Raw genomic sequence first — 111101 nt, 5'->3', positions numbered from 1 at the left:
CCAGGCCGCGCTGGCCTCGGCCTTGGGGTGGGACACCTCGCGCGTGGACGTGGCCAGCCCGGTCACCGGCTCCGACTGGATCGCCTGCGGCTGATCTTTCGGCAGGCCGCGGACTTGGTAATGCCTTGAGGTCCGCAAGGCATCTCGCATCTCGTACCCCTGCGAAAACACTCCAACGGCTCGCCCAATAAAAAAAGCCCCGACCTGGTGGTACGGGGCTTTTTGCCGGGCTCCGGCACGGTGTGCCGAAGCCGGGTGGAGCGATCGCTTACTTGGCGGTGGAAGCGCCGGCAGCGGCTGCAGCAGCAGCGTCGGCAGCGGCCTTGGCAGCGTCGCCCGCGGGAGCGGAAGCCGCGTCGGATGCGGGAGCGGTCATGGCAGGGGCTGCGTCGGAAGCAGCAGGCGTCACCACGGGAGCGGGAGCCGGTGCTGGCGCGGGTGCTTCCACAGGAGCGGGAGCCGGTGCAGGCGCAGCGGCTTCTTCCTTCTTGCCGCAAGCGGCGAGAGCGACGGAGGCGACCAGAGCAGCCAGAACGAGAGAGTTCTTCATTTCAGTTTTTCCTATTGGACAGACGGATATTGGAATTGCCGCCATTGGCGCCCTCTTGCAGCGTGCTCTTTGGCGGTGCTTGGCGCTCAGGGGCGCCTTTTTTACTTCAACCGCAAATTATAGGGAGATTCCGTCAATACAGACTAACACCGACGGGACGTTTTGTTTCTCTTCGGTAAATCGCCAAAAATGGGCAGCGCATTATTCACAGCCCCAGCGTGGTCGCCGGGAACCCCGGCGAACTCTTGCGCAGCAGCCATTCATTGAGGGCCTCGCGCGCCAGCAGGCGGCGCTCGGGCTCGCGGCCGGCCACGCCGGCACAGCGCTCGGGGTCCAGCCGTTGCAGCACCCAGGCATCGGACCAGAGCACGCTGGGCAGTTCCAGGCGGTCCGCCGTGGGTGCGCGGCGGCATTCGATCACATGGTCCCACACGCCGCGCCAATGCACGAAGCGCGCGTGGCGCCGCACCATCTCGTCGTACGTTCCGGCCAGCACCGTGAGGCGGCGCCCGCGGCGCGCCCAGGACTGCAGTGAATCGATCACCTCGCGCTCGCCAAGCGGCCAGTCGTGAAAGTCGAAGTCGCTCAGCACGATCTCGTTCCAGCCCTCCCGGGCCGCGCAGGCCAGCCCGTCGCGCACCCACTGGCGAAAGTCTTCCCGGCCATTGAAACGCCCGGCGGGCAGTGCAGCGGCCGGCTCGGAATGGTGGGGGAATGCATCGGACATCGGTGGCTCCTCGGGATGATTGCGCCCTGGCGCGTCAACGCTCCATCAATCGGGCGGCGACCAGGCGTGCGCCCAACCCGTTTCGCACCACGACGACAGCAGCTCCAGCGCATCGTCGCTGGCGCGCGCGAGATCGCGGGGGCGCAGCACGCGCTCATCGGCCAGCAGGCGCATGAGGGTGGCGTCGCGGCCTGCCGCCAGGTAGCTGTCGCCGTTGATGAACACATGGCGCGCGTCATAGACCATGCGGGTGCGGCGGTCCAGTTGAACGCCCTCCAGCAGGCCGCCCACCGCCCCGGGCTCGAACCACACGTTGGGCTTGGGCTCGGTCAGGCTCTCGCCCAGGGCGCGCTCCAGGGCCAGCGGCTCGGACAGTGCCCGCTCCAGCGCCTGGCGGGCAAAGGCCTGCAGCGCCGGGGGAATCTCGCCCGGCTGCGCCACCGCGGCCTGTGACGGATCGCGGTACAGCTGGGGCGGCGCATCGTCATCGGCGGCATCGTCGGCCAGGCGCGACAGCAGCTCCTGCGCGATCCCGTTGCGTGCGGGGGAGCGGAACCCGATGGAGTAGGTCATGCATTCGCCTTCGGCGATGCCATCGTGCGCATAGCGCGGCGGCAGGTACAGCATGTCCCCGGGCTCGAGCACGAACTCCTGCTCGGGCTCGAACTGCGCCAGCACCTTGAGCGGAATGCCCTCGCGCAGCGTGAGGTCCTTCTGCCGGCCGATGCGCCAGCGCCGACGCCCCTGGGCCTGGAGCAGGAAGACGTCGTAGCTGTCGAAATGCGGTCCGACGCCGCCGCCATCGGAGGCATAGCTGATCATCAGGTCGTCGAGCCGCGCGCGCGGCACGAAGCAAAACTGCTCCATCAGCGCATGCACCGCGTCGTCATGCAGATCGACGCCCTGCACCAGCAGCGTCCACTCGCGCGTGGTGAGCGGGGGCAGCGAACGGCGCGCGAAAGGGCCGTGGCGCAGCTTCCACGCGCCGGCCTTGTGCTGCACGAGGCGCGATTCGACGCTCTCTTGCGCGGCGAGCGCGAACAATTCGGCGCGTTGCACCGGCGGGTCGAACGCGGCGATGGCCTGGCGAACCAGCAAGGGCTTTTTCTGCCAGTGGCGGCGCATGAACTGCGCCGGCGTGAGCCCGCCCAGCAGCGCCAGAGGTTGTTGAACATCCATGGGGAATTGATACCGCGTGCGCGGACGAGGGTCGAACTGCGACAATTCTCCTATGGAAATCAACCAACAATGTGTGGTCGCTTTGACCTGGATCCTGAAAGACACCCTGGGCGAGGAGCTGGACGTGCTCGATGAGCCGGTGGAGTTTCTCGTCGGCGGCGACGATCTGCTCGCGCGCATCGAAGAGGCCCTGCAAGGCCATGCCGCGGGCACGTCGCTGTCGCTGCACCTGGAGCCCGAGGAAGCCTTCGGCGACTACCAGGACCAGCTGCTGTTCCTCGAACCGCGCAACCTCTTTCCCGCCGATCTGGAAGAAGGCATGACGATCGAAGGCAGCGCGCTGCCGCAGGGCACCAACCCGGCGGCCCCGCGCGACGTGCTGTACACCGTGGCCCAGATCTACCCGGAGCACATCGTGCTCGACGGCAACCACCCGCTGGCAGGCATCGCGCTGCGCCTGCACCTCACCGTGCAAAGCGTGCGCGAGGCCACCGAGGAAGAGATCGGCCGCGGCTCGGCCGGCACCGGCTTCTTCCGCATCCAGCCGCCCGCGGCGGACGCACCCACCCTTCACTGACCGATTCATCGACCCATGCAAAACGGGCCCCGAGGGGCCCGTTTTGCATGGGGTGCCTGCCACGCATGCGCGGCAGGCGACGAGACCATGGGAGGTCAGATGCGCGAGATCTGGCCGCCATACAGGCGCACGCGGTCGCCGGTGCGCAGGTCGCCTGGGGTGGTCACGTCATAGACGCGCTGGCCGCCCTGATCCAGCTGGATCGTCAGGCGGTAGCCCTCGGCCTGGCCGTCGTTGTTGTTGCCGGTGCGGCCTTCGATCTGGTTACCCACCACACCGCCGCCCACGGCACCCAGCACGGTGGCTGTGGCACGGCCGCTGCCCTTGCCCACCTGGTTGCCCAGCACGCCGCCGGCCACCGCGCCCAGCACGGCACCCGCGCCGCTGGTGCCGCGGTTGCGCGCATGCAGGGTTTCGATGTTGGAGACCACGCCGAACTCGGTGCCGTTCTGGTTCTGGTTCTGCGCAGCGGGGTAGGAGGAATAGCCCGGCTGGGGCTGGGCGGGGTAGTTGTTGGAATAGCGCGGTTGCTGGGCGCAAGCCGAGAGCAGGGTCACCAGGGCGACGGAACCTGCCAGGGTGGCGGAGCGGATGAAACGGGACATGAAAGTTCTCCTTCAGAGCGATGCGCAGGCCTTCAAAGCCTTTGACGTGAAGCGGATTGCACCATGCAGCCCACCCCGGAACCCGACGGGCAATCGCGGCCCGGCAGGCAAGACAGATACCGGCAGCCATGTCGGCGCCGGCCTACAAACGACCGAAATGGAGGGCCTTTCAGACCGATCAGGCCTGGCCCGTCGAGCCGTAGCCGCCTTCGCCGCGCTGCGTGGCGGGAAAGTCGCTGACCACGTTGAACTGCGCCTGCACCACAGGCACGATGACCAGTTGGGCCAGCCGCTCCATGGGCTCCAGGGTGAACGCCGTGTCGCTGCGGTTCCAGGCACTGACCATGAGCTGGCCCTGGTAGTCGCTGTCGATCAGCCCCACCAGATTGCCCAGCACGATGCCATGCTTGTGCCCCAGGCCCGAGCGCGGAAGGATCAGCGCGGCATACCCGGGATCTTTCAGATAGATGGCGATCCCGGTGGGCACCAGTTGCCAGGCGTTGGGCTGCAGCGTGAGCGGCTCGTCCAGGCAGGCGCGCAGGTCGAGGCCGGCGCTGCCCGGCGTGGCGTAGGAAGGCAGTTGCGCTGCCATGCGGGGGTCGAGAATCTTGACGTCGATCTTCACAGGTTCAATTCACTTCTTGGGAAAACGGGAATTCGGGGGCTGGCGCGCCGCGTGGCGCAGCGCCTCCAGCACGGTTTGCAATGCCGCGGCGCGGTCGGTGCCGGGCGATGATGGGAGGCCGCTGGACAGCAGGCGCCCTGCCGCGCCCAGGCCCCACCACAGCAGGCCGAGCGAGACGACGCCGAACAGCGAACCCCAGGCGAAAGCCAGCCACGCCACCGCTTTCGCCAGCACCAGCAGGAGCAGCACCGCCCGTGCCAGGCGCAACAGCCGGAGCCCTTGGGCGCCCGGCATCGCCAGAGAGGCCGGACGCGTCACCGCATCGCGGACGGGCGCCTTCACGGCTGCGCCTTTCGCAGCCGTACTGACGACAGTCGGGCGGGCACCGTAGTGGCCAGGCTCCTCACCGGGCGCCAGCGAATGGGCCGGGTGCTGCATGCGGCTGAGCCGCTCGACGTAGCTCGCGAAATCGCCGTCGGGCGGCGTGTCCCATTCGGGGCGCAAGGGATGCTGCACGGGGAGTGTGTCTCGGACGGGATGTCAGGCGGCGCCCGCGATGCGCCGGGCGATCTCGGCCACCAACTGGCGGGCGAGCTCGCGCTTGGAGGCGCGCGGCAGCTCGCGGTGCCCCTGGGCATCGATCAGCAGCAGCGCGTTGTCGTCCTGCCCGAAGGTGGCCGGGCCGATGTTGCCCACCAGCAGCGGTACACCCTTGCGCTCGCGCTTGGCGCTGGCGTGGCGCAGCAGGTCCTCGCTCTCCGCCGCAAAGCCGACGCAGAACAGTTGCCCCGCGCGCGCGCGCTCGGATTTCGCCACCTGGGCCAGGATGTCCGTGTTCTCCACGAACGCCAGCGCAGGCACCTCGCCGGAACCGTCCTTCTTGATCTTGTGGCGGGCCGCCTGAGCGGGGCGCCAGTCGGCCACGGCAGCAGTTGCTACAAAAACAGTAGCATCCGAGGCATATTCCACTACCGCATCGAGCATGTTTTGTGCCGATTGCACGTCCACGCGGCGCACGCCGCGCGGCGTGGGCAGGTGCACCGGCCCCGCCACCAGCGTGACCTGCGCGCCGGCCTCGCGCGCGGCGCGGGCGATGGAAAAGCCCATCTTGCCGCTGGAGCGGTTGGTGATGCCGCGCACCGGGTCGATGGCCTCGAACGTGGGGCCCGCCGTCACTAGCACGTGCTGGCCGGCCAGTACCTTGGGCGCGAAGAACGCCGTCAGTTCCTCCAGCAGTTCGGCCGGCTCCAGCATGCGGCCGTCACCGGTCTCGCCGCAGGCCTGGTCGCCGTTGCCTACGGCCAGCACCACGGCGCCGTCGCGCGCGACCTGCGCCAGGTTGCGCTGCGTGGCCGGGTGCGCCCACATCTCGCGGTTCATGGCGGGTGCGAGCAGCAGCGGCACGCGGTCGATGGGCCGGGCCAGGCAGGTCAGGCTCAGCAGTTCGTCGGAGCGCCCCTGCGCCAGACGCGCGATGAAGTCCGCGCTGCACGGCGCGATGACGATCGCGTCGGCCTCGCGGCCCAGGTTGATGTGCGGCATGTTGTTGGGCTCGCGCGCGTCCCACTGCGAGTGGTACACCGCGCGCCCGGTCAGCGCCTGCATCGTGACGGGGGTCATGAACTGCGCGGCCGCCTCGGTCATCACGACCTGCACGCTGGCCCCGGCCTTGATCAGCAGTCGGGCGAATTCGGCCGATTTGTAGCAGGCGATGCCGCCGGAGAGTCCCAGGAGAATGTGTTTGCCGGCGAGCTCGTTCATGGCGCGCAATTTAGCAGACGGGGCGCGGGGTCGGAGCGGGTGCCGGCCGGGCGGCCGATGGCCGCCCTCTATAATCCCGATTTCCCACCACCAAAAAAGACATGACCAAATTTGTCTTCGTCACCGGCGGTGTGGTGTCTTCCCTGGGCAAGGGAATCGCCTCAGCCTCCCTTGCCGCGATCCTCGAATCGCGGGGCCTCAAAGTCACCCTCATCAAGCTCGACCCGTACATCAACGTGGACCCGGGCACCATGTCCCCGTTCCAGCACGGCGAGGTCTTCGTCACCGACGACGGCGCCGAAACCGACCTCGATCTCGGCCACTATGAGCGTTTCATCGAAACGCGCATGAAAAAGACCAACAACTTCACCACGGGCCGCATCTACCAGAGCGTGCTGGAGAAGGAACGGCGCGGCGACTACCTCGGCAAGACCGTGCAGGTCATTCCGCACGTCACCAACGAAATCCAGGAATACATCAAGCGCGGCGCCGGCGTGGGCACGGGCGACGCGGTGGACGTGGCCATCGTCGAGATCGGCGGTACGGTGGGCGACATCGAGTCTCTGCCCTTCCTCGAAGCGGTGCGTCAGCTGAGCCTCAAGCTCGGCCCCAACAACGCCGCCTTCGTGCACCTGACCTACCTGCCGTGGATCGCCGCAGCGGGCGAACTCAAGACCAAGCCGACCCAGCACACGGTGCAGGAACTGCGCAAGATCGGCATCCAGCCCGACGCGCTGCTGTGCCGCGCCGACCGCCGCATTCCCGAGGAAGAGCGCGGCAAGATCTCGCTGTTCACCAACGTGCCCGAGTGGGGCGTGATCAGCATGTGGGACGTGGACACCATCTACAAGGTGCCGCGCATGCTGCACGAGCAGGGCCTGGACGGCCTGATCTGCGACAAGCTGCGCCTGAACACGCCGCCCACCACCCTCAAGCGCTGGGACCAGCTCGTCTACGAGACCGAGCATCCGCAGGGCGAGGTCACCATCGCCATGGTGGGCAAGTACGTGGACCTGTCCGACAGCTACAAGTCGGTGAACGAGGCGCTGCGCCATGCCGGCATGAAGAACCATGTGCGCGTGAAGATCGAGCACATCGATTCCGAGACCATCGGCGCGGCCGACGCGGCCGAGAAGCTCGCCAAGTACGACGCCGTCCTGGTGCCCGGCGGTTTCGGCGCGCGCGGCGTGGAAGGCAAGATCAGCACGGCCCGCTACGCCCGCGAGCACCAGGTGCCCTACCTGGGCATCTGCCTGGGCATGCAGGTCGCCACCATCGAATACGCACGCCACGTGGCCGGCCTCAAGGACGCCAACAGCACCGAGTTCGAGCCTGCCACGCCCCACCCCGTGATCGCCCTGATCACCGAGTGGAAGGACGCCGACGGCACGATCAAGACGCGCAACGAGAACTCCGACCTGGGCGGCACCATGCGCCTGGGCGCGCAGAGCTCGGACGTGGCGTCCGGCACGCTGGCGCACGAGATCTACGGCAACATCGTCACCGAGCGCCACCGCCACCGCTACGAAGCCAACGTGAACTACCTCGACCAGCTGCGCAAGGCGGGCCTGGTGATCTCGGCGCTCACGCAGCGCGAGCAGCTCACCGAGATCGTCGAGTTGCCCAAGAGCGTGCACCCCTGGTACATCGGCGTGCAGTTCCACCCCGAATTCAAATCGACGCCGTGGAACGGCCACCCGCTCTTCAACGCCTTCATCAAGGCGGCCGTGGAGCGCCAAAAGAGCCAGCAGCGAGCCCTCGCGGCGGCCTGAAAGCCTTCTTCCGAAGCAACGACGAGAAAAGAAAGAACCCCTGCCATGAAACTCTGCGGCTTCGACGTCGGCCTGGAACACCGCTTCTTCCTCATCGCGGGCCCCTGCGTGATCGAGTCTGAGCAACTGCAGATGGACGTGGCCGGCCAGCTCAAGGAGACGGCGGCGGCACTGGGCATTCCGTTCATCTTCAAGAGCAGCTTCGACAAGGCCAACCGCTCTTCGGGCACCAGCTTTCGCGGCCCCGGCCGCGAGAAGGGCCTGGAGATCCTGGCCAAGATCCGGCGCGACCTGGACGTGCCCGTGCTGACCGACGTGCACACCGAGGACGACATCACCGAGGCCGCCAAGGTGGTCGATGTGCTGCAGACGCCCGCCTTCCTGTGCCGTCAGACCGACTTCATCCGCGCGGTGGCGCAGTCGGGCAAGCCGGTGAACATCAAGAAGGGCCAGTTCCTCGCGCCGCACGACATGAAGAACGTGATCGACAAGGCCCGCGCCGCCGCGCTGGAAGCCGGCCTGCCCGAGGACAGCTTCATGGCCTGCGAGCGGGGTGCGAGCTTCGGCTACAACAATCTCGTGTCCGACATGCGCGGCCTGGCCATCATGCGCGAGACCGGGGCGCCGGTCGTGTTCGACGCCACCCACTCGGTGCAGTTGCCGGGTGGCCAGGGCACGAGCAGCGGCGGCCAGCGCGAGATGGTCCCGGTGCTGGCCCGCGCCGCCGTCGCCGTGGGCGTGGCGGGCCTCTTCATGGAAACGCACCCCGACCCGGCCAAGGCCCTGTCGGACGGCCCCAACGCCGTGCCGCTCAAGCACATGAAGGCGCTGCTGGAAACGCTGGTGGCGCTGGACACCATCACCAAGCGCAACGGATTCCTCGAAAACAACTTTGGAGCCTGAGCCATGAGCAGTGGTTACGTCATCGCATCCGTCACCGTCACCAACCCGACGCAGTACGAGGAATACAAGAAGTGGAGCACCCACGCCATGCAGGTGCATGGCGCCGAGGTCTGCATCCGCGGCGGCAAGGTCGAGGTGCTCGAAGGCGACTGGAACCCCGGCCGCACCGTGCTGCTGAAGTTCCCGAGTTTCGAGGCGGCCCGCGCGTTCTACGACACGCCCGAGTACCAGAAGGCCAAGGCGGCCCGCGAAGGCGCGGCCGTCATGCGCATGGTGTGCGTGGAAGGCGTGTGAATTGAAGGTCGCGCTTCATCCACCCATGGTGGTCGCTATCGCGAAAGACAATTACCTGACGCCTCAGCACGCTTTTGCTGACAACACCTACATTCCGGCGATGAGCCCGCCACGGTATGGTCAGGACATCACCTCTGGCTGCCGCTTCCGTGCCCCCAGAGGCCAGAGCGTGGGAGACAGTCCCAGCGAACTGGCCCCCAAGATGCTGAAATTGCTCGGTATCTTTGCAGCCGGCGACAAGACGGGCATGGCCAGACGTCTGTTTGATGATTTCCTGAACACCCGCAGGACCGCTGTGGAGTACTTCGATGACGAGCGACTCAATACGGCAGTGGGCAACCACCCCAATGTCAATTCGTTCTGCAATGCAGTCGTTTCCGCACCCAACTCACCCAACAGGACCACCGGCCAAGTACGCCTTCATCAATCGCTGAAGAACGCGCAGTGGGACATCAAAAAGCTCCATATGCCGACCAACCTGGGCGTTCCCGCCTTGAACTTGGGAAGCAAGGTCTTTTCGACCCGGGATTTCAATAACGGACTGGGATTGATGATCAACGGGGTGCAGTACGTTTATGTCATCGCGACCCACTACCATTACGACAGCAATGCCAAGAAATACTGGCTGACCCTGAATTTCGTTTTCTACGACATCTTCGGCCTGGACGACGATGATCTCAGGGAATATGGAGCGGCTTCAGATTCGATCATCGCTTCGCCGGCGTCGGTCGGCATTACGGCTTGGTGGCAACTTCAGCATCAGTTCGGCCATTTCCCGTTGGTGACCCGCGCTGCCACCGTCAAAGAATATGAAATCGCTGCCGAATAATTTATTCAAAAACAATAAGGTATCGGCTTTTGCTTGTGCCTGCCTTATTCTCGGTCTTCTGCTGACTCCGGTGGCTTACATCGCCATTGGGAGTCTCAGCGGTTTTTCCGCAGCATTTTCATTGATTGCACTGCCACCACTGGCACTGAGCCTCTCTTTTTTGCTTTTTCGCTTTTTTAAAAAAAATACTGCTACCGAATCAATCAATATCCGCCATGCGATCGAATTGACTTGCTGGCTGCTGGTATTTTTGTTTTTATTCTTTGTCTCCAACTTCACACTGCTGACCACTTCAGAGCGCGTTGGATTGTTTTCCACGCTTTTTCTGGTCTGCACCATTGTTTCAATTCCGTTGCTGGCCATTCGCCCTTCTGCATTGATTCAAAGAGTGAATGCTTGGCCCCAGGCTTTGGTTATCACTGTAGGTTTAGTACTGGGTCTGCCCGCAGTCATTCTGACGGCCGCCTACCTGCTAAGCTCCGTTGCATCGCTTTGAAGATAACGCCATCCATATGAGAAGCACGCCTCCAATGCTGTTGGGGCAGCGCTTTGAACCAGAATTAATCATCAACCGGAGAATCCTGAATGAGTGCCATCGTTGATATCGTAGGTCGCGAAGTGCTGGACAGCCGCGGCAACCCCACCGTCGAATGCGACGTGCTGCTGGAATCGGGCGTGATGGGCCGCGCGGCCGTGCCCTCGGGCGCGTCCACCGGCAGCCGCGAGGCCATCGAGCTGCGCGACGGCGACAAGGGCCGCTACCTGGGCAAGGGCGTGCTCAAGGCCGTGGAGCACATCAACACCGAGATTTCCGAGGCCGTGCTGGGCCTGGACGCCTCCGAGCAGGCCTTTTTGGACAAGACCCTGATCGACCTGGACGGCACCGACAACAAGAGCCGCCTGGGCGCGAACGCCATGCTGGCGGTCTCCATGGCCGTGGCCCGCGCCGCCGCCGAAGAGTCCGGCCTGCCCCTGTACCGCTACCTGGGCGGCATGGGTGGCATCCAGTTGCCCGTGCCGATGATGAACGTCATCAACGGCGGCGCGCATGCCAACAACAGCCTGGATCTGCAGGAATTCATGATCGTCCCCGTGGGGGCGCCGAGCTTCCGTGAAGCCGTGCGCTGGGGCGCCGAGGTGTTCCATGCCCTCAAGAAGATCATCAACGACCGCGGCATGAGCACCGCCGTGGGCGACGAGGGCGGCTTCGCCCCCAGCGTCGAGAACCACGAAGCCGCGATCCAGCTCATCCTGCAGGCCATCGACGCCGCCGGCTACACCGCCGGCGAACAGATCGCCCTGGCCCTGGACTGCGCGGCCAGCGAGTTCTACAAGGACGGCCACTACGTGCTGGAAGGCGAAGGCGGCATCCGCCTGACGGCCCAGCAATGGACCGACATGCTCGCCGCGTGGGTGGACAAGTACCCCATCATCTCCATCGAAGACGGCATGGCCGAAGGCGACTGGGACGGCTGGAAGCACCTGACCGAACGCCTGGGCGAGAAGGTGCAGCTGGTGGGCGACGACCTGTTCGTCACCAACACCAAGATCCTGAAGGAAGGCATCGACAAGCGCATCGCCAACTCGATCCTCATCAAGATCAACCAGATCGGCACGCTGACCGAAACCTTCGCCGCCATCGAGATGGCCAAGCGCGCCGGCTACACGGCCGTGATCTCGCACCGTTCGGGCGAGACGGAGGACAGCACCATCGCCGACATCGCCGTGGGTACCAACGCGGGCCAGATCAAGACGGGCTCGCTGTCGCGCTCGGACCGCATCGCCAAGTACAACCAGCTGCTGCGCATCGAGGAAGACCTGGGGGACATCGCCCACTACCCCGGCCGCGCTGCGTTCTACAACCTGCGCTGACCTGAACCCACCGCCGTGGCACGGCCTTCCCTCCTCCCGCGAGGGCCGTGCCGGGGCGGTGGCCAATCCCTTCCCTGCTACCCGACCTCGCCGCCATGAGTCCCCGCATCGTTCCGCTGGTGCTGCTCCTCCTCCTCGTGGGGGTGCAGGCGCAGCTGTGGTCCGGCCGTGGCAGCGTCCACCACGTGCAGGAGATGAAGGAAAAGATCGCCGCGCAAAAACAGGCCAATGCCGAGGCGCGCCAGGCCAACGAACGCCTCACCTCCGAAGTGCACGACCTGCGTGAAGGCCTGGACATGGTCGAGGAAAAGGCGCGCAACGAACTGGGCATGGTCAAGCCCAACGAGATCTACGTGCAGGTGACCCACCGCTGAGCGGACGGGGTCCTGCAGCGTTCATTCCCACTGTCACCCCCGAGTCCCTTGGCCGCCGATCCGGTCCGCATCGCCCTGTTGGGCGCCCCCGGCACCGGGCTGGAGGCTTTGGCGCACGCGGTGGCTCGGCACCTGCAGCCGGGGCATGCCTTGGTCGATTCCTGCCCGGCGCTGCATGCAGCCGTGTCGCGTTGCCTGGAGGCACCGGTGGGCCCCTTGCAAGATGCGGCGCAGCAGGCGCTGGCAGCGCTGGCGGCGACCCATGCGGCGACGTTCCGAGCCACGCTGCTTGGCGGACTGGATGGCGCGACGCCTTCGAAAGCCTCGGGCCAGACACCGCAGCCCTCCGGACAGGAGCGGTTCGATGCCTGCCTGCGCGGGGCGCTTTCCGAGGCCGGCGTGTCCTATCGCGTGCTGTACGGCAGCGAGAACGAGCGGCTGCGGGCAGTCCTGGATGCTATTAAAAAAATAGCACCCAAGGCATATGATCCGCCGGCACCAACAGTTTTTGATCAAGAAGCGCCGGCACGGCCTGCCTGCCTTCGCGCATGGTCGTGCGAGAAGTGCAGCGACCCCGAGTGCGAGCACAAGCTGTTCACGGCGCTGCGCGGCTGATGCGGGGCCCGCGAGCCTTGCCGCCGGCGGCTATTGAACGCTGGACGGCCCCGGCAATTGCTTGCCGGGCTCGGTGAAGATCTGCGCCGCATCCACCGCGTCGTAGCGGTACTGCTGGCCGCAGAACTCACAGGCCACCTCGATGTCGCCGCGCTCGGCGAGGATGCTCTCGGCCTCTTCCACCCCCAGGCTGCGCAGCATGTTGCTGACGCGCTCGCGACTGCAGGTGCAGGCGAACCGCGGGCCGTCCACGCCCTGCTGGGGGACGAAGCGCAGCAGTTTCTCTTCCCAGAACAGGCGGCGCAGGATGGTGTCCACGTCCAGGCCCAGCAGTTCGTCGCGCGTCAGGCTGGCCGCCAGGGTGGCGATGCGGTTGTAGTCCTCGTTGTGGCCGATCTGGTCCTCGTTCTCGCGGTGGGTCAACTCGCCGGCGAGGTTGCCCTCGCCCTTGATCGGCATGCGCTGGATGAGCAGGCCGGCGGCCACCTGGTCGTCGGCGGCCAGCACCAGCGTGGTGTCCAGCTGTTCGGACTGCAGCATGTAGTGCTGCAGCACGTCGCTGAGCTTTTCGATCTTCTCGTGGTGGTCGCCATGCAGCGGCACCACGCCCTGGTAAGGCTGCCGGCCCGGCAGGCGGTCCTTCGGATCGAGCGTGATGGCGCAGCGCCCGCCGCCGCCCACGTTCACCATGTCGCTCAGGCGGGCACCGTCCGGCACTTCGCCGTTCACCGAGGCCGTGGCGCGCAGGCTGAGGTCCGACTGCACCTCGGCCACCGCCAGCTTGACGGGGCCGTCGCCGAAGACCTGCAGCACCAGCGCCCCGTTGAACTTGATGTTGGACTGCATCAGCACGCCGGCCGCGGCCATCTCGCCCAATAGCTCGCGCACGGGCGGCGGATAGGCGCCGGAGGTGGTGTTGCCGGCGCGCCGCGCGAGGATCTCGGTCCAGGCGTCGGTGAGGCGCACGATCATGCCGCGCACGGGCAGGCCATCGAAAAGAAACTTGTGGAGTTCAGACACCCTGGTTTTCCTGAAATGTTGGCGCCGCTCAAGCCAGCTTGCGCAACCCGGCTCGAAAGCGCTGGGCGTTGTCGATGTAGGTCTGCGCATTCCGGCGCAGGCCCTCGATCTGCTCGGGCGAGAGCTGGCGCACCGCCTTCGCGGGACTGCCGATGATCATGGAGCCATCGGGAAACTCCTTGCCCTCCGTCACCAGCGCGCCGGCGCCGACGAGGCAATGCCTGCCGATCTTCGCACCGTTGAGCACCACCGCGCCGATGCCGATGAGCGACTCGTCGCCCACCGTGCAGCCATGCAGCATGACCTTGTGGCCGATCGTCACGCGCTCGCCCAGCACCAGCGGCTGGCCGGGGTCGGAGTGCAGCACGCTGCCATCCTGCACATTGGTGCCGGCGCCGATGGTGATCGGCTCGTTGTCGCCGCGCAGCACGGCCCCGAACCAGATGCTGGACGACTCGCCCAGCACGACGTGGCCGATGACTTCGGCACTGTCCGCCACCCACGCCGACGGCGCGGTGCGGGGAGAAATGCCATCGAGTTCGTAAAGCGCCATCCAGGTCTCCTTTTTTTGTCAGCAGGGCCGAATCCTAGAATTGTAGGGATGGACCTTCGCCAACGTGCCCTCGAGGCCCTGTGCCTGACAGACCCCCAGGCCAAAGCCGCCGCCACCCTGGACCTGCACGCGCGTGCGGCCGACCATGGCGTGGCCGCGAACGGCCCGCAGGGCCCCATCGACCCCGCTGCCCTGCCCGGCCGCCCCGAGCGGCCCGCCCTGCTGCGCCACACCGAGGTGGCGCGCCGCTCGCCCGCCACGCCCGAGGGCCGCGCGGTGCTGATGCACGCCATCGCGCACATCGAATTCAACGCCATCAACCTCGCCCTCGACGCGGTCTGGCGCTTCGACGGCATGCCGCCGGCCTTCTACCTCGACTGGCTGCGGGTGGCGGCCGAAGAGGCCAAGCACTTCGGATTGCTGCGAGACCACCTGCGAAGCATGGGGCACGACTACGGCGATTTTCCCGCCCACCAGGGCCTGTGGACCATGTGCGAGAAGACCGCGGGTGACATCGTCGCGCGCATGGCCCTGGTGCCGCGCACGCTCGAAGCCCGCGGCCTGGACGCCACCCCGCTCATCCAGCGCAAGCTGCGGCAGGTGGGCACCGCCGACGCGCTGGCGGCCGTGGACATCCTGGACATCATCCTGCGCGAGGAGGTCGGGCATGTGGGGATTGGTAACCATTGGTATCGCTTCCTGTGCGATCGGGAAGGGCTGGACCCGCTGGCGCACTACGCCCTGCTGGTCCGGCGCTACGAGGCGCCACGCCTCAAACCGCCTTTCAACGCCGAGGCACGCCGTGCGGCGGGGTTCAGCGATGCCGAAATGGAGTGGCTGCAGCATGGCTGACCCGCCCGCGTGGGCAGCCGTTCTTTCCTACAATGCGTCCAAGCCCCGCAGCCCCTTTGCCGAAGGGACGCGGCCCCTTCACCGATCGCTTTCAGTTCGCCATCCATGCCCCACACGCCTGTCGCCGGCAATTCCCCGTCCATTGCCCCCGAGAGCAGCCCTGCCGGCGCCATGATCGCCCGCCAGGCGATCATGAACGGGCAGCAGGCCGTGGTGGGCTATGAACTCTTCAACCGTTCGCGCTCCGGCCATGGCCATACGGCGGCGACGGACGTGTTCCTGGTGTTCACCGCGCTGTCGCACGCCGGCAGCGAGGAGCTGGTGGGCAAGAAGCTCATCTTCGTCAACTGCACGCACGAGAGCCTGTCCGGCGGCCACCTGGAGCTGGTCGATCCCGACAAGGTCGTGCTGGAGATTCCGCCCCTGGGCCACGCGGCCGCCGAAGAGGTGAGCACGCGGCTGCCGATCCTGTCGGGCCTGCGCGAACGGGGCTTCCACCTGGCCTTCAACCACACGGTGCTGGAATCGGCCTATGCGCCGTGGCTGCCGCTGGCCGACTACATCAAGCTCGACCTGTCCGTGCTGGCGCCCGACCAGCTGGCCGTGCTCATCAAATACGCGGGGCGGCACTCCAAGGCCGAGTTGATCGCCGAGAAGGTGGAGACGGCCAAGCAGTACGACATGGCCTCCAGCAAGGGCGTGCAGCTGTTCCAGGGGTATTGGTTCTCCCGCCCCTCCCTGGTGGAGGCCAAGCTGCTCACCCCGGCGCAAAGCAGCATCATCCAGCTCATCAACCTCGTGCGCCAGCAGGCCAGCACGGACGAGATCGAGGAAGTGCTGAAGAAGGACGCGGGCCTGGCCTTCAACCTGATGCGGCTCATCAATTCTTCGGGTTTCGGACTCTCGCGCGAAATCACCTCGTTCCGGCAGGCCGTGATGCTCATGGGGCTCAAGAAGCTGTTCCGCTGGGCCGCGCTGCTGCTCACCGCCTCGCGCGCAGGCGGCATCTCCGCCGCCGTCGGCCACACGGCCGTGGTGCGCGGGCGGCTGATGGAGCTGCTGGCCCTGGAAACCATGTCGCAGGAAGACGCCGATCAGGCCTTCGTGGTGGGCATCTTCTCGATGCTCGACCGCATGCTGAGCATGCCGATGGAGTCCGCCGTGGGGCTGCTGCACGTGCCCGGTACCGTGTCGGAGGCCCTGCTGCACCGCGCCGGCACCCTGGGCGAACTGCTGCGGCTGGCCGAAGCCTGTGAATCCAGCGACGACGCCGCCTTCGATCAGGCCGCCAGTTCGCTGCAGCTGTCCAGCCAACAGATCAACATGGCCCATTTGCAGGCCCTGGCCTGGGCGGACCAGTTGACGGAATGAGCCCCAGAGTGGGCGACAGCGTACGGCTCTGGTGGTAAGGTCACCGAATTCATCCCACTCACTGACGCAGACCCTCCATGTCGAGCAACTCAGACAACGTACCGGCTTTCGAGAACACCGCCCCGCAAGGGGAAGACGAGGACTCGAGCAACCTGGCGATCATTGCGCGCCAGGCGATCGTGGATGAGCAGCGTGCCGTTTTCGGCTACGAGCTGTTCGACCGTTCCACCGCCTCCGATGCCCACACCGCAGCCAGCGATGCCGCCCTGCTCTTCAATGCCCTGTCGTATGCGGGCACCGAGGCCCTGGTGGGCAAGAAGACGGTGTTCATCAACTGCACGCACGAAAGCCTGGCCGGCGGCCACCTCGAACTGATCCACCCCGAAAAGGTGGTGCTGGAAGTGCCGCCCTTGGCCGACGGCGCCACGGCCGAGGAGATCGAAGGGCGCGTGTCCACGCTCGAAGGCCTGCGCACGCGGGGCTTTCGCCTCGCCTTCAACCAGAACGTCCTGCGCCGCACCTATGCCAGCTGGCTGCCGCTGGCGGCCTTCGTCAAGCTGGACATGCAGGCGTTCCGGGCCGAACTGGCCGAGCCCCTGGTGAAGTTCGCGCGCGCCAACTCCAAGGCCACGCTGGTGGCCGAAAAGGTCGAGACCGCCGAGCAGCACGAGCGCATGTCCGCCCTGGGCGTGAAGCTGTTCCAGGGCTACTGGTTCGCCCAGCCCGCGCTGGTGAAGGCCCAGACCATCCGGCCTTCGCAGGCGACCATCATCCAGCTCATCAACCTGGTGCGAAAGCAGGCCAGCACGGCGGAGATCGAGGAGCTGCTCAAGAAGGACCCCACGCTGTCCTTCAACCTGCTGCGGTTCATCAACTCGTCGGGCTTCGGGCTGTCGTGCGAGGTCACCTCGTTCCGGCACGCCGTCATGATCCTGGGGCTCAAGAAGCTGTTCCGCTGGGCGGCGCTGCTCATGACCACCTCGCGCGCTGGCGGCTCTCCGCCCGCCGTGGGCCAGACCGCCGTGGTGCGCGGCCGCCTCATGGAATTGCTCGCCGCCGAACTGCTGCCGCCCGAGGAATGCGACAACGCCTTCGTGGTCGGCGTGTTCTCGCTGCTGGACACCATGCTGGGCGTTCCGCTGGAAAAGGCGCTCGACTCCGTCGCCCTGCCCCAGCCCGTGATCGATGCGCTGCTGCACAACACCGGCGTGTTCGCGCCGTTCCTCGAACTCACCAAGGCGTGCGAAAGCGGCGACGAGGTAGCGTTCGCCCGCTCGGCCGATGCGCTGCACCTGTCCAACCGGCAGGTGAACTGGGCCCACTTGCAGGCGCTGACCTGGGCGGAAAGCCTGGGCGAGTGAGCGGCAAGGCCCCCGGTCGGTCCAGGCCGGGCCGGGGCTGGTTCCACGTTCTAACCAGCGTGTAACAGTGGGCTTTCACCCCGTTGCCTGCGCCGAAACTCCGCAGGAGAACAGCGCACTTCGCGTTTGAAGAATTTGGTGAAGTGGGTCGCCTCGTCAAAGCCCAGCCTGTCGGCAATGGCGCCAATGGGCAAGTCCGTGTGCACCAGCAGCCGCTTGGCTTCGAGATTGATCCGTGCTGCGATCCACCCTTTGGCGGTCATCCCTGTAGCGGCAGCCAAAGACCGGCCCAGACTCTTTTCTGTATAGCCGAGGTGGCTGGCGTAATCGGCCACCTGGTGCCAATTCGCAAAGCGCTCTTCAACCAGCGCCTGAAACCGTTGGAAGCGCTGTGACGCGGCGGAAACCGGCGGCTCATACAACGGCCGCTGCTTTCCTTTCAGAAGGCTCAATCGTGCCAGCAGGGCGTGAAGTTGATGGCGCAGCAGAGCGTGGACGTGATCGAGGGAAGCCTCGAGGTGCGCGTCCTCGTACATCTGCTGAATCGAGCGACTCACCGTTCTCAACTGATCCTGGTCCAGAAGCAGCTTTTCCGGCAACCCGACCCGATCCGACACGAGCGCGGGGTCGCCGGATGCAGCAGTTACGGGCATCGCAAACTCCGAACGGAACAGGACGATCCAACCCTCCCAGTCTTCATCGCTCCCGAGGTTATGGGCCTGCCCTGGTCGAAGAGTCAGAAACGTTCCTTGTTCGCAGGCAAACGGCTGGAAATCCACCCATTGAACGCACTCTCCTTGCGTGATGCACACCAGCATGAAAAAGTCGTAGCGATGGGTCGTTTGCACTTTTTCCTTGCCGCCGCGGCGCCATAGATCACCCGCCGGATAGACCTCCAGATCGAGCCGGTAGGGCGCCGTGGGGTCGTACTTCAGCCGCGGGATACCCGCATTGACCATTCCTTTCGGAACACTCGCCACCTTCGGCATCACTTGTCTGGCCTTTTGCATGAATGTCCAAAAAATACCATTTATTGTCCCAATATCATCGGGCAATAGGCCTTATTTTGTCCAACAATCACCATTCATATCTTATTGAAAGGTGATTTTTCATGACTGGCATCGACATTTCCAAGGCCTATATTCACGCGGTCCAGACGGGCGATCAGACGGCATTGAGCCGACTGATTTCTCCCGATGTGATCTGGCACCAGCCAGGCAATCATCAGTTTTCCGGAACGCATCGCGGCATGGCGCAAGTCGGTCCGATGCTGGGCAAGATGATGGAAATCTCCAAAGGCACCTTCACGATCACCCACGCCAGTCACTACATGGCCAATGGCGACTGGGTTGCCGTGACGCTGGAGTTCGCTGGCGAGGCCAACGGCGTCAAGATGAAGCAGCCGGGGGTCGATCTGATCCGCATCGAGAACAGCCAGATCGCCGAAGTTCGTCTCTTCTCCAGCGATCCAGCTCAAGAAGACTTGTTCTGGGGACGCGGCACGGAGAATGAACCAGAAAGCGCCGTTCGCGATCCTTCTACCGGCCCGCGTGCAGCTGCGTAGCGGAGTGAGCGTCGCGCATGCTCAGCCAAACGAGCCCGCCACCTCCTGCTGACACTCGCATCAGTTCATCTGAATGCCCGCCGCGCGGATGATGCGTGCGTTGTTCTGCGACTCTTCGGCGATCTGCCGCACAAAGTCGGCCGCCTTGCCCCCTTGGGGCACGTTGTCGGTGGCTTCGAGCCGGGCGCGCAAGTCAGGCAACGCCAGGGCCCGGTTGATCTCGGCATTCAAACGCTCCAGGATCGGAGCCGGCGTGCGCGCCGGCGCGAACACGCCGAACAGCGAACTCACGTTGGCGGCTGGAATGCCCAGTTCGGCCAGGGTGGGCACGTCGGGCAAGGTGTCGAGCCGGGCGGGTGAACCCACGGCCAGCGCGCGCAGCTTGCCGGCCTGGATGTGCTGCATCACCGCGGGCCCGGCATTGGTGGACAGCACTTCGAACTGCCCGCTGAGCGCATCGTTGAGCTGCTGGCCACCGCCCTTGTAAGGCACATGCGTGATCTTCGCCTGGGTGGACTGCATGATCTGCTCCAGCATGATGTGCCCGAGCGACGCCAGCCCCGAGGTGGCCCAGCGCACCGCCCCTGGCTGCGCCTTCGCGGTGGCGAGCAACTGGCGGAAATCCTTGGCCTGGCTGGCGGGCGTGCCCAGCAGCAGCACGGGCGAGACCATCACGCTGGCCACCGGCGCGATGTCTTTGGCCGGATCGAACGGCGATTTGCCCAGGTGCGGGTTCAGCACCAGCGGGCTGATGGACGAAAAGCCCAGCGTGTAGCCGTCCGGCGCTGCCTTGGCCACGGCATCCATGCCGATGGAGCCGCCCGCTCCTGCCTTGTTGTCCACCACCACCGAAGTGCCCAGCTGGGCCGACAGCTTGTCGCCCAGGGCCCGGGCGACCACGTCGCTCACCCCGCCGGCGGGATAGGCCACGACGATGCGGATGGGGCGGGACGGCCAGGCGGCTGCCTGCTGGGCATGGGCAGCGAACGGCAACGTCGAGAGCCAGGAACAGCTGGCAGCCAGCATCCATTGCCGGCGGGAAAGATCGGTCATGCGAAGACTCCGGGTGCGCAAAAGGAAACCGCGATTGTCCGCGCCCTGCAGGGCCTTCCATCGGTTCCCCGGTGCCGGCCTATCCGCGGGGGTGGTGCTGCGCGTGCAGGGCCTTGAGCCGCTCCCGCGCCACGTGGGTGTAGATGGTGGTGGTGGAGATGTCCGCATGCCCCAGCAGCAGCTGCACCACGCGCAGGTCGGCCCCGTGGTTGAGCAGGTGCGTGGCGAAGGCATGGCGCAGCGTGTGCGGCGACAGCGGCACGGTGATGCCCGCCGCATGCGCCTGCTTTTTCACGATGACCCAGAACATCGCCCGAGTCATGCCCGCGCCGCGCTGCGTCACGAAAAGATCATCGGTCTGCTGCCCGCCCAGGATGGCCGCGCGCGCCTCGCCCAGGTAGCGCTCCAGCCATGCCGCCGCCTCGTCGCCGAAGGGCACCAGCCGCTCCTTGCCGCCCTTGCCCATCACCCGCAGCACGCCTTCGCGCAGGCCCAGCTGGAAGGTCTTGAGCGTGACCAGCTCAGTCACGCGCAACCCGCTGGCGTACATCAGCTCCAGCATGGCGCGGTCCCGCAGCCCCAACGGGTGGCCGGTGTCCGGGGCGCGCAGCAAGGCCTCCACATGGGCTTGCGAGAGCGTCTTCGGCACGCGCAGCGGCTGGCGCGCAGCCTGCAGCCGCACGGTGGGGTCGGCCACGATGCGCCGCTCGCGCAGGGCCCAGTGGAAATAGCGGCGCAGAACGGTCAGGCGCCGATTGGCCGAGGTGGCCCGGGTCTGCGCATGGCGCGCCGCGAAGTAGCCCTGCAGGTGGTGTTCCTGCGTGCCGTCGATGGCCAGCGCAGACGGCTGCTCCGCCAGCCACTGCGCATACAGCGTCATGTCGCGCCGGTAGGCCGCCAGGGTGTTGCGCGAGAGGCCGTCCTCCAGCCACAGCGCGTCGATGAAGGTGTCGATGGAGGTCTGGCTTTCGGGCAGCATCGCAAAACCATAGCACGATAGAAAAGGCCCGCGGGCGGTGCCGGCGGGCCTGGTCAGAGAACGCTGCGGAGCGCTGGCTCAGTCGAGCGACAGCTTCTGCTTTTGCACCACGGTCTTGTAGACCTCGAACTCGGCCTTGATCTGCTCGGCGAACTGCTCGGGCGTGTTGCCGATGATGATCGAGCCGGTGTCCTCGATGCGCTTGCGCACGGCCGGATCTTCCAGCGCCTTGCGCACGCCGGCGTTGATCTTGTCCACCACGTCCTTGGGCAGGTTCTTGGGGCCCAGGATGCCGTAGTACGCCATGCGGTTCACCGGCTCCAGGCCCACTTCCTTGAAGGTGGGCACATTGGGCAGCGCGGCCACGCGCTGGGGCGCGGCGACCACGATGGGCACCAGGCGGCCATCCTTGATGAAGGCCAGCGCCGAAGGCAGGTTGTCGAAGATCATCGGCACCTGGCCGGCCACCGTATCGTTCAAGGCCGGGCCCGCGCCGCGGTAGGGAATGTGCGTGACGAAGGTATCGGTCAGGCTCTTGTACAGCTCCATCTGCAGATGGCCGATGCCACCCGTGCCGGACGACGAGTACGAATACTTGCCCGGCACCTTTTTGATCTCGGCGGCGAAGCTCTTGTAGTCCTTGGCTGGAAAGCTGGGGTTCACCGCAATGATGTTGGGCGTCGCGGCGATGTTGATGATCGGCGTGAAGTCCGTCAGCGGGTTGTAGGGCGTCTTGGGGTTGATCGCCGGATTGGCCGCCGTGGTGGACACGGTGGCGATACCCAGGGCATAACCGTCCGGCGTCGCCTTGGCCGTCTCGGCCGCGCCGACCACGCCACCACCACCCGCCCGGTTGTCCACGATCACGGGCTGGCCCAGCGCGCGCGACAGCGGATCGGAGATCACGCGGGCGATGATGTCGGTCGTTCCCCCCGGAGCAAAGGGCACCACCAGCCGGATCGGTTTGGTGGGATAGCTCTGGGCCATGGCACTGCCCGCGGCCACGAGGACGGCCAGACCCAGCCAGTTTCGGCGCTGCATAGAAGTCTCCTTGTACTGCTTGAACACGATGAAAACGATGGTGTGCATCCTAATCGCTGACGCGCGCCGATCGTGGTCCGCATGGCAGTCCACAGTGAGGGATTTCCCGCACGCGCAAGGGCGGTTCCCGTTGGCAGGAGAAGGGTTCAGTGCCGTCGTTGAGGGGGTGGCGTTGCTCCTTGCAAGTGAGGGGGAAAGGCTGGGCGGACCGTGGATGGAAGACGGTCCGGCATCACACCATCGCGTCCCAGATCAGCTTGACGCCGACCAGCATCGTGCCTGCCAGGAAGACGGTTTTCATGCGCTCGGGCGACAGCACCCGGGCCACCCAGGCGCCCATCACACCGCCCAGGGCGCAGCCGATGAAGAGCGGAATGCCCCACTGGAAATCGACCGCGCCATGGGTGATGAACGTCGTCACGGACGAGCCCACCACGAGCAGGTTGAGGCGCGTCATCACCGAGGCACTGTCGGAAAACGACAGGCCGAAAAAATGCATCAGCGCAAAGATGAGAAAGGTGCCGAAGCCCGCGCCGAAAAAGCCCGAATACACGCACAGCGCGAACACCGTGGCGATGCCGGCCAGCGGCAGACGTGCGGCCGGCGCCGGGGTGGCGGTGCGTGCGGAAAAATCCGTCCGGTAGGTGATCCACAGCACCACGGCCATCATGGCGGCGACGATGATGCGCAGCACCCGGTCATCGACCCCGGTGACGATCAGCGAGCCCATCACGGACCCCGCCACCGCCAGGGGCCAGAGCACCCAGGGAATGCGCACCGGGGCCGCCACGGCCCGGCGGTGGGCCAGCGTACCCGTGAAGAACGAGCCCACGAGCGCAAATTTCACGGTGGCGATGGCCGCGGCGGCGGAATGCCCCATCAGCAGCAGCAACGGCACACCGATGGTGACGCCCCCTCCGACCGTCACGGCCACGCCACCCACAACGAGCCCCATCAGGGCCATTGCGCAGAGCATCACCATGCGAGGGACAACTCGTCGTTGCTGAGCACGTCGATCGCGCGGCGCGACAGCGCATCCGCAGCCAATCCCCTGGCGCCACCACCGCCACTGCCGCCGCTTCCTCCGCCCTGCGGCTGCGTCATGTAGCGCCGCAGCACGGCCATGCGCAGCGGCACGCCGTACGCGGCCTGCAGGAAATACTTGTTTTGCGGGGTCGGGTCCACATCGGTGTCCAGCTCGTCCGTGCGGGGCAGGCAATGCATCACCGCCAGCCACGGTGGCGCCCTGGCCAGCAGCGCGCGGTGCACGCGGCATTTGTCCAGCTGGCGCTGGTACAGCGCAGCGTCGCTGAACATCTCGCGCTGCACGCGCACGACGTACAGCAGATCGACATGGCCCAGCATGGCCTGCACCGAATCGTGCAGATGGATGGGGCGCCGCGCCGCGGCGGCGAGGTCGGCCGGCAAAGGGCTGCCGTCGTCGGCTTCGCTGGCGGCATCGACGGCATGCAGTTCGACGTCTCGGAACTGCCCGAGGCCGACCAGCAGTGACTTCACCGCACGCGAGTAGCGCAGGCCGCCCACCAGCCCCACGCGCAGCCCATCGAGGGTGTCGAAATGCTCGCGCGCAGTGTACAGGTCGATCAGGGTCTGGGTAGGGTGCCGCGCGAGCCCTTCGCCGGCATTGATCAAAGGCACGTCGAGGGTGGCCTTGATCTGTTCCATCACGCCATGGTCGGCGTGCCGCGCGACCAGCGCGTCGGAGTAGTAGCCCGCCATGCGGGTGGTATCGAGTAGGCTTTCGCCCAGGGGTTGGCGGGTGCTGTGCATGTCGCAAACGCTCAGCACGCGCGCGCCGAGGCGGTAGGCCGCGGATTCGAAACTCAGCCGCGTGCGCGTGCTGGGCTGGCAAAACAGGGTGAAGACGATCTTTCCGGCCAGCGCATTTCCGAACTCTCCGGGAAACCGCCGAATGTCGTCGGCATCGGAAAACAGCGTCTCGATTTCGCTGCGCGAAAGGTCTTCGATGGATATCAGGTTTTTTGAGGCCATGCGCCATCAATCATTGCAGCCGACAAACACAAGGCGCTATCGGTGCGCCAATGCGCACCGATAGCAGCTTGCTCCTCCCTCCCGGCTTTTATTCAAGTCTCTGGAGTTTTTGCACAGGATGAATATTGACGGCATTCAATCCATAAGTGAAGATTTGCCGTCTTATACAAAACATAAGCTAAGCCTATGGAACGTACCTTGGATCTCGATCAATTACGGACCTTCGCGCTGGTGCTGGAATTGGGGAGTTTTTCTGCTGCGGCGCAACGGCTGGGGGTGACCCAACCCGCGGTGAGCCTGCAGGTGAGAAATCTGGAGCGCCGCCTGTCGGTGCGCCTCATCGAGCGGGTGGGCCGCCGCGTGGGCCCCACTTCCGCCGGCGCGGATCTGCTGGCCCATGTGCCGCATGTGACGGCCGCCGTGGCCAATGCCGTGAGCGCTGCCACCTTCCACTCGGCCGGGGTGACGGGGCGCGTGCGGCTGGGCACGGGCCTGACCTCGTGCCTGTACCTGCTGCCACCCATCCTGCAGGACCTGCGCAAGCGCTTTCCGTCGCTCAGCATCCTCGTGAGCACGGGCAACACGGAGGACTACGTGCGCCGCATCGAGGACAACTCGATCGATGCCGCCATCGTCACGCTGCCCATCGTTTCGCGCGCGGTCGCCGTGGTCCCGATCCTGGAGGACGAGCTCATGGCCATCTGCCGCCGGGGCACCTGCCACTGGCCGCGGGCGGTCACCGCGCAGATGATGAACCAGCACCCGCTGGTGAAGTTCGAGACCGGCAGCAGCACGCGCGGGATCGTGGACGACTGGCTGAGCGCCGGCGGCACCTTGCCCACGCCCGCGCCCGTCATGGAGTTCGACAGCGTGGAGGCCATCAAGGCGATGGTGGCAGCGGGCCTGGGCTGCGGCATCCTGCCGCGCATGGCGCTGTCGGGCCACAGCCGCCGCCATGAAGACCTCGAACTGCGGCCGCTGGACCCGCCCCTGTACCGCACCCAGGCCCTCATCACCCGTCATGACAAGCCCATGAACCGGGGGCTGCAGAAGGTGATCGAGGCCATCGTCGAGGGCGGCAGGGCCGCGGCGCGGCCCGGTCCCTGAGGCGTCACCCACGCCCGGCCCCGGCGGCCATCGGGGCGGGCCGCGCGGTATCCTGCGGGCCGTGAATTACGCGCAGCTCCTCCTCCCCGACTTTGCCCTCATCCTGTGCGGTTACCTGGTCTGCCGCTACACGGCCCTCAACCGCACCGTGTGGCAACCGGTGGAAAGCCTGGTGTACTACCTGCTCTTTCCCATCCTGCTGTTCCAGTCCATCGTCAAAAGCCCGATCCAGATCGGCGAGGCCTCGGGGCTGATCGGTGCCGGCGTGGCGACGGGCCTGGTCGGCATCGCACTGGCCTACAGCCTGCCGCGGCTGCCCGGCCTGCGTGGCCGCATCGACCCGCGCGACCACGCGGCCAGCGCGCAGGTGGCGTTCCGCTTCAATTCCTTCATGGGCCTGGCGCTGGCCGAACGGCTGGCGGGCCCGCAGGGCCTGCTGCTCATCGCCGTGCTGATCGGCGTGTGCGTGCCGCTGTTCAACGTGGCCGCGGTGTGGCCTATGGCGCGCGCGGGCCAGCACGGTTTTTTCAAGGAGCTGCTGCGCAACCCGCTGATCGTGGCCACCGGATCGGGGCTGGCGGCCAACCTGCTGGGCTTTCACATCCCCGTGTGGATGGAGCCCACGGTGAGCCGCATCAGCGCGGCGTCGCTCGCGCTCGGACTCATGGCAGCCGGCGCAGGCATGCAGTTCGGCCTGCTCACGCGCGGAAAGCTGCTGTCGGCATCGGTGCTGGCGATCCGCCACCTGGTGCAGCCGGTGATCGCGTTCGGCATGGCGCGGCTGCTGCGGCTGGACGCAGTGCAGACCACGGTGCTGATGGCCTTCTCCGCCCTGCCCACCGCATCCACCTGCTACGTGCTCGCGGCCCGCATGGGCTACAACGGGCCCTACGTGGCCGGGCTGGTGACGCTGTCCACGGTGCTGGGGGTGATCAGCCTGCCCTTCGCGCTCGCTGTGCTGCGCTGACAAACCCATGCGGCCCACGGGCCGCTCACCACACGCCGGCCCAGTGCAGGAGCGCGGCCATCGCCGGCATGAGCAGCGCCGTGGCGATGCCGTTGAGCGCCATGGCCAGCGCGGCGAACGAGCCGGCAGTGGCGTTGGTCTGCAACTCGCGCGCCGTGCCGATGGCATGCGCCGTCAGCCCCACGGCGAAGCCGCGCACCATCGGGTCGCCATCGAGCCGCAGCGCGCGCAGCAGCGGGCCGGCCATCACCGCGCCGGCGATGCCGGTGACCGCCACGGCCACCGCCGCCAGCGATGAGATACCGCCCAGCCGCTCGGCCACGGCAGTCGCGATGGGAATGGTGGCCGACTTGGGCGCGAGCGACATCAGCGTCTGCATCGACCCGCCCAGCGCCCACGCCACGAGCACGGCCGACCCGATGGCGGCCACCGATCCGGCGAGCAGCGCGATCGCCACGGGCCGCCAGATCTGCCGGATCCGGCCCAGTTGCCCGTACAGCGGCACCGCCAGCGCCACCGTGGCCGGGCCGATGAAGAAATGGATCAGTTGCACACCCTCGAAGTACACCGGGTACGGCACGCCGAGCGCCAGCAGCACGCACACGATGCCCACCACGGCCGTGAGCACGGGCAGCAGGAACGGGTTGTGCCCGCTGCGCCGGTACAGCCACAGCGCCGCGAGGTAGGCCAGCAGCGTGAGCGTGAGCCAGGTCAGCGGGGAGCGCTCCAGCGCGCTCAGTGCCGCCAGGCCGGTAGAGGAGTCCGTCATGCGGGCGCCCTCATGCCGGCGGACCCGCGCGCCGACCGCGCGCCAGCAGCCAATGCAGGGTGAGCGCCGTCACGGCCATCGTCACCGCCGCACCGACGATGCAGGCGATGAGGAAGGGCTTCCACTCGTCCGCCACCCGGCCGAAGTGCACCATCACGCCGGTGACGGTGGGGATGAACAGCAGCATCATGTGCTGCAGCAGGGTGGACGCGGTGGTGGCCAGCGCTTCGGGCACGCGCCGCCGCCAGGCCAGCCAGGCCAGCAGCCAGAGCATGCCGACCAGGGCGCCCGGCAACGGCCAGCCCGTCAGGCGCACCGTGGCCTCTCCGAGCAACTGGAAGGCGATGAGAAGGCACAGGGCTTGGATCATGGGCAGGCCGGTATTGTCGGCCAGCCGCAGCCCGCCCGCACCCGGGCGTTTTGCCGCAGGTGAATGCTATTTATTTAATAGCAAAATGCCCTAGTACTTATTGCGCTGGAGGCCGTTTTTGCTCCAAAGCCCAGGCGACGTGCTCCCGCACCAGGGCGCTGGCGTCGGCGGCGCGGGACTGCAGCGCGGCTTCGATGCCGGCGTCGCCCGTGGCATGCAGGGCATTGCCCAGCGCCACGGCCACGTTGCGCAGCCACCGTTCGTGGCCGATGCGGCGGATGGGGCCGCCTTCCGTCATGCGCAGGAAGGTGGGCTCATCCCAGGCGAACAGGTGCGCGAGCTGCTGCCCGCCCAGGCCGGGCCGTGCGTCGAAATCGGGCAGCCCGCTGACCTGCGCGAACTTGTTCCAGGGGCAGATGAGCTGGCAATCGTCGCAGCCGTAGATGCGGTTGCCCATCGGGCGGCGCAGTTCGACGGGAATCGGCCCCGCATGTTCGATGGTGAGGTAAGAGATGCAACGCCGGGCGTCCACCCGGTGCGGCGCGACGATGGCCTGCGTGGGGCACACGTCGATGCACGCCTGGCAACTGCCGCAATGCGCGGTCACGGGCGCGCTGGGCTCGAGCGGCATGTCCACATAGATCTCGCCCAGAAAGAACATGGAGCCCGCCTCGCGGTTGAGCACCAGCGTGTGCTTGCCGCGCCAGCCCTGCCCGCTGCGGCTGGCCAACTCCGCCTCCAGCACGGGCGCCGAATCGGTGAACACCCGGTGCCCGACCGGCCCCACGGCCTCGCCGATGCGGTCGGCCAGCTTCTGCAGCCGCTGGCGCAGCACCTTGTGGTAGTCGCGCCCCCGGGCGTACACCGAGACGATGCCTTCGGATGGGCGCTCCAGCCGCGCAAACTCCACGGCCTGCCAGCCGGGGCCGGCGCCCGGCGCGCCGTGCGCCGGCCCGGCTGGCGTGTCGCGCGGCAGGTAGTCCATGCGCGCGGTGATCACGCTCACGGTGCCGGGCACGAGTTCAGCGGGCCGGGCGCGGCGCAGGCCGTGGGTTTGCATGTAATGCATGTCGCCATGGAACCCTTGCGCCAGCCACTGCATCAACCCCGGTTCTGCGGACGACAAATCCACACCGGCCACGCCGATTTGGGAGAATCCCAATTCGCGGGCCCAGCCTTGCATTTGAGGAACGAGTTGACTGCTGCTGAACATCACCCCCGGATTGTAGAAAGCCCCCCCGCGGACACGCCCATCGCTCTGCGCTGGGAGAGCGAGGAAGACACCGCCGCCTTCGCCGCCCGGCTGGCCGCCCAAGCGCCGATCGCCAATGCCTTCATCACCTTGCACGGCGATCTGGGCGCCGGCAAGACCACGCTGGTGCGCCACCTGCTGCGTGCGCTCGGCGTGCAGGGCCGCATCAAGAGCCCGACCTATGCCGTGGTGGAGCCGCACGAGGCACCGGGGCTGTCCATCTGGCACTTCGACTTCTACCGCTTCAACGACCCGCGCGAGTGGGAAGACGCGGGCTTTCGCGACATCTTCGCGGGGCCGGGACTCAAGATCGCGGAATGGCCCGAAAAGGCTGCCGCGCTCATCCCCGTTGAAGACCTTGCTATACACATTGAAGCAGGGGATGATGGCGAGCGGCACGTCACCCTGCAGGCCCGCACCGCATCGGGCCGCACCCTTGCACAAGGATCGAAGGCATGAGCGAAGCGCCACCTCCCCATCCACCCAGCCGGCGGTCGCTGCTTCAGGCCGGCACGCTGGTGCTGCTGCTGGGCACGCAGCAGATCGCACGCGGTGCCAGCATCCTGGCCGTGCGCGTCTGGCCGGCGCAGGACTATTCCCGCGTCACCATCGAATCCGACCGCCAGCTGGTGGCCAAGCAATTTTTCGTGACCACACCGCCCCGCCTGGCAGTGGACATCGAAGGCATCGACCTGAACCCCGAGTTGCGCGAACTGGTGGCCAAGGTGAAGGCGGACGACCCCAACATCGCCGGCATCCGCGTGGGCCAGAACGCGCCCAACGTGGTGCGGCTGGTGCTGGACCTCAAGCGGCCCGCCCTGCCCCAGGTGTTCACGCTGCCGCCGATCGCGGCCTACCAGCACCGGCTGGTGTTCGACCTGTACCCGGCCGAGCCCGAAGACCCGCTGGAGGCCCTCATCGCCGAGCGCCTGCGCGAAGTGCCGCCGACCGCGCCCCTGCCCAACGTCGCCGCCGCCAAACCCGGCACGGCGGGCGATCCGCTGGGTGAGCTGATCGCCCAGCAGATCCAGCGCCCCGGCGCGCCGCCCCCGCCGGTGGGCCTGCCCGCCCCGGCCGCGCCCGCCGCGCCACCGCCGGCCGTGGCAGCGGCCGCTGCCGCTCCCACCCCGCCGCACGCCCCATCGCCGGCACCGGCCGCGCCCGCCATCGCGAAGGCGACCGACCGGCTCATCATCGTGGCGCTGGACCCCGGCCATGGCGGTGAAGACCCCGGCGCCACCGGCCCCGGCGGCACGCGCGAGAAGGACATCGTGCTCAAGGTGGCGCACCTGCTGCGCGACCGCATCAACGCCACCACGGTCGGCGGCAACCCGATGCGGGCCTTCCTGACCCGCGACGCCGACTATTTCGTGCCGCTGGGCGTGCGGGTGGACAAGGCCCGGCGCGTGCAGGCCGACCTGTTCGTGAGCATCCACGCCGACGCCTTCACCACGCCCGCGGCGCGCGGCGCCAGTGTGTTCGCGCTGAGCCAGGGCGGCGCCTCCAGCTCGGCCGCGCGCTGGCTGGCCAACAAGGAAAACCAGTCCGACCTCATCGGCGGCCTGAACGTCCGCGTGCAGGACCGGCACGTGCAAAGCGCCCTGCTGGACATGAGCACCACGGCGCAGATCAACGACAGCCTGAAGCTCGGCAGCGTGCTGCTGGGCGAGATCGGCAGCATGGCCAAACTGCACAAGCCGCGCGTGGAGCAGGCCGGCTTTGCCGTGCTCAAGGCGCCGGACATTCCGAGCGTTCTCGTGGAAACCGCCTTCATCAGCAACCCCGAGGAAGAGGCCAAGCTGCGCACCGCAGCCTACCAGCAGCAATTGGCCGACGCGCTGATGCGAGGGATCACGCGATACTTCGCCAAAAACCCGCCGCTGGCACGCAGCCGGTCCGTCTGACGGCTCGGCGGGCCTGCGAGCGTGACCTGAAACCACGAGGAGAACCCCATGGCCCTGCACCACGCACGTTCCGGAGAAGTCGTCAGCCTGAGCCCGCTGGGCGACCGGCTGGCGGGCGCCGCCACCACCGCCATCATCAAGGCCGCCCAGCTGGAAGTGATCCGCGTCGTGCTGGCGGCCGGCAAGGATTTGCGCCAGCACGACACGCCCGGCGAGATCACCGTGCAGTGCCTGGAGGGCGAGGCGGAATTCCACACCGCCGGCGGGGCGCGCCTGCTGCGCCCGGGCGACTTCGTGCACCTGCAGCCCCGTGCTGCGCATTCGCTGCGCGCGGTGAGCGATGCCTCGCTTCTCGTGACCATCTGCCTGGCCCCGGGCTGATCGGCAGCGCCGCGGTCAGGTGGGGCACCTCCTACAGCAGGCGGCCTCGCCTGCCTACACCGCAGGCGCGGTGCCGGGGCGATAGTGCAGGCATGGGTTGGGACAGGCAAATGCAGCGGTTTGAACGGATCGCTGCCCTGTCCGGATCCCATGCCCTCACAGATACCAGGAGCCAAGTCATGAACTACCGCCATCTCGTTTCCGCCGCCGCTGTCGCAGCCGCACTCGGCCTCGTCGGCTGCTCTTCCAACCCCACCAATGCACAGATCGGTACCGGCGTAGGCGCCGTGGCCGGCGGCGTGTTGGGCAGTGCCGTCGGTGGCACCACCGCGACCGTGATCGGTGCCGGTGCCGGCGCGCTGGTCGGCCACGAACTCGGTGAAGACCGCGATCAACGCCGCCGCTGATCTCACGGGGATGGTTTAACTCCCATTCTTCCGATCACAAAACGCCTGCAGGGCCCCGGTGCCCTGCGGGCGTTTTTGCGTGGGTGCCAGGCGGAGCGCCTCTCAAAGCACGGATGCAAAACGGTAAAGCGTCTCGCCACTAACCGATACGGTTTAGTACATTTAAAGCGCGTGGGTGCAGCTAACATTCTTGGCTTGTTCCACTCTGCAGAATGCATTCCATGCGCCCGTCGTCCCTGGCCTCCGCCAACGAACCTCTTTCGCCCGAGCCTGCGCTGAGCCGCCGCCGTGCCGCGCTGCAACTGATGGCCATACCCGCCGCCATCGCTTCGGGCAGTGCCCTGGCGAACGGCACGGCGGATGCGGCGAGCGCTGCAGCCAAGAAGCGATTCACCACATCGCAAGGCTGCCACCTGCACTACCAGGATCTTGGCCGGGGCCCGGTCGTGCTGCTCGGGCACAGCTACCTGTGGGATTCTTCGATGTGGACGCCCCAGATCCAGGCGTTGTCGCGCCACTTCCGGGTCATCGCGCCCGACCTGTGGGGCCACGGCGCGTCGGGGCCGCTGCCCGCCGACACGCAGGACCTGAAAGGCCTGGCGGCGCAGATGCTGGAACTGCTCGACGCCCTGCACGTCCGCGAATGCGCCGTGGTCGGCCTCTCGGTCGGCGGCATGTGGGGGGCGGAGTTGGCGCTGAAGGCGCCGGAGCGGGTTCGCAGCCTCGTGATGATGGACACCTACCTCGGGGCCGAGCCCGAGGCCACGCGCCTGCGTTACTTCGGCCTGCTCGATGCGATCGAGGCCGGCGGGCAGATCACCCAGCCGCTGGTGGATGCCATCGTGCCGATCTTCTTTCGGCCCGGCACCGATCCCTCGAGCCCCCGCCCCGCCGCGTTCGGCCGCAGCCTGGCGGCGATGGCGCCCGATCGATTGCGTCAATCGGTGGTGCCGCTGGGCCGCATCATCTTCGGCCGCGCCGATGCGATGGACCGGCTGGCTGCGCTCCGCCCCCAGACCACGCTGCTCATGTGCGGCGACGAGGACATTCCCCGCCCGCCGCACGAGATGCACGCCATGGCCGAGGTGATCGGCTGCGATGCCGTGGTGATTCCCGAGGCCGGCCACATTTCGAACCTGGACAACCCGGAGTTCGTCACCCGCCAGCTGCTGCAGTGGCTGGACCGCACGATGCGCTGACAGCGCATTCGCTCGGGCATCCGGAGAGCAGGGGGGCGCGGTGCCCCCGGCTCCCGCTCATGCCGTTTTCTGGCGGCCGGCGCGCCAGCCGCCGTAGAGCGCGATCAGGCCCGGCACCAGGATCAGCGCCCAGATGATCTTGTCCAGATTGGCCTGCACCCACGGGAAGTTGCCGAAGAAGTAGCCCGCCGTGCAGATGCCCAGCACCCACAGCAGCGCACCGCCCACGTTGAACGCCGTGAACTTCGCCCGGCCCATCTCGGCCACGCCGGCCACGAAGGGCGCGAAGGTGCGGATGAAGGGCATGAAGCGCGCCAGCACGATGGTGACGCCGCCGTAGCGTTCGTAGAAGTCGTGCGCCTGCTGGAACGCGCGCCGGTTGAACCAGCGCGAATCGGGCCACTGGAACACCTTGGGCCCGAAATAGCGCCCGATGGTGTAGTTGCACTGGTCCCCGAGGATGGCCGCCGCGATCAGCACGGCGCAGGCCAGCGGAAAGTTCATGAGCCCCGCACCGCACAGCGCACCGACGATGAACAGCAGCGAATCGCCGGGCAGGAACGGCATCACCACCACCCCCGTCTCGACGAAGACGATGAGGAACAGCAACGCATACACCCACGGGCCGTAGGCGCTGACGAAGGCCGCCAGGTGCTTGTCCACGTGCAGGATGAAGTCGATCAGGAACTGGATGATTTCCAAGGGCGGACCTTCTGAGGAAAGTGGGATGGCGGGATTGCCAATGCGGCGCGTACTCTAACCGCACTGCCTAGAATGCCGGGCAATGACCACAGAGCCCACCCTGCGCCGACCGATCCGCGACCTGCCCGACGAACTCATCAGCCAGATCGCGGCCGGCGAGGTGGTCGAACGGCCCGCCTCCGCCGTGCGCGAGCTGGTGGACAACGCGCTCGACTCCGGCGCCACCCAGATCGCCGTGCGCCTGCTGGCCGGCGGCGTGCGGCTGATTTCGGTGGAAGACGACGGCAGCGGCATCCCTCAGGAAGAACTGCCGATCGCCCTGCGGCGCCACGCCACCAGCAAGATCACCAATCTGCACGACCTCGAATCCGTGGCCACCATGGGCTTTCGCGGCGAGGCGCTCGCAGCCATCGCTTCGGTGTCGGAAATGGCCCTGCTGTCGCGCACCGCGGAGCAGGCCAGCGCTTTTCTGCTGGATGCGCGCAGCGGCGAGCTGCGGCCCGCCGCACGCAGCCAGGGCACGACGGTGGAAGTGAAGGAACTGTTCTTCGCCACGCCGGCGCGGCGCAAATTCCTCAAGACCGACGCGACCGAGCTGGCCCACTGCATCGAGGCCGTGCGCCGCCACGCGCTCGCCCGGCCCGATGTGGGTTTCGCCATCTGGCACGAAGGCAAGCTGGTCGAGCAGTGGCGCGCCACCCTGGCCGCTGGCGACGAGTCCGATGGCGCGCTGCAGCAGGCGCTCGACCGGCGGCTGGCCGACGTGCTGGGAGAGGACTTCCTCGCGGAATCGGTCGCCGTGCGCCACCGCCACGGCGCCATCACGGTGACCGGCCGCGCCGGCCTGCCGGATGCGGCCCGCTCGCGCGCCGACCAGCAGTTCTGCTACGTGAACGGCCGCTTCGTGCGCGACAAGGTGCTCACGCACGCCGCGCGCGCCGCCTATGAGGACGTGCTGCACGGGCAGAAGCAGCCCGTGTATGCGCTGTACGTGGCCATCGACCCGCTGCGGGTGGATGTGAACGTGCACCCCACCAAGATCGAGGTGCGCTTTCGAGACAGCCGCGAGGTCCACCAGGCCGTGCTCCATGCGGTGGAGAACGCCCTGGCCGTGCCCCGTGCCCAGGCACTCGCCGCGAGCGGCGCCACCGAGACGGCGCCAGGGGAGGCCGCCCCGGCGCCCGCTCCCGGGATGGCGCCCAGCTGGAAGGCGCAGGCGGCGATCCGGTTCGATGAGCCCGTGGTCGGCCACCGGGTAACCGACCTGCAGGCGCTGTGGGGATCGCCCAAGGGGCCCGGCGTCGGCGCACAAGACGGCGCCTTCCCGGCCGGCGTGCAGGAGCCGCGCGCCGAATGGGGCCATGCCGGCGCAGCCGGCGCCGCGGCGGCCGGCACCGTTGCCTGGACTCCGCCCCCCTCCCCGCAGACCACCCCCTCTTCAGCGGCCGACGTGACGCCTGCGCCGCCCGCGCCGGACGACGACGCGCCGGCCTGGCCCCTGGGCCGGGCCGTGGCGCAGATCCAAGGCGTCTACATCCTCGCGGAGAACGCCCACGGTCTGGTGATCGTGGACATGCACGCCGCGCACGAACGCATCGTGTACGAGCGGCTCAAGGCGCAGGTGGACGGCAGCGAGCGCATCGCCAGCCAGCCGCTGCTGATCCCGGCGACCTTCGCCGCCACGCCGCAGGAAGTGGCCACGGCCGAGGCCCAGGCCGACACGCTGTCGATGCTGGGGTTGGAGATCGCCCCCTTCTCCCCGAAGACGCTGGCCGTGCGCGCCGTACCCACCTCGCTGGCCCAGGGCAATGCGGTGGAACTGGCACGCAGCGTGCTCGCGGAGTTGTCAGCACACGACGCCAGCACCGTGGTGCAGCGCGCCCGCAATGAAATTCTGGGTACGATGGCCTGCCACGGCGCCGTCCGCGCCAACCGCCGGCTCACCCTCGACGAAATGAACGCCCTGCTGCGCCAGATGGAAGTCACCGACCGGTCCGACCAGTGCAATCACGGCCGCCCCACCTGGCGGCAACTGTCCATGCGCGAGCTGGACGCCCTCTTCCTGCGCGGACGCTGACCCCCCGGCGCCGCAGGCCATACGGATTCCACCCATGCCACTGCGCCGCCACCACCCCCATCACCTTCGCTCCGCGTGCCAGGGCTATGGCGTGGCAGCCCTGGCGACCATCGCCGCCCTCACGCTGCCGGCCCACGCGGGGCGGCCCCTCACGGTCGACGACGCGGGGGTGAATGCCCCTGGCGAAGGGCATGTAGAGGTGTGGTGGGAAGGCGTGCACCGCGACCGCGGCGCCTTCTATGCAGCGCCGGCCTATGCCCCGGCGGCGCTGCCGGGCCTGGAGCTGGGCGCCCTGCTGGCGCGCGATCTGGACGGCCGCGCCACGGTGCAAAGCGTGGTGGCCAAATGGCAGTGGACGCCGCCGCCCGAGCAAGGCTGCCATGCGGCCAGCAGCGTGGGCCTGTGGCACACCCACCGGGAGCCGCGCAGCACGCGGGCCCTCAACCTGCTGGGCACCTGCATCGCCAGCTGGGGGGCCGTGCACGCCAATGCCGGCACGCTGCACACGCCCGATCACCGCTGGCTGCCCACCTGGGGCGCCGCCGTCGAATCCACCTGGGGCGCGGTCACGGCGCACATCGAGGCGTTCGGCCAGCGCGGCGGTCCGCCCACGTTCCAGACCGGCGCACTGTGGGAATGGACGCCGGGCTGGCAACTGGATGGGGTCGTCGGGCGCCGGCAAGGCAGGACCCTGCTGAGCATCGGCGTCAAGCACAGCTTCTGACGCACCCCGAAACGATGGCCCGCCGGCGACGCTGCTGCCGGCAGGCCGTCGACCGACGGATCAGTCGTCCCGCGCCGCCTTGGCGTGGTCGGGGAAGTCCGCGAACACGCCGTCCACGCCCAGGCGGTAGAACATGCGGTATTCGGCCTTCGGGTCGCCCTTGAAGTCGGAAGCCAGGCGGCGCGCCTCGCTGCGGAAGGTGTACGGGTGCACGAAGAGGCCGGCCGCGTGCGCGTCGGACACGACGGAGGTCGCGGGCATCATCACGCGGTCGCGCTCGTCGATCTTGCCGTCGCCGTTCAGGTCGTCGGGCTGGCCGTCCTTGTTGTCATCCACCAGCTTCGAGGGGATCAGGTACGGCTTCCATGGGCCGATGCCGTCCGCATAGGTCTTGACCTCCTTCAAGCCCGCAGGGGTCAGCAGGCTGGCGAAGGTGCGCTGGTCGCCGGCCACGGCGAAGTCGTAGGGTTTGTCGTAGGGCGCGGTCAGGTCCATGCTGCCGTCGGCCTTGATGTCGTTGGCGTCCACCAGCTGCACCAGGCGCACCTGGGTCTTGGTGCGCAGGTACTTGAGGTTGGACACTTCGAACGACTGCAGGATGACGGGGGACGCCGCGGTGGTGTAGCCGTACTGCGAGAGCGTGGTGAGCAGCCGGTCCTCGAGCTTGAGGTTCAGGTTGGCGTGGTAGGTGGGGTGCTTGGTTTCGATGTACACGCCCACGGTGCGGCCCACGCGCGTGCCTTCGGACCGGGCGAGGTCCAGCACCTCGGCCAGCGTCGGGATCTGGTACTTGCCGTTGAACGACTGGTCGCGCTCGGCCAGGGGCTGGATGGCGCGCAGGGTCTTGATCTCGGCCAGGGTGAAGTCGGAGGCGAACCAGCCTTCTTCCTGAACGCCATCGACCATCTTCTTGGTCTTGCGGCTGGCGAATTCCGGGCGCTGCGACACGTCGGTGGTGCCGGTGATGTTGGGTTCGTGCCGTGCGATCAGCACGCCGTCCTTGGTGGCCACGAGGTCCGGTTCGATGAAGTCCGCGCCCAGCTCGATGCCCTTCTTGTAGCCTTCCAGCGTGTGGTCCGGCAGGTAGCCGGCGGCACCGCGGTGGCCGATCACCAAGGGCTTGGCGCCGTTCAGCGTGGGGAAATCATCGTCGTTGCCGCCACAGGCGGCCAGGGCGGCAGCGGCGGCCAGGGCCAGCGCGGCCCCTTTGAAACCAGACAGGTGCATTGCTTTACCTCGTTGATCGTTGATCGTTGAAGTGCGCCACTGTGGAGGCGCCACATGACAGGACGGTGACTCGGGGAACTTTGTCGCCGCAGCGGTATCTCGGCGCCGAACGCACCGTTGTTGTGCGTTGTTGCCCCACCTTGCACCGGAGTGCGCATCCTACGGGCCACCCCGTCCAGCCGTCACGGCCTATCGATGCTGCGCTGCAGCGTCAATCAGCGCTTTTCCGGGCTCCGGCCCTGGGCAGCGGTGCCGAAATCAGGCCATCTCTCCAGCACAATCCGGATGTAACAAAGCGCATCGACGGGCGCGTTTCTTGCAAAAGCCGGAAAAGCCGGAGATTTCCCGATTTGCTATTGAAAAGTGAGCAATCAAGGCAATCAAAACGCCGGCATACCCGCTGAAACACTGCCATAGAACTTTCCCGACACCGCGGCACTCAGTCCTACCCATGAAACGCTGGCCCCTCCTTTCATCCATCGCCCTCGCCATGGCCGTCACGGCAGGTTGCGCCACCCTCGACGCCAAGCAGCGCGAGTGGATCTTCCAGCCCAGCGACCGTGCCTGGGGCGGTGCCCAGTCCACCGACGACATGGAAGATGTCTGGATCGCATTCGACTCGCAAGCCACCGGCAAGGCCGAGAAGCTGCACGGCCTGTGGCTGCCGGCCGCCAAAGCCGATGCGCCCGTGCTGCTGTACCTGCACGGCGCGCGCTGGAACGTGTCGGGATCGGCGGGCCGCATGCGGCGCATGCAGAGCATGGGCTTCTCGGTGCTGGCGGTCGATTACCGCGGCTTCGGGCGCAGCAGCGCGGCCCTGCCGTCGGAGACCACGGCCCTGGAGGACGCCCGCGCCGCGTGGGACTGGCTTGCGCAGCGCGCGCCCGACCAGCCGCGCTACATCTTCGGCCACTCTCTCGGCGGCGCCATCGCCATTGACCTGGCGGCGATGGTGAACGACGAGAAGGGCACCATCGTGGAAGGCACCTTCACCAACATCCCCGAGGTCGTGGCCACGTTCAAATGGGGTTGGCTGCCGGTGTCGGGCCTCATCACGCAGCGCTTCGAGTCGGCGCGCAAGGTGGCCCACATCGGCTCGCCGCTGCTGGTGGTGCACGGCAGCGACGACAGCCTGATCCCGCCCACCCTCGGCCGCAAGCTGTACGACGCCGCGCAGGAACCCAAGCGCTTCGTGCTGGTGGAAGGCGGCACGCACCACAGCACGAACACGGTGGGCGAGCCGCAGTACCGCGCCGCGCTGGCGGACCTGTTCCAGGTGTACTGATCCGGCCGGCGTGCGCGGCGACGGCCATCTGCGCTCCCGGTCGGGTGGCGCCCATCTGGTAGGCTCGCCCGCATGTCCGTCCCCCCTTTCGCTGCGGCGGGCCAGGAGCCGCCGGCCGTGGCCGTCGCGCCGGGTCTGGCCATCACCGTGCTCGCGCTGCTGCTGAGCCTGCAGCCCGTCACCACCGATCTCTACCTGCCTGCGCTGCCCTCCCTCACGCGCAGCCTGGACGCACCCGTGGCGTCCGCCCAGCTCACGCTCAGCGCGCTGCTGCTGGCCTTCGGGTGCTCGCAACTCGTCTGGGGGCCGCTGTCGGACCGCTTCGGCCGACGGCCGGTGCTGCTGGCAGGTCTTTCCATCTACACCCTGGCATCCATCCTGAGCGTGCTCGCCCCGTCGATGCAATGGCTGATCGGCTGGCGCGTGGCGCAGGGCGCGGCCATGGGCGCGGTGGTGATGTGCGCCCGCGCCATCGTGCGCGACCTCTACACGCCGGCACTGGGCGCGCGCGCGATGTCGCGGGCCCTCACCGGGCTGGGCATCGCGGCCAGCCTGTGCGCACCGGTGGGCGGGCTGCTGACGGAGTGGCTGGGCTGGCGCGCGGCGCTCTCGGCACTCACCGCCTATGGTGTGGCCACGCTGGCCGTGGTCGCCCTGGGCCTGCCCGAGACGCTGGCGCAGCGCAACCCACACGCCCTGCGGCCGGCCACGCTGGCACGCACCTGGGCCACGGTGCTGCGGCACCGCACGTTCTGGGCCTATTCGCTGCTGACCACGGCCAGCTACGGCGGGCTGTTCACGTTCCTGGCGGCATCGTCGTTCGTCTTCATCGAGGCCCTGGGACTGTCGCGCCCGCAATACGGCGCCGTGCTGCTGTCGACCGCGCTGGCGTACCTGGTGGGCACGGTGCTCTGCCGGCAGCTGCTCGCGCGCCTGGGCGTGCGGCGCACCGTGGCGGTGGCCGGCGCCGTCAGCCTGCTCGGCGGCACGCTGATGGCCGTGGCGGCCTTCGCCGGCTGGCATGCGCCGCTGGCACTGCTGCTGCCGATGTGCGTGTTCATGGTGGCGCATGGCATCCACCAGCCCTGCGGGCAAAGCGGTGCGGTGGGCCCGTTTCCACAGGCGGCCGGCGTGGCCTCGGCCCTGAACGGCTTCATGATGATGCTGGTGGCCTTTGCCGTGGGCCGATGGGTCGGCGCGCGGCTGGACGGCACCGTGTGGCCGCTGGTGCACGGCGTGTGGGCCTGCTCGGCCGCGCTGGCGCTGACCGCCTGGACGCTGGTGCAACGACACGGAGAGCCCCATGCGCCTGCCTGAAACGCTGCCCTGCATCGCGCTGGCCGGCCCCACCGCCTCGGGCAAGACGGCGGGCGCCCTGGCGCTGGCCGCATCGCTGGCGCCGCATTGCCCGGTGGAGATCGTGAGCGTCGATTCGGCGCTGGTGTACCGCGGCATGGACATCGGCACGGCGAAGCCGACGCCCGCCGAGCTGGCCGCGGTGCCGCACCACCTGATCGACATCCGCGACCCGTTGCACGCGTACAGCGCGGCCGAGTTCGTGGCCGATGCGACCCGCCTCATCGCGCAGATCCGCGCCCGCGGCGCGCTGCCGCTGCTGGTGGGCGGCACCATGCTGTACTTCAAGGCCCTGCTGGACGGCATCGACGACATGCCGCCCGCCGACCCCGCCGTGCGCGCCGAACTGGAGGCCCAGGCCGCCGCCATCGGCTGGCCCGGCATGCACGCCGAACTGGCCCGCGTGGACCCGATCACAGCGGCGCGCCTGGCACCGGCCGACAGCCAGCGCATCCAGCGCGCGCTGGAGGTGTGGCGCATCGCAGGGCAGCCGCTGTCGAGCTTTCATACGATTAAAAAAGGAGCAGAAGACGGCGCCAATACGGCGGTGGATGCCCTTTTCTCTCTGGAACCCGAAGACCGCGCCTGGCTGCACGGGCGCATCGCCCAGCGCTTCGACGCCATGCTGGACACGGGCTTCGTCGATGAAGTGCGCCGGCTTCGGGCGCGCGGCGACCTGCACCCCGACCTACCCTCCATGCGCTGCGTGGGCTACCGTCAGGCCTGGGAGGTGCTGGATGCCGAGGCGGCCACCGGCGCGCTGGACCTGGCCGGCCTGCGCGAGCGCGGCATGGCCGCCACCCGCCAACTGGCCAAGCGCCAGGTGACCTGGCTGCGCAGCATGCCGGCACGCCACGCCATCCCCTGCGATGCCCCCGGCGCCACCGAGCGGCTGGTGCAGGCCGTGCACCGGCGGCTGGCCGACCAGGCCGCGGCATGAGCGCCGCACCGCACAGCAACGCAGGCCCGGCGACCGCCGTGCTGCGCGTCGAACAGTTGGGCAAGCGCTACGGCGAGGCCGACGTGTTCGCGCAGGTGGACCTGGCCGTACACCCCGGCGAGTTCGTGGCCATCGTGGGCGAATCGGGTGTGGGCAAGTCCACGCTGCTCAACTGCCTCGCGGGCCTCGATACCTGGGACACGGGCCGCATCGTGCACGGCGGCACCGACCTGTCCACGCTGGACGACACGCAGCGCGCCCTTTGGCGGCGCGCGCACGTGGGCTTCGTGTTTCAGGCCTTCCACGTGCTGCCGCACCTGGACGTGGCGCAGAACGTGGCCCTGCCGCTCATGCTGCTGGGCCGTGCCGATCCGGCACGGGTGGCACACATGCTGGCCGCCGTGGGCCTGGAGGGCCTGGGCGATCGCCTGCCCCAGCAACTGAGCGGCGGACAACTGCAGCGCGTGGCCATCGCCCGCGCGCTGGTGCACCGCCCCGCCCTGCTGCTGGCCGACGAGCCCACGGGCAACCTCGATCCCGCCACGGCCGCCCGCGTGATGGACCTGCTGCTGGCCCAGACGCGCGAACACGGCACGGCGCTGGTCCTGGTCACCCATTCGGACGCCGCCGCAGCCCGGGCGGACCGGCGGCTGCGCCTCACGGCCAGTGGCATGGCACCTTCCGCCGGCCAACCCGGTCCGGTTGTGCCGCCCACGACCTGACCGGCACCGCCCTCCATTCTGATGCTCCGCCTGCTGCGCACCTTCTCCTGGCAGGAAATGCGCCACCACCCCTGGCGCGCCGCAGCCGCCGTGGCCGCCGTCATGCTGGGCGTGGCGTTGGCCTTCGCGGTGCATGTGATCAATGCATCGGCCCTGTCCGAGTTCGCGCAGGCCGTGCGCAGCATCAACGGCCAGCCCGACCTGGAACTGCGCGCCACCCAGGGCAGCCTGCCCGACGCGCTGTATGGCCTGGTCGCCACGCATCCGCTGGTGGCACGCGCCGGGCCGGTGCTGGAAACGTCCGCCCAGGCCAGCCTGCCCGGAACGGCGGGGTCCGCGGCGGTGGCCTTGCGCGTGCTGGGCGCCGACGCGTTGCTGCTGCCGGCGATGGCCCCCGCCCTGGTGCCCCGGGCCTTCGAAGGCGCCGACCGGCTGGCGCTGCTGGCGCCGGCCACGGTGTTTCTGAACGGCGCGGCCCTGCAGGCACTCGGGCTGCGCGGCGATGCCGTGGTGCCGGCACTGCAGCTGCGCACGGGCCTGCAGGTGCACACGGTGCGCGTGGCGGGCACGGTGGCTGCGGGCGGCGCGCCGCTGGCCGTGATGGACATCGGCGCGGCGCAGGACCTGTTCCAGCGCGGCGGGCAACTGAGCCGCATCGACGTGCAGTTGCGCCCCGGCGCCAGTGCCGACGCCTTCCGCCAGGCGCTGCAGGCCCTGCCCGGCGCATCGGCCGGCGTGGCCGTGCTGCAGCCCGGGGATGCCACCGCGCGCACCAGCAATCTGTCGCGCGCCTACCGCGTCAACCTGACCGTGCTGGCACTGGTGGCGCTGTTCACCGGGGCCTTCCTAGTGTTCTCGGTGCTGGCCCTGAGCGTGGCGCAGCGCGCGCCGCAGTTCGCCCTGCTGGCCGTGCTGGGCGCCACGCCCCGACAGCGGCTGGCCCTGGTGCTGGCCGAGTCGGCGGCGCTGGGCGCGGCGGGCAGTGCCGCGGGCATCGCGCTGGGCACGGCGCTGGCAGCGCTGGCGCTGCGCTGGCTCGGCGGCGATCTGGGCGGCGGCTACTTCGCCGGCGTGCAGCCGGCCCTGCAATGGAGCGCGCCGGCCGCGCTGCTGTATGGCCTGCTGGGCCTGGCCGCAGCGCTCGTGGGCGGCTGGTGGCCGGCCCGCGCGGCCCAGCAATTGCCGCCCGCGCAGACGCTCAAGGGCCTGGGCGCAGCACTGGGCGGACCGCAGCGCGGTGGGCTGGCGTTGCTGCTGATGGCTGGCGGCGCACTGTTGGCCGGCGCGCCGCCCGTCTTCGGCATTCCGCTGGCCGCCTATGCCTCGGTGGGCCTTTTGCTGGTGGGCGGCATTGCCCTGCTGCCGTGGATCGTGGGCGGGCTGCTGCGCGGGCTGGCCCCCCTGGCCGGGCGGCACCTGCTGCCCTTGCTGGCGCTGGAGCGCGCGCGCCGCACGCGTGGCACCGCCGCCGTGGCGGTGGGCGGCGTGGTGGCCAGCCTGAGCCTGGCCGTGGCGCTCACGGTGATGGTGAGCAGCTTTCGCGGATCGGTCGGCCAGTGGCTGGATGCGGTGCTGCCCGCGCCGCTCTACCTGCGTCTGGCCAGCACGGCGGGGACCAACGCCGGGACGGACGATGCCGCGGCCTTTCCCCCCGGGTTCGACACCGCGGTGGCCCGGCTGCCGGGCGTGGCGCGCGTGCAAGCCCTGCGCACCAGCAGCCTCTTGCTGGACCCCGCCCGCCCCGCCATCGCACTGCTGGCCCGCCCGCTGGACGGCGACCCGGCCCAGGCGCTGCCGCTGGTGGGCACACCGCTGCCCGTGCCGCCGGGGCGCATCGGCGTGTACGTGAGCGAGGCGGTGCTCGACCTGTACGGCGTGCAGCCCGGCATGGACTGGCCAGCGCTTTCGCAGTCTTTTCGGCCGCTGGCGCAAGAAAGCTCCCGGCAGGTTGCTCCGTTTTTCATAGCAGGCGTCTGGCGCGACTATGTGCGCCAGTTCGGCGCGGTGACGCTGGACCGTGCGGACTTCGTGCGCCTGACCGGCGACACGCGCACGAACGACCTGGCGCTGTGGCCACGGCCGGGTGTGGACGAGGCGGCGCTGCGCCAGTCGATCGAGCGGCTGGTCAGTGCCCCATCGGACGCAGCGACAGCGAGCGGCACGGCGATCTCGGCGGGGGGCGCGCTGGAATTCGCCTCGGCGGCGGGCATCCGCGAGCGCTCGCTGCGCATCTTCGACCGCAGCTTTGCCGTCACCTACTGGCTGCAGGCGGTGGCGATCGGCATCGGCCTGTTCGGCGTGGCCGCCAGCTTCAGCGCCCAGGTGCTGGCGCGGCGCAAGGAATTCGGGCTGCTCGCGCACCTGGGCCTGACGCGCCGGCAGGTGCTGGCCGTGGTGGCCGGGGAAGGCGCCGCGTGGACCGCCATCGGCGCCGTCGCGGGCACCGTGCTGGGCCTGGCCGTGTCGGTGGTGCTGGTGCACGTCGTCAACCCCCAGAGCTTTCACTGGACCATGGACCTGCGGGTGCCCTGGCTGCGGTTGCTGGCCCTTTGCGCCGCCGTGCTGGCCACCGGCACCCTGACCGCCTGGCTGGCGGGGCGCGCGGCCGGGGGACGGCAGGCGGTGCTGGCCGTGAAGGAAGACTGGTAGGCGGGCTGACCTGCATCAACGAAAGCGGGATCTGCCTTCGCCATGGGCGTTTTCCCGAGTGATGCACCATCGTCACAGGCGTTAAATTTTGTTTGCAAGACAGTATTTATTTAGCGATGATTCGGTGTCGATAGTCAATTAGAAAACCGCAAAGCGGACTCTCACGGACATGGCTGACCGGGCAGGAGTGACCCGGTCGTCGAGCCTATCCGGTCAAATCAAGGAATTCGGTATGAAACAAGCACTCGGGCGGCTCCTGGTTGGGTTGACGACCGCTTTGGTCCTGTGCAGCCCCGCTGCCGCGCAATGGGTCTTTCCACCCGGTTCGTCGCTCGACGTTCCCGCGGGAGGCCAGACGGATCTGGGCTGCTCCGCGCTCGACATGCAAGGCACGCTGAACCTCAATGGCGGCACGGTGACCGTGGACACCGACGCCACCTTCAGCTCGGGCTCCAACGTCACGGGCAGCAATGGTGTGATCTCGGTGGGCGGCAACCTCATCTCCGGCGGCAACATCAATACCGGCAACAACACCGTGGTGCTGCGCGACGGCTGCGATCCCGGCAACACCAGCCAGATCAGCGGCAACTTCGTGTTCCAGAATCTGACGCTGTCCAGCACCACCGGCCGCACCTTCGTGCTGCCCGCCGGCACCAACATCACCGTGCTGGGCACGCTCACCGTGCAGGGCGCTCCGGGACAGAACGTGCAGCTCGTGTCGTCCAACGGCACGACGGCCGTGGTCAACCTGGGCCCCAACGCCACCGTGGTGCGCAACTTCGCCACGGTGACCGGCACTGTTCAACTGGGTGCATTGCCCAACCTGGCCGCCATTCCCACCCTCAGCGAGTACGGCCTGATGCTGCTTTCGCTGCTGATCGGCATGGCCATGTTCTGGAAGCGGCGCGACATCGCAGCCCCTTCCCGCCGGATCAGCTGACGGGCATCGCCAGCGGATCCAACCGCTGGAAAAAAGACATTCAACACACTGCTAGACAAGAGAGGGTTTCACCATGTCCAAGAGTCGCCCGCACCGCTACTGGGCCGTTCCCGCACTGAGTTCCGTCCTGGCCCTGCATGCCGCCGGTGTGCTGGCCGCGGACATCACCGTCACGCCCCCTGCCGGCGGAGGGTTCGTCGTCAAAGGCCAGGGCGGCCAGGAACGCCTGCGCGTGCAAGGCACGGGTGAGGTCTATGTGCCCGGCCTGTCCGCCTCGCCCACCAACGCCAGCCTGACTTGCTACAACGCCGCCACGGGCCAACTGACGCAATGCGCCCCAGGTGTGGGCACCGGCGCGACGGGCGCCACCGGAGCCACGGGGGCCACCGGCCCCACCGGCGCGACGGGCCCGGTGGGAGCTACCGGGGTGACGGGTGCCACCGGCGCGGGTGCGACAGGCGCCACGGGGGTCACCGGTGCCACTGGCGTCACGGGTGCGACCGGCGTGACGGGAGCCACCGGCGCGACAGGGACGACCGGGGCCACGGGCACGACCGGCGCCACGGGCGTGACGGGGGCGACAGGTCCGACCGGTGTCACGGGCGCCACGGGCGTGACCGGTGCGACGGGCCCCACCGGCACGACGGGGCCGACGGGGCCGACCGGGCCTCAGGGTACTCAAGGCAATCAAGGGGTTCAGGGCATCCAGGGCGTTACGGGGCCGACGGGTGCCACCGGCGCGACGGGAACCACGGGCGCGACCGGTGCCACAGGCGCAACCGGTGCCACAGGCGTTGGAGGCGGCTTGATGTGGAATACCGCAGCCGTACTTCCCGCTACCACGGCAACGACACTGTTCGTTCCCATGGGAGTGAGCGGACTCGGGGGGGGTGGTTTTGATTTTTCGGGCTGTAGCGGCGGAGCGGCCAGCGGATGCCTGGTCAATCCGACCACCTACGCCAATGTCTCATCACCGGTGTACAAGACCTGTACTACCAAGTCCCTGTATGTGCGCAACTACACCGACAATTCAGGCACGCCACTGGCCATGACAGTGACTCTGTTTCGTACCGGCACGGCCACAGCGCTTGCCTGCACAGTCGCAGCCACCCGGGCAGCAACCTGCACCAGCAGTTCGGCCGTGACGCTGGACACCAGCACGGACACCGTGGCATTGCAGGTCAGCACGACCAATGGTGGCGGATTTCAGAACGGCGGGGCCTCTATCCAAGGCATTCTGTCGGCCACGGTCTACTGCGAATGAGCCATTGACCCGGTCCGCTGGACTGCGGCGGCGCAGCCACTGACTTGCGCTGCAACATGCGCCCTCGCATCTGCCTGAACATGATCGTGAAGAACGAGGCACCGGTGATCACCCGGTGCCTCGCTTCGGTGCGGCCGTTCATTGACCATTGGGTCATCGTGGACACGGGCTCCACAGACGGCACGCAGGACATCGTTCGCCGCTTCCTGCAGGACCTTCCCGGCACCCTGCACGAGCGCCCTTGGAAGAACTTCGCACACAACCGCAACGAAGCCCTGGAACTGGCCCGGCCGCACGCCGACTACCTGCTGTTCATCGACGCCGATGAGCAGCTGCGCATGCCGGCGCAGTACCGGTGGCCTGCGCTCGACGCGGACGGCTACCTCTTCCTGTGCGACATGAACGGCTGGGAGTACCAGCGCAACAGCATGGTGGCCACGCGCGTGGACTGGCGCTGGGAAGGCGTGCTGCACGAATACCTGGCCGCGCCCGCGCACGGGCCCTGGCAGACGCTGGCGGGCCCGGTCATCGAGGTGGCCCATGACGGCGCGCGCGGGCGCGATCCCGACACCTACCTGCGCGACATCGCGGTGCTGGAGCAGGACCTGCGGGAGCACCCGGACAACACCCGCAATGTGTTCTATCTGGCGCAAAGCTACCGCGACGCGGGCCGCCTGCAGGACAGCCTGGAGTGGTACCGCCGCCGCGCCGGCATGGGCGGCTGGGAAGAGGAATCCTGGTACGCGCTTTTCCAGGTGGCGGTGCTGACCGAGCGCCTGCAGATGCCCGACAGCGCGGTGCGCGACGCCTACCTCGCCGCCTACACACAGCGGCCCCAGCGCGCCGAACCGCTGTGCGAGCTGGCGCGCTACCACCGCCTGCGGTCGGAGTTCGCGCTGGCGCACCTGTATGCCCAGCAGGCCGCTCGCATCCCGAGGCCGGCGGACATCCTGTTCGTGGACGGCGCGGTGTATGCCTGGCGCGCGCTGGATGAACTGGCCGTCAGTTCCTTCTACGCCCCCGGCGCGCAGGACCAGGGCCGGGACGCCTTGCGCCAACTGCTGCGCGACCAGCGCTTTCCGGCATCGGAGTCCGCGCGCATGCAGGCCAATCGCACGTTCTACAGGCTGTGATGCCCCGCTGACGGAACGGTCGCAGGCGCTGCGGCGCCCCTGCCGGCCACCCACCACGAGACGGTCTGCCAACCCCAGCCACCGCGCCATGGGGCCGGCCACGTGCAGGCACCGATCGGTCTGCGCCAACTGCTTTTTTCCGCGCGGTGACAATGGCTGGATGCCCCTGCCTGCTTTCGTCCCCCCCCTTGCCACCCTCCGCACCCTGCGTGCGCGAGGCCGCCTGCCATGCACCCGATGAAACTGCCGGCGCCCCCCGCCCCGCCCGCCGGCTGGACACGCCGCGCCTGGTTGGCGGCCACGGCCCTGGCGGGCGGTGCGCCCTGGCTGTCCGCCCAGGCCCTCGCGCCCCGCACGCTGGTGTTCCCTCAGGACCATGGCAGCCATCCGGCGCTGCGCACCGAGTGGTGGTACATCACCGGCCAGGCGCGCGCGGCGGGGCAGCTGTGGGGGTTTCAGGTGACGTTCTTTCGCTCGCGGGTCGAGGCCGCACAGCCGCTGCAGTCGACCTTCGCCGCCAAACAACTGGTGTTCGCGCATGCCGCGCTGACCGACCTGGGCGGCGCCGCGCTGCACCATGACCAGCGCATCGCGCGCGCCGGATTCGGCATCGCCGGAGCCAACGAAGCCGACACCGACGTCCGCCTGGGCGACTGGACGCTGGCTCGCACTCCCCGCGGTGCGGGGAGCCGCTATGCGGCCCAGGTTCGCGCGGCCGACTTCGCGCTGGACCTCCAATTCGACACCACGCAGCCCGTGCTGCTGCAGGGCGCACAGGGCCTGTCGCGCAAGGGGCCGGACGCCACCCAGGCCAGCTACTACTACAGCCAGCCTCAAATGGCCGTGACCGGGCACCTGCAGCTCGCGGGTCGGCGCATGGCCTTGGAGGCCGCGGCACCCGACAGCCTGGACAACCGCGCCTGGCTGGACCACGAATGGAGCGATGCGCTGGTGCACTCCGATGCCGTGGGCTGGGACTGGATCGGCATGAACCTGCAGGACGGCAGCGCGCTCACGGCGTTTCGCCTGCGGCGCGGCGATGGCTCGGCGCTCTGGGCCGGCGGCTCGCTGCGTGCGGCCGGGGGCACCACGCAGGTGTTCGGGCCGCAGGCCGTCGCGTTCACCCCGCAGCGCCACTGGACCAGCCCCGCCAGCCAGGCACGCTACCCGGTGCAGTGGCGCGTGGACACGCCGGCCGGATCGTTCGAAGTGCATGCGCTGCTGGATGCGCAGGAGCTGGACAGCCAAGCCTCGACGGGCGCCATCTACTGGGAGGGCCTGAGCGAACTGCGGGACGGGGCCGGCCGCGCTGTGGGGCGCGGCTACCTGGAGATGACCGGCTACGCCCGGCCGTTGCGGCTGTAGCCGCAACAGGGGCCGATGCGCACCACCTCGGAGTCAGCCGCGCAGCCCGCGCGCTTTACGCCCCCTTCGGCTCAGGCCTTGCGCCCGGCGCGCCGCGGCAGGCGCGCGATGATCTCGCCCATGATCCCGCGGCGGAAGGCCAGCACGCACACCACGAAGATGAGGCCAGTGACCATGGTGACCGACTCGCCCAGGGTGTTGAACCAGTCCACGCCCGTGATCGAGGCGACCAGGTGCCCAAACTCGCCGATCTTGTTTTCCAGCAGGACGACCACGGCCGACCCGACCAGCGGGCCCGACAGCGTGCCCAGGCCGCCCACCAGCGTCATCAGGATGACCTGGCCCGAGGCCGTCCAATGCACGTCGGACAGCGTGGCGAAGCCCAGCACCAGGGTCTTGAGCGAGCCCGCCAGCCCGGCGAGCGCGGCCGAGATCACGAAGGCCAGCAGCTTGAAGCGGTGCGTGTCATAGCCCAGCGAAATGGCGCGTGGCTCGTTTTCCTTGATGCTCTTGAGCACTTGGCCGAACGGCGAGTGGATGGTGCGCACGATGAGCAGGAAGGCCAGCACCACCACCACCAGCGCCACGTAGTACATGGTGAGGTCGCTGGACAGGTCGATGAGCCCGAAGAGCTTGCCGCGCGGCACGCCCTGCAGGCCGTCCTCCCCGCCCGTGAACGGCGCCTGCAGGCAGGCGAAGAACAGCATCTGCGCCAGCGCCAGCGTGATCATCGAGAAATAGATGCCCTGGCGCCGGATGGCCAGCCAGCCGAACAGCAGCCCCAGCAGCGCGCCGCCGGCGGTGCCGGCCAGCAGGCCCAGTTCAGGCGTGAGTCCCCAGACCTTGATGGCGTGGCCGGCCACGTAGGCCGCGCCGCCCAAAAAGGCCGCGTGGCCGAACGACAGCAGCCCGGTGTAGCCCAGCAGCAGGTTGAACGCCGAGGCGAAAAGCGCGAAGCACATGAGCTTCATCACGAAGACCGGGTAGGCGCCCAGGAAGGGCGCCGCCAGCAGGGCGGCGAGCAGCAGGCCGTAGCCGATGGGGGCGAGTTTTTGGGAGTTCATGCGTGCGGCCCCTGCTTATCTCTCTTTGCCGAACAGGCCGGCGGGGCGGATGAGGAGAACGATCACCATGATGACGAACACCACGGTGGAAGAAGCCTCGGGATAGAACACCTTGGTGAACCCTTCGATCACGCCCAGGCCCAGCCCGGTGAGGATCGAACCCATGATCGAGCCCATGCCGCCGATCACCACCACGGCGAACACCACGATGATGAGGTTCTGCCCCATGAGCGGCGTGACCTGATAGACCGGCGCGGCCAGCACGCCGGCGAAGGCGGCGAGCGCCGCGCCGAACGCGTAGGTGAGCGTGATCATCACCGGCACGTTCACGCCGAAGGCCTCCACGAGCCGCGGGTTTTCGGTGCCGGCGCGCAGGTAGGCGCCGAGCTTGGTCTTTTCGATCACGTACCAGGTGCCCACGCACACCACGAGCGAGGCCACCACCACCCAGGCGCGGTAGTTGGGCAGGATCATGAAGCCGAGGTTGGTCGCGCCTTCCAGCAGTTCCGGCGTGTCGTACCCCAGCCCCGAGACGCCGTAGATGGAGCGGAACACCCCCTCGATCAGCAGCGTGAGCCCCAGGGTCAGCAGCAGGCCGTAGAGATGGTCGAGCTTGTAGATCCAGCGCAGCAGCAGCCGCTCGATCAGCACCCCCAGGATGCCCACCACCACCGGCGCGGCCAACAGCATCACCCAGTAGTTGATGCCCAGGTAGGTCATGCCCATCCAGGTGAGCATCGCGCCCAGCATGAACAGCGCGCCGTGCGCGAAGTTGATCACGTTGAGCAGGCCGAAGATCACCGCCAGCCCCAGGCTGAGGATGGCGTAGAACGACCCGTTGACCAGCCCCAGCAGAAGCTGGCTCAACAGGCCCGGCAGTGAGACACCGAAGATTTGCATGGGAGGGCGCGAGTGGCAGTGAAGCGGTGAAAAAGGAGGGTCAGCGGAACGGGCGGCGCGTCATGGGTGTCATTTCCAGGCCGCGCACTTGCTCTCGGCCTGGGTGGCGAACACGTCCTCGCCGGGCAGCTTCTTGACGAGCTTGTAGTAGTCCCATGCACCCTTGGATTCGGCCGGTGACTTCACCTGCATCAGGTACATGTCGTGCACGTAGCGGCCATCGGGGCGCAGCGTGCCGGTGCCGAAGAAGTCGTTCATCTTCATGCCGCGCCAGGCCTGCATCACCTTGTCGGCATCGGTGCTCTTGGCGGCTTCGACGGCCTTCAGGTAGTTCATGGTGGCCGAGTAGTCGGCCGCCTGGATTTCGGTAGGGCGGCGCTTGGTCTTTTCCATGAACTTGTCGGCGAACTTGCGCGTGTCGTCGTTCAGGTCCCAATACCAGCTCGTCGTGAACTGCAGGCCCTCGGTGGTCTTGAGGCCCAGGCTGTGGATGTCGCTGAAGAAGATCAGCAGGCCGGCGAGCTTCATGCTCTTGCCGATGCCGAACTCCTTGGCGGCCTTGATGGAATTGATGGTGTCGCCGCCCGCGTTGGCCAGGCCCAGCACCTGGGCCTTGGAGTTCTGCGCCTGCAGCAGGAATGACGAAAAGTCCGAGGCGTTGAGCGGGTGCTTGACGCTGCCCACCACCGTGCCGCCCTTGGCCTTGACCACCGTGCTCGCATCGGCCTCCAGTGCATGTCCGAACGCATAGTCCGCCGTGAGGAAGAACCAGCTCTTGCCGCCGCCATCGACGATGGTGGCGCCCGTGCCCTTGGCCAGCGCCACGGTGTCGTAAGCGTAGTGCACGGTGTAAGGGCTGCACTGCTCGTTGGTGAGTGCCGAGGTGGCCGCGCCGTTGTTGATGAACACGCGCTTCTTCTCCTGCGCCACCTTGGCCATGGCCAGGGCCGTGCCCGAGTTGGTGCCGCCGAACACCAGGGTCAGGCCTTGCGTGTCGATCCATTCGCGCGCCTTCGACGCGGCGATGTCGGCCTTGTTCTGGTGGTCCGCGCTCATCAGTTCGATGGGCATGCCAAGCACCTTGCCGCCGAAGTCGTCGATGGCCATCTGGATCGCCACCGCACCGTTCTTGCCTTCCACGTCGGCGTACAGGCTGGACATGTCGGTGATGAAGCCGATCTTGACCTTGTCCTGCGCCTGCACGGCCGATGCGGCCAGGCCCAGGGCGCCCAGCACCAGGGCCAGTCGGGTGAGTTGTCTGTTTTTCATGGCTTTGTCTCCTGATCTCGGATGTGTTTTTTTCGATCGTGCGCGTCAGCTCATTTCCACAGCGCGCATTTGCTCTCGGCCTTGGTGGTCCACACCTGGTCCGCGGGCAGCTTGCTCACGACCTTGTAGTAGTCCCAGGGCTCCTTGGATTCGGCCGGGGCCTTCACCTGCACCAGGTACATATCGTGCGCGAAGCGGCCGTCCGGGCGGATCACGCCCTTGCCGTAGAAGTCGTCGATGGGCGTGGACTTGAGCTTTTCCATCACCTTGTCGGCATCGAGCGTCTTGGCGGCTTCCACCGCCTTCAGGTAGTTCATGGTGGCCGAGTAGTCGGCTGCCTGGATGTCGGTCGGCATGCGCTTGGTCTTGGCGAAGAACTTGCGGCCGAAGGCGCGGGTCTTGTCGTCCAGGTTCCAGTCCCAGCTGGTGGTGAGCAGCAGGCCTTCGGTGTTCTTCAGGCCCAGGCTGTGGATGTCGGTCACGAAGACCAGCAGGCCCGCCATCTTCATGGTCTTGTTGATGCCGAATTCGCGCGCGGCCTTGATGGCGTTGATGGTGTCGCCGCCCGCGTTCGCCAGGCCCAGGATCTGCGCCTTGGAGTTCTGCGCCTGCAGGAGGAAGGACGAGAAGTCCGACGCGTTGATCGGGTGCTTCACGCTGCCCACCACCTTGCCGCCCTTTTCCTTGACCACCTTGGCTGTGTCGGCCTCCAGCGCGGCGCCGAACGCATAGTCCGCCGTGAGGAAGAACCAGTCCTTGCCGCCCTGCCCCACGATCGCGCCACCCGTGCCCTTGGCCAGCGCCACGGTGTCGTAGGCGTAGTGCACCGTGTAGGGGCTGCACTGCTCGTTGGTGAGCGCCGAGGAGCCCGCGCCGTTGACGATGAACACGCGCTTCTTCTCCTGCGCCACCTTCGCCATCGCCAGGCCCGTGCCCGAATTGGTGCCGCCGAACAGCATGGTCAGGCCCTGCGTGTCGATCCACTCGCGCGCCTTCGACGCGGCGATGTCGGCCTTGTTCTGGTGGTCCGCGCTCAGCAGTTCGATGGGCTGGCCCAGTACCTTGCCGCCGAAGTCGTCGATGGCCATCTGGATCGCCACCGCGCCGTTCTTGCCTTCCACGTCGGCGTACAGGCTGGACATGTCGGTGATGAAGCCGATCTTCACCTTGTCCTGCGCCTGCGCGGAGAACGTCGCGAGGCCCGCGGCCCCCAGCAGCACGGCGAGCGCCTTGAGGTTCATTTTTTTCATGTCGTTGTCTCCTTGGGTCTTCGATGGAAAGGGGGATCGGGGTGCTCGGGACGAAGGCGGTGGTCGAAGCCGTCCCGCGCCGGGTCAGACGCCCAGCAGCTCGTTGAGCACGGGCATCTTGGCCTGCAGCTCGGTGGCGCCGAACTGCTCCACGATGCGGCCGTGCTCCATCACGTAGAAGCGGTCGGCCAGCGGCGCGGCGAAATGGAAGTTCTGCTCCACCATCACCACGGTGTAGCCCTTCTGGCGCAGCGTGGTGATCATGCGGGCCAGGGCCTGCACGATCACCGGCGCCAGGCCTTCGGAGATTTCGTCGAGCAGCAGCAGCTTGGCCCCGGTGCGCAGGATGCGCGCCACCGCCAGCATCTGCTGCTCGCCGCCCGACAGGCGCGTGCCCTGGCTGTGGCGGCGCTCGGCCAGGTTGGGGAACATGGCATAGATCTCGTCGACCGACATGCCCTGCGTGCCGGTCTTGAGCACCGGGGGCAGCAGCAGGTTCTCTTCGCACGACAGGCTGGAAAAGATGCCGCGCTCTTCCGGGCAGTAGCCCACGCCCAGGTGCGCGATGCGGTGCGTGGGCATCTGGATCGTCTCCTGCCCGTGGATGCGCACGGAGCCCTTGCGGGCGCCCGTCAGCCCCATCACGGCGCGCATGGTGGACGTGCGGCCCGCGCCGTTGCGGCCCAGCAGGGTCACCACCTCGCCGGGCTGCACCGTGATGTCCACGCCGTGCAGCACGTGCGACTCGCCGTACCAGGCCTGCAGACCGCTGATTTCGAGGGCCGGCGCGCTCATGCGTGGGCCCCTTGCAGCTGGCCGTCCGTGGTGCCCATGTAGGCCTCCATCACCTGCGGGTTGCGCGAGACCTCTTCGTACGGCCCCTCGGCCAGCACGGCGCCACGCTGCAGCACGGTGATGCGGTCGGCGATCGTGGAGATCACCTTCATGTTGTGTTCCACCATGAGGATGGTGCGGCCGGCCGAGACCTTCTTGATGAGCTGCGTGACTCGGTCCACGTCCTCGTGGCCCATGCCCTGCGTGGGCTCGTCCAGCAGCATCAACTCGGGCTCCATGGCCAGCGTGGTGGCGATCTCCAGCGCGCGCTTGCGGCCGTAGGGTAGGTTCACGGTGGTCTCGTCGGCCAGGTCCTGCAGGCCCACTTCGGCCAGCAGTTCCATCGCGCGGCCGTCCAGCTGCTGCAGGCTGCGTTCGCTGCGCCAGAAGTGGAACGCCGTGCCCAGCTTGCGCTGCAGGCCGATGCGCACGTTCTCCAGCAGCGTGAGGTGCGGGAACACGGCGGAGATCTGGAACGAGCGGATCACGCCGCGCCGGGCGATCAGCGCCGGCCGCTCGCGCGTGATGTCCTCGCCGTTGAACCGGATCACGCCGGAGGTCGGCTCCAGGAACTTGGTCAGCAGGTTGAAGCAGGTGGTCTTGCCAGCGCCGTTGGGGCCGATCAGCGCATGGATGGAGCCCCGGCGGACCGCGAGATTGACATCGCTGACCGCGGTGAAGCCTCTGAACTCTTTGGTCAGGCTGTGGGTTTCGAGAATGACGTCGCTCATTGCGCCTTGGCCGCTCCGTGGTGGTGCTGGGCGGGGCGCTTCGCCCGGGGGAGCGAAGCACCCTGGCCTGCGTTAGGTTGCACCGCATCCTAAGGCGCGCCCCCGCTGCGCAGATACTGGGACAAATGCCTATGTATAAACGCCTACCCGGCCGGCCGGCGTGCACCGCCCCCTGGGGACGCCCGGGCGCGGTCCGGCGCAAGCCTTCCGCCCCAGGCATGGCTTTGGATGAAAACCGCCTCATGCCTTAGATCCGATTGCCTGGATAGCTATTAAATTAATAGCAAACCCGTGCTGCGGCAGGCTTCACGGCAAGGCGCATGCCGATCCGAGCGCGGGCTCCTACACTGCCACCATGCCCTCCTCCTCCCCCACCCCCGGCGCCCCGCGCTCGCTCGGCGGCCTGCTGCCGTTTCTCCGGCCCTACGCCGGGCGCATTGCGCTCGCGCTGGTCTTCCTGGTGCTGGCCGCGCTGGCCACGCTGGCGTTTCCCCTGGCGCTGCGCGAACTCATCGACGGCGGGCTGGTGGGCGCCACGCGCGGCGAGCAGGCCATGGCGCTGCGCGAGCATTTCGGGCTGCTGTTCGCCGTGGCCGTGGCGCTGGGGCTGTTCTCCGCCGCGCGTTTCTACACCGTGAGCTGGCTGGGCGAGCGGGTGACGGCCGACCTGCGCAACGCCGTCTATGCGCACGTGCTGGAACAAAGCCCGCAGTTCTACGAAACCACGCAGACCGGCGAAGTGCTGTCGCGCCTGACCGTGGACACCACGCTCGTGCAGACCGGGGTGGGCTCGTCGCTGTCGATGGGCCTGCGCAACGCGGTGATGGGCGTGGGGGCGCTGGGGATGCTGGTGTGGACCAACCCGTACATCATGTCGGTGGTGTTTGCCGCCATCGTGGTCGTGGTGCTGCCCACGCTGTGGATCGGCCGCTGGGTGCGCCGCCTCTCCCGGGCCAGCCAGGACCGGGTGGCCGATTCCAGCGCCATCGCGGCCGAGGTGCTCAATGCCGTGCCCGCCGTGCAAAGCTACACGGCCGAATCGCGCGAGGCCCGCCGGTTCGAAACCTCCACCGAAAACGCCTTCCAGACCGCCGTGCGCCGCAGCCGGGCCCGCGCGGCGCTGGTGGCCTTCATCGTGATCGCCAACGCGGCGTTGCTGCTGTGGGGCCTGTACCGGGGCACGCAGGCAGTGCTGGCGGGCGAGATGTCGGCCGGCCACCTGGGGCAGACGGTCATCTACGTCATGTTCCTTGCGGGCGCCGTGGCCGTGCTCGGCGAGGTGTACGGCGATCTGCTGCGCGCCGCCGGGGCCACCGAACGGCTCATGGAACTGCTCGCCAGCCGATCGCCCATCGCCAGCCCCGCGCAGCCCGCGGCGCTGCCGGACACGGGCGGCGGACTGCGCGTGGACTTCGACCGGGTGGCGTTCCACTACCCCTCGCGCCCGCAGGCACCGGCGCTGCGCGGCTTCGACCTGCAGCTGTCGGCCGGCGAAACCGTTGCGCTGGTGGGCGCCAGCGGAGCGGGCAAGACCACGGTGTTCCAGTTACTGCAGCGCTTCTACGACGTGGATGCCGCAGGCGGCGGCATCGCGCTGAACGGCGTGGACATCCGCCGGCTGGCGCTCGGCGACCTGCGCGCCCACGTGGGCATCGTGCCGCAGGACGCGGTGATCTTCTCCGCCTCGGCCCTGGACAACATCCGCTACGGCCGCCCCGGCGCCACCGAGCAGGAAGTGCAGGAGGCCGCGCGCGCCGCCTTCGCACACGAGTTCATCGCGGCCTTGCCCGAGGGCTACGGCACCTTCCTAGGCGAGCGCGGCGTGCGCCTGTCCGGAGGGCAGCGCCAGCGCATCGCCATCGCCCGCGCCTTGCTCAAGAACCCACCGCTGCTGTTGCTGGACGAGGCCACGAGCGCGCTCGATGCGGAAAGCGAGCGCATGGTGCAGGCCGCGCTGGACGCCGCCATGCAGCGCCACAGCGGCCAGCGCACCACGCTGGTCATCGCGCACCGGCTCGCCACGGTGCAGAACGCCGACCGCATCGTGGTGATGGAGCAGGGGCAGATCGTGGAGGAAGGGCGCCATGCGGACCTGGTCCGGCAGGGCGGCGTGTACGCCCGGCTGGCGGCGCTGCAGTTCACGCAGTGAAGGCTGGCAGGCCAAGGCCTGCCATCCGGTCGGCGATGCCGACGCACCGGCAGGCGGCTACTGCAAGGTTTCCTTGGCCGCGTCCGGAAGCACCAGGGGCAGCACGGCGATCCCCTCTTCCAGCAGTTCGGCCGCTTCCTGGGCACTGGCCTGGCCGCGGATGCCACGTTCTTCGGTTTCGCCATGGTGCATGCGGCGCGCTTCCTGCGCGAAGCGCGGCCCCACGTCTTCGGTGTGGGCCACGATGTGCCGGGCCACCCGCAGCCACGCGGCCTGCAGGGCAGAATCGACCGGGGGCATGGAAGGGGATGGGTGGGCCGCCGCAGTGCGGCCAGCACCGTCCTCGCGGGCGCGCGGGGCAGCCGGGTTGGGCGTTGCGCCCAGGTTCAGGCGCGGGGCGCTCAGGCCCTTGCGGATCTCGCTGCTGCCGCACAGGGGGCATTGAACGAGATCGCGCGCCAGCTGGCTCTGGAAATCGGCCTCGGACCCGAACCAGCCCTCGAAGGCATGGCCCTGTGCGCAATGGAGATCGAGCACTTTCATGGCAATGGGAATGGAGCAGGCAACGGAGGCAGTCGGCCAGCGATGCGCCGGGCCTCAGCCCTTGTTGCGCCGCAGCAGGTAGCGGTAGATGAACCCGGGAAACGCCAGCGTGATGAACAGCGTGGCGGTGATCGCGTAGAACTCCCACTGCTGGGGCGCGATCTGCCCCACGCGGCGCTCCAGCAGCAGCGCGACGCCACCGACCAGAAAGTACAGCAGGGCCATCTCGCCCAGGCGCGCCGCCATGGGCTTGGTGGGCGCCGCCTTCGGGCCCACCAACAGCCAGCGCTGGCTGAAGAACGGCAGGTTGGCCCCGATGGCCGCCAGCACGATCACCAGCCAGATGGACGCGGTGGCGGACACAGGAGGGGCAAAGGCCTGGGAGGGGGAAACCCGGGCGCGCTCAGGTCGCTAGCGCGCGCACGACGGCGTCGGCGCACAGCGCCATCAGGCCGCCGGGCAGCAGGCCGAGCACCAGCACCAGCGCGCCATTGAGCGTGAGCACCATGCGCACGTCCAGCGGGGCCGACACGTTCGCGGCGGTGAGCGGCGCATCGAAGTACATCACCTTCACGACGCGCAGGTAGTAGAAGGCGCCGATCAGCGACATCACCACCGCGAAGACGGCCAGGGCGATGTACAGCGTCTGGCCCGAAGCCACCAGGGCCTGCAGCACCGACAGCTTGGCGTAGAAGCCCACCAGCGGCGGCAGACCGGCCAGCGAGAACAGGCACACGGCCATCACGCCGGCATACAGCGGGCTGCGCTGGTTCAGGCCCGCCAGGTCGGAGATCTCTTCGCTCTCGAAGCCTTCGCGGGCCAGCAGCAGGATCACGCCGAAGCTCGCCAGCGTGGTCAGCACATAGCTCACCACGTAGAACATGGAGGAGCTGTAGGCGTTCTCGACCGCGTTAGCATCCACATTGCCGTTGACCACGCCCGACAGCAGGCCCAGCAGCACGAAGCCCATCTGCGAGATCGTGGAATACGCCAGCATGCGCTTGAGGTTGGTCTGGGCGATGGCCGCCAGATTACCCACCAGCAGCGAGCCGATGGCCAGCACCGCGAGCATCTGCTGCCAGTCGATGGCCAGCGGCAGCAGCCCGTCCACCAGCAGGCGGATGGTGATGGCGAAGGCCGCCAGCTTGGGCGCGCCGCCGATGATCAGCGTCACGGCCGTGGGAGCGCCCTGGTACACATCGGGAATCCACATGTGGAACGGCACCACGCCCAGCTTGAAGGCGAGGCCTGCCACCACGAACACCAGGCCGAACACCAGCACCTGGTGGCGGATCTGGCCGGAGTTGACCGCCTTGAACACCTGGCCGATGTCGAGCGAACCGGTCGCGCCGTAGATCATCGACAGGCCGTACAGCAGGAAGCCGCTGGCCATCGCGCCCAGCACGAAATACTTCATCGCGGCCTCGGTGGAGGTCGCATGGTCGCGGCGCAGGGCCACCAGCGCATAGCTGGACAGCGTGAGCAATTCCAGGCCCAGGTAGATCACCAGGAAGTTGTTGCCCGAAATCATGATGAACATGCCCAGCAGCGCGAACATCGACAGCGTGAAGAACTCGCCGCCGCGCAGCATGTCGCGGTCGCCGGCATAGGGGCGGCCATAGACCAGCGTGACCATCATGGCCACGGTGGCGAAGCACTTGAGCCAGTTGCCCATGGCATCGCTCACCACCATGTTGCCGAAGCCGTAGAACGTGTTGCCCGTGTTGGCATACAGGGCCTGCAGCACGGCCACCACGGTCAGGGTGAGCATGGTGAGCACGTAGGTGCCCGTGCGCCGTGGGCTGGTCACGCCCAGGTCCACGAGCGCGATCACGCAGGCCATGACCAGGAGCACGATCTCCGGATACACCGCCAGCCAGCTGATGTTGTCAATCATCTCGAGTCTCTCGTTTCAGTCTGGTCAGTTGAGCTTGGACAGCGCCACGTGCTTGAGCAGCTGCGCCACCGAAGCATCCATCACGTCGGTGAAGGGACGGGGGTACAGCCCCATGTACAGCACGGCAATCGCGAGCACGGCCATCACCAGGAACTCGCGGGCGCCGATGTCCTTGAGGTCCCTCACGTGGTCGTTGGCGACGGGGCCGAGGTAGACGCGCTTGTACATCCACAGCGTGTAGGCCGCACCGAAGATCAGCGCCGTGGCCGCGGCCAAGCCAATCCAGAAGTTGGCCTTGACGGCGCCCAGGATCACCATCCACTCGCCCACGAAACCGGCCGTGCCCGGCAGGCCGCAGTTGGCCATGGCGAACAGCAGTGCGAAGGCCGCGAACTTGGGCATGGTGTTGACCACGCCGCCGTAGGCCGCGATCTCACGGGAATGCACCCGGTCGTACAGCACGCCGATCGACAGGAACATGGCGCCCGACACGAAGCCGTGCGCGATCATCTGCACCAGCCCGCCTGACACGCCCAGGTCGTTGAAGATGAAGAAGCCCAGGGTCACGAAGCCCATGTGCGCCACGGACGAATACGCCACCAGCTTCTTCATGTCCTTTTGCACCATCGCCACCAGGCCCACGTAGATCACGGCCACCAGCGACAGCGCGATCATCAGCCAGGCCCATTCGCGCGCGGCGTCGGGGGCGATGGGCATGGAAAAGCGCAGGAAACCATAGGCACCCAGCTTCAGCATGATGGCGGCCAGCACGGCGGAGCCGCCGGTGGGGGCCTCCACGTGCACGTCGGGCAGCCAGGTGTGCACCGGCCACATCGGCACCTTCACCGCGAACGCGGCGAAGAAGGCGAAGAACAGCAGGGTCTGCGCACGGGCCGACAGCGGCAGCTGGTGCCACGTGGCGATGTCGAAGCTGCCACCGGACTGGTTGTACAGGTAGATCAGCGCGATCAGCATCAGCAGCGAGCCGAGCAGCGTGTACAGGAAGAACTTGAACGCCGCGTAGATCTTGTTGGGGCCGCCCCAGATGCCGATGATCAGGTACATCGGGATCAGCGTGGCCTCGAAGAACACGTAGAACAGCAGGCCGTCGAGCGCGCTGAACACGCCGATCATCAGGCCCGAGAGGATCAGGAACGCGCCCATGTACTGGTTCACGCGCTCGGTGATCGACTCCCACGACGCGATCACCACGATCACCGTGATGAACGCGGTGAGCGGCACGAACCAGAACGAGATGCCGTCCACACCCAGGTGGTAGTGGACGTTGAAGCGCTCGATCCACTGCGCCTTCTCGACGAATTGCGCTGCGGCGGACGTGGCCTCGAAGCCGCCGTACAGCGGCAGCGTGACGGCCAGACCCACCAGCGACCCGATCAGGGCCAGCCAGCGCACGGCGCGTGCGTGCTCATCGCGGCCAAAGGCCAGCAGCAGGGCGCCAAACGCGATCGGCACCCAGATGGCAAGACTCAACAAACCCATTTTTGTTTTCCCTCTACTTGTTGAGCCAAACGAAGTACGTCATGAGCGCGAAGATGCCCAGGATCATGACCAGCGCGTAGTGGTAGATGTAGCCGGTCTGGAACCAGCGCACCACCCCCGCCACGCGACCCACCAGCTTCCACGAGCCGTTGACCAGCGCGCCGTCGATCACCGCCTGGTCGCCGCCCTTCCACAGGCCGGTACCCAGCGCGCGAGCGCCCCGCGCGATGATGTTTTCGTTGATCCAGTCGAGGTAGTATTTGTTCTCGAACAGCACGTAGATCGGATGGAAGATTCGCTTGATCGCGGCTGGCAGGGCCGGGTTGACCATGTACATGTAGTAGGACGCCGCCACGCCCGCCAGGGCCAGCCAGAACGGTGCGGTCTGCAGGCCGTGCAGCGCCATGCCCACGGGGCCGTGGAAGATTTCCGCCAGTTCCGCCATTGCGGGGTGCTTGGCGGCGTCGACGAAGATCACGTCCTTGAAGAAGTCGCCGAACAGCATGGGCTGGATGAACAGGAAGCCGATCACCACCGAAGGAATGGCCAGCAGGATCAGCGGCACGGTGACGACCCAGGGCGACTCGTGCGGCTTGGCATCGTGGCCATGGCCATGGCCGTGGTGGTCGTCGTGGGCATGGTGGTCGTCGTGGTGCGCATCCGGGTTCTGGTCGTAGCGTTCCTTGCCATGGAAGACCAGGAAGTACATGCGGAACGAATAGAACGCGGTGACGAACACGCCCGCCAGCACGGCGAAGTGGGCGAAGCCCGCGGCCGGCAGCGTGCTGGCATGCACGGCTTCGATGATGCTGTCCTTGGAATAGAAGCCCGAGAACAGCGGCGTGCCGATCAGTGCCAGCGAACCCAGCAGCGACGTGATCCAGGTGATGGGCATGTACTTGCGCACGGCGCCCATCCAGCGGATGTCCTGGTTGTGGTGCATGCCCATGATGACCGAGCCCGCGCCGAGGAACAGCAGCGCCTTGAAGAACGCGTGCGTCATCAGGTGGAACACCGCCACCGAGTAGGCGGAGGCACCGAGCGCCACCGTCATGTAGCCCAGCTGCGACAGCGTGGAATAGGCCACCACGCGCTTGATGTCGTTCTGGATGATGCCCAGAAAGCCCATGAACAGTGCCGTGATCGCACCGATCACGAGGATGAAGTTGAGCGCGGTGTCCGACAGTTCGAACAGCGGCGACATCCGCGACACCATGAAGATGCCGGCCGTCACCATGGTGGCGGCGTGGATCAGCGCGGAGATGGGCGTGGGGCCTTCCATCGAGTCCGGCAGCCAGACGTGCAGCGGAAACTGCGCGCTCTTGCCCATCGCACCGATGAACAGGCAGATGCAGATGACCGTGATCAGCATCCAGCTGGTGCCCGGGAACGACAATGCGCCCAGCTCGCCCGCCTTGCCGAAGATCTCGCTGTAGTTCAGCGTGTTGGTGTACGCCGCGATCAGGCCGATGCCCAGGATGAAGCCGAAGTCGCCCACGCGGTTCACCAGGAACGCCTTCATGTTGGCGAAGATGGCGGTCGGCTTGTTGAACCAGAAGCCGATCAGCAGGTACGACACCAGGCCCACCGCTTCCCAGCCGAAGAACAGCTGCAGCAGGTTGTTGCTCATGACGAGCATCAGCATCGAGAAGGTGAACAGCGAGATGTAGGCGAAGAAACGGTTGTAGCCGTCGTCTTCGTCCATGTAGCCGATCGTGTAGATGTGCACCATCAGCGACACGAAGGTCACCACGCACATCATCATGGCCGTGAGGCTGTCCACGAGGAAGCCGACCTCCATCTTGAGGCCGCCGACCACCATCCAGGTGTAGAGCGTTTCGTTGAAGCGCGCGCCGTCCATGGCCACGCTCTTGAGCGTCATGGCGGACAGGACGAAGGCCGCCAGCACGCCGAGAATGGTCAGCGTGTGGCTCAGCCGCCGGCCGATCCGGTTGCCGCCGAAGGCGGTGCCGAAGATACCCGCCAGGGCGGATCCCACCAGCGGTGCCATGGGCACCGCCAGCAGTGTCGAAGCAGAAAGGGTTTGGCTCATTCTTGAAGACCTTGGCTAGTACCGGCGACTCAACCCTTGAGGGTGTTGAGGTCTTCCGCGTTGATGCTGGATTTGTTGCGGAACAGCAGCACCAGGATCGCGAGGCCGATGGCCGACTCTGCCGCGGCGACCGTCAGGATGAAGAACACGAACACCTGGCCGTGCATGTCGCCCAGATAGTGCGAGAACGCGACGAAGTTCATGTTCACGGCCAGCAGCATCAACTCGATCGCCATCAGCAGCACGATCAGGTTCTTGCGGTTCAGGAAGATGCCGATGACGGCGAGCGCGAACAGCATCGCGCCCAGCGACAGGAAATGGCCCAGGGTCAATGTCATGCCTTCTTCTCCTCGGCAGCGGGCGTCGCCGCTGCTTCCTCTGCAGGCTTTTGCGTCGCGGCGACCTTCACCAGCGCCACACGGTCGCTGGCGCGCACACGGATCTGCTGCGATGGGTTGATCGCCTTGCTGTCCTTGCGCTGGCGCAGGGTGAGCGCGATGGCCGCGATCATCGCCACCAGCAGGATGACCGCTGCGATCTCGACGGGGTACAGGTACTCGGTGTAGAGCAGCTTGCCCAGCGCCTTGGTGTTCGAGTAAGGCAGCACATGGCCCGCCGCATCGACCACGGCCGCCACCGCCTTGGGCTCGTCCATGCCGCGGAAACCGCCCATCAGCACGGCCGCCATTTCCAGGGCGATCAGCGCACCGATGAAAGCCGCCAGCGGAAAGTGCCGCCAGAAGCCCTGCCGAATGGAATCGATGTGGATGTCCAGCATCATCACCACGAAGAGGAAGAGCACCATCACCGCGCCGAGGTACACCAGCACCAGGGCGATGGCGAGGAACTCCGCCTTCAGCAGCAGCCAGATGGCGGCCGCCTGCGAAAACGCGAGGATGAGATACAGCACCGCATGCACGGGGTTGCGCGCGGTGATGACCCGGAAGGCTGCAAAGAGCAGCACGACCGAGAACAGATAGAAGAAACCAGTCTTGGCGTCCATGAATCGGGTCTTTGTAGGGGTTCTGGAGCCGCGCTCAGCGGTACTTGGCGTCGGCCGCCTTGGCTGCAGCGATCTCGGCCTCGTAGCGGTCCCCCACGGCCAGGAGCATGTCCTTGGTGAAGTACAGGTCGCCGCGCTTTTCGCCGTGGTATTCCAGGATCTGCGTCTCGACGATGGAGTCCACCGGGCAGCTCTCTTCGCAAAAGCCGCAGAAGATGCACTTGGTCAGGTCGATGTCATAGCGCGTGGTGCGGCGCGAACCGTCCGCACGCACGTCGGACTCGATGGTGATCGCCAGTGCCGGGCACACGGCTTCGCACAGCTTGCAGGCGATGCAGCGCTCTTCGCCGTTGTCGTAGCGACGCAGCGCGTGCAGGCCGCGGAACCGGGGCGACAGGGGCGTCTTCTCTTCGGGGAACTGAACGGTCACCTTGCGCCGAAACGCGTAGCGACCCGTCAGGGCCATGCCCTTGACCAGCTCCACCAGCATGAAGCTCTTGAAAAAATCCTTGATCGAAAAGGATGCAGTAGCAGCAACAGCAGTCATCGGTGTCCCCGCTCAATTCCAGATGTTCCATGGCGAGTGCAGCCACGCGCCAACGATAAGCAGCCACACCAGCGTGACCGGAATGAAGATCTTCCAGCCCAGCCGCATGATCTGGTCATAGCGAAAGCGCGGGAAGGTCGCGCGGATCCAGATGAACATGGACACCACGAGGAAGGTCTTGAGGCCCAGCCAGATCCATCCGGGGATGAAGTCCAGCGCCGCCACCGGCGACAGCCAGCCGCCCAGGAACATGAGCACGGCCAGGATGGACACGAGCCACATGCTGGCGTATTCGGCCAGGAAGAAGATGGCGAAGCCCATGCCCGAGTACTCGACCATGTGGCCGGCCACGATCTCGGCCTCGCCTTCGACCACGTCGAAGGGGTGGCGGTTGGTTTCGGCCACGCCCGAGATGAGGTAAACGATGAAGATCGGCAGCAGCGGCAGCCAGTTCCACGACAGGAAGCCAAAGCCCTTCGCGGCGGCCATGCCGGCGCCCTGCCCCATCACGACTTCGGTCAGGTTCATGCTGCCCGACACCATGATGACGACGAGGAAACAGAAGCCCATTGCGATTTCATAGCTCACCATCTGCGCGGAAGCGCGCAGCGCCCCTAGGAAGGCGTACTTGGAGTTGGAAGCCCAGCCGGCGATGATCACGCCGTACACCTCGATGGAGGTGATGGCCATCACCAGCAGCAGGCCGGCATTCACGTTGGCCAGGGCCACATCCGGACCGAACGGAATCGCCACCCAGGCCGCCAGCGCAGGCATGATGGCCATGACGGGGCCGAGCACGAACAGACCCTTGCTGGCCGCCGTTGGCTGAATGATTTCCTTGGTCAGCAGCTTGAGGCCGTCGGCCAGCGGCTGCAGCAGCCCGAACGGGCCGACCCGGTTGGGACCATGGCGCACCTGCATGAAGCCGAGCAGCTTGCGCTCCCACAGCGTGAGGTAGGCCACGGCGCCCATCAGGGGGGCCACGATGGCCACGATCTTGATCAGGTTCCAGATCACCGGCCACACCGCCGCCGTCCACCAGGACTGGGCGAACAGGTGCAGGCCGCCGTTGTACAGCGCGTCGATCATGCGGCAACTCCTTCAGCGGTGCGGCGTGCATCGGCCGTCAACTGCAGCGACGGCGCACGGCGAACCAGCCCGTCGAGCTGGTAGATGCTGGCCACGACCGGAGCGGCAGCCGCACCGGCGGGCACGGCGATGGCAGCGCGCGTGCTGTTGCTCAGGCGGTCGGCAGGCAGTTGCGCAAGCGGAGCGGCCACCGTCGCACCCGTGGCTTTCGCCAGCACGTCCTGAGAGGTCTCGAAGTCGAGGCCCTGCACACCCAGCAGGTTGCCCAGCACCCGCAGCACCTTCCACGCGGGACGGGCATCGCCCAGCGGCTTGACCACGGCATGGAAGCTTTGCAGGCGGCCTTCGGCATTGACGAAGGTGCCCGAGGTTTCGGTGAACGGCGCGATGGGCAGCAGCACATCGCTGAATTCCATGTTGGCCTTGAAAGGGCTCAGCGTCACGACCATCTCGGCACCCGACAGCGCAGCCGCTGCCTGTGCACCTGCGGCGGAGTCATGGACAGGTTCGGTGTTCAGCAGCAGCGCCGCCTTGAGGCCGCCCGCCAGCATCTGGCCGGCGTTCAGGCCACCCTTCTGCGGCTGTGCGCCGACGAACTGCGCGCCCACCGTGTTGGCGGCTTCGGTGAGGTAGCCCACCACCGCCCCCGTCTGGGCACCGATCCACTGGGCCAGCGCCAGCAGGCTCGAGGCCTGGGCGTGGTGCGCGGCGGCGTTGCCCAGCAGGATGGCCCGGCCTTCGCCCGAAGCCAATGCACGGGCCATGCCGGCAGAGGCGTCGGTCACACGGCCGGTGGCCACCGGGGCAGCCACACCGCGGTCCTGGGCCACAGCGGCGGCCACGTCGGCCAGGATCGCAGCCCAGTCCTGGGCCGGCGCCACGATGGACTGCGCCACGGGCATGGCCCAGTCATAGGCAGCGGCGTTGAGGGCACTGACGGTACAGCCCTTGCGCGCAGCCTGGCGAATGCGCTGGGCGAACAGCGGATGGTCCTTGCGCAGGTTCGAGCCCACGAACAGCACCGACTGCAGCGAGGACAGCGAAGCGATGCTCGTGCCCAGCCAATGGATGCCATCGGCCTGGGTGAACTCGGCGTGGCGCAGGCGGTGGTCGATGTTGTCGCTGCCGATGCCGCGCACGAGCGCGCCGGCGAGGAACAGCTCTTCCAGCGTGCTGTGCGGGCTCACCAGAGCGCCGATGCTCTGGGCGCCATGGTCGGTACGGATGCCCTGCAGGCCATTGGCCACGTATTCCAGCGCGGTCTGCCAGTCGACTTCCTTCCACTGGCCGCCCTGCTTGAGCATTGGGCGCGTCAGGCGCTCGTCTCCGTTGAGGGCTTCGTAGGAGAAGCGGTCACGGTCGGCGATCCAGCACTCGTTGACGTCTTCGTTCTCGAAGGGAACGACGCGCATCACCTTGTGGTTCTTCACCTGGACGATGAGATTGGCACCGGTGGAATCGTGCGGGCTCACCGACTTGCGGCGCGACAGCTCCCAGGTCCGGGCGCTGTAGCGGAAAGGCTTGCTGGTCAGCGCGCCCACAGGGCAGATGTCGATCATGTTGCCCGACAGCTCGGAATCGACCGTATCGCCCAGCACCGTGGTGATCTCGGAGTGCTCGCCGCGATGGATCATGCCCAGCTCCATCACGCCGGCCACTTCCTGGCCGAAGCGCACGCAGCGGGTGCAATGGATGCAGCGGGTCATCTCCTCCATGGAGATCAGGGGACCCACGTCCTTGTGGAACACCACGCGCTTTTCCTCTTCATAGCGCGAAGAAGAGCCGCCGTAGCCCACCGCCAGATCCTGCAGCTGGCACTCGCCGCCCTGATCGCAGATCGGGCAGTCCAGCGGGTGATTGATCAGCAGGAACTCCATGACCGACTGCTGGGCCTTGATGGCCTTGTCGCTCTTGGTGCGCACGATCATGCCTTGCGTCACGGGTGTGGCGCAAGCCGGCATCGGCTTGGGCGCCTTCTCCACGTCCACCAGGCACATGCGGCAATTGGCGGCGATGGAAAGCTTCTTGTGATAGCAGAAATGGGGAATGTAAGTGCCCGCCTTCTCGGCCGCATGCATCACCATGCAGCCCTCGGCGACTTCTACCTTCTGCCCGTCCAGTTCGATTTCAACCATATGCTTTTCTCGCGATCATGCAGAGGCAGACGCCTGAGGGGTCTTGTTGCGGATCAGCGCTTCGAATTCCGGACGGAAGTGCTTGATCATGGCGCGCACCGGCATGGCAGCAGCATCGCCCAGGGCGCAGATGGTGCGACCCTGGATGTTGTCGGCCACCGAATTGAGCAAATCCAGATCGCCGTCGCGGCCTTCACCGTGCTGGATGCGGTCGATCACACGCCACATCCAGCCGGTGCCTTCGCGGCACGGCGTGCACTGCCCGCACGATTCATGCGAATAGAAATACGACAGGCGCAACAGGCTCTCCACCATGCTTCGAGAATCGTCCATCACGATCACGGCGCCCGAACCCAGCATGGAGCCGGCCTTGGCGATGGAGTCGTAGTCCATCGTGCATTCCATGATGACGGACGCCGGCAGCACCGGAGCGGACGATCCACCGGGAATCACGGCCTTGAGTTGGCGGCCTTTGCGCACGCCACCCGCCAGTTCCAGCAGCTTGGCGAATGGAGTGCCCATGGGCACTTCGTAGTTGCCGGGCTTTTCGACGTCGCCGGAGACCGAGAAGATCTTGGTGCCGCCGTTGTTGGGTTTGCCGCAGGCCAGGTAGGCTGCGCCACCGTTGCGGATGATCCAGGGCACCGCGGCAAACGTCTCGGTGTTGTTGATCGTGGTGGGCTTGCCGTAGAGGCCGAAGCTCGCAGGGAATGGCGGCTTGAAGCGCGGCTGGCCCTTCTTGCCTTCGAGCGACTCCAGCAGTGCGGTTTCCTCGCCGCAGATGTAGGCGCCGAAGCCATGGGCGGCATGCAGCTGGAAGCTGAAGGCGCTACCCAGGATCTTGTCGCCCAGGTAGCCCGCAGCGCGTGCTTCTTCGAGCGCTTCTTCGAAGCGGTCGTAGGTCTGGAAGATTTCGCCGTGGATGTAGTTGTAGCCCACGGAGATGCCCATCGCGTATGCGGCGATGATCATGCCTTCGATGACGATGTGCGGGTTGAACTGCAGGATGTCGCGGTCCTTGCAGGTGCCCGGCTCGCCTTCGTCGGAATTGCAGACGAGGTACTTCTGGCCAGGGAACGAGCGGGGCATGAAGCTCCACTTGAGGCCGGTGGGAAAGCCCGCACCGCCACGGCCACGCAGGCCCGATTCCTTGACGGTCGCAATGACCTGGTCCTGGGTGAGGCCCACGCCTTCGCCCTGCTCCAGGATCTTGCGCAAGGCGGCATAGCCACCGCGCGCTTCGTAGTCCTTGAGGCTCCAGTTGGTGCCATCCAGACCTGCATAGATCTGCGGATCGATGTGGCGGTCGTGGAAGCAGGTTTGAACGCCCGTCGCCTGGAATTGCGACAGGATCTTCTGCGCAGCGGTCGTCATGCTTGCCCTTCCGCCCGGGCCGGGGATGCCACGCCTTCGGCTTGGCGCAGGCCATCCACGAGCTGATCGAGCTTGTCGTTGTCCATGAAACTGCACATGGTGCGGTCGTTGACCAGCATCACGGGCGCATCGGCGCAAGCGCCGAGGCATTCGCACTGCTGCAGCGTGAACAGGCCATCGGCCGTGGTCTCGCCCATCGCCACGCCCAGTTTCTTTTCCAGGTGGTGCAGCGCCTTCTGGCCATCGCGCAGCTGGCACGGCAGGTTGGTACAGACGTTGAGCTTGTACTTGCCCGTCGGCTGCTGGTTGTACATGTTGTAGAACGTGGTGACTTCGTGCACGGCGATCTGGGGCATGCCCAGGTAGCTCGCGATCACGGCCTCGTTCTCGGTGCTGACCCAGCCCAGTTCCTGCTGGACGATGGCAAGGCAGGCCATGACGGCCGACTGCTTCTGTTCTGCGGGGTACTTCGCCACTTCGCGCGCAAAGCGCGCCAGCGTCGCGTCGGTGATCTGGGACGCGGCGGGCACCACCGTCTTCGTTTCGGTATTCATCGGTCAATCTCCCCGAACACGATATCCATCGTGCCAATGATGGCCACGGCATCGGCAATCATGTGGCCACGGGCCATTTCGTCCAAGGTAGCCAAGTGGGCAAAGCCGGGCGCGCGGATCTTCAGGCGGTAGGGCTTGTTGGCGCCATCGCTCACCAGGTAGATGCCGAACTCGCCCTTGGGGTGCTCCACGGCCGCATACGCTTCGCCTTCGGGCACGCGGAAACCTTCGGTGAAGAGCTTGAAATGGTGGATCAACTCCTCCATGTTCGACTTCATGGATTCGCGCGAAGGGGGTGCCACCTTGTGGTTGTCCGTGATCACCGGGCCGGGGTTGGCACGCAGCCAGTCCACGCACTGCTTGATGATGCGGTTGGATTGGCGCATCTCCTGCACGCGCACCAGATAGCGGTCGTAGCAGTCGCCCGTCTTGCCCACCGGCACGTCGAAGTCCATGCGGTCATAGACGTCGTAGGGCTGCGTCTTGCGCAGATCCCATGCGATGCCCGAGCCGCGGATCATTGGGCCGGTCATGCCCAGATTGAGGGCGCGCTCCGGCGTCACGACGCCGATGCCGACCGTGCGCTGCTTCCAGATGCGGTTGTCGGTGAGCAGTGTTTCGTATTCGTCCACGCACTTCGGAAACCGTTGCGTGAAGTCGTCGATGAAGTCCAGCAGGGAGCCGCTGCGGTTCTGGTTCAGCGCCTCGATGGCCTTGGCATTGCGGATCTTGTTGACCTTGTACTGCGGCATCGAATCCGGCAGGTCGCGGTACACACCACCCGGACGGAAGTACGCCGCGTGCATGCGCGCGCCGGAGACCGCCTCGTACATGTCGAACAGGTCTTCGCGCTCGCGGAAGGTATAGATCAGGATCGTGGAGCTGCCGCAGTCGTTGCCGTGCGAACCCAGCCACATCAGGTGGTTCAGCAGGCGCGTGATCTCGGAGAACATCACGCGGATGTACTGCGCACGCACGGGCACATCCAGGCCCAGCAGCTTCTCGATGGCCAGGCAGTAGGCGTGCTCGTTGCACATCATCGAGACGTAGTCCAGGCGGTCCATGTAGGGCAGCGACTGGATGAAGGTCTTGTGCTCGGCCAGCTTTTCGGTGGCGCGGTGCAGCAGGCCGATGTGCGGGTCGGCACGCTGCACGACTTCGCCGTCCAGCTCAAGCACGAGACGCAGCACACCGTGTGCGGCCGGATGCTGCGGCCCGAAGTTCAGGGAATAGTTCTTGATTTCAGCCATGGTGGATCACTTTTCGGCGCGAGCGCCTCAGTGCAGGCCTCCGTACTTTTCTTCGCGGATGATGCGGGGCGTGATCTCGCGCGGCTCGATCGTGACTGGCTCGTAGACAACGCGGCGCTGCTCGGCGTCGTAGCGCATTTCCACGTGCCCGGACAACGGGAAATCCTTGCGGAAGGGGTGGCCGATGAAGCCGTAGTCGGTCAGGATGCGGCGCAGGTCGCTGTGCCCGTCGAACACGATGCCGTACAGGTCGAACGCCTCGCGCTCGTACCAGTTGGCAGAGTTCCAGAGGTCCGAGACCGACGGCACGACCGGAAAATCGTCATCCGGGCAGAAGACCTTCACCCGCACGCGCTGATTCATGCTGACCGACAGCAGGTGCGAGACCACGCAGTAGCGCGGCCCCTCCACGCCGACGTCGCCATACGAGGAGTAGTCCACGCCGCACAGGTCAACCAGCTGTTCGAACCGGCAGCCCGGCGCATCGCGCAGCAACTGCATGGCCGCCAGATAGTCCGCAGCAGAGACCACCAGGGTCACCTCATCCAGCGCCACCGAAAGCTGGCGCACCTTGTCGCCGAGCGCAGCGGCAATCGCGTCCCGAAGTGCTTCGGGTCGAATAGCAAAGGCAGTCATCGTCAACCCTTCAGACGCGAGCGATGGTGTTGGTGCGGCGGATCTTCTGCTGAAGCTGGATGATCCCGTAGATCAATGCCTCGGCCGTGGGCGGGCAACCCGGCACGTACACATCCACCGGAACGATGCGATCGCAGCCACGAACCACCGAATAACTGTAGTGGTAGTAGCCGCCACCGTTGGCGCACGAACCCATGGACAGCACCCAGCGTGGCTCGGACATCTGGTCGTACACCTTGCGCAGGGCTGGCGCCATCTTGTTGCACAGCGTGCCGGCCACGATCATCAGATCGGACTGGCGCGGACTGGCGCGGAACACCTCGGCACCGAAACGGCCGATGTCGTAACGCGCCGCCGCGGCGTGCATCATCTCCACCGCGCAGCAGGCCAGACCAAAGGTCATGGGCCAAAGCGAGCCGGTCTTGGCCCAATTCACCACCGAGTCGTAACTGGTGGTGATGAAGCCTTCCTTCATCACGCCTTCAATCATCGTGTCATTCCTTATGAAGACCGGTCATTCCCAATCCAGGGCACCCTTTTTCCACTCGTAGGCGAAGCCCACAACCAGGATGGCCAGGAAGATGACAACGGCAATGAAACCCGTCAGCCCCACCTCGTGGAGCGAAACCGCCCACGGAAACAGGAAAGCGATTTCCAGATCAAAAAGAATGAAGAGGATGGCGACGAGGTAGTAGCGCACATCGAACTTCATGCGCGCGTCTTCGAAGGCCTCGAAACCGCATTCGTAGGGGGAGTTTTTGGCCGCATCCGGGCGATTGGGGCCGAGGACATAGCCCAGCACCAGCGGGACGACGCCGACACCAATGCCGACCAAGATGAACAAAAGAACGGGGAGGTACTGATCGAGGTTCATCTGGAGGATGTGCTCACCGCTGAAGCTGCACCCAGACGCCCCAGGATGGGCGTGTTGGATGGGCTTTTGTTTTGGTGCCGTCGGCGAGACTCGAACTCGCACAGCTTTCGCCACTACCCCCTCAAGATAGCGTGTCTACCAATTTCACCACGACGGCTGATTTATGCATCTGGATGGCATGAGGAACCCGTTGGGTTTTTGGCTTTCCAGACAATCCGGGATTCTACTCCGGAAAAACCCTGCTCCGAGGAGCAGGATCAAATTTTGCGCTTTTCTTCTTACTTGGTGGGAATCTGCCCAGCGCCGGAGGCCGGCACCACGGGTGCCGCAGGCACCTCGGACGCCGCACCGGAAGCCGGCTGAGCGGGCGCCACGACCCCAGGCACTTCCAGCACGCTACCAACACCCGCGGGACGGACGTTGCCAAAATATGCCAGCGCCAGCGTCGCCACGAAGAACACCCCCGCCAGCACCGCTGTGCTGCGCGACAGGAAATTGGCACTGCCGCTGGCACCGAACAGGCTGCCGGAGCTTCCGCTGCCGAAGGCCGCCCCCATGTCGGCACCCTTGCCATGCTGGATCAGGATCAAGCCGATCATGCCCAGCGCAGCCAGAATCTGCACTGCCAAAATCACATTCACAAGCGCGTTCATTCTATATTTACTCCTAATTTGATAGCTGTATGCCGGCGTCTTTATTGCGCCGAAGCAATGATTTGCAAAAAGTCCTGCGCCTTGAGCGACGCGCCGCCCACCAACCCACCATCGATGTCGGGCTGCGCCAGCAATTGGGCGGCGTTTGCCGCATTCATGCTTCCGCCATACAGCAGACGGATGCGATCCGCCTGCGGGCTCGCCGCCGCCAATTGGGCGCGCAGCACCGCATGGACCTCCTGCGCCTGCTCAGGCGTGGCGGTGCGACCCGTGCCGATCGCCCAAACGGGCTCATAGGCCACCACAATCTCGCTGATGCAGTGCCCATTCGCGTGAACCACGGCCGCCAGTTGGCGCTTGACGACGGCCTGCGTCTGCCCCGCTTCGCGCTCTGCCAGCGTTTCTCCGACGCAGACGATGGGCGTGATGCCCGCCGCCAGCGCACGCTGCGCCTTGGCCGCGACCACCTCGTCGGTTTCTCCGTGGTACTGGCGCCGCTCGGAATGCCCCACCAGTACGTAGCGCACCCCGAACTCCAGCAGCATGGCGGCAGAGGCCTCGCCAGTGTAGGCACCGGACTCGTGCGCCGATACATCCTGCGCAGCGACTGCGACAGCGGAACCCTCGGCCAGGGCCTGCACTTGCGCCAGGTAAGGCGCAGGCACTGCCACCACGACGTCGCAGCCGGCTTGCCCCATGCCTTCGCGCAACGCGTTCACCAATGCCTGATTGGAAGCCAGGCTGCCATTCATCTTCCAGTTGCCGGCAATCAATTTCTTTTTCATGCGGTCCACGTCAAAACAATTTTCCCTGCATGCTGGCTGGACTCCATCATCGCATGCGCCTTGGAAGCCTCCGCCGCGGCAAACGTGCTGTGCACGATCGGGCGAACCTTCCGGGATGCCAGCAGCGGCCATACCTGCTCGCGCAAGGCACGGGCAATCGCGGCTTTGAAGGCCACGGACCGGGGCCGCAGCGTGGAGCCGGTGACGGTAAGACGGCGGCGAAGCACGAGGCCCGCATTCAACTCGGCCTTGATGCCGCCCTGAACGGCAATGATCACCAGGCGCCCGTCCTCCGCCAGACACTCGATCTCGCGGGCAACGTAATCGCCTGCCACCATGTCCAGCACGACATCCGCGCCCTTGCCACCGGTGATGCGCTGCACCTCCGCGACGAAGTCCTGGGTCTTGTAGTTGATGGCGTGATGGGCACCGATTTCCAGGCAGGCCGCGCATTTTTCATCGCTGCCGGCCGTGACGATGACCGTGGCGCCGAATGCACGCCCCAATTGAATGGCCGCCACGCCGATGCCACTGCTTCCGCCCTGCACCAACAGCGTTTCACCGGATTGCAGACGACCGCGGTCGAACACGTTGCTCCACACCGTGAAAAGCGTTTCTGGCAGCGAGGCCGCCTCGACGTCGCTGAAACCGTCGGGCACGGGCAAACATTGTTCGACGGGGGCTACGCAGTACTCGGCATAACCGCCGCCAGCGACCAGCGCGCAGACGCGGTCGCCCACCTTGAGGCCCGCCTTGTCCATCGCAGCCTGATCGCCCCGCTCGATCACCCCTGCCACCTCGAGCCCCGGCAAATCCGACGCGCCCGGCGGCGGGGCATAGTGCCCCTTGCGCTGCAGAACGTCGGGCCGGTTGATGCCACTGGCAGCGACCCGAATGAGCAACTCACCCTGGGCCGGCTCGGGCACCGGGCGCTCTGCCAGACGCAGAACCTCGGGACCGCCCGGGCTTTCGATTTCCACCACACGCATAGCCATCACCTTGCTACAAAAGTCGAGATGAATACCGCGCCGGCGCAGACAAAGCCCGCGCCGGCAGCGCTCATTTCAATCGCGTTGGGGCTCAGGCGTCCATCTGACCCGACGACTCGCCGGAAGCCAGGGACTGTTGCTGTTGCTGCTGATCGGCACCGTCGCGGCGCTCACGGCGCTCGCCACGGTCCGAGCGCTCACCCCGCTCGGCAGGTGCAGGACGGCCGCCGCTGTCGCCCATGGGGCGATCAGCCAAAGCCTTCATCGACAGCTTGACGCGACCCTTCTCGTCCGTCTCCAGCACCTTGACCTTGACGATCTGGCCCTCGGTCAGATAGTCGGTCACCTTCTCGACACGCTCGTGAGCGATCTGGCTGATGTGCAACAGGCCGTCCTTGCCGGGAAGCAGGTTGATCAATGCGCCGAAGTCCAGGATCTTGACGATGGGGCCTTCGTAGATCTTGCCGATCTCGACTTCCGCCGTGATCTGCTCGATGCGGCGCTTGGCCTCGTCTGCCTTGGCACTGTCGGTGGACGCGATCGTGATGGTGCCGTCTTCGTCGATGTTGATCTGCGTGCCGGTTTCTTCCGTCAGGGCACGAATCACCGCACCGCCCTTGCCGATCACGTCACGGATCTTCTCGGGGTTGATCTTCATCGTGAACAGCTTCGGTGCGAAGTTGCTGACCTCGGTCTTGGCCTCGCCCATGGCTTCCTGCATCTTGCCCAGGATGTGCAGGCGCGCTTCCTTGGCTTGCGCCAGTGCGACCTGCATGATTTCCTTGGTGATGCCCTGGATCTTGATGTCCATCTGCAGCGCGGTGATGCCACCCGTGGTGCCGGCCACCTTGAAGTCCATGTCGCCCAAATGATCCTCGTCGCCCAGGATGTCGGTCAGCACGGCAAAACGGTTGTCTTCCTTGATCAGGCCCATGGCGATACCCGCCACGTGCGCCTTCATCGGCACGCCGGCATCCATCAGCGACAGGCAGCCGCCGCACACCGAAGCCATAGAGGACGAGCCGTTCGACTCGGTGATTTCAGACACGACGCGCATCGTGTAAGGAAACTCTTCCTTGGTCGGCAGCACCGCCACCAGCGCGCGCTTGGCCAGACGGCCGTGGCCGATTTCGCGGCGCTTGGTCGACCCCATGCGACCCACTTCACCCGTGGCGAAGGGAGGCATGTTGTAGTGCATCATGAAGCGGTCTTCGTACTCGCCGGCCAGTGCGTCAATGCGCTGGGCATCCCGCTCGGTACCCAGCGTGGAAACCACCAGAGCCTGGGTTTCGCCGCGCGTGAACAGGGCAGAACCGTGGGTGCGGGGAAGCACACCATTGCGGATTTCGATGGGACGGACCGTGCGAGTATCGCGGCCGTCGATGCGGGGCTCGCCCGCCAGGATCTGGCTGCGAACGATCTTGGCTTCGATGTCGAACAACAGGCCTTCGACCTTGACGGCGTCAAACTCGGCGCCTTCTGCCTTCAAAGCCGACAGCACCGAAGCCGTGGCTTCGCGCAAGGCCTGCGTGCGGGCCTGTTTGCTGCGGATCTGATAAGCCGCGCGCAGCTTTTCTTCCGCCAGGGCGTTGACCTTGCCGATGAAGGACTCATCCTTGGCTGGCGGCTGCCAGTCCCAGACGGCCTTGCCAGCATCGCGCACCAGTTCGTGGATCGCGTTGATCGCGATATTGCCTTGTTCATGGCCAAACACCACGGCGCCCAGCATGATCTCTTCGGACAACTGCTGCGCTTCCGATTCGACCATCAGCACGGCAGCTTCGGTGCCGGCCACCACGAGGTCCATCTGGGAATTCTTGCGGGCCGTCTGGCCGGGGTTCAGCACATATTCGCCATTGATGTAGCCCACGCGAGCCGCACCGATCGGGCCGTTGAACGGGATGCCGGAAATGGAGAGCGCAGCGCTCACGGCGATCATGGCGGCGATGTCCGCATCCACTTCAGGGTTCAGCGACACCGTATGGATGACCACGTGCACTTCGTTGAAGAAGCCTTCGGGGAACAGAGGGCGGATCGGGCGGTCGATCAGGCGGCTCGTGAGCGTTTCATGCTCGCTGGGCTTGGCTTCGCGCTTGAAGAAGCTGCCAGGGATCTTGCCGGCAGCGTACGTCTTCTCGATGTAATCCACCGTCAAGGGGAAAAAGTCCTGCCCGGGCTTGGCGGTCTTGGAGCCCACCACCGTGGCCAGAACGACGGTGTCATCGATGTTGACCAGCACGGCGCCGGAAGCCTGGCGGGCGATTTCGCCCGTTTCCATGACGACGGTCTTGTCGCCCCATTGGAAGGACTTGGTGACTTTATTGAAAATGCTCATGTTTGCTCCATTTTTAATCGCTGGCTACACAGAACCAGCCTGCAAAGGAGTGCAATTCAGAACACGATGCCATTCCAGTGGCCCTGCCCTTTTCCTCGACGGAACAAGGCCATTGGAATGACACAGCTTCGCTCTGTTTTGCGGCTCCGAAGTAAAAAACGCCTGAGCTAGCGTGCTAACCCAGGCGTTTCGGCATGCGAATGCGCTTACTTGCGCAGACCCAGCTTGGCGATCAATGCCGTGTAACGCTCAGCATCCTTCGCCTTCAGGTAGTCCAGCAGCTTGCGGCGGCGGCTCACCATGCGCAGCAGGCCACGGCGACCGTGGTGATCCTTGGCATGGGTCTTGAAGTGAGGGGTCAGTTGGTTGATACGAGCCGTCAGAAGGGCCACTTGAACTTCCGGGCTACCGGTATCGTTGGCAGCACGGGCGTTGGCCTTGACGACTTCGGCCTTGATAGAGGATGCGATCATTGGTTTTCCTTGAATTGCGGGGCCGGTGATTGCAGCGCATGGCTGCCCTGCCCCTGTCTTACTTGCGCAAGCGGCTGGAATGGCCACAAGCGTGCGTCTTGCACCATGCAAAACCTAGCGATTATACCCCGAGCCATGTTTTGAGCCGTTGCACCCCTTGCACCAACCGCTCAGGATCGCGGGAGGCAAAGCACCAACGCAACCATCCTTGCGCCTCCAGACCGAACGCGTTGCCCGGTGCCAACCCCAAACCGGCTTCCCGCACCAACCGCTTGGCCAAATCCAGAGAGTCGCCTTGGCCGGTGAGCCGAAAGAACGCATACATGCCGCCACGCGGACTGGCGACCTCAATGCCCGGCAGCGCCTGCAGCAAGGGAACCAACGCATCCCTACACACCTGAAGATGAGAGACGACACGGGGCGTGATTTCTGACGCATGCTGCAAAGCCGCAATGCCCGCCTGCTGGGTGAAGACACTGGTGCACGAGGTATTGAACTCGATGAGTTTGCCCATGTGATGAGTCATTTCCGCCGGCATGACCAGCCAACCCAGACGCCAGCCAGTCATGAGGAAGCTTTTGGAAAAGCTCTGCACCACGACCAATCGGTCCTCAGCCTCTGCCAGATCCAGAAAGCTGGGCGCGCACACCGAGTTGGACGGATCGTCGTAGTAGAGCCGCTCGTACACCTCGTCGGCCAGTATCCACGTACCCGTCGTACGGCAGTGCTGAATGATCTGACGCTGCTCGTCGCGCGTGAGCGTCCAGCCCGTGGGATTGTTGGGTGCATTCACGATCACCAACCGCGTGGAGGGGGTGATGGCAGCCAGCAGCGCATCCATGTCCAACACCCATACGCCCCCCGGCTGGGGACGCAACGGAATGCATCGCAGCCGGGCGCCCATGATCTGGGGCTGCGCCGTCAGGTTGGGCCACACCGGCGTCACCGCCACCACCTCGTCACCAGGATCGAGCAACGCTTGCATGGACAGCATCAGCCCGCTCACCCCGCCGGAGGTCACGGCCACCCGGTCTGCAGCGATCGGCCCATGCAATGCGCTCGTGTACGAGGCGATCGCGCTGCGCAGCTCGGGCAGCCCCAGGTTATGAGAGTAGAAGGTTTCTCCCCGCCCAAGAGACTCCATGGCCGCCCGCCGCACAGGCTCAGGGGTGACCTCATCGCTTTCGCCAAACCAGAAAGCGAGCACATCGCTGCGGCCCATTCCCGCGTTGGCCACTTCACGGATTTTGGATTCTTCAAGGTGGATGACGGTAGCGCGCATCGAAACTTCCAGAGCAAAAGATCAGCGGGCATCGTAGCGGCTTCCACCATGCTCTTGCGCCACAATATCCTGAAATCAAAATCCCAGGGAGGAACCCATGCCCACTCGAACCGCCAAACACCTTGCAGGATTTGCCTTCCTGCTTTGCGCCGGAGTCTCACTCGGCATGAATACGCTTGCGGCCCATGCAGCGACAACGACCGATGCCTCGAATTCAGCGCAGGACAACAAAAGAAAGAATACGGTCAAGTTGAAAACGACTACTCCACGAAGCACCTCCGAAGAGTCGACTGCCGAACGCGATCGCAGACTGTACAGAGAATGCAAAGGGCGACCGAACGCCGGGGCGTGTCTTGGATATGCCAAGCCATGAGCCTTCAAAAAGCCAAAGCGAAAATCGGGTCTTAAAAATCAGCGTGGCCGGACAGCCGCGCGACCACGCGCAGGTCCGGGCCAACCATCTCGACCGATTGGAATGCCATGTCGGTTCCGTCGGATAGCTTGGACAATGCCATCCGGTGCGCAATGCCCAATCCAGGCCCCAACAATTTGGGGGCCAGATAAAGCAGCACCTCGTCCACCAACCCCGCTTGCAGCAACGCGCCATTCAACTGGCTGCCCGCTTCCACATGCACTTCATTCATTTGCAGGCGACCCAGATCCAACATCAGGGCAGCAAGGTCGATGTGACCCTCGGCATTGGGCAAATGCAGCACGGTGACCCCGAGTGAGGCCAGCAGCGCTTCTTTTTCAGGGTTCTGAATGGCCGTGTAAATAAAAACCCGGCGCTCGGCTTTGAAAATGGCCGCGTGCAGTGGCACCCTCAACTGACTGTCCAACAAAATCAAGTCAGGTTGGCGAGGCGTCTCCACCTCCCGGACATCCAGCCGTGGATCATCCGCAAGAACGGTGCCGATTCCGGTCAACACCGCACACGCCCGTGCACGCCAGGCATGACCATCGGAGCGCGCCAAGGGCGACGTGATCCATTGACTCTCACCTCCATGCAAGGCCGTCAAGCCATCCAGAGAGGCCGCCGCCTTCATGCGAACCCAGGGGCGTCGGCGGATCATGCGGCTGAAAAAACCAAGGTTTAACTCGCGGGATGCTTGCGCTTCAAGGCCCACGTCTACTTCCACGCCACGCTCGCGCAATTTGCTCACCCCCCGCCCCGCCACCATGGGATTGGGATCGGTGATGGAGGCAAACACCTTGCTCAATCCCGCGTCAGCCAAAGCATCGCAGCATGGGCCGGTTCTCCCATGATGCGAACAGGGCTCCAAAGTGACATAGGCAGTGGCCCCTTCTACCGACAACCCACGCTCACGGGCATCGCGCAGCGCCATGATTTCCGCGTGCGCCTGACCTGCCGGCTGTGTAGATCCTTCGCCCAGCACCGTGCCAGAAGCATCGACGATCACGCAGCCGACGCGTGGATTGGGCGAGGTACGAAAGAGGCCTTGCTGCGCCAACTCCAATGCCCTCCCCATGAAGTTTGGCTCTGCTAACTTGTTCATACGGCTTGAGGAAACTCCAGTCTTGGATGCCACGGTTTGGCGGGCAGCCGCCCATTCTGCCGCCAAACGGTCAGCCTCATGGCGCCAACGGCACAGGATGGGTGGGCGAACTGGAGGAGACCTCCGTAACATTCGCACATGACATTCCCTGCCCTGTTACCAACGCCCAGGCTGGCCGCCAAAACCCCTTCCCGTCCACGACCCATCAGGCAGTCCCTCGGCTTTACCTTGGTTGAAGTCCTGGTCGCGATCATGGTGCTGTCTTTCGGCATGCTGGGCTTGGTTGGCATGCAGGCTTTTGCGCTGCAGTCGAACAGAGAGGCTCGATTGCAAGCACAAGCTGCGATGTTGGCGAGGGAATTGGCCGAAATGATGCGGGGCAACAAAGAAGTCGGCGTCAAGACGGCAACTGCTGATAACCCATATTTGGTATCTCTCTCTAGCGGCTCCATGGTCCCAGCCACTCCGTCGTATTGCCTGAGCGTGGGCAATGCGGCCACAGGTTGCACGTCTGCAACTGATATTGCCAACGCAGAAATGACGGATTGGCTTGCCAGGGTAGACAACACCCTGCCTGGAGCCCGTGTGGTTATCTGTTTTGACAGTGCTCCATACGACAGCAACGGTATTCCTCGATGGGCATGTCCTCCTGCCGGAACAAATTCAAATGAGATTGCCGTCATAAAGATTGGCTGGACCCGTAACTCTACTGACAGAAGCAAAATTGGGAGCGACTTGCTTGAGCAGGCGAGCAGTTCAACAAGCGTTCCCTATATTATTTTTCCAGTGACCAGTGGCAACGCCAGTTCGATATGAAAAAGAATAATGTCATGCAGAATTATTTAGCTGCCAAACATCGACAAAAGGGCTTGACCCTTATCGAGCTGATGGTGGCAATGGTCATCAGCTTGCTAATTGTACTGGCAGCGGTGGCCGCATTGGTGGTATCCAGGCAGGGCTTCAGCAGCGTCGATGCAGCCTCACAACTCCGGGATAACGGTAGATTTGCTGTCGATCTTATTCAGCGCTTAGGGGTACAGGCGGGATACAAGGACGTGAGAGATGCTGCGACCCCAGTACCAAACAGTACAGCCGGAATCGAATCAAATCCACCACCAAATGTTTACGGGATTAATAATCAAAAACGCAGCGAAACCAACGCGTGGGATGAAAGCTCCAACTGGGGTTCTGCGGTGGGAGCAGGCAGCGATATTTTGGTGCTGAGAAATCAAACCAGTCAACTGGTGCCAACAGCGACCACTTCTGATCAAACCATGATTGATTGCATGGGTGTGGCACCGACAGCAGTGCCCGTTGATCGATACGACCGCATATTGAGTATTTTGCACGTTGGTGTTGGACAAGACGGTGAGCCGTCTCTCATGTGTACCCATATCGGTTCAACCGGTTCTCTGGAAGCGGAGCCTTTGATCAGGGGAGTGGAAAACTTTCAAGTACTTTACGGGGTTGATGGTATCGGTCCGAACAATGCCACTTTGCCGGCCAGTGCAGCAAGTTCGCCAGAAAATGGGCCTGAGCGTTATTTAAGGGCCGACCAGATCACCAACACGTCAGATGCGGCAGTCAGCTACTCCAATTGGCGGCGCGTCAGGAGCCTGCGCATCGGCATGGTTATCAGAGGCCCCAGCGGTTCGGCTATTGACAAGAGCTCTCAAACTCTCTATCCGCTGGGTATCGCCAAAGGTTCCAGTTCTGGCGCGATAGGCAGCGGCCTGGCAGACGCAAGCAATGATCCAGGCACCGTGTTCACGTCATCCGATGGCAGATTGCGGCAAACCGTTACGTTCACGGTACACCTGCGCAACTATCAACAAGACAATTAGCATGCTGAAATTCCAAGATTTATCTGTGAAATTCGCAGTTTTACCCCGGGCTTCAAAAGAACAAGGAGCGTCATTAATTGTAGTGATGCTGTTGCTGGTGATTGTTTCCATATTGGGAATATCAGGAGTGCAGATTTCAATGATGGCGGAGCGCGGCACCCGAAATGATCGAGATACTCAAATTGCTTGGCAATCCACCGAAGCTGCGTTGATGGATGCGGAATTTGACATCCTGGGACAACCTGCGAGCTCTTCCACCAAGAGAAATAGCATTTTCAAACGAGGCAGTACAGATATTGCGCAGTTTGTTCAGGACTGCGGTACATCTGGCAACACGATTGGGTTATGCGCACTCAATGCCACGGGTAAGCCGGCTTGGTTGGCCGTGGACTTCACAAATACATCAAACAGTGCGCCTACCACTGTATTCGGAACCTATACAGGACGGACATTTCCATCTGGAAATGCAGGAATTCAGCCCGCTCAACCTCCGCGCTATGTAATAGAGCCAATTCCCGATCCCTCCATGTCTCGCACAAAAGATCCAAAAGACGTCAAGTATATTTACAGAATCACTGCCATGGGCTTTGGTCCGAATGCGGATACTCAAACAGTATCGCAAGTAATTTTCAGAAATTGAAGAGGACTATATGAACAACTCTGATACCTCCAGGACTGCGGCAGCAATAAAAATAATTGCAGGCTGCAAAGAGAGTATTCAAAAATCGTCTTCTGCGAAGTGGATTGCATTGGCAGCCGTGCCAATCATGGCAACCATTTCATTTGTTGCATTCAGCGCGGGCACTGCGCCTTCCATACCTGCAATCAATATTTCCGCAGATCCACTCTACGCAGCAGCGGCAGTGGACAAGCCCACTTTGGCTCTGGCTTTATCCGTTGAATATCCCACAGTAGGCTCACAATACCCATCAGGGGGCGCCACAGACAATACTTATTCTAATTTAAATGAGTATTTGGGATATTATGACGCGGAAAGTTGCTATGTATATAACGATTCTCCATCGGAAACACCTGCAAGCGGCTTGGCAACAGCAGACTACAAGCGTTTCGATCGTAGCGGTGCTGCAACCGCACGGAAGTGTACCAATGCCTTCAGCGGCAATTTTTTGAACTGGGCCAGCAGTTCAGCCATTGATATGCTCCGCTTGGCATTGTCAGGCGGTGATCGATACATTGATACAGCCACTACCAACTCTTCCCTGACCATACTTCAACGGGCAGTCATTCCCAATGGGGACCCGGTCTGCATGTGGAATACCAGCAATTTTCCGGCCAAGCAACTGCAAAAAAATGGTGGAAGTGCAGGGACTTATTGGGGAGCTGTCCCCACAGCAATGATCACAGCTGCCAATGGAAACGATATATGGGTAGCCAATACCCTGAATAGAATCTATTTTGGCACTTCTAATACCGGAAACTGTTCGACAGGCCCGGCATCATATAAATTGGGCGCGCCAACCGCTAATTCATCCGTGGGACCGGTCAGCGATGCATCAACAGATCGACCCGGCGGTACAACTCAATGCGCCACTGAAAATAATACCTGCAGTTTTACAGGAACGAAAGAGGTTTGGTACGGAGTTAAAGTCAATGGTGTAAATTACTGGAAGGTGGCTCCCGCATCGAATGGCGTGGCTTGTACCAATGACATCTTTGGCGACCCGAAGAGCGGCACTGCTAAACAGTGTTACTACCGAAACTACAGCGGATCGTGGACACCGCCTGTGAACGCAAACTTGAATAGCGATGGCTTTTTCTATGCCCGCGTCCAAGTCTGCAATACCACCTCTGGCGTTTTGCAGGATGTGCGTACTGCATACAATTTGTGTAGGCAGTATCCTAACGGCAATTACAAACCAACCGGTGTTATTCAGAAGTACAGTGATCAGATGCGATTGGCTGCCTTTGGTTATCTTATGGACCAGACGGCAAGCTACAATAACGGCCGCTATGGTGGGGTACTTCGTGCACCGATGAAATATGTCGGCAGCAAAACCTTCAGCATCACGGGACAGGACAATACTCCAAGCGGCGGGAACCCGAATGCAGAATGGAATGCCAACAATGGAGTATTCCTCTCCAACCCAGACAATGACACCAGTCAAACTCCGAACATCAGCGGTGTCATTAATTATCTGAACAAATTTGGCAGAACCGGCCCTGTGCCGGGCCGCTACAAAATATATGACCCTGTCGGTGAACTCCATTACGAGACGATCAGATACCTGCAAGGCTTGCAGCCAAGCGACGCTGCAACGAGCAATATTTCAACTGATATGTACGACGGCTATCCGGCTTACTCGACCTGGACCGACCCATATGACAACAGAAGCAACGCATCAGATTATTCTTGCTTGAAAAGCAACGTGGTTGTCATTGGAGACGTGAACACCCATGACGGAAACAGACTGCCAACGCCTGATTTGGCAAATAATATTCCGAACATCAATGCATGGCGTAGCACGGTACAAGCTTTTGAGCGAAATCAAGCGACGACATATCAAGATGGTCAAAATGTGACCCGAACCACTGGCAACCCCAATGGAGCCAACGGTAGCGTACCGGGTGGCACCCAAACCAGCCAGATCATGGGGTCGGCATATTGGTCTCACACACACGACATCCGTGGATCCGATTGGACCGCAAAACCCGCAAAACAGCGCCCAGGACTCCGAGTCAAAACGTTCCTTTTCGACGTCAACGAGTACGGGGACCAAAACAACGTCTCAACACGCCGTTTTGCCAATCAGTTTTTCATGGCCTCCAAGTATGGCGGCTTCGAATCGGATCCCAGCAACGCTGCAGCCAGGCCTTATAACACCTATGGCAATCCTTTCAAGCGCCAAGACGGCACCAACGACAACAATGTCTGGCAAAAGCAAAATGATCCTGGCGAGGCTGGCACCTACTACCTTCAAAGTAGTGCACGTGGCGTCCTTTCAGCCTTTGACGATATTTTCAGCAGGGCGTCGACCCAAGCCAGAAGCATCGCAGGCAGTTCAGCCTCTACCACGACCATCAGCAGCACGTCGGGAAGCGTCGTGTATTCTGCCAAGTTTGATACGAGTAACTGGAGCGGAGACGTTGTCGCTGAACCTCTGACAGCCTCCGGCACCAGCCTCAACGTGGGTTCTCAGAACTGGAGCGCAGCAGACCGTTTGTCGGTGATGGCTTCGCCCGCTGCCAATCGCAAGATTTTTGTGGGAAATACCGCCGGAAATGCGAATCCAGTGGCGGCGTCATTTACTTGGGCAACGATTGAAAGCGCCTTGCAAGGCTATCTCAATAAAGCAGAACCTACCGCATCTTCAGATGGGCAAGGTTCAGCGCGTGTCAGCTTTTTGAGGGGAGACCGAACCAAGGAAGGCAATCCTTTCCGGGTGCGCAGTTCGTTGCTCGGAGACATCGTCAACTCCAGCGTTGTGTATTCAGGTGCACCTACCGCGGCCTATTCCGGTGCCGGGTATGCTGCCTTCCGGAGTAGCTATAGCAATCGCACGCCAGCCGTTTTTGTTGGAGCAAATGACGGCATGCTGCATTCATTCAACGCGGGTACTGGCGACGAATTGTTTGCCTATATTCCCAGCTGGATGGGCCCCAAACTCTCAGCACTGACAAACACGAGCTATGTGACTAACCATCAAAGCTATGTCGATGCGCCACCAGTTGTGGGAGAGGCGCAAGTGGCATTCAATGGCACGGCATCCGATTGGAAAACTGTCCTGGTCTCGGGAACAGGCGGAGGAGGTTCCGGGGTTTTTGCATTGGATGTGTCTGACCCGTCCAATTTTGCTGCCTCCAACGTGATGTGGGAATTCAAGCGTTCCGACGATGCAGATATGGGCCAGGTAATCGGGAAACCGCAGATTCTAAAGCTGAAAACCAGCGGGAGTGCCAGCACCAGCACCTATCGTTGGTTTGCAGTCGTGGCAAGCGGTGCGAACAATTACGTGCCCGATGTCAATGGGGTATTTAGTACGACTGGACAGCCCGCCCTTTTCCTGCTGGCATTGGACAAGCAGCCTGGAACCTCGTGGACCTTGGGAACCAATTATTTCAAGATCTCCTTGCCCATCGATAGCACGCTGAGCTCCACCAAAGCGACGGGGCTTGCCAATTTTCAGCCGCTCTGGGGCAGTGCTGGCGAGGTCACGCAGATCTACATGGGAGACTTTCATGGCAACCTCTGGAAACTTGATTTTTCAAAAAATCTGCCTACCAGCGATTGGAATATGAATAAATTGACGGCATTCAACAAAGGCACTGCAGGGTCGCCTGTGCCCTACCCCTTGTATATTGCCAAAGACTCGAGCAATACCATCCAACCGATTACTGCAGCACCAGCCATATTCTCGGGACCAACAGTATCCGGCTTGGAAACTTTTTATGTCACCTTCGGCACAGGAAAATATCTGGAGACGACAGACAACACGTCGACTGCAACCAACAGTTTCTATGCCGTTTACGACAATGGTCTTACGGCTGCAGACAGTTCCCCTGCGGCGGCAAGTGTCATCAGCGGACGGGCGCGGCTGAAACAAGGCGCCATCAATACCGGCACAAGGGTCATCACGGTGGGTGCATTCAAATGGGGCCGGGCCATGTCGGATACCGATGCAACACAACGTTCTGGGTGGTATTTTGATATGCCGGTTTCTGGAGAAAAATTGGTCAGTGCCATTGGTGACCAAGGCAACCTTTATGCCACCTTTAATACGATCATTCCTGGCGCCACTGGTGCTACCGGAACTTGCACCAACACGCCGGGAACCAGCAATGCCTATGTGGTCAACATTGGCGATGGCTCAGGGAAATACAACCTTTCGACCGTGGGTCTGTTGGGACCGAGCATGTTCTTCGTGAATGAATCCGAAACGCCGCCCACTCCACTGGACAGCACCGGTCGGGGATGGAGAACCACAACGTTGAGGAGCACAACGATCGGGCAATCCGGCGCCAGCACAAGCACGCAGGTCGTCAGCATCACCGAGGCCGTGGGTCGTCTAAGCTGGCGCCAGATCAACAACTACCAAGACATGAAAAACAAGTGAGTCAAGCTATGAACGCGCAAGCAAACCGGGGGTTCACCCTGATAGAACTCATGATCGTGGTGGCAGTGATTGGCATTCTGGCAGCAGTTGCTTATCCTGCTTACAACGACTCCATTCTGAAAGGCCGGCGAGCGCAAGGGCGGGCCGCCTTGGCAGAGCTTCTTCAGCAGCAGGAGCGATACATGACACAAAATAATTGCTACTTGGCATTCAGCAACAGCAGCGGGACTGTTGCTGCCTTAGCCCCCTCTCCATCCACTGCCTGCGGGGGTGTCACGGCCTCCACGGTTCCCTTTAAAACGTTTTCTGGCGATGGAGGCTTGTCTGCGGCGGCGTACCTCCTGTCTGCCAGTACATGCCCTGCAACTGGCACCGGGACGTTGCCCATTTCACAATGCGTTAGAGTGATCGCAACTCCAGTAAAGTCAGATCCAGTCGTCGGCAATCTGGAATTAATGAGCAATGGCACAAAAAAATGCAGCGGCAACACAAGCAATCCCAGGCTTTGCTGGCCATGAGTAAAACATCAAAATCGCAGAATGGCTTTACCCTGATTGAACTGGTAATAACAATGGCCATTGCTGCAATACTGCTTTTGGTGGCCGTGCCAGGGTTCCAGGCCTTTCAGCGGAATTCTCAGCTATCTTCGCTTGCAAACTCTCTTCTGGTAGCCATCAATACTGCAAAAGCAGAGGCAATGAAGCAAAATGCCAGTGCCTATGTTATTCCAGCCAGTGGTGCCGATTGGGGCACCGGTTGGATCGTTTTCGTTGATAAGGATCGCAGCCAGACCTACAGCGAAAGCGGGGATGGAACTGTCATGAAGCAAGAGGCCCCAGCAAGTTATTTCACCATATCGGGAAACGGTACGGCCACTGGCGCCGATCCTTATTTAACATTTGACAGTTCCGGATTTTCTCGAAAAAAAGATGGAAGTTCTCCAGAAAATCTCACCTTGACCATCAAGCGGAATGATGTATCGACGGCCACTCAAAATGAAGAGATGCGAAGAATCATTATTTCAAAGACAGGCAGAGCACGATCTTGCAAACCATCGACCGACTCAAGCTGTACCGCAACGGCTTCGAACTGACCAACTAACCATCCAGCCCACAGCACCGGCACATCCATAAAAACCTCACGAGTGAGACATCCCAGTTTGTATATTTCGCGCAGTATTTCAGCACTCGTCGCATTGCTCTTCATTTCAGGTTGTGCCGGTCTGCCAGATAGAGTCGACCGTCCTGTCTCACGAGCAGAGTTACCTGCCAGCAATACAGTCTTGTCCAAGGTGCTGGAGGATCGCCGCCGCGCTGACCAAGCACGCCACGACTCCGGTTTTCTCCTGCTCAGCGGCCCCCAGGAAGCCTATGGCAGCCGCCTCGCCCTGGTGGAGAACGCACAGAAAACACTGGACCTGCAGTACTACGCCATCCATGCGGATGCCAGCAGCGAGCGGTTGCTGCGCGGCATTGCAGCGGCGGCACGGCGCGGGGTACGTGTTCGCATTCTCCTGGACGACTTTCACAGCACGGGGCGCAATGCCTTGGTCATGGGCATGGCGTTCCAGCCCAATGTGGAAATGCGGATGTTCAACCCGGTCGCTGGGCCGCGTGGTTCGATACTGGGGCGCTTGTGGGGCTCTGTGACCGATTTTTCCCGGGTGCAGCAACGCATGCACAACAAGCTGTTCATCGCGGACAACGTGATGGGCGTAACGGGCGGGCGCAATCTGGGCGATGCCTATTTCGGCAATGCCGATTCGGGCAACTTCGTGGATCTGGACGTGCTCGCCGTGGGCCCCATCGTCCAGGATCTGTCTCGCAGCTTCGACAGCTACTGGAACAACCAGCGCGCCTACCCCGTGCAGTCGCTCATCACCCAGCAGGAACTGGCAAGGTTGCGCGAACAGACCTCGAAGGCGCCAGCGTCCGAACAGCAGCGACAGGGTGATGGTGACAACAGCAACGCCCCCCCTTCAGGGACGCGCACTGCGGCCTCCGACCGGCGGGATGGGCCCAAGCCGCCGGACGGCGAGCCCCGCCCATCCAGCGATGGACCCACGCAGGCGCAGCGCGAGCGCGTCTGGAACGAACAAGCCATGGACCTCGGTGCGGCAGCCTTCGTCTGGGCGCCGGCCGCCATGCTGGCGGACCAACCCGCGAAGATTCCCGCCGAAGGCGAGCGCGGCATTCCCGTGGCCGACATGAAGCCAGGAGCGGCCGTCGAGGTGAGCGCATCCGGCTCCCATTCCGACAACAACGCGCCCTCTTCCACGACACCGCGCACGCAGGCGCTCCAGGCCTCTACAGAGCATGCAGCACAAGGAGAAACCGTGGTGGATGGCCTGCTGCAGTTGCTGGCCCAGGCACGGCAGGACCTGCTCATCATTTCGCCCTACTTCGTGCCCGGCGAGGACATGAAGAAGGCGTTTGCCGATGCCGTGGCACGGGGGGTCCGCGTGCGGGTGCTCACCAATTCGCTGGCCTCCAACGATGCGCCGGTCGCCCATGTGGGCTACGCACGGCACCGCGATGAATTGCTGGCCATGGGCGTGCAGCTGTATGAACTGCGCAGCGAGCAGGCAGGTCTCAAGTCGACGTTCGGCTCATCGGGGGCAGCCGCCACGGGCGAGTCCCGGTCCATGCTGCACTCCAAGGTGCTGGTGCTGGACGGCCGGCTGCTGGTGGTGGGATCGATGAATCTGGATCTGCGCTCCCAGTTGCAGAACACCGAGATTGCCCTGCTGATTCAAAGCCGGGCCCTCTCCCGCATGGCGTCGGAGCAGATCGAGACCGCCATGCGCGAAGGCGCTTGGCGGCTGGAGAAGACCGACCAGGGGTTGGTTTGGCGAGCCCCCCAGGGCAGCGGCCTCGAAGATGCCACGACGGACCCTGATACCGGTCTGGGACTGCGTTTGCTGCTGAAGCTCCTGGGGCCATTGGCACCGGATCACCTTTTGTAGCGCGAAACAGGCGGCCTGTTTCGCAGGCCCGTTTCTCCGGGTGCGACCTGACAGAACCGTCTTGTCCGCACTCAGCCGAGGCAGACCCGCCCTATCCTCAGGGGCATTTCGGTTTCAAGCCGGATCGGGCATCGGCTGCCGTTGCAGCCATTGCGTGATGTCTTGTTGATCCGTCATGGTGCGCACCTGTTGATACGCCACCTCGCCTTCCGGAAACCGCCGGCGCAGCAAGTTGAGCCATTGCTTGAGCCGGCCCGCGCGCTGCCGTGGCTCCAGGTCTTCGCAGACCAGACGCCAGAAATCGGACAGATGCGGCTGCAGCGCCGACCAAGGCAATGCAGGCGCGTCGGCGTCACCAGCGTCCGCCGAGCGGATCGCAAGGGCCAGGCCGGGATCGGCCACCATGCCCCGTCCGAGCATCAGGGCGCTGCATCCCGACACCTGGCGGCAGCGCTGCGCATCGGCCACGGTCCAGATCTCGCCATTGGCCACTACCGGGATGGAGACGGCATCCCGCACGGCCGGGATCTGCTCCCAGTAGGCCGGCGGCCGGTAGCCGTCGGCTTTGGTCCGCGCATGCACCACCAATTCGCACGCGCCGCCGGCCTGCATGGCCTGTGCGCATTCACGGGCCAGGGAGGCATCGTGGTAGCCCAGCCGCATCTTGGCGGACACCGGCAGGTGCGGCGGCACGGCACGGCGCACGGCCTCGACCACGGCAGCGATGCGCTCCGGCTCCTTGAGCAGCGCCGCACCGCCCCCATGGCGGTTGACCACGTTGGCCGGGCAGCCGAAGTTCAGGTCGATCCCCTCGGGTCCCAGTGCTGCCAGGCGCGCCGCGTTCTCGGCCATGCTGACGGGATCGGAGCCCAGCAACTGCGCCCGCACCGGCACGCCCGCCAGCGTCCTACCGCCATGGCGCAGTTCCGGGAGGTAGCGAAGGAACACCTTGTCAGGCAGCAAGGTGCCGGTGATGCGAATGAACTCGGACACACAGCGGTCCACCCCACCCACGCGGGTGAGCACGTCGCGCAGCACGAAGTCGAGTAGCCCTTCCATGGGCGCAAGGAGCAAGGTCATGGCAGCGTGAATGGGCCTTTTCGCCACCAGCGCCGAGCGCCCATGGCCGTGAATCCGGAATTTCCGATGAAGGTAACGACAAGGAAAAGGACTGCCTGCAGCCCCACGAACGGCCCGGCGCCCCGGAAAAACAAAAAGGGCCCGAAGGCCCTGGCGAGCAGCCGACCGATGGCCGAAGCCACCGAAGCACCGCTATTTTAGAAAGTCCCCTTCGGCAGGTCGATGCTCTTGCCGTTGAGCTTGACCTGACCGGCTTCCATTTTCACCACGCTGGTCAGGTTGTCCCCCTCCTGTCGCAGGAACCCGGCAGCCTGGGCCATGCCGATCATGGCATCCATGTCTTCGCTCTTCATGTCTTTCTTGCCTGCGGCCTCGGCGATGGGCGCAATCCACGCCTTGGGCAAACGCGCGCTGGCATTCAGCATCGAGCCCTTGATCAACGCGGCCTTCCAGCCCGTCTGCGCAACCTCTTCGGCCGAGGGAGCGCGCTGCACTTCGCCGCCGTATTCGATCTGCCCCTGCTGGCCTTGGTAGGTGGCCATGAGCTTCATCGAGTAAGCCGGAAGGGCTGCCACCAGGCGGGGAGCGCTCTCTTCCAGCAAGGCCAGAATGCGCTCTTCCGTTTGGGAGGCCGCGTTCGCCAGGCCCTGTGTGCGGTAGGCCTCGATCAGTGCCTGCTGAAAGCGCTTGATCGTTTCCAGGTCGATGCGCTGGAACTTTTCTTCGAAGCCCACCGATTCGAAATTCAGCGGGCCCATGCTGCCCTTGCCGTTGAGCGCAGTGGCGATGCTGATCGTGGCGCCATTGCTTTCGATCGTGGACGACCCGGCCACTTCTTTCAGAGAGAACAGCGACGTCGCCGCACCGCCTGCAGCCGGGGTGCTGCTGGCGTCCATCTCCGCGAGCCGCACCGTGCCGGTGCCGGGCCCGAAGAGCCACATGCCTTCGATCACTTCGTTCTCGAACGTGCCGTCCATGCCCTTCATGGCCATGGTGATGCGGGCCGCCGGCTTGGCCTCTTCGTCTTCCTCGTCCGGGGTACCGCCGGGCACTCCGACCATCGCGAATTCGGGCCACTGGAAGCTGCCTTTGACGCGTTTGCGGTCTCCGCTCAGGGTCATGTCGGTGACCATGGCTTGCCAACGCAACGTCATCTCCTCGTTGCCGACTTCACCTGCGGGCAACTGGAAATGGAGGTCGTGCCGGCCCGTCAGGTGGTGCACGGTGGTCAGGGTGGGAGCGGTCACCTTGGCCAAGTCCTTGGTGGCCTGCGCGTCCAGACCCTCCAGCGCAAAGCGCGAATCGACCACGGCGGCCGCCAGGCGGCGGCCCGCCAGCGGGCCATGGTGCACGGTGCTGTTCACGGCCAGGCGCAACGGCGGGGATGGCGGCACATTGGCCTCCACCTGCTCGGCCGTGCGGGGCGGGGTCCACTGCAGCACCAGCTTGGCCTGCGATGAGAAGAAGCCCTTGTGGTATTCCTCGGAAACGATGGCCTCCGGACCCAGGGCCTGGCGCAGATCGACCAGCGCCTCCTCGTAGCTCGACTGGGCCCGTTGGCCCAGATACCAGGTCGCGCCACCATAGGCCACGACAACCAGCGCCAAGGCGGCGCCTGCAATTGTTTTCTTGTTCATTGGGTGTTCCGTCAGCATGCTTCTCCCCCCTGGGCGAAGCCCGCGAGAATACCACCGGCCTTCGCGGCAAGGTCCGCATCCGGCGCACGAACCGTGGTGCATTGGCCGCACGCAGCCGCGTGGCCCTGCTGGCGTCATCGCCACGTCACGGGAGTGCGCTGCAATCAGGCTCCCGCCTGATCTTTGCCCTTTCCATGCTGCTCCTGAGAACCGACAAGGCCCGCCTGGAACTGTCCCCCGGCGTGCGAACACTGAGCCTGCGAGAACGCTCCCTGCTGCTGCTGGCCGATGGCCGGCCGATGAAGGACCTGCAGGCCATGTACAACGGCATCGGCGCCCAGATCGTCGAACAACTGATGCGCCAGGGTTACCTGGCCAGCCCCAGCACAACGCCCGCGCCTTCCACTGCGCCGGCCGCCACGAACGAAGCCCCGGCACCCTCGAACGCCCTGCGTTCGCTGGCCGGCGCCCGCATGTACCTGTTCGACATTTGCGAGCGCATGTTCGCGCGGCGCAATGCCGACCTGGCCCGTAATTTCCATGAAGCGCTGCGCGGTGCGCGCGACCGCGACAGCATGCTGGACGTGAGCGAGGCGCTGCTGGACGAGATCACCTTGCTGGCCGGCCCCGAACGCGCTGCCGCCGTGCGCGAGCGCATGGAGCAGTTGCTGCCGGCGTGAAAACAAAACCGGTGGCGCTTGGCGCCCGGCGCAGCGCCTAAAGCGCAGCCAGCCGCCAGAGCGAGGTGCGCTCGGCCGAACGTGCGGCATGCAACGGATCGGTAGCGTCCGCGGCTTTGGCATGGCGGGGCTGCACCTCGTGCCGATCGACCACCCGCAGGCCTGCGCCGGCCACCCATTCGAGCAGTTGGTCACGCGACCGCAGTCCCAGGTGCTCCGCCAGATCGGACAGGATCAGCCACCCTTCGCCGGCCGGCGCCAGGTGTGCCTTGAGGCCCGACAGAAAGCCGCGCAGCATGCGGCTGTCTTCGTCATACACCGCATGCTCGATGGACGAGCTGGCACGCCCCGGCAGCCAGGGCGGGTTGCACACCACCAGCGGCGCCTGGCCCGCGGGAAAGAGGTCGGTCTGCACCACCTCGACCTGGGCCGACAGGCCCAGCCGATGGACGTTATCGCGGGCGCAGGCCAAAGCGCGGGGGTCCTGGTCGGTGGCCACGACGCGGTGCACCCCGCGCCGGGCCAGCACCGCCGCGAGCACGCCCGTTCCGGTGCCGATGTCGAAGGCCAGCTCCCTGGCCGGCAGCGGCGCCTGGGCCACCAGGTCCACGTACTCCCCGCGCACGGGCGAAAACACGCCGTAATGCGGATGGATGCGGCGCGGTGACTGAGGCGTGCCCAGGGCGGGAATCTCCACGCCCTTCTTGCGCCACTCGTGCGCCCCCACCAGCCCCAGCATTTCGCGCAGCGACACCACGCAGGCGGTGCCGTTGGCCGGGCCCCAGGCCTCGGCGAATGCCTCTCGCCAATCGGGCGCACGGCGCAACGCGATGGTGCGGTCCCCCTCCACGGGCACGAGCAGCATGCCCAGCGTGCGCGCACGCTGCGCCTGGGCCTGCCGGTGCAGATGGAAGGCCTGGGCAGGAATCGTGCTCTCGGCGGCAGGGCCTGCGGCCTGCGCCTTGCGGCCAGCCTTGGCCCCTTTGGCCTTGGGCTTCTTGTCCGCGCGGCGCATGAGCGCCTGCAGCAGGTGCCGCGCGTTCTGGAAATCGCCGCGCCACAACAGGCCCGTGCCCTCGCACGCCAGCCGGTAGGCGGTGTCGGCCGCGAGCGTGTCGTCGGCCAGCACCACGCGCCGGGGCGCCGCAGCGTTGCTCTCGCTGCGCCAGGGCGCTGAGCGCTCCTCGCCGTGCTCGGTCCAGTGGATCATGAAGGGTGTGCGAAAAGGAAAGTCAGGGGAGGCGGCGGATCAGTTCAAGGGGCGCTTGAGGCGCACTTCCTCGATCTTCACGCCGCCGACGACAGCGGTCTTGGCCGTGGACATTTCGCGCTTGAAGCCGGCCAGTTCATGAAAGCGCAGCGCGCGCTCATTGCGCAGCGGCACCCAGGCGGTGACGTTGGTGCAGCCCTCTTCCTGCAGGCCGTCGCGTGCGGCGTCCCAAAGGGCAACGCCCACGCCCTGGCTCCAGTGGGTCGGGGCGGCGTAGATGGCCCAGATTTCGCCGGTGGTGGGACGGGATTTTTCATCGCGCGAACGGTCGAAGCCGACGAAGCCGACGATCTTGTCGCCGTCCACGGCCACCTGGACCTGGGGCTCGCAATACTCGATGGCCTCGCGCCAGTAGGCTTGGCGCTTCTCGACCGAAGACAGGGATTTCAATTGGTCGTCAGGCAACAAGCCACGGTATACCTCGGCTGCGGAGACGGTATGGATCTGTGCAATGGCTTTGGCATCGCGAAGCGTGGCGGGACGGACCTGGATACTGGACATGGAAAAAACGGGACGAAAACAGGGGGATGAAAAAACGAAAGGAGCGGCATTGTCGCCGCAAATGGTTTTTCCACTCCAGCCCCCGGCTGTCCCGGGGCCTGTGCGAGAGCCCCGTGGCGGCTAAAGCCAGCGGCGCAGCAGCCCCATGACGCGGTCGAAACGCGCGCCATACGGCGGGTAGAGCGCCGAGCCCATGGACCAGCGCGATTGCACCAGCACCGACTTCTGGTGGCAAAAGCGCAGAAAGCCGGCCTCGCCGTGGTAGGCGCCCCAGCCGCTGTCGCCGACCCCGCCGAACGGCAGGTTGTCGTGCGTGATGTGCATGAGCGTGTCGTTCACCGTGACGCCGCCGCTCACCGTGCGGCGCAGCACATCGTCGCGCACCGCCTCGTTGCGGCCGAACCAATACAGCGCGAGCGGCCGCGGCCCGGCGTTGATGTGCGCAATGGCGTCGTCCAGCCGCTCGTAGCCCAGCACGGGCAGCACAGGGCCGAAGATCTCTTCCTGCATCACCTGCATGTTCAGGCTGGCGTTGAAGACCAGCACCGGCGGCATCTGCCGCCCCACCCCGTCGCCGATGCCCTGCGCGGGCGGTAGCGGGGAGCCGGGCACGGGTTCGAGCACCTGCACGTCGGCGCCTTGCGTCTGCGCCTGCTGCAGCATGGTACGCAGGCGCGCCAGCTGCCGGGGGTTGATGACGGAGGCGTAGTCGGGGTTGCCCTCGAAGTACGGAAAGAGCCGTGCCACGGCGGCGCGGTAGGCCTCGCCGAACGCGGCTTCGCGCCCGCGCGGCAGCAGCACATAGTCCGGGGCGATGCAGGTCTGGCCCGCGTTCAGCAGCTTGCCGTGCGCGATCTTGAGCGCGGCGTCCTGCAGGTCGCAGTCCGCATCGAGGATGCACGGGGACTTGCCGCCGAGCTCCAGCGTGGTGGGCGTCAGGTGCACGGCGGCGGCCTGCGCCACCTTGCGCCCCACCGCCGTGGAGCCGGTGAACACGAGGTGGTCGAACGGCAGCGAGGCGACCAGCGCCGCCACGGCGGCATCGCCCTGCACCACGCAGAACTCGTCGGGCGAAAAGAACTGCGAGACCAGCGAGGCCAGTTGCGCAGAGGTGTGGGGCGTGAGTTCGCTGGGCTTGAGCATCACCCGGTTGCCTGCCGCGAGAGCGCCGATGGCCGGCGCCAGCGCCAACTGCACGGGATAGTTCCACGGCGCGATCACGCCCACCACGCCGAGCGGCTGCCGCTGCACCCAGGCATGCGCCGGCTGCAGGAACATCGGGGTGAAGACCTTGCGGGGCTTGGCCCAGCGGGCCAGGTGCCGCAACGTGTGCGACAGCTGCGCACGCAGCACGAACAGATCGGCCACCTCGGTCAGGCGCGGCGACCGCATGCCGAAATCGGCCTGCACCGCCGCCGCGAGCACCGGGCCGTGTTCGTCCAGCATCTTGCGCACCCGCAGCAGGCGCTCTCGGCGCACCAGCAGGGGCACGTCGGCATGGTCCCGGCTGGCACGCCGCTGGATTTCGAACTGGTGGCGGATATCGGCAGGGGTCATTGCATGCATCATAGGCAGCGCCCTTGCAACCGCCTGTAAATCCAGGTCTCCAAGTGCCTCATTCGGGAAAATAAGCGGGAAACGCGTGCCAGATGGCCGACGCCCCAAGCCGGACTGGGCGCGGTGCGATCCCGGGCGCAGCCCGGCACCGATGTCCCAGCACCAAGGCAGGCGAGCGGGCCACCAAGGCCGCCCTGCCGCGCCGCCGGATCAGGACACGTCGCGCGCCTGCACGTCGGTCACCTCGCGCGCGCCGGGCAGTTCGCGCGAGCGCACCGCCGGCTCGGCCGGGCCATCCGCCACCGGGCGGCCGCCCGGGGCGGCGGACCAACGCGCCGTGCTGCGGTACACCGTGCTCCAGCCGGTGCGCGGGTCCATGCGCATGGCCCAGGGCGTCACGGGGCGGCCGGTCACCCGCGCCCACAGGGCACGGGCGCCCCAGACCACCGCCAGCAAAGCGGCCACGGCCAGCAGGCTCAGGAAAAAGACCACGCCGACGGCCACCACAGCCAGGCGCACTATCCACCGGATCACCCCGGCTGCAAAATCGTTCAAACCCAATCCTTTCCTGAGAAGGCCCGGCTCAACCCTGCGTCAGGGCCTCGCCGAACCGGAACACGCCCGGATCGAGCACCGGGTCCACATCGACCGGAATCACGCTCTTGGGCGCAAACCGGCCTTCTAGCAGCAGCTTGGACAGCGGATTCTCCAGCCGTTGCTGGATCGCCCGCTTGAGCGGCCGCGCACCGAACACGGGATCGAACCCCACCTTGGCCAGCTCGGCCAGGGCCGTGTCGGACACCTGCAGGTGCAGGTCCATTTTCGCCAAACGCGCTTCGAGCAACTGCAACTGGATGCGTGCAATCGCTTCGATGTTCTTCGCATCCAGCGCGTGGAACACCACCGTTTCGTCGATGCGGTTCAGAAATTCGGGTCGGAAATGGTTCTTGAGTTCCCCCCATACCGCTTCCTTGATGTCGTCCGAGTCCTGGCCCACCATCGCCTGGATGAGGTGCGAGCCGATGTTGCTCGTCATCACGATCACCGTGTTCTTGAAGTCCACAGTGCGGCCCTGGCCATCGGTCAGGCGGCCATCGTCCAGCACCTGCAGCAACACGTTGAACACGTCGGGGTGGGCCTTTTCCACCTCGTCGAGCAGCAGCACGCTGTAGGGCTTGCGGCGCACGGCCTCGGTGAGGTAGCCGCCCTCTTCATAGCCCACGTACCCGGGCGGCGCGCCGATCAGGCGGGCCACCGAGTGCTTTTCCATGAACTCGCTCATGTCGATGCGGATCAGGTGGTCTTCGCTGTCGAACAAAAAGCCCGCCAGCGCCTTGCACAGCTCGGTCTTGCCCACGCCCGTGGGGCCCAGGAACAGGAACGAGCCCGTGGGCCGGTTGGGGTCGGACAGGCCCGAGCGCGAGCGGCGGATGGCATTGGCGACCGCGGCAATGGCCTCGTCCTGGCCCACCACGCGCTCGTGCAGCTTGTCTTCCATCTGCAAGAGCTTGTCCTTCTCGCCCTGCATCATCTTGGCCACGGGGATGCCGGTGGCGCGGCTCACCACCTCCGCGATCTCCTCGGCGCCCACCTGGGTGCGCAGCAGGCGCGGGGCGCTGCCTGCGCCGTCCTTGCCGGCTTCCTTGGCCTGCGCTTCCTTGAGCTGCTTTTCCAGGTCGGGCAGCTTGCCGTACTGCAGCTCGGCCACCTTGTTGAAGTCGCCCTTGCGGGTGAACTCCTCGATCTGGAACTTGAGCTTGTCGATGGCCTCGCGCACGTGCGCGCTGCCCTGGGCCTGGGCCTTTTCGGACTGCCAGATCTCGTCGTAGTCGGCGATTTCCTTTTGCAGCTTGGCGATCTCTTCCTCGATCAGCGCGAAGCGCTTTTGCGAGGATTCGTCCTTCTCGCGGCGCACGGCCTCGCGCTCGATCTGCAGCTGGATCAGCCGCCGGTCGAGCCGGTCCATGACCTCGGGCTTGGAGTCCATCTCGATCTTGATCTTGGACGCGGCCTCGTCGATGAGGTCGATGGCCTTGTCGGGCAGGAAGCGGTCGGTGATGTAGCGGTGCGACAGCTCGGCCGCGGCCACGATGGCCGGGTCGGTGATGTCCACGCCATGGTGCACCTCGTACTTTTCCTGCAGTCCGCGCAGGATGGCGATGGTGGCCTCGACCGTGGGTTCGCCCACGAGAATCTTCTGGAAGCGCCGCTCCAGCGCCGCATCCTTTTCGATGTACTTGCGGTATTCGTCGAGCGTGGTCGCGCCCACGCAGTGCAGCTCGCCGCGTGCCAGCGCCGGCTTGAGCATGTTGCCCGCATCCATGGCGCCCTCGCCCTTGCCGGCGCCGACCATGGTGTGCAGCTCGTCGATGAAGACGATGGTCTGACCCTCGTCCTTGGCCAGCTCGTTCAGCACGCTTTTCAGGCGCTCCTCGAACTCGCCGCGGTACTTGGCGCCGGCCAGCAGGGCCGCCATGTCCAGCGACAGCACGCGCTTGCCCTTGAGCGATTCCGGCACCTCGCCGGCCACGATGCGCTGGGCCAGGCCCTCCACGATGGCGGTCTTGCCCACGCCGGGCTCGCCGATCAGCACGGGGTTGTTCTTGGTGCGGCGCTGCAGCACCTGGATGGCGCGGCGGATCTCGTCGTCGCGCCCGATCACGGGGTCGAGGCGGCCGTGTCGGGCGCGCTCGGTCAGGTCCAGGCAATACTTGGCGAGGGCGCCGCGCTGGCCTTCGGCCTCGGCGCTGTCCACCTTCTGGCCGCCGCGCACGGCGTCGATGGCGGCCTCCAGGCTCTTGCGGGTCAGGCCGTTGTCCTTGGCGATCTGGGCGGCATCGCCCTTGCTGTCCACCAGCGCGAGCAGGAACAGCTCGCTGGCGATGAACTGGTCGCCGCGCTTGATGGCCTCCTTCTCGGTGGCCTGCAGCACGCGGCCCAGTTCGGGGCCGCCCTGCACCTGGTCCTGCCCGTGCACCTGGGGAAGGCGCTTGACCGCGGCCTCGGCCGCGGACAGCAGCCCCGGCACGTTGGCGCCGGCGCGCTGCAGCAGCGCCCGCGGGCCGTCTTCCTGGCGCAGCATGGCGACCAGCATGTGCACGGGTTCGATGTAGGCGTTGTCGTTGCCCAGCGCCAGCGACTGCGCGTCGCTCAGGGCTTCCTGGAACTTGGTGGTGAATTTGTCGAGACGCATGGTTGAAATGTCCTCCGAATTGCAACGCAGTTGGGGGAGGTGGCGGCACATTTCAAGCGCGCGTCCCACAGCAGGCCATGCGCCAGATCAAATTCAGGCGGGCATTTCAAAAAATGCCAAATGCTCACTTATTGATAGCACCATGCCCTAGTGGAATATGCGGTGAAGGCCTTTTTTACTTCAAACCCTGATCCGCATTGGGAAGGGCCGCGATGCCCCAGCGCGCCAGCGCGGCATCGTCGGTCACGCGGGCGTCGACCCAGCGCGCGCCCTGGGGCGTGACCTCCTTCTTCCAGAACGGCGCCTGGGTCTTGAGGTAGTCCATCAGGAACTCGCAGGCCTGAAAGCCCTGGCCCCGGTGGGCCGAGGTCACCGCCACCAGCACGATCTGGTCCTGCGGCTGCAGCAGCCCCACGCGGTGCACCACCCGGGCGCCGAACAGCTCGAAGCGGCGCAGCGCCTCGTCCACCATGGCCTCGATGGACTTCTCGGTCATGCCGGGGTAATGCTCCAGCTCCATCGATGCGACGGCATCGCCGGCATTGTGGTCGCGCACGGTGCCCACGAAGCAGCACACCGCGCCCACCCGCGCATCGCCGGCGCGCAGGGCCGCCAGTTCGGCGGACACGTCGAAGTCGGCCACCTGGACGGCCACGCGGGCCGGGACGGTGGAGAGTGGAGCGGGATTCATGGCCGCAGCGAAAGGGGTCTGGCGCCGGTGCGGCTCATGGCGAGCGGTGCAGGCGCGGGGCGGAGAGCAACCCGCGCTCTTCCTCGATGATCTGGTCGAGCTGGCGCCGCGCGGGGGACACCGGCACGCGCGCCAGCATGGCCTGCAGCCGCACCACGTCGTTCACCGACGGCGCGACCTTCACCTGCGCGATGGCCGCCTGGGTGTTGCCGCCCTGGATGAGGGCGAAGACCTTGCCGGCCCACTCGTCTTTGTCTCTCGAATTGCGTGCCATGCGGCGGTGTCCTTGTGCGTGCGTTCGCAAACCGCGATTGTCACGGAAACCGCCCGGCCGCCGGCGCCGGCCGGGAAAAGAGCGCCTTTGCTAAAGTGGCCGGCTTGCCAGGCGTGCCGCCGCGCCCGCCTCTTGCGCCTCGCACCGCTGCCACTCCCCCTTCGCTCTCCTTTCCGCATGGCCACCCAGACCGTCACCACCGACCGCTACAAGCTCTTCCCGTCACCGCGCAACCAGCACCGCGTGGTGTTCGAGCACGAGGTCTTCCAGCCCCACCCCTACGCGCTGATCGACCTGCCCAGCTACGACCTGCGGGGCCGCTACAGCCTGTTCGCCGCCCACCGCCTGGCGGACGGCAAGATGGGCCAGCTGGCCACGTTCGAGCTGGCCGAGGACGCCGAGCGGTTCGCGCGCCTGTTCACGCCCGACTGAGCCGCATCCGCCATGCACGACGAGAACCAGATCCACGTCCCGCCCTCGTTCCTGGCCGTGTACAGCGACGCCCGCCAGCGCCTGTCCGAGCCGGTCGCCGTGGTGCGCGAGCGCTACGAACTGTGCGAAGACTTGGCCAGCCATCTGGTGGAGCAGGCGCAGACGCTCTACCACGTGCAGGCCCCGTCGGAGGCCGAGATCCTGCTGCGCATCCACGCCGGGCTGGCCACGCCCGGCTCCGGCGTGGCGCCACCCGAGGCGCGCTGGATCACGCTGCGCCTGGCCGAACTGCTGAACTGGCGCTGCCCGGAACTGCCGCCCCCTTCGGACGAGGTTCCGCAGGGCGACGCCCCTGCACCCTAGCCCCGCCACCCAGCGCGAGGGCACCGGCAGCGGCGCGACGAAGGGCCTGTACCGGCGCACCCTGGCTATACTGCCCCCCATGCCTTCGCACACCCCCTCGCCTTCGCGGACCCTCCGGTCCGTGGCGGCGTGCGCAGGCAAAGCCAAAAAACCCCAGCTCATCTGACCGGAGCTGCGGTTCCGTCCGGATGAGCGACGGAACCGCGCGGCAGGCACCCTCTCCCCTTTTTTCTTTTTGAACGCCTGCCGCTTTGCCGGTCGGCGCACGCATCCCTGGACGGCTCCCTCGGTCGTTGCCTGAAAGGATGTTCCCGTGCGTTCACATTCCACCCCTTCCCATGCCACCACCCACCCTGCCACCCCGCGGGCCCGTGGCGATTTCTCCGGCCTCTGGATTCCCCTCGTCACCCCGTTTCGCCACGGCGCCGTGGACCATGACGCCCTGAAGGCCCTCGTGCAGCGGCTGCGCGGCACGGGCATCGCGGGGTTCATGGCCTGCGGCTCCACCGCCGAAGCCGGGGCGCTGGACACGCCGGAGCAGGACGCCGTGCTGGCCACGGTGCTCGCGCACGCGGGCGGCCTGCCGGTGGTGATGGGCGTGTCGGGCTGCCACATGGGCCAGGTGCTGGCACGGGTGCGCAATCTGGCCCCGCAGCCGCTCGCGGGGCTGCTGGTGTCGGCGCCGCATTCCATCCGGCCGTCGCAGGCCGGGCTGCAACAGTGGTTCGGGGCGATCGCCGATGCCAGTGCGGTCCCGCTCGTCGTCTACGACATTCCCTACCGCACCGGCGCCACGCTCGACCTGGCCACCTTGCGCGGCCTGGCGGCGCACCCGAACCTCCGCGCCGTGAAGGATTGCGGCGGCAGCCCGGCGAAGACGCAGGCGCTGATCGCAGACGGCGCGCTGCAGGTGCTGGCGGGCGAGGACGCCCAGGCATTCACCACCGTCGCGCTCGGGGGCGCCGGGGCCATCGCCGCGAGCGCGCACTGGCAGACGGCCGAATGGGTGGCCTGCCTGGACGCCGTCGCGGCCGGAGACCTGGTGCAGGCACGCGGGCTCTGGCAGCGGATCCTTCCGTGGGTGGAGCGTTTCTTCGCCGAGCCCAACCCCGCCCCCATCAAGGCCCTGCTGGCCGCGCAGGGCGAGATGGCGGACGAGCTGCGCGCGCCGATGACGTCGGCCTCACCAGCACTGGTACAGCGGCTGCAAGAGGCCCTGGCGGCCCTGCCGCGCGGCGAGCCGGCCGTCACCGCACCCCAGGGCGCTTAAGAGCCTGCGGGAGACGGGCCTCGGGCCGCCGCCATCAAGGCGGCGGCACCCCTTCGGCCCGTGCCTTCGGGGCTTCGGATTCGCCGGGGCCTTCGGGCGCGGCAGGCGTGCCCTGGTGGAAGCGCATCTGCCACCCGCGCGCAGACCTCTCCCACACCGAGGTGCGCAGCGTCCACCGCTCCAGGGTTCCGTCGTCCGACCGCTGCGCCGATCGGTACGTGAGCAGCGCGGCGAACTCACCGAGACGCCGGACCTCGAAACGGTCCGCGACCACCACGGCATGCTGCGCCTGGACCGGCAGTTGCGACAGCAGGTCCGCCTTGGTATAGACCGCGCCGGAGCGGCCGAACTCGCGGAAGTCGTCGTGCAGCAGTGCGTCCAGCCGGGCCGCGTCCTGGCGCGCGGCCGGCCGGTGCAACTCCACCTCCAGGGCCTGCAGCAACGGCAAAAGGGACGTGTCGGAAGCAGGCATCGAAAAGGGCGCGTCAGACCACGGGCGCGCCGGCCTTCAGCCGCCCGTGACGGGCGGAAAGAACGCCACTTCCGCCCCATCGGCCAGCGCCGCGGATTCGTCGCTCAGCGTCTGGTCGAGCGCCATGCGCACCGCGCGGTCGCGGCCCAGGCTGTGCGCCCAGGGCCCGCCGCGCGCGATCAGCTCGTCGCGCAGCGCGCCCAGCGTGGCCGCCTGCGTCGCCAGGCGCTCGCTGCCCTGCCCCACGGCCTCGCGGATCGCGGCGAAGTAGCGCACGGTGACGGTGCGGCTCATGACTGCAGCTCCGCCCAGGGAATGAAGCGCACGGTATCGCCCCGCGCGATGGTCTGGCCGGCCGGGGTGTCCACCACGCCGTCGCCCCAGGCGACCGAGGTGAGCACGCCCGAGCCCTGGTGGGGAAACAGGTCCAGCCCGCCCGCCGCGTTGCGCCGCACGCGCAGGAACTCGCGGCGCCGGTCCGCGCGCGGCCAGTCGAAGTCGGCCGTGGCCGCCAAGCTCTGCGGGGCGACGGCCTGCACGCCCTGCAGCCGCAGCAGGAACGGGCGCACCAGCAGCGCGAAAGTCATGAAGCTCGATACCGGGTTGCCCGGCAGCCCCATGAAGTGCGCCGCGCCGATGCGGCCATGGGCGAAGGGTTTGCCGGGCTTCATGGCGATCTGCCACAGGTCCAGCCGGCCCAGGGCCTCGACGGCGGGCTTCACGTGGTCTTCCTCGCCCACCGACACGCCGCCGCTGGTCAGGATCAGGTCGTGCTCCAGGCTGGCGCCACGCAGCGCCTCCAGCGTGGCCTCGCGCCGGTCCGGCACGATGCCCAGGTCGGTCACCGCGCAGCCCAGGCGGCGCAGCAGCCCCCGCAGGAAGAACCGGTTGCTGTTGTAGATGGCGCCGGGCGGCATGCGGGCCGGGTCCACCTCGCCGGGCATGACGAGTTCGTCGCCGGTCGAAAACAGCGCCACGCGCGGGCGCCGCGCCACGGTGAGCCGCGCCAGGCCGATGCTCGCGGCCAGCCCCAGCGCGGCCGGCGTGAGCCGCGTGCCCGCGGCCAGCACCTCGGCCCCGAGCGCGATGTCCTCGCCCGCGCGGCGAATCCACTGATCGGCGGCGGGCACGGCATCGATCTGCACGCGGTCGCCCTCCAGCGCCTGGCAGTCTTCCTGCATCACGATCGCATCGGCCCCGGGCGGCACCGGCGCGCCCGTGAAGATGCGCGCCGCCGTGCCGGCGGCCAGCGGCAGGCCCGCGCTGCCGGCCGCGATGCGCTGCGACACGGGCAGCTGCGCCCCGGCAGCGGCCAGGTCGGCCCGGCGCACGGCATAGCCGTCCATGGCGCTGTTGTCATGGGGCGGCACCTGCAGCGGCGAGACGGCCGCCACGGCCAGCACGCGGCCATCGGCATCGAACGTGTCCACCGTGTCGGTGCCGGCCAGGGGCACGGCTTGGGCCAGCAGGTCGGCCAGCGCCTCGTCCAGGGGCTTCATCGGGGGGCGGGCGGCAGCGGGCATTCAGCGGACTCCAGGCGGTGGCGGAACATAGTGAAAGCGCGGGCCCTGGGCGATCAGCCAGTCGGCCAGGGCATCGACCGGGCCGGCCCAGCCATCGAAGACAGGCAGCCTGGTGGGCATGGGCAGGCGGGCGGGGGCATCGGTCACCACGGCGACGACGAACGGGTCCTGCGGATAGCGCACGCTGCGCTCGGTGTCATCGGGCGACGGCGAGCGCCACACCTCCACCTTGGGCAGATCGCACTCCTTGAAGCCCTCCACCAGGGCCCAGTCCACCCGGTCGTCCAGCTCGGCCAGCAGGCCGTGCACGCCGGGCTCGGTGGGCTGGGCGAACTCGCGCATCAGGACCAGCCGCCGGTCCGAAGCCGCCACCACCTCGAACGCCCCGGCCTCGCGGTGGCGCCAGGTGTCCTTGCCGGGATGATCGACGTCGAACCGGTGGTGCGCGTGCTTGACCACCGACACGCGCTGCCCGCGCCGGCCTAAAGCGGGAATGAGCCGCTCGATCAGCGTGGTCTTGCCGCTGCCCGAGAACCCGGCAAAGCCCACCACCTTCATTGCGACCTCCTGGGATTTGCTATTAATTTAATAGCAAAAGGGACAATAAGCACTAGGGCATCGGTCCGATTCGGCACAAAACCCGCCTGGAAGGACTCAGGCGCAGTGGCGGCTGATGTAGGCCTTGACCAGCACCACGTCGGCCGGCATGACCTGCACGCGCTTGGGCAGCGCCTCGATGCCCTCGAACTTGGCCGGCCGCTCGGGCGGTTGGCCCAGCGCCTCGACGATGGTCTCGGCGAACTTGATCGGCAGCGCGGTTTCCAGTACCAGCATCGGCACGCCGGGACGGATGTGCTCGCGCGCCACCTTCACGCCGTCGGCGGTGTGGGTGTCGATCGTCACGCCGAAACGCTGGAACGTGTCGCGGATGGTCGCGATGCGGTCTGCGTGCGTGCTCTTGCCGCTCACGAAGCCGTAGCGCCCCGCCGCCTCGGCAAACGCGGGATCGCCGCTCAGGTCGAACACGCCGTCCCGGGCCAGGGCCTCTCCGAACAGCGCCTGCGTGCGGGCGCCGTCGCGGCCGAGCAGGTCGAACACGAAGCGCTCGAAGTTGCTCGCCTTGCTGATGTCCATGGACGGGCTGGAGGTCTCGTGCGTGTCGGCGCTGCCGCGCACGCGGTACACGCCCGTGCGGAAGAACTCGTCCAGCACATCGTTCTCGTTCGTCGCCACCACCAGCTGGTCGATCGGCAGGCCCATCATGCGCGCCACGTGGCCCGCGCAGACGTTGCCGAAGTTGCCCGACGGCACGGTGAAGCTCACCGTCTGGTCGTTGGTGTCGGTGGCCTGCACGTAGCCGGCGAAGTAGTACACCACCTGCGCCAGCAGGCGCGCCCAGTTGATCGAATTGACCGTGCCGATCTTGTACTGGCGCTTGAAGGCCAGGTCGTTGCTCACGGCCTTGACGATGTCCTGGCAATCGTCGAACACGCCCTCGATGGCGAGGTTGTGGATGTTCTCGTCCTGCAGGCTGAACATCTGCGCCTGCTGGAACGCACTCATGCGGCCGTGCGGGCTGGTCATGAAGACGCGCACGCCCTGCTTGCCCTTCATGGCGTATTCGGCCGCGCTGCCGGTGTCGCCGCTGGTCGCGCCCAGGATGTTGAGCGCCTCGCCGCGGCGCGCCAGTTCGTATTCGAACAGGTTGCCCAGCAGCTGCATCGCCATGTCCTTGAAGGCCAGCGTGGGGCCGTTGGACAGGGCTTCGAGCCACAGGCTGTTTTCCAGGTGGCGCAGCGGCACGATCTCGCCGGTGCCGAACACCTCGGCCGTGTACGTCTTCTCGCACAGGCGCTTGAGGTCCGCCGCGGGAATGTCGTCGATGTAGAGCGACAGGATCTGGAAGGCCAGCTCCGCGTAGCCCTGCTCGTGGTAGGCACGGCGCAGGCGGGTGAGCGCCGCGTCGTCGATCTGCGGGTAGCGCTCGGGCAGGTAGAGGCCGCCATCGGGCGCGAGTCCCTCCAGCAGGATGTCGCAGAAATGCTTGCGGTCGGCGTGGCCGCGGGTCGAGACGTACAGCATCAGTTCAGCTCCTCCTTGCGGATGCGCGTGATAGGGCCCAGCACCGTGGGCAGCGCCTGCATCTGCGCGATGGCGTCGTTCATCGTGCCCTCGCGCGTGTCGTGCGTGAGGATGATGAGGTCGGTCTGCGTGGAACCCTCGCCGCCCACCTCGTCGGCTTCGCGCTGCAGCACCGCGTCGATGCTGATGCCGGCCGTGGCGAGCAGGCCCGTGACCTTGGCCAGCACGCCGGCCTCGTCGGCCACGCGCAGGCGCAGGTAGTAGCTGGTGACGACCTCGCTCATGGGCAGCACGGGCAGCGTGCCCATGGCCTGGTCGAGCGTGTGCGACTGGAAGGCCAGGTGCGGCACGCGGTGCTCGGGGTCGGCCGAGGCCAGGCGGGCGATGTCCACCAGGTCGGCGATCACGGCGCTGGCCGTGGGCTCGCTGCCGGCGCCCTTGCCGTAGTACAGCGTGGTGCCCACGGCATCGCCCTGCACGACCACGGCGTTCATGGCGCCTTCCACGTTGGCGATCAGGCGCTTGGCGGGCACGAGCGTGGGGTGCACGCGCAGCTCCACGCCGTCGGTCTGGCCGGAGGCCGCGCCCGCGCCGGAGCGGCGCTTGGCGATGCCCAGCAGCTTGATGCGGTAGCCCAGTTGCTCGGCATAGCGGATGTCGGCCGCGCCGAGCTTGGTGATGCCTTCCACGTAGGCCTTGTCGAACTGCACCGGGATGCCGAAGGCGATGGCCGACATGATGGTGGCCTTGTGCGCGGCGTCCACGCCTTCGATGTCGAAGGTCGGATCGGCCTCGGCATAGCCCAGTCGCTGCGCCTCTTTCAGCACCACGTCGAAATCCAGGCCCTTGTCGCGCATCTCGGACAGGATGAAATTGGTGGTGCCGTTGATGATGCCGGCGATCCACTGGATGCGGTTGGCGGTGAGCCCCTCGCGCAGCGCCTTGATGATCGGGATGCCCCCGGCCACGGCGGCCTCGAAGGCCACCATCACACCCTTGGCCGACGCGGCCGCGAAGATCTCGGTGCCGTGCACGGCCAGCAGCGCCTTGTTGGCGGTGACCACGTGCTTGCCGGCGGCGATGGCTTCCAGCACCAGGGCCTTGGCGATGCCGTAGCCGCCGATCAGCTCGACCACGATGTCGATGTCGGGGTTGGCGATGACGGCGCGCGCATCGCTCACCACCTGGGCGGTGTCGCCCACGACGGTCCTGGCGCGGGCCGCGTCGAGGTCGGCCACCATGGCGATCTCGATGCCACGGCCGGCGCGGCGGCGGATTTCCTCCTGGTTGCGTTGCAGCACGTTGAAGACGCCGCTGCCGACGGTGCCAATGCCCAGCAGGCCCACTTGGATCGGTTTCATGATCGAATTACCAGTCAAATTGCACTGCAGCGCTAGTTGAATATGCGCTGACAGCTATGAAAATAGGAGTAAAAAATCAGGCGGTGCCATGCTGCTGCCGGTACCGGGCGAGGAAATCCGCCAGGCGGCCGATGGCCACGCGCAGGTCGTCCTCGTGCGGCAGGAACACGATGCGGAAGTGCTGTTGGTCGGGGTAATTGAAGCCCGAGCCCTGCACCAGCATCACGCGCGTGGCGCGCAACACCTCCATGAAGAATTGGCGGTCGTCGGCGATGGGGTACATCGCGGGGTCCAGGCGGGGGAACATGTAGAGCGCCGCCTTGGGTTTCACGCAGCTCACGCCCGGGATCGCCGAGATGAGTTCATAGGCCAGGTCGCGCTGGCGCCGCAGGCGCCCGCCTTCCCGGACCAGGTCGTTGATGCTCTGGTAGCCGCCCAGCGCCGTCTGGATGGCCCACTGGCCGGGCACGTTGGAGCCCAGCTTGATGTTGGCGAGCATGTTGATGCCCTCGATGTAATCGCGGGCCACTTCCTTGTTGCCCGAGATCACCATCCAGCCTGCGCGGTAGCCGCACGAGCGGTAGGCCTTGGAGAGCGAGTTGAAGGTCAGCGTGAGCACGTCGGTGGACAGGCTGGCCAGCGCCGTGTGCGTGACACCGTCGTACAGCACCTTGTCGTACACCTCGTCGGCCAGCAGCACCAGGCCGTGCTCGCGGGCGATCTGCACCAGGGCCTTGAGCAACTCGTCGGAGTACATCGCGCCCGTGGGGTTGTTGGGGTTGATGACCACCAGACCCTTGGTCCGCGGCGTGATCTTGGCGCGGATGTCGTCCAGGTCGGGCATCCAGCCGTTGGCCTCGTCGCACAGGTAGTGCACGGGCTTGCCACCCGACAGGCTGGCGACGGCGGTCCACAGGGGGTAGTCGGGCGCGGGCACCAGCAGTTCGTCACCGTCGTCGAGCAGCGCGTTGGTGGCCATGCCGATCAGGTCGCTCGCGCCGTTGCCCAGGTAGATGTCGTCGAGCGTCACGCCCGCCACGCCCTGCTGCTGGCTGTAGTGCATCACCGCCTTGCGCGCGCCGAAGATGCCCTTGCTGTCCGAATAGCCTGCCGAGTTGGGCAGGTTGCGGATCATGTCCTGCTGGATTTCCTCGGGGGCGTCGAAGCCGAACGGCGCGAGGTTGCCGATGTTCAGCTTGATGATCTTCTGCCCCTCGTCCTCCATCTGCTTGGCCGCGTCCACGATCGGGCCCCGGACATCGTAGAGAACGTTATTGAGCTTCGCGGATTTGTGGATGGTCTTCATGCGCTGGCGAAAAAAGGACGGGAGCCGGACACGGGGGGACTCAGAGACCCGCCAGGAGGCATTGCCTCTGTGGCGAAACCTATGACTTTAGCGCATGTGACAGGGCGTATTTCCAAGCGCCGGCTAGCCTCGGTTCTCGTTCTGATTCGATGTCTGCTAGTGCCTGTACAGCGTTTGTTTTTGCCTCGTTGGCAAGAAACACAATTTCAGATGCAGTTGCTTGATTCTTGCCTTTGGCGATGTTTGATAGGCGGCTTGCGCTGATGCCCATTTCAGCTGCTATTTGCTGCTGTTCCTTACCGCTTCGGATTTTTGCTACCGCTATTAACTCTGCGATCTTCATAGCTATCTCCAATTGATAATTTAGCGATTGCTTGATAAAATTACAATTAGCGAACAATCGTTAATTTATCAAGTGCTTGCACTTTATCACCATGGAGCTACCCATGAATGCCCTGCAATTGAATTTCCCGGAATTGGTCGTCTGTGATGCGGCGAACGATTGCCACCCTCTGGTCTGTGCGGATGCATCCGCAGCCCTGGTAGCTCAGGTTGGCCGCGAGGGTGGCACCCAATGTTCCACCGGGAACGAAAAGCGCAAGGGACGCCCAG

General features: G+C 65.8%; 111 protein-coding genes and 1 tRNA gene (1 of these 112 running past the window's edge). 45 read left to right on the top strand and 67 right to left on the bottom strand.

The features are described 5' to 3' along the window. On the top strand, positions 1-94 hold the 3' end of the coding sequence (locus AVKW3434_RS12100; protein ID WP_284406033.1) for an MBL fold metallo-hydrolase. It extends 686 nt beyond the left edge of the window; 94 of the gene's 780 nt are visible here — the last part of the coding sequence; its start codon lies off the left edge, out of view; its stop codon occupies positions 92-94. Positions 95-268: 174 nt separating this feature from the next. On the opposite strand, the gene AVKW3434_RS12095 is transcribed toward AVKW3434_RS12100, so the two are convergent. From AVKW3434_RS12095 to AVKW3434_RS12085, 3 genes are all read right to left on the bottom strand, one after another. Beyond that, positions 269-550: a hypothetical protein gene (locus AVKW3434_RS12095; RefSeq protein ID WP_284395434.1), complete on the bottom strand. Its 282-nt coding sequence runs from the start codon at positions 548-550 to the stop codon at positions 269-271. Positions 551-755: 205 nt separating this feature from the next. Continuing rightward, entirely contained in the window at positions 756-1277 is a 522-nt protein-coding gene (locus tag AVKW3434_RS12090) for a hypothetical protein (protein WP_284406032.1), read from the bottom strand. Between the two features lie 45 nt (positions 1278-1322). Then, the gene (locus AVKW3434_RS12085; RefSeq protein WP_284406031.1) at positions 1323-2456 is read right to left on the bottom strand and encodes a cupin domain-containing protein; all 1134 of its coding nucleotides are present in this window, start codon (positions 2454-2456) and stop codon (positions 1323-1325) included. Positions 2457-2508: 52 nt separating this feature from the next. Between AVKW3434_RS12085 and AVKW3434_RS12080 the strand changes: the two genes are divergently transcribed. Next, positions 2509-3033, top strand: a complete 525-nt coding sequence (locus AVKW3434_RS12080) for an FKBP-type peptidyl-prolyl cis-trans isomerase (RefSeq protein ID WP_284406030.1) — start codon at positions 2509-2511, stop codon at positions 3031-3033. Between the two features lie 95 nt (positions 3034-3128). Here AVKW3434_RS12080 and AVKW3434_RS12075 read toward each other — a convergent pair whose 3' ends face one another. From AVKW3434_RS12075 to coaBC, 4 genes are all read right to left on the bottom strand, one after another. Then, positions 3129-3638, bottom strand: a complete 510-nt coding sequence (locus tag AVKW3434_RS12075) for an outer membrane lipoprotein (RefSeq protein WP_284406029.1) — start codon at positions 3636-3638, stop codon at positions 3129-3131. Between the two features lie 178 nt (positions 3639-3816). Further along, complete coding sequence (dut, locus tag AVKW3434_RS12070; RefSeq protein WP_272568060.1) at positions 3817-4263, bottom strand: dUTP diphosphatase; 447 nt, start codon at positions 4261-4263, stop codon at positions 3817-3819. Positions 4264-4272: 9 nt separating this feature from the next. Next, the gene (locus AVKW3434_RS12065) at positions 4273-4779 is read right to left on the bottom strand and encodes a hypothetical protein (RefSeq protein WP_284406028.1); all 507 of its coding nucleotides are present in this window, start codon (positions 4777-4779) and stop codon (positions 4273-4275) included. Positions 4780-4803: 24 nt separating this feature from the next. Continuing rightward, on the bottom strand, positions 4804-6024 hold the full coding sequence (gene coaBC / locus AVKW3434_RS12060; RefSeq protein WP_284406027.1) for a bifunctional phosphopantothenoylcysteine decarboxylase/phosphopantothenate--cysteine ligase CoaBC: 1221 nt from the start codon (positions 6022-6024) through the stop codon (positions 4804-4806). A 101-nt stretch (positions 6025-6125) separates the two neighbouring features. Between coaBC and pyrG the strand changes: the two genes are divergently transcribed. From pyrG to AVKW3434_RS12020, 8 genes are all read left to right on the top strand, one after another. Further along, positions 6126-7796 (top strand): CTP synthase, encoded by a 1671-nt coding sequence (pyrG, locus tag AVKW3434_RS12055; protein WP_284406026.1) that lies wholly within the window; start codon positions 6126-6128, stop codon positions 7794-7796. Positions 7797-7841: 45 nt separating this feature from the next. Next, on the top strand, positions 7842-8699 hold the full coding sequence (gene kdsA, locus AVKW3434_RS12050) for a 3-deoxy-8-phosphooctulonate synthase (RefSeq protein WP_272568056.1): 858 nt from the start codon (positions 7842-7844) through the stop codon (positions 8697-8699). A 3-nt stretch (positions 8700-8702) separates the two neighbouring features. After that, on the top strand, positions 8703-8993 hold the full coding sequence (locus AVKW3434_RS12045; RefSeq protein WP_272568055.1) for a DUF1330 domain-containing protein: 291 nt from the start codon (positions 8703-8705) through the stop codon (positions 8991-8993). A 25-nt stretch (positions 8994-9018) separates the two neighbouring features. Beyond that, positions 9019-9822: a hypothetical protein gene (locus AVKW3434_RS12040; protein WP_284406025.1), complete on the top strand. Its 804-nt coding sequence runs from the start codon at positions 9019-9021 to the stop codon at positions 9820-9822. Next, entirely contained in the window at positions 9803-10318 is a 516-nt protein-coding gene (locus AVKW3434_RS12035) for a hypothetical protein (RefSeq protein ID WP_284406024.1), read from the top strand. The genes AVKW3434_RS12040 and AVKW3434_RS12035 overlap by 20 nt, the downstream gene beginning before the upstream one ends. An 89-nt stretch (positions 10319-10407) precedes the next feature. Continuing rightward, positions 10408-11694 carry a phosphopyruvate hydratase gene (eno, locus tag AVKW3434_RS12030; protein ID WP_272568051.1) on the top strand — a complete coding sequence of 429 codons (1287 nt, stop codon included), beginning with the start codon at positions 10408-10410 and terminating at the stop codon, positions 11692-11694. 95 nt (positions 11695-11789) lie between these two features. After that, positions 11790-12068, top strand: coding sequence for a septum formation initiator family protein (locus AVKW3434_RS12025; RefSeq protein WP_272551727.1), 279 nt, complete (start codon positions 11790-11792; stop codon positions 12066-12068). A 48-nt stretch (positions 12069-12116) separates the two neighbouring features. After that, complete coding sequence (locus AVKW3434_RS12020; RefSeq protein WP_284406023.1) at positions 12117-12683, top strand: hypothetical protein; 567 nt, start codon at positions 12117-12119, stop codon at positions 12681-12683. 30 nt (positions 12684-12713) lie between these two features. Here the strand turns inward: AVKW3434_RS12020 and hslO are convergent, their stop codons facing one another. Both hslO and AVKW3434_RS12010 read right to left on the bottom strand, forming a co-directional pair. Beyond that, the gene (gene hslO, locus AVKW3434_RS12015) at positions 12714-13703 is read right to left on the bottom strand and encodes an Hsp33 family molecular chaperone HslO (RefSeq protein ID WP_272568048.1); all 990 of its coding nucleotides are present in this window, start codon (positions 13701-13703) and stop codon (positions 12714-12716) included. 28 nt (positions 13704-13731) lie between these two features. Then, complete coding sequence (locus AVKW3434_RS12010; RefSeq protein WP_272568047.1) at positions 13732-14256, bottom strand: gamma carbonic anhydrase family protein; 525 nt, start codon at positions 14254-14256, stop codon at positions 13732-13734. A 48-nt stretch (positions 14257-14304) separates the two neighbouring features. On the opposite strand from AVKW3434_RS12010, the gene AVKW3434_RS12005 reads away from it, so the two are divergent. The 3 genes from AVKW3434_RS12005 (at position 14305) to AVKW3434_RS11995 (ending at position 17840) form a co-directional block, all read left to right on the top strand. Beyond that, entirely contained in the window at positions 14305-15108 is an 804-nt protein-coding gene (locus tag AVKW3434_RS12005; RefSeq protein ID WP_284406022.1) for a ferritin-like domain-containing protein, read from the top strand. A gap of 105 nt (positions 15109-15213) precedes the next feature. Further along, positions 15214-16479: an EAL and HDOD domain-containing protein gene (locus tag AVKW3434_RS12000; protein WP_284406021.1), complete on the top strand. Its 1266-nt coding sequence runs from the start codon at positions 15214-15216 to the stop codon at positions 16477-16479. A gap of 77 nt (positions 16480-16556) precedes the next feature. Further along, the gene (locus tag AVKW3434_RS11995) at positions 16557-17840 is read left to right on the top strand and encodes an EAL and HDOD domain-containing protein (protein WP_284395463.1); all 1284 of its coding nucleotides are present in this window, start codon (positions 16557-16559) and stop codon (positions 17838-17840) included. Positions 17841-17890: 50 nt separating this feature from the next. On the opposite strand, the gene AVKW3434_RS11990 is transcribed toward AVKW3434_RS11995, so the two are convergent. Then, complete coding sequence (locus tag AVKW3434_RS11990) at positions 17891-18850, bottom strand: AraC family transcriptional regulator (RefSeq protein ID WP_284406020.1); 960 nt, start codon at positions 18848-18850, stop codon at positions 17891-17893. 101 nt (positions 18851-18951) lie between these two features. Here AVKW3434_RS11990 and AVKW3434_RS11985 point away from each other — a divergent pair, with 101 nt between their 5' ends. Next, positions 18952-19404 (top strand): nuclear transport factor 2 family protein, encoded by a 453-nt coding sequence (locus tag AVKW3434_RS11985; protein WP_284406019.1) that lies wholly within the window; start codon positions 18952-18954, stop codon positions 19402-19404. Positions 19405-19464: 60 nt separating this feature from the next. Here the strand turns inward: AVKW3434_RS11985 and AVKW3434_RS11980 are convergent, their stop codons facing one another. The 5 genes from AVKW3434_RS11980 to pyrB form a co-directional block, all read right to left on the bottom strand. Then, entirely contained in the window at positions 19465-20457 is a 993-nt protein-coding gene (locus AVKW3434_RS11980; protein WP_284406018.1) for a Bug family tripartite tricarboxylate transporter substrate binding protein, read from the bottom strand. Between the two features lie 79 nt (positions 20458-20536). Continuing rightward, positions 20537-21436 carry a site-specific tyrosine recombinase XerD gene (gene xerD / locus AVKW3434_RS11975; protein WP_284406017.1) on the bottom strand — a complete coding sequence of 300 codons (900 nt, stop codon included), beginning with the start codon at positions 21434-21436 and terminating at the stop codon, positions 20537-20539. A 78-nt stretch (positions 21437-21514) separates the two neighbouring features. Continuing rightward, entirely contained in the window at positions 21515-22477 is a 963-nt protein-coding gene (locus AVKW3434_RS11970) for a tripartite tricarboxylate transporter substrate binding protein BugE (RefSeq protein ID WP_284406109.1), read from the bottom strand. Positions 22478-22709: 232 nt separating this feature from the next. After that, the gene (locus AVKW3434_RS11965) at positions 22710-23459 is read right to left on the bottom strand and encodes a sulfite exporter TauE/SafE family protein (protein ID WP_284406016.1); all 750 of its coding nucleotides are present in this window, start codon (positions 23457-23459) and stop codon (positions 22710-22712) included. Continuing rightward, positions 23453-24490 (bottom strand): aspartate carbamoyltransferase, encoded by a 1038-nt coding sequence (pyrB, locus tag AVKW3434_RS11960; RefSeq protein ID WP_284406015.1) that lies wholly within the window; start codon positions 24488-24490, stop codon positions 23453-23455. Before pyrB ends, AVKW3434_RS11965 begins: the two co-directional genes overlap by 7 nt. A gap of 186 nt (positions 24491-24676) precedes the next feature. Between pyrB and AVKW3434_RS11955 the strand changes: the two genes are divergently transcribed. Together AVKW3434_RS11955 and AVKW3434_RS11950 are read left to right on the top strand one after the other, a co-directional pair. After that, on the top strand, positions 24677-25597 hold the full coding sequence (locus tag AVKW3434_RS11955; RefSeq protein WP_284406014.1) for a LysR family transcriptional regulator: 921 nt from the start codon (positions 24677-24679) through the stop codon (positions 25595-25597). Between the two features lie 61 nt (positions 25598-25658). Continuing rightward, complete coding sequence (locus tag AVKW3434_RS11950; protein ID WP_284406013.1) at positions 25659-26564, top strand: AEC family transporter; 906 nt, start codon at positions 25659-25661, stop codon at positions 26562-26564. A gap of 25 nt (positions 26565-26589) precedes the next feature. Here AVKW3434_RS11950 and AVKW3434_RS11945 read toward each other — a convergent pair whose 3' ends face one another. The 3 genes from AVKW3434_RS11945 to queG all read right to left on the bottom strand — a co-directional run bounded on the left by AVKW3434_RS11945 (position 26590) and on the right by queG (position 28886). Continuing rightward, a complete protein-coding gene (locus tag AVKW3434_RS11945; RefSeq protein WP_284406012.1) occupies positions 26590-27333 on the bottom strand; it encodes an LrgB family protein in 744 nt (247 codons plus the stop codon). Positions 27334-27343: 10 nt separating this feature from the next. Beyond that, complete coding sequence (locus AVKW3434_RS11940) at positions 27344-27703, bottom strand: CidA/LrgA family protein (RefSeq protein ID WP_284406011.1); 360 nt, start codon at positions 27701-27703, stop codon at positions 27344-27346. Between the two features lie 97 nt (positions 27704-27800). Continuing rightward, positions 27801-28886 (bottom strand): tRNA epoxyqueuosine(34) reductase QueG, encoded by a 1086-nt coding sequence (gene queG / locus AVKW3434_RS11935; protein WP_284406010.1) that lies wholly within the window; start codon positions 28884-28886, stop codon positions 27801-27803. Between the two features lie 12 nt (positions 28887-28898). Between queG and tsaE the strand changes: the two genes are divergently transcribed. From tsaE to AVKW3434_RS11910, 5 genes are all read left to right on the top strand, one after another. Beyond that, positions 28899-29414 (top strand): tRNA (adenosine(37)-N6)-threonylcarbamoyltransferase complex ATPase subunit type 1 TsaE, encoded by a 516-nt coding sequence (gene tsaE / locus AVKW3434_RS11930; RefSeq protein ID WP_284406009.1) that lies wholly within the window; start codon positions 28899-28901, stop codon positions 29412-29414. Then, the gene (locus AVKW3434_RS11925) at positions 29411-30859 is read left to right on the top strand and encodes an N-acetylmuramoyl-L-alanine amidase (protein ID WP_284406008.1); all 1449 of its coding nucleotides are present in this window, start codon (positions 29411-29413) and stop codon (positions 30857-30859) included. The genes tsaE and AVKW3434_RS11925 overlap by 4 nt, the downstream gene beginning before the upstream one ends. A 48-nt stretch (positions 30860-30907) precedes the next feature. Further along, positions 30908-31240: a cupin domain-containing protein gene (locus tag AVKW3434_RS11920; protein ID WP_284406007.1), complete on the top strand. Its 333-nt coding sequence runs from the start codon at positions 30908-30910 to the stop codon at positions 31238-31240. A 179-nt stretch (positions 31241-31419) separates the two neighbouring features. Beyond that, positions 31420-31647, top strand: a complete 228-nt coding sequence (locus AVKW3434_RS11915; protein WP_272551696.1) for a YMGG-like glycine zipper-containing protein — start codon at positions 31420-31422, stop codon at positions 31645-31647. Between the two features lie 221 nt (positions 31648-31868). After that, positions 31869-32846 (top strand): alpha/beta fold hydrolase, encoded by a 978-nt coding sequence (locus tag AVKW3434_RS11910; RefSeq protein ID WP_284406006.1) that lies wholly within the window; start codon positions 31869-31871, stop codon positions 32844-32846. 57 nt (positions 32847-32903) lie between these two features. Here the strand turns inward: AVKW3434_RS11910 and AVKW3434_RS11905 are convergent, their stop codons facing one another. Beyond that, positions 32904-33548: a DedA family protein gene (locus AVKW3434_RS11905; RefSeq protein WP_272568021.1), complete on the bottom strand. Its 645-nt coding sequence runs from the start codon at positions 33546-33548 to the stop codon at positions 32904-32906. A gap of 82 nt (positions 33549-33630) precedes the next feature. Here AVKW3434_RS11905 and mutL point away from each other — a divergent pair, with 82 nt between their 5' ends. Together mutL and AVKW3434_RS11895 are read left to right on the top strand one after the other, a co-directional pair. Beyond that, positions 33631-35625, top strand: coding sequence for a DNA mismatch repair endonuclease MutL (mutL, locus tag AVKW3434_RS11900; RefSeq protein ID WP_284406005.1), 1995 nt, complete (start codon positions 33631-33633; stop codon positions 35623-35625). A gap of 34 nt (positions 35626-35659) precedes the next feature. Further along, positions 35660-36349, top strand: coding sequence for a PA4824 family protein (locus AVKW3434_RS11895; protein WP_272568019.1), 690 nt, complete (start codon positions 35660-35662; stop codon positions 36347-36349). Positions 36350-36409: 60 nt separating this feature from the next. Here the strand turns inward: AVKW3434_RS11895 and AVKW3434_RS11890 are convergent, their stop codons facing one another. Continuing rightward, on the bottom strand, positions 36410-37576 hold the full coding sequence (locus AVKW3434_RS11890; RefSeq protein ID WP_272568018.1) for a glycerophosphodiester phosphodiesterase: 1167 nt from the start codon (positions 37574-37576) through the stop codon (positions 36410-36412). Positions 37577-38027: 451 nt separating this feature from the next. Between AVKW3434_RS11890 and AVKW3434_RS11885 the strand changes: the two genes are divergently transcribed. From AVKW3434_RS11885 to AVKW3434_RS11845, 9 genes are all read left to right on the top strand, one after another. Next, entirely contained in the window at positions 38028-38861 is an 834-nt protein-coding gene (locus AVKW3434_RS11885; protein WP_284395498.1) for an alpha/beta hydrolase, read from the top strand. A gap of 72 nt (positions 38862-38933) precedes the next feature. After that, positions 38934-40178: a multidrug effflux MFS transporter gene (locus AVKW3434_RS11880; protein WP_284406004.1), complete on the top strand. Its 1245-nt coding sequence runs from the start codon at positions 38934-38936 to the stop codon at positions 40176-40178. After that, a complete protein-coding gene (miaA, locus tag AVKW3434_RS11875; RefSeq protein WP_284406003.1) occupies positions 40165-41157 on the top strand; it encodes a tRNA (adenosine(37)-N6)-dimethylallyltransferase MiaA in 993 nt (330 codons plus the stop codon). Before AVKW3434_RS11880 ends, miaA begins: the two co-directional genes overlap by 14 nt. After that, on the top strand, positions 41154-41879 hold the full coding sequence (locus AVKW3434_RS11870) for an ABC transporter ATP-binding protein (protein WP_284406002.1): 726 nt from the start codon (positions 41154-41156) through the stop codon (positions 41877-41879). The genes miaA and AVKW3434_RS11870 overlap by 4 nt, the downstream gene beginning before the upstream one ends. Before the next feature lie 21 nt (positions 41880-41900). After that, positions 41901-44528 (top strand): ABC transporter permease, encoded by a 2628-nt coding sequence (locus AVKW3434_RS11865; RefSeq protein ID WP_284406001.1) that lies wholly within the window; start codon positions 41901-41903, stop codon positions 44526-44528. Positions 44529-44760: 232 nt separating this feature from the next. Further along, positions 44761-45468: an IPTL-CTERM sorting domain-containing protein gene (locus AVKW3434_RS11860; RefSeq protein ID WP_284406000.1), complete on the top strand. Its 708-nt coding sequence runs from the start codon at positions 44761-44763 to the stop codon at positions 45466-45468. A 73-nt stretch (positions 45469-45541) separates the two neighbouring features. Further along, positions 45542-46732 (top strand): collagen-like protein, encoded by a 1191-nt coding sequence (locus tag AVKW3434_RS11855; RefSeq protein ID WP_284405999.1) that lies wholly within the window; start codon positions 45542-45544, stop codon positions 46730-46732. A 56-nt stretch (positions 46733-46788) separates the two neighbouring features. Further along, positions 46789-47865, top strand: a complete 1077-nt coding sequence (locus AVKW3434_RS11850) for a tetratricopeptide repeat-containing glycosyltransferase (RefSeq protein WP_284405998.1) — start codon at positions 46789-46791, stop codon at positions 47863-47865. Between the two features lie 237 nt (positions 47866-48102). After that, positions 48103-49230 carry a lipocalin-like domain-containing protein gene (locus AVKW3434_RS11845; protein WP_502869072.1) on the top strand — a complete coding sequence of 376 codons (1128 nt, stop codon included), beginning with the start codon at positions 48103-48105 and terminating at the stop codon, positions 49228-49230. A gap of 71 nt (positions 49231-49301) precedes the next feature. Here AVKW3434_RS11845 and AVKW3434_RS11840 read toward each other — a convergent pair whose 3' ends face one another. From AVKW3434_RS11840 to AVKW3434_RS11815, 6 genes are all read right to left on the bottom strand, one after another. Next, positions 49302-50294 carry a branched-chain amino acid ABC transporter permease gene (locus AVKW3434_RS11840; RefSeq protein ID WP_272568006.1) on the bottom strand — a complete coding sequence of 331 codons (993 nt, stop codon included), beginning with the start codon at positions 50292-50294 and terminating at the stop codon, positions 49302-49304. Between the two features lie 15 nt (positions 50295-50309). After that, complete coding sequence (locus AVKW3434_RS11835) at positions 50310-51194, bottom strand: branched-chain amino acid ABC transporter permease (protein ID WP_272568004.1); 885 nt, start codon at positions 51192-51194, stop codon at positions 50310-50312. A 69-nt stretch (positions 51195-51263) separates the two neighbouring features. Continuing rightward, on the bottom strand, positions 51264-52463 hold the full coding sequence (locus tag AVKW3434_RS11830; protein ID WP_284405996.1) for an ABC transporter substrate-binding protein: 1200 nt from the start codon (positions 52461-52463) through the stop codon (positions 51264-51266). A 50-nt stretch (positions 52464-52513) separates the two neighbouring features. After that, positions 52514-53713, bottom strand: coding sequence for an ABC transporter substrate-binding protein (locus AVKW3434_RS11825; RefSeq protein WP_272568000.1), 1200 nt, complete (start codon positions 53711-53713; stop codon positions 52514-52516). An 84-nt stretch (positions 53714-53797) separates the two neighbouring features. Beyond that, positions 53798-54508: an ABC transporter ATP-binding protein gene (locus tag AVKW3434_RS11820; RefSeq protein WP_284405995.1), complete on the bottom strand. Its 711-nt coding sequence runs from the start codon at positions 54506-54508 to the stop codon at positions 53798-53800. Then, positions 54505-55278 carry an ABC transporter ATP-binding protein gene (locus AVKW3434_RS11815; RefSeq protein ID WP_272551665.1) on the bottom strand — a complete coding sequence of 258 codons (774 nt, stop codon included), beginning with the start codon at positions 55276-55278 and terminating at the stop codon, positions 54505-54507. The genes AVKW3434_RS11820 and AVKW3434_RS11815 overlap by 4 nt, the downstream gene beginning before the upstream one ends. Positions 55279-55633: 355 nt before the next feature. Here AVKW3434_RS11815 and AVKW3434_RS11810 point away from each other — a divergent pair, with 355 nt between their 5' ends. Continuing rightward, the gene (locus tag AVKW3434_RS11810) at positions 55634-57427 is read left to right on the top strand and encodes an ABC transporter transmembrane domain-containing protein (RefSeq protein ID WP_284405994.1); all 1794 of its coding nucleotides are present in this window, start codon (positions 55634-55636) and stop codon (positions 57425-57427) included. Positions 57428-57484: 57 nt separating this feature from the next. Here the strand turns inward: AVKW3434_RS11810 and AVKW3434_RS11805 are convergent, their stop codons facing one another. The 23 genes from AVKW3434_RS11805 to AVKW3434_RS11695 all read right to left on the bottom strand — a co-directional run bounded on the left by AVKW3434_RS11805 (position 57485) and on the right by AVKW3434_RS11695 (position 79399). After that, positions 57485-57970, bottom strand: coding sequence for a DUF1178 family protein (locus AVKW3434_RS11805; protein WP_284405993.1), 486 nt, complete (start codon positions 57968-57970; stop codon positions 57485-57487). 54 nt (positions 57971-58024) lie between these two features. Further along, positions 58025-58333: a DUF2818 family protein gene (locus tag AVKW3434_RS11800; RefSeq protein WP_284395538.1), complete on the bottom strand. Its 309-nt coding sequence runs from the start codon at positions 58331-58333 to the stop codon at positions 58025-58027. 40 nt (positions 58334-58373) lie between these two features. Then, positions 58374-59867, bottom strand: a complete 1494-nt coding sequence (gene nuoN, locus AVKW3434_RS11795; protein ID WP_272551660.1) for an NADH-quinone oxidoreductase subunit NuoN — start codon at positions 59865-59867, stop codon at positions 58374-58376. A 24-nt stretch (positions 59868-59891) separates the two neighbouring features. After that, positions 59892-61367: an NADH-quinone oxidoreductase subunit M gene (locus AVKW3434_RS11790; protein WP_272567995.1), complete on the bottom strand. Its 1476-nt coding sequence runs from the start codon at positions 61365-61367 to the stop codon at positions 59892-59894. Positions 61368-61380: 13 nt separating this feature from the next. Next, the gene (gene nuoL, locus AVKW3434_RS11785; RefSeq protein WP_284405992.1) at positions 61381-63420 is read right to left on the bottom strand and encodes an NADH-quinone oxidoreductase subunit L; all 2040 of its coding nucleotides are present in this window, start codon (positions 63418-63420) and stop codon (positions 61381-61383) included. Positions 63421-63449: 29 nt separating this feature from the next. Beyond that, entirely contained in the window at positions 63450-63758 is a 309-nt protein-coding gene (gene nuoK, locus AVKW3434_RS11780) for an NADH-quinone oxidoreductase subunit NuoK (protein ID WP_005793248.1), read from the bottom strand. Further along, a complete protein-coding gene (locus AVKW3434_RS11775) occupies positions 63755-64423 on the bottom strand; it encodes an NADH-quinone oxidoreductase subunit J (protein WP_284405991.1) in 669 nt (222 codons plus the stop codon). Before AVKW3434_RS11775 ends, nuoK begins: the two co-directional genes overlap by 4 nt. Before the next feature lie 34 nt (positions 64424-64457). Further along, a complete protein-coding gene (nuoI, locus tag AVKW3434_RS11770) occupies positions 64458-64970 on the bottom strand; it encodes an NADH-quinone oxidoreductase subunit NuoI (RefSeq protein WP_092744422.1) in 513 nt (170 codons plus the stop codon). 12 nt (positions 64971-64982) lie between these two features. Further along, positions 64983-66059 carry an NADH-quinone oxidoreductase subunit NuoH gene (gene nuoH, locus AVKW3434_RS11765; RefSeq protein ID WP_272567990.1) on the bottom strand — a complete coding sequence of 359 codons (1077 nt, stop codon included), beginning with the start codon at positions 66057-66059 and terminating at the stop codon, positions 64983-64985. Next, positions 66056-68194 (bottom strand): NADH-quinone oxidoreductase subunit NuoG, encoded by a 2139-nt coding sequence (gene nuoG, locus AVKW3434_RS11760; RefSeq protein WP_284405990.1) that lies wholly within the window; start codon positions 68192-68194, stop codon positions 66056-66058. Before nuoG ends, nuoH begins: the two co-directional genes overlap by 4 nt. Before the next feature lie 15 nt (positions 68195-68209). After that, a complete protein-coding gene (gene nuoF / locus AVKW3434_RS11755; RefSeq protein WP_284395590.1) occupies positions 68210-69568 on the bottom strand; it encodes an NADH-quinone oxidoreductase subunit NuoF in 1359 nt (452 codons plus the stop codon). Continuing rightward, complete coding sequence (nuoE, locus tag AVKW3434_RS11750) at positions 69565-70122, bottom strand: NADH-quinone oxidoreductase subunit NuoE (protein WP_284405989.1); 558 nt, start codon at positions 70120-70122, stop codon at positions 69565-69567. The genes nuoF and nuoE overlap by 4 nt, the downstream gene beginning before the upstream one ends. Continuing rightward, a complete protein-coding gene (locus AVKW3434_RS11745; protein ID WP_272567984.1) occupies positions 70119-71372 on the bottom strand; it encodes an NADH-quinone oxidoreductase subunit D in 1254 nt (417 codons plus the stop codon). Before AVKW3434_RS11745 ends, nuoE begins: the two co-directional genes overlap by 4 nt. Positions 71373-71399: 27 nt before the next feature. Continuing rightward, a complete protein-coding gene (locus tag AVKW3434_RS11740; protein ID WP_272551646.1) occupies positions 71400-72008 on the bottom strand; it encodes an NADH-quinone oxidoreductase subunit C in 609 nt (202 codons plus the stop codon). 10 nt (positions 72009-72018) lie between these two features. Continuing rightward, positions 72019-72498, bottom strand: coding sequence for a NuoB/complex I 20 kDa subunit family protein (locus AVKW3434_RS11735; protein WP_007849129.1), 480 nt, complete (start codon positions 72496-72498; stop codon positions 72019-72021). Positions 72499-72522: 24 nt separating this feature from the next. Continuing rightward, positions 72523-72882 (bottom strand): NADH-quinone oxidoreductase subunit A, encoded by a 360-nt coding sequence (locus tag AVKW3434_RS11730; protein ID WP_092744429.1) that lies wholly within the window; start codon positions 72880-72882, stop codon positions 72523-72525. 72 nt (positions 72883-72954) lie between these two features. Then, positions 72955-73039, bottom strand: a tRNA-Leu gene (locus tag AVKW3434_RS11725). Between the two features lie 121 nt (positions 73040-73160). Then, positions 73161-73535: a preprotein translocase subunit SecG gene (gene secG, locus AVKW3434_RS11720; protein WP_272567979.1), complete on the bottom strand. Its 375-nt coding sequence runs from the start codon at positions 73533-73535 to the stop codon at positions 73161-73163. A gap of 41 nt (positions 73536-73576) precedes the next feature. Next, the gene (tpiA, locus tag AVKW3434_RS11715; protein WP_284405988.1) at positions 73577-74320 is read right to left on the bottom strand and encodes a triose-phosphate isomerase; all 744 of its coding nucleotides are present in this window, start codon (positions 74318-74320) and stop codon (positions 73577-73579) included. Continuing rightward, positions 74317-75309, bottom strand: coding sequence for an NAD(P)H-quinone oxidoreductase (locus AVKW3434_RS11710; RefSeq protein ID WP_284405987.1), 993 nt, complete (start codon positions 75307-75309; stop codon positions 74317-74319). The genes tpiA and AVKW3434_RS11710 overlap by 4 nt, the downstream gene beginning before the upstream one ends. A 91-nt stretch (positions 75310-75400) precedes the next feature. Then, the gene (gene pnp, locus AVKW3434_RS11705) at positions 75401-77644 is read right to left on the bottom strand and encodes a polyribonucleotide nucleotidyltransferase (RefSeq protein WP_284405986.1); all 2244 of its coding nucleotides are present in this window, start codon (positions 77642-77644) and stop codon (positions 75401-75403) included. A 206-nt stretch (positions 77645-77850) separates the two neighbouring features. Continuing rightward, entirely contained in the window at positions 77851-78117 is a 267-nt protein-coding gene (gene rpsO / locus AVKW3434_RS11700; RefSeq protein WP_284405985.1) for a 30S ribosomal protein S15, read from the bottom strand. 121 nt (positions 78118-78238) lie between these two features. After that, positions 78239-79399, bottom strand: a complete 1161-nt coding sequence (locus AVKW3434_RS11695; RefSeq protein ID WP_284405984.1) for a pyridoxal phosphate-dependent aminotransferase — start codon at positions 79397-79399, stop codon at positions 78239-78241. 97 nt (positions 79400-79496) lie between these two features. Between AVKW3434_RS11695 and AVKW3434_RS11690 the strand changes: the two genes are divergently transcribed. Beyond that, complete coding sequence (locus tag AVKW3434_RS11690; RefSeq protein WP_284405983.1) at positions 79497-79772, top strand: hypothetical protein; 276 nt, start codon at positions 79497-79499, stop codon at positions 79770-79772. Positions 79773-79803: 31 nt separating this feature from the next. Here the strand turns inward: AVKW3434_RS11690 and ribD are convergent, their stop codons facing one another. Continuing rightward, complete coding sequence (gene ribD / locus AVKW3434_RS11685) at positions 79804-80916, bottom strand: bifunctional diaminohydroxyphosphoribosylaminopyrimidine deaminase/5-amino-6-(5-phosphoribosylamino)uracil reductase RibD (protein ID WP_284405982.1); 1113 nt, start codon at positions 80914-80916, stop codon at positions 79804-79806. 138 nt (positions 80917-81054) lie between these two features. On the opposite strand from ribD, the gene pilV reads away from it, so the two are divergent. The 7 genes from pilV to AVKW3434_RS11650 are packed head-to-tail and all read left to right on the top strand — an operon-like array spanning position 81055 to position 90797. After that, on the top strand, positions 81055-81732 hold the full coding sequence (gene pilV, locus AVKW3434_RS11680) for a type IV pilus modification protein PilV (RefSeq protein ID WP_284405981.1): 678 nt from the start codon (positions 81055-81057) through the stop codon (positions 81730-81732). Further along, positions 81729-82760 (top strand): PilW family protein, encoded by a 1032-nt coding sequence (locus AVKW3434_RS11675; protein WP_284405980.1) that lies wholly within the window; start codon positions 81729-81731, stop codon positions 82758-82760. The genes pilV and AVKW3434_RS11675 overlap by 4 nt, the downstream gene beginning before the upstream one ends. A 1-nt stretch (position 82761) precedes the next feature. After that, the gene (locus AVKW3434_RS11670; RefSeq protein ID WP_284405979.1) at positions 82762-83400 is read left to right on the top strand and encodes a pilus assembly PilX family protein; all 639 of its coding nucleotides are present in this window, start codon (positions 82762-82764) and stop codon (positions 83398-83400) included. Between the two features lie 10 nt (positions 83401-83410). Further along, complete coding sequence (locus AVKW3434_RS11665; protein WP_284405978.1) at positions 83411-87832, top strand: pilus assembly protein; 4422 nt, start codon at positions 83411-83413, stop codon at positions 87830-87832. Positions 87833-87840: 8 nt separating this feature from the next. After that, on the top strand, positions 87841-88350 hold the full coding sequence (locus tag AVKW3434_RS11660; RefSeq protein WP_284405977.1) for a type IV pilin protein: 510 nt from the start codon (positions 87841-87843) through the stop codon (positions 88348-88350). Beyond that, positions 88347-88925 (top strand): GspH/FimT family pseudopilin, encoded by a 579-nt coding sequence (locus AVKW3434_RS11655; protein WP_284405976.1) that lies wholly within the window; start codon positions 88347-88349, stop codon positions 88923-88925. The genes AVKW3434_RS11660 and AVKW3434_RS11655 overlap by 4 nt, the downstream gene beginning before the upstream one ends. Positions 88926-88976: 51 nt before the next feature. Next, on the top strand, positions 88977-90797 hold the full coding sequence (locus tag AVKW3434_RS11650) for a phospholipase D family protein (protein ID WP_502869063.1): 1821 nt from the start codon (positions 88977-88979) through the stop codon (positions 90795-90797). A gap of 114 nt (positions 90798-90911) precedes the next feature. On the opposite strand, the gene AVKW3434_RS11645 is transcribed toward AVKW3434_RS11650, so the two are convergent. Both AVKW3434_RS11645 and AVKW3434_RS11640 read right to left on the bottom strand, forming a co-directional pair. After that, on the bottom strand, positions 90912-91877 hold the full coding sequence (locus AVKW3434_RS11645) for a tRNA dihydrouridine synthase (protein WP_284405975.1): 966 nt from the start codon (positions 91875-91877) through the stop codon (positions 90912-90914). A 197-nt stretch (positions 91878-92074) separates the two neighbouring features. Then, positions 92075-93514, bottom strand: coding sequence for a YdgA family protein (locus AVKW3434_RS11640; RefSeq protein ID WP_284405974.1), 1440 nt, complete (start codon positions 93512-93514; stop codon positions 92075-92077). 194 nt (positions 93515-93708) lie between these two features. On the opposite strand from AVKW3434_RS11640, the gene AVKW3434_RS11635 reads away from it, so the two are divergent. Then, on the top strand, positions 93709-94194 hold the full coding sequence (locus AVKW3434_RS11635) for a hypothetical protein (protein ID WP_284395708.1): 486 nt from the start codon (positions 93709-93711) through the stop codon (positions 94192-94194). A 37-nt stretch (positions 94195-94231) separates the two neighbouring features. On the opposite strand, the gene AVKW3434_RS11630 is transcribed toward AVKW3434_RS11635, so the two are convergent. The 7 genes from AVKW3434_RS11630 to AVKW3434_RS11600 all read right to left on the bottom strand — a co-directional run bounded on the left by AVKW3434_RS11630 (position 94232) and on the right by AVKW3434_RS11600 (position 101680). Beyond that, entirely contained in the window at positions 94232-95404 is a 1173-nt protein-coding gene (locus AVKW3434_RS11630; protein WP_284405973.1) for a methyltransferase, read from the bottom strand. A gap of 39 nt (positions 95405-95443) precedes the next feature. Continuing rightward, positions 95444-95965, bottom strand: a complete 522-nt coding sequence (locus tag AVKW3434_RS11625) for a GNAT family N-acetyltransferase (protein WP_092744242.1) — start codon at positions 95963-95965, stop codon at positions 95444-95446. Between the two features lie 120 nt (positions 95966-96085). Further along, positions 96086-97522: a coniferyl aldehyde dehydrogenase gene (locus tag AVKW3434_RS11620; RefSeq protein ID WP_284405972.1), complete on the bottom strand. Its 1437-nt coding sequence runs from the start codon at positions 97520-97522 to the stop codon at positions 96086-96088. Between the two features lie 210 nt (positions 97523-97732). After that, entirely contained in the window at positions 97733-98077 is a 345-nt protein-coding gene (locus AVKW3434_RS11615; protein ID WP_284395719.1) for a hypothetical protein, read from the bottom strand. Positions 98078-98105: 28 nt separating this feature from the next. Beyond that, entirely contained in the window at positions 98106-100715 is a 2610-nt protein-coding gene (clpB, locus tag AVKW3434_RS11610) for an ATP-dependent chaperone ClpB (RefSeq protein WP_284405971.1), read from the bottom strand. A gap of 175 nt (positions 100716-100890) precedes the next feature. Beyond that, entirely contained in the window at positions 100891-101406 is a 516-nt protein-coding gene (gene moaE / locus AVKW3434_RS11605; RefSeq protein WP_284405970.1) for a molybdopterin synthase catalytic subunit MoaE, read from the bottom strand. 34 nt (positions 101407-101440) lie between these two features. Beyond that, positions 101441-101680 carry a hypothetical protein gene (locus tag AVKW3434_RS11600; protein ID WP_284405969.1) on the bottom strand — a complete coding sequence of 80 codons (240 nt, stop codon included), beginning with the start codon at positions 101678-101680 and terminating at the stop codon, positions 101441-101443. Positions 101681-101857: 177 nt separating this feature from the next. On the opposite strand from AVKW3434_RS11600, the gene AVKW3434_RS11595 reads away from it, so the two are divergent. The 3 genes from AVKW3434_RS11595 (at position 101858) to AVKW3434_RS11585 (ending at position 103745) form a co-directional block, all read left to right on the top strand. Next, positions 101858-102112 carry a hypothetical protein gene (locus AVKW3434_RS11595; RefSeq protein WP_272567945.1) on the top strand — a complete coding sequence of 85 codons (255 nt, stop codon included), beginning with the start codon at positions 101858-101860 and terminating at the stop codon, positions 102110-102112. Positions 102113-102124: 12 nt separating this feature from the next. Next, on the top strand, positions 102125-102475 hold the full coding sequence (locus tag AVKW3434_RS11590) for a hypothetical protein (protein ID WP_284405968.1): 351 nt from the start codon (positions 102125-102127) through the stop codon (positions 102473-102475). Between the two features lie 313 nt (positions 102476-102788). Then, positions 102789-103745 (top strand): dihydrodipicolinate synthase family protein, encoded by a 957-nt coding sequence (locus AVKW3434_RS11585; protein ID WP_284405967.1) that lies wholly within the window; start codon positions 102789-102791, stop codon positions 103743-103745. A gap of 34 nt (positions 103746-103779) precedes the next feature. Here AVKW3434_RS11585 and AVKW3434_RS11580 read toward each other — a convergent pair whose 3' ends face one another. From AVKW3434_RS11580 to AVKW3434_RS11545, 8 genes are all read right to left on the bottom strand, one after another. Then, positions 103780-104217, bottom strand: coding sequence for a nuclear transport factor 2 family protein (locus tag AVKW3434_RS11580; RefSeq protein WP_284405966.1), 438 nt, complete (start codon positions 104215-104217; stop codon positions 103780-103782). A gap of 36 nt (positions 104218-104253) precedes the next feature. Continuing rightward, positions 104254-104511 carry a molybdopterin converting factor subunit 1 gene (moaD, locus tag AVKW3434_RS11575; RefSeq protein ID WP_272567939.1) on the bottom strand — a complete coding sequence of 86 codons (258 nt, stop codon included), beginning with the start codon at positions 104509-104511 and terminating at the stop codon, positions 104254-104256. After that, on the bottom strand, positions 104508-105740 hold the full coding sequence (locus AVKW3434_RS11570) for a molybdopterin molybdotransferase MoeA (RefSeq protein ID WP_284405965.1): 1233 nt from the start codon (positions 105738-105740) through the stop codon (positions 104508-104510). Before AVKW3434_RS11570 ends, moaD begins: the two co-directional genes overlap by 4 nt. Further along, positions 105741-106298, bottom strand: coding sequence for a molybdopterin-guanine dinucleotide biosynthesis protein B (gene mobB, locus AVKW3434_RS11565; protein ID WP_284405964.1), 558 nt, complete (start codon positions 106296-106298; stop codon positions 105741-105743). It lies immediately after the preceding gene. Between the two features lie 96 nt (positions 106299-106394). Then, entirely contained in the window at positions 106395-107822 is a 1428-nt protein-coding gene (gene thrC / locus AVKW3434_RS11560) for a threonine synthase (RefSeq protein ID WP_284405963.1), read from the bottom strand. After that, positions 107822-109183, bottom strand: coding sequence for a homoserine dehydrogenase (locus tag AVKW3434_RS11555; RefSeq protein ID WP_272567932.1), 1362 nt, complete (start codon positions 109181-109183; stop codon positions 107822-107824). The genes thrC and AVKW3434_RS11555 overlap by 1 nt, the downstream gene beginning before the upstream one ends. Before the next feature lie 76 nt (positions 109184-109259). Further along, complete coding sequence (locus AVKW3434_RS11550; protein ID WP_284405962.1) at positions 109260-110489, bottom strand: pyridoxal phosphate-dependent aminotransferase; 1230 nt, start codon at positions 110487-110489, stop codon at positions 109260-109262. Between the two features lie 79 nt (positions 110490-110568). After that, positions 110569-110832, bottom strand: a complete 264-nt coding sequence (locus tag AVKW3434_RS11545; protein ID WP_284405961.1) for a helix-turn-helix domain-containing protein — start codon at positions 110830-110832, stop codon at positions 110569-110571. Positions 110833-111101 lie beyond the last annotated feature (269 nt).

The sequence above is a fragment of the Acidovorax sp. SUPP3434 genome, assembly GCF_030159015.1.
GTDB lineage: Bacteria > Pseudomonadota > Gammaproteobacteria > Burkholderiales > Burkholderiaceae_C > Paracidovorax.
The sequence above is the reverse complement of the archived record's forward strand: the minus strand, read 5'-3'. Positions and strand labels throughout refer to the sequence as shown.

What these genes read in the sequence shown, in the direction of transcription:
- clpB (WP_284405971.1), bottom strand. Translation starts at nt 100,715, where the DNA reads ATGCGTCTCGACAAATTCACCACCAAGTTCCAGGAAGCCCTGAGCGAC.
- AVKW3434_RS11645 (WP_284405975.1), bottom strand. Translation starts at nt 91,877, where the DNA reads ATGACCTTGCTCCTTGCGCCCATGGAAGGGCTACTCGACTTCGTGCTG.
- AVKW3434_RS11625 (WP_092744242.1), bottom strand. Translation starts at nt 95,965, where the DNA reads ATGTCCAGTATCCAGGTCCGTCCCGCCACGCTTCGCGATGCCAAAGCC.
- moaE (WP_284405970.1), bottom strand. Translation starts at nt 101,406, where the DNA reads ATGAATCCCGCTCCACTCTCCACCGTCCCGGCCCGCGTGGCCGTCCAG.
- AVKW3434_RS11860 (WP_284406000.1), top strand. Translation starts at nt 44,761, where the DNA reads ATGAAACAAGCACTCGGGCGGCTCCTGGTTGGGTTGACGACCGCTTTG.
- AVKW3434_RS11970 (WP_284406109.1), bottom strand. Translation starts at nt 22,477, where the DNA reads ATGCAGCGCCGAAACTGGCTGGGTCTGGCCGTCCTCGTGGCCGCGGGC.
- pyrB (WP_284406015.1), bottom strand. Translation starts at nt 24,490, where the DNA reads ATGGCCTCAAAAAACCTGATATCCATCGAAGACCTTTCGCGCAGCGAA.
- AVKW3434_RS12010 (WP_272568047.1), bottom strand. Translation starts at nt 14,256, where the DNA reads ATGGCGCTTTACGAACTCGATGGCATTTCTCCCCGCACCGCGCCGTCG.
- AVKW3434_RS11630 (WP_284405973.1), bottom strand. Translation starts at nt 95,404, where the DNA reads ATGATCCACTGGACCGAGCACGGCGAGGAGCGCTCAGCGCCCTGGCGC.
- AVKW3434_RS11635 (WP_284395708.1), top strand. Translation starts at nt 93,709, where the DNA reads ATGCTGCTCCTGAGAACCGACAAGGCCCGCCTGGAACTGTCCCCCGGC.
- AVKW3434_RS11820 (WP_284405995.1), bottom strand. Translation starts at nt 54,508, where the DNA reads ATGAGCGCGCCGGCCCTCGAAATCAGCGGTCTGCAGGCCTGGTACGGC.
- AVKW3434_RS11850 (WP_284405998.1), top strand. Translation starts at nt 46,789, where the DNA reads ATGCGCCCTCGCATCTGCCTGAACATGATCGTGAAGAACGAGGCACCG.
- AVKW3434_RS11965 (WP_284406016.1), bottom strand. Translation starts at nt 23,459, where the DNA reads ATGGTGATGCTCTGCGCAATGGCCCTGATGGGGCTCGTTGTGGGTGGC.
- AVKW3434_RS11895 (WP_272568019.1), top strand. Translation starts at nt 35,660, where the DNA reads ATGCCACTGCGCCGCCACCACCCCCATCACCTTCGCTCCGCGTGCCAG.
- thrC (WP_284405963.1), bottom strand. Translation starts at nt 107,822, where the DNA reads ATGCTGTACGTCTCGACCCGCGGCCACGCCGACCGCAAGCATTTCTGC.
- AVKW3434_RS11920 (WP_284406007.1), top strand. Translation starts at nt 30,908, where the DNA reads ATGGCCCTGCACCACGCACGTTCCGGAGAAGTCGTCAGCCTGAGCCCG.
- AVKW3434_RS11855 (WP_284405999.1), top strand. Translation starts at nt 45,542, where the DNA reads ATGTCCAAGAGTCGCCCGCACCGCTACTGGGCCGTTCCCGCACTGAGT.
- AVKW3434_RS11545 (WP_284405961.1), bottom strand. Translation starts at nt 110,832, where the DNA reads ATGAAGATCGCAGAGTTAATAGCGGTAGCAAAAATCCGAAGCGGTAAG.
- mutL (WP_284406005.1), top strand. Translation starts at nt 33,631, where the DNA reads ATGACCACAGAGCCCACCCTGCGCCGACCGATCCGCGACCTGCCCGAC.
- AVKW3434_RS11955 (WP_284406014.1), top strand. Translation starts at nt 24,677, where the DNA reads ATGGAACGTACCTTGGATCTCGATCAATTACGGACCTTCGCGCTGGTG.
- AVKW3434_RS11655 (WP_284405976.1), top strand. Translation starts at nt 88,347, where the DNA reads ATGAGTAAAACATCAAAATCGCAGAATGGCTTTACCCTGATTGAACTG.
- AVKW3434_RS11595 (WP_272567945.1), top strand. Translation starts at nt 101,858, where the DNA reads ATGGCCACCCAGACCGTCACCACCGACCGCTACAAGCTCTTCCCGTCA.
- pilV (WP_284405981.1), top strand. Translation starts at nt 81,055, where the DNA reads ATGACATTCCCTGCCCTGTTACCAACGCCCAGGCTGGCCGCCAAAACC.
- AVKW3434_RS11745 (WP_272567984.1), bottom strand. Translation starts at nt 71,372, where the DNA reads ATGGCTGAAATCAAGAACTATTCCCTGAACTTCGGGCCGCAGCATCCG.
- nuoK (WP_005793248.1), bottom strand. Translation starts at nt 63,758, where the DNA reads ATGACATTGACCCTGGGCCATTTCCTGTCGCTGGGCGCGATGCTGTTC.
- pyrG (WP_284406026.1), top strand. Translation starts at nt 6,126, where the DNA reads ATGACCAAATTTGTCTTCGTCACCGGCGGTGTGGTGTCTTCCCTGGGC.
- AVKW3434_RS12095 (WP_284395434.1), bottom strand. Translation starts at nt 550, where the DNA reads ATGAAGAACTCTCTCGTTCTGGCTGCTCTGGTCGCCTCCGTCGCTCTC.
- AVKW3434_RS11805 (WP_284405993.1), bottom strand. Translation starts at nt 57,970, where the DNA reads ATGAAAGTGCTCGATCTCCATTGCGCACAGGGCCATGCCTTCGAGGGC.
- AVKW3434_RS12025 (WP_272551727.1), top strand. Translation starts at nt 11,790, where the DNA reads ATGAGTCCCCGCATCGTTCCGCTGGTGCTGCTCCTCCTCCTCGTGGGG.
- AVKW3434_RS11735 (WP_007849129.1), bottom strand. Translation starts at nt 72,498, where the DNA reads ATGATTGAAGGCGTGATGAAGGAAGGCTTCATCACCACCAGTTACGAC.
- secG (WP_272567979.1), bottom strand. Translation starts at nt 73,535, where the DNA reads ATGAACGCGCTTGTGAATGTGATTTTGGCAGTGCAGATTCTGGCTGCG.
- AVKW3434_RS11740 (WP_272551646.1), bottom strand. Translation starts at nt 72,008, where the DNA reads ATGACTGCCTTTGCTATTCGACCCGAAGCACTTCGGGACGCGATTGCC.
- nuoI (WP_092744422.1), bottom strand. Translation starts at nt 64,970, where the DNA reads ATGACTGCTGTTGCTGCTACTGCATCCTTTTCGATCAAGGATTTTTTC.
- AVKW3434_RS11980 (WP_284406018.1), bottom strand. Translation starts at nt 20,457, where the DNA reads ATGACCGATCTTTCCCGCCGGCAATGGATGCTGGCTGCCAGCTGTTCC.
- AVKW3434_RS11695 (WP_284405984.1), bottom strand. Translation starts at nt 79,399, where the DNA reads ATGCGCGCTACCGTCATCCACCTTGAAGAATCCAAAATCCGTGAAGTG.
- pnp (WP_284405986.1), bottom strand. Translation starts at nt 77,644, where the DNA reads ATGAGCATTTTCAATAAAGTCACCAAGTCCTTCCAATGGGGCGACAAG.
- AVKW3434_RS11840 (WP_272568006.1), bottom strand. Translation starts at nt 50,294, where the DNA reads ATGAACTCCCAAAAACTCGCCCCCATCGGCTACGGCCTGCTGCTCGCC.
- queG (WP_284406010.1), bottom strand. Translation starts at nt 28,886, where the DNA reads ATGCAAGGCTGGGCCCGCGAATTGGGATTCTCCCAAATCGGCGTGGCC.
- AVKW3434_RS11730 (WP_092744429.1), bottom strand. Translation starts at nt 72,882, where the DNA reads ATGAACCTCGATCAGTACCTCCCCGTTCTTTTGTTCATCTTGGTCGGC.
- AVKW3434_RS11940 (WP_284406011.1), bottom strand. Translation starts at nt 27,703, where the DNA reads ATGATCCAAGCCCTGTGCCTTCTCATCGCCTTCCAGTTGCTCGGAGAG.
- AVKW3434_RS11835 (WP_272568004.1), bottom strand. Translation starts at nt 51,194, where the DNA reads ATGCAAATCTTCGGTGTCTCACTGCCGGGCCTGTTGAGCCAGCTTCTG.
- AVKW3434_RS12040 (WP_284406025.1), top strand. Translation starts at nt 9,019, where the DNA reads ATGGTGGTCGCTATCGCGAAAGACAATTACCTGACGCCTCAGCACGCT.
- eno (WP_272568051.1), top strand. Translation starts at nt 10,408, where the DNA reads ATGAGTGCCATCGTTGATATCGTAGGTCGCGAAGTGCTGGACAGCCGC.
- miaA (WP_284406003.1), top strand. Translation starts at nt 40,165, where the DNA reads ATGCGCCTGCCTGAAACGCTGCCCTGCATCGCGCTGGCCGGCCCCACC.
- AVKW3434_RS11570 (WP_284405965.1), bottom strand. Translation starts at nt 105,740, where the DNA reads ATGCCCGCTGCCGCCCGCCCCCCGATGAAGCCCCTGGACGAGGCGCTG.
- AVKW3434_RS11620 (WP_284405972.1), bottom strand. Translation starts at nt 97,522, where the DNA reads ATGACCCCTGCCGATATCCGCCACCAGTTCGAAATCCAGCGGCGTGCC.
- xerD (WP_284406017.1), bottom strand. Translation starts at nt 21,436, where the DNA reads ATGCTGCCCGAAAGCCAGACCTCCATCGACACCTTCATCGACGCGCTG.
- nuoN (WP_272551660.1), bottom strand. Translation starts at nt 59,867, where the DNA reads ATGATTGACAACATCAGCTGGCTGGCGGTGTATCCGGAGATCGTGCTC.
- AVKW3434_RS11665 (WP_284405978.1), top strand. Translation starts at nt 83,411, where the DNA reads ATGAACAACTCTGATACCTCCAGGACTGCGGCAGCAATAAAAATAATT.
- AVKW3434_RS11925 (WP_284406008.1), top strand. Translation starts at nt 29,411, where the DNA reads ATGAGCGAAGCGCCACCTCCCCATCCACCCAGCCGGCGGTCGCTGCTT.
- AVKW3434_RS11590 (WP_284405968.1), top strand. Translation starts at nt 102,125, where the DNA reads ATGCACGACGAGAACCAGATCCACGTCCCGCCCTCGTTCCTGGCCGTG.
- moaD (WP_272567939.1), bottom strand. Translation starts at nt 104,511, where the DNA reads ATGAGCCGCACCGTCACCGTGCGCTACTTCGCCGCGATCCGCGAGGCC.
- ribD (WP_284405982.1), bottom strand. Translation starts at nt 80,916, where the DNA reads ATGAACAAGTTAGCAGAGCCAAACTTCATGGGGAGGGCATTGGAGTTG.
- AVKW3434_RS11990 (WP_284406020.1), bottom strand. Translation starts at nt 18,850, where the DNA reads ATGCAAAAGGCCAGACAAGTGATGCCGAAGGTGGCGAGTGTTCCGAAA.
- AVKW3434_RS11790 (WP_272567995.1), bottom strand. Translation starts at nt 61,367, where the DNA reads ATGGGTTTGTTGAGTCTTGCCATCTGGGTGCCGATCGCGTTTGGCGCC.
- AVKW3434_RS11640 (WP_284405974.1), bottom strand. Translation starts at nt 93,514, where the DNA reads ATGAACAAGAAAACAATTGCAGGCGCCGCCTTGGCGCTGGTTGTCGTG.
- AVKW3434_RS11880 (WP_284406004.1), top strand. Translation starts at nt 38,934, where the DNA reads ATGTCCGTCCCCCCTTTCGCTGCGGCGGGCCAGGAGCCGCCGGCCGTG.
- nuoG (WP_284405990.1), bottom strand. Translation starts at nt 68,194, where the DNA reads ATGGTTGAAATCGAACTGGACGGGCAGAAGGTAGAAGTCGCCGAGGGC.
- nuoF (WP_284395590.1), bottom strand. Translation starts at nt 69,568, where the DNA reads ATGACGACCGCTGCGCAGAAGATCCTGTCGCAATTCCAGGCGACGGGC.
- coaBC (WP_284406027.1), bottom strand. Translation starts at nt 6,024, where the DNA reads ATGAACGAGCTCGCCGGCAAACACATTCTCCTGGGACTCTCCGGCGGC.
- AVKW3434_RS12000 (WP_284406021.1), top strand. Translation starts at nt 15,214, where the DNA reads ATGCCCCACACGCCTGTCGCCGGCAATTCCCCGTCCATTGCCCCCGAG.
- AVKW3434_RS11775 (WP_284405991.1), bottom strand. Translation starts at nt 64,423, where the DNA reads ATGGACGCCAAGACTGGTTTCTTCTATCTGTTCTCGGTCGTGCTGCTC.
- tpiA (WP_284405988.1), bottom strand. Translation starts at nt 74,320, where the DNA reads ATGAAAAAGAAATTGATTGCCGGCAACTGGAAGATGAATGGCAGCCTG.
- AVKW3434_RS11580 (WP_284405966.1), bottom strand. Translation starts at nt 104,217, where the DNA reads ATGCCTGCTTCCGACACGTCCCTTTTGCCGTTGCTGCAGGCCCTGGAG.
- AVKW3434_RS12085 (WP_284406031.1), bottom strand. Translation starts at nt 2,456, where the DNA reads ATGGATGTTCAACAACCTCTGGCGCTGCTGGGCGGGCTCACGCCGGCG.
- AVKW3434_RS12080 (WP_284406030.1), top strand. Translation starts at nt 2,509, where the DNA reads ATGGAAATCAACCAACAATGTGTGGTCGCTTTGACCTGGATCCTGAAA.
- AVKW3434_RS12005 (WP_284406022.1), top strand. Translation starts at nt 14,305, where the DNA reads ATGGACCTTCGCCAACGTGCCCTCGAGGCCCTGTGCCTGACAGACCCC.
- AVKW3434_RS12035 (WP_284406024.1), top strand. Translation starts at nt 9,803, where the DNA reads ATGAAATCGCTGCCGAATAATTTATTCAAAAACAATAAGGTATCGGCT.
- AVKW3434_RS11985 (WP_284406019.1), top strand. Translation starts at nt 18,952, where the DNA reads ATGACTGGCATCGACATTTCCAAGGCCTATATTCACGCGGTCCAGACG.
- nuoL (WP_284405992.1), bottom strand. Translation starts at nt 63,420, where the DNA reads ATGAGCCAAACCCTTTCTGCTTCGACACTGCTGGCGGTGCCCATGGCA.
- AVKW3434_RS11710 (WP_284405987.1), bottom strand. Translation starts at nt 75,309, where the DNA reads ATGCGTGTGGTGGAAATCGAAAGCCCGGGCGGTCCCGAGGTTCTGCGT.
- AVKW3434_RS12075 (WP_284406029.1), bottom strand. Translation starts at nt 3,638, where the DNA reads ATGTCCCGTTTCATCCGCTCCGCCACCCTGGCAGGTTCCGTCGCCCTG.
- AVKW3434_RS11600 (WP_284405969.1), bottom strand. Translation starts at nt 101,680, where the DNA reads ATGGCACGCAATTCGAGAGACAAAGACGAGTGGGCCGGCAAGGTCTTC.
- AVKW3434_RS11825 (WP_272568000.1), bottom strand. Translation starts at nt 53,713, where the DNA reads ATGAAAAAAATGAACCTCAAGGCGCTCGCCGTGCTGCTGGGGGCCGCG.
- AVKW3434_RS11555 (WP_272567932.1), bottom strand. Translation starts at nt 109,183, where the DNA reads ATGAAACCGATCCAAGTGGGCCTGCTGGGCATTGGCACCGTCGGCAGC.
- AVKW3434_RS11815 (WP_272551665.1), bottom strand. Translation starts at nt 55,278, where the DNA reads ATGAGCGACGTCATTCTCGAAACCCACAGCCTGACCAAAGAGTTCAGA.
- mobB (WP_284405964.1), bottom strand. Translation starts at nt 106,298, where the DNA reads ATGAAGGTGGTGGGCTTTGCCGGGTTCTCGGGCAGCGGCAAGACCACG.
- AVKW3434_RS11675 (WP_284405980.1), top strand. Translation starts at nt 81,729, where the DNA reads ATGAAAAAGAATAATGTCATGCAGAATTATTTAGCTGCCAAACATCGA.
- AVKW3434_RS11870 (WP_284406002.1), top strand. Translation starts at nt 41,154, where the DNA reads ATGAGCGCCGCACCGCACAGCAACGCAGGCCCGGCGACCGCCGTGCTG.
- AVKW3434_RS11810 (WP_284405994.1), top strand. Translation starts at nt 55,634, where the DNA reads ATGCCCTCCTCCTCCCCCACCCCCGGCGCCCCGCGCTCGCTCGGCGGC.
- AVKW3434_RS12045 (WP_272568055.1), top strand. Translation starts at nt 8,703, where the DNA reads ATGAGCAGTGGTTACGTCATCGCATCCGTCACCGTCACCAACCCGACG.
- AVKW3434_RS11660 (WP_284405977.1), top strand. Translation starts at nt 87,841, where the DNA reads ATGAACGCGCAAGCAAACCGGGGGTTCACCCTGATAGAACTCATGATC.
- AVKW3434_RS11550 (WP_284405962.1), bottom strand. Translation starts at nt 110,489, where the DNA reads ATGAAGACCATCCACAAATCCGCGAAGCTCAATAACGTTCTCTACGAT.
- AVKW3434_RS11890 (WP_272568018.1), bottom strand. Translation starts at nt 37,576, where the DNA reads ATGCACCTGTCTGGTTTCAAAGGGGCCGCGCTGGCCCTGGCCGCCGCT.
- AVKW3434_RS11830 (WP_284405996.1), bottom strand. Translation starts at nt 52,463, where the DNA reads ATGAAAAACAGACAACTCACCCGACTGGCCCTGGTGCTGGGCGCCCTG.
- AVKW3434_RS11910 (WP_284406006.1), top strand. Translation starts at nt 31,869, where the DNA reads ATGCGCCCGTCGTCCCTGGCCTCCGCCAACGAACCTCTTTCGCCCGAG.
- AVKW3434_RS11670 (WP_284405979.1), top strand. Translation starts at nt 82,762, where the DNA reads ATGCTGAAATTCCAAGATTTATCTGTGAAATTCGCAGTTTTACCCCGG.
- AVKW3434_RS11915 (WP_272551696.1), top strand. Translation starts at nt 31,420, where the DNA reads ATGAACTACCGCCATCTCGTTTCCGCCGCCGCTGTCGCAGCCGCACTC.
- AVKW3434_RS11995 (WP_284395463.1), top strand. Translation starts at nt 16,557, where the DNA reads ATGTCGAGCAACTCAGACAACGTACCGGCTTTCGAGAACACCGCCCCG.
- kdsA (WP_272568056.1), top strand. Translation starts at nt 7,842, where the DNA reads ATGAAACTCTGCGGCTTCGACGTCGGCCTGGAACACCGCTTCTTCCTC.
- nuoH (WP_272567990.1), bottom strand. Translation starts at nt 66,059, where the DNA reads ATGATCGACGCGCTGTACAACGGCGGCCTGCACCTGTTCGCCCAGTCC.
- AVKW3434_RS11845 (WP_502869072.1), top strand. Translation starts at nt 48,103, where the DNA reads ATGAAACTGCCGGCGCCCCCCGCCCCGCCCGCCGGCTGGACACGCCGC.
- AVKW3434_RS12090 (WP_284406032.1), bottom strand. Translation starts at nt 1,277, where the DNA reads ATGTCCGATGCATTCCCCCACCATTCCGAGCCGGCCGCTGCACTGCCC.
- AVKW3434_RS11885 (WP_284395498.1), top strand. Translation starts at nt 38,028, where the DNA reads ATGAAACGCTGGCCCCTCCTTTCATCCATCGCCCTCGCCATGGCCGTC.
- nuoE (WP_284405989.1), bottom strand. Translation starts at nt 70,122, where the DNA reads ATGAATACCGAAACGAAGACGGTGGTGCCCGCCGCGTCCCAGATCACC.
- AVKW3434_RS11945 (WP_284406012.1), bottom strand. Translation starts at nt 27,333, where the DNA reads ATGACGGACTCCTCTACCGGCCTGGCGGCACTGAGCGCGCTGGAGCGC.
- AVKW3434_RS11690 (WP_284405983.1), top strand. Translation starts at nt 79,497, where the DNA reads ATGCCCACTCGAACCGCCAAACACCTTGCAGGATTTGCCTTCCTGCTT.
- rpsO (WP_284405985.1), bottom strand. Translation starts at nt 78,117, where the DNA reads ATGATCGCATCCTCTATCAAGGCCGAAGTCGTCAAGGCCAACGCCCGT.
- AVKW3434_RS11865 (WP_284406001.1), top strand. Translation starts at nt 41,901, where the DNA reads ATGCTCCGCCTGCTGCGCACCTTCTCCTGGCAGGAAATGCGCCACCAC.